The sequence below is a fragment of the Nocardioides phosphati genome, assembly GCF_014646375.1.
In the GTDB taxonomy this organism is placed as follows: Bacteria; Actinomycetota; Actinomycetes; order Propionibacteriales; family Nocardioidaceae; genus Nocardioides; species Nocardioides phosphati.
Window position 1 is genome coordinate 219,780 of sequence record NZ_BMNI01000004.1, and the last position, 101,794, is coordinate 321,573.

A 101,794-nucleotide genomic window follows, 5' to 3' on the forward strand; every position below is an offset into this window, starting at 1 on the left:
CCTACGAGATCAACCCGTGGATGGACGTCTCCCGGCCGGTCGACGCCGCGCTCGCCCGGGCGCAGTGGGAGCACCTCCGCCGCACGTACGTCGACCTCGGCCACACCGTCGAGCTCGTCGACCCGCTGCCCGGCCTGCCCGACATGGTCTACGCCGCCAACGGCGCCTTCACCCTCGGCGGCCGCGCGCTCGCCGTACGTTTCCGGCACCCCGAGCGTGCCCCCGAGGCCCCGGCGTACGCCGCGTGGCTGGCCGCCGCGGGCCTGCAGGTGACGGAGCCGGTCGCGGTCAACGAGGGCGAGGGCGACTTCCTGCTGGCCGGTGACTGGCTGCTCGCCGGCATGGGCTTCCGCAGCGACCCGGCCGCCCACGCGGAGGCGCAGGAGCTCTTCGGCATCCCCGTCGTCTCGCTGCAGCTCGTGGACCCGCGGTTCTACCACCTCGACACGGCGCTCGCGGTGCTCGACGACCGCACCGTCGCGTGGTGGCCGCCGGCGTTCAGCCCGGGCAGCCAGGCGGTCGTGCGCCGCCTCTTCCCCGACGCGATCGAGGCGACCGAGGCCGACGCCGTCGCGTTCGGGCTCAACGCGGTCTCCGACGGGCGCCACGTCGTGGTCGCGGCCGCAGCCCACGGCCTGCGCGCCCAGCTCGCCGACCGCGGCTTCGTGCCGGTGCCGGTCGACATGTCCGAGCTGCTCAAGGGCGGCGGCGGGGCGAAGTGCTGCACGCTCGAGGTCCGCTCGGAGGAGGTCGCGTGAGCACGGCCGACCACCTCGCGCTGGCCGCGGCCCACGCCGCCCACAACTACGCCCCGCTGCCGATCGTCGCCGCCCATGCCGAGGGCGTCTGGGTCACCGACGTCGAGGGCCGACGCCACCTCGACTTCCTGGCGGCGTACTCCGCGCTCAACTTCGGCCACGGCCACCCGCGCATCCTCGCCGCCGCCCACGCCCAGCTGGACCGGCTGACCCTGGTGTCGCGCGCCTTCTCGCACGACCGCTTCGGTCCCTTCTGCGCGGCACTCGCCGATCTCGTCGGCAAGGACATGGTGCTGCCCATGAACACCGGCGCCGAGGCGGTCGAGACCGGCCTCAAGCTCGCGCGCCTCTGGGGCGAGAAGGTCAAGGGAGTCCCGTGCGAGGAGTCGGTCGTCGTCGTGGCCTCGGGCAACTTCCACGGCCGCACCACCACGATCATCAGCTTCTCCGACGACCCGGTCGCCCACGACGGCTTCGGCCCGTGGACCCCCGGCTTCCGCACGGTCCCGTACGCCGACCCCGCGGCGCTCACGGCCGCCCTCGACGACCCGCGCGTCGTCGCGGTGCTGCTCGAGCCGGTGCAGGGCGAGTCGGGCGTGATCGTGCCCCCGCCCGACTACCTCCCGCAGGTGCGTGCGGCGTGCACGCAGGCCGGCGTCCTGCTGATCGCGGACGAGGTGCAGAGCGGCCTGGCCCGCACCGGCCGGACGCTGGCGTGCGACCACTGGGGCGTCACCCCCGACGTGGTGCTGCTCGGCAAGGCGCTGGGCGGCGGGGTGCTGCCGGTCTCGGCGGTCTGCGCGGACGACGACGTGCTCGGCGTCTTCGAGCCGGGGCAGCACGGGTCGACGTTCGGCGGGAACCCGCTCGCCTGCGCCGTCGGGCTGGAGGTCGTCACGATGCTCTCCGACGGCACGTGGCAGGCCCGGGCGACGTCGCTCGGGGTCCACCTCCGGTCGCGCCTCGACGAGCTGGTCGGCCACGGGCTCACCGGCGTCCGCAGCCTCGGCCTCTGGGCGGGCATCGACGTCGCGCCCGAGGTCGGCACCGGGCGCCAGGTCTGCGAGCGGCTGCTCTCCCGCGGGGTGCTCGCGAAGGACACCCATGGGCAGACGCTGCGGCTGGCTCCCCCGTTGGTGGTCGAACCCGACGAGATCGACCAGGCGATGGACGCGCTGGCCTCCGCCCTGCACTGAGCCGCGCGCAGCGCGGCCGGAACGAGGGGGAACCCCCGTCAATGGCTGGGTCTGGCGGGAGGAGCGAGGAACGAGCGACGGATGGTCTTGGCGGGGGTCCCCCTCGTGCAGGTCGCGCTGCGCGCGACCGGCTGAGGGATCAGGCGACGACGGTCGTGACCGGCAGCGAGGAGTCCGCCGGGAGGTCGAGCGCCGAGGGCTGACGCCCGCGGGCGACCAGCTCGGAGCCGAGCGCGGCGACCATCGCGCCGTTGTCGGTGCACAGCCCCGGCCGCGGCACCCGCACGCGGATCCCCTTCGCGGCGGCCCGCTCCTCGGCCAGCGCACGCAGGCGCGAGTTGGCCGCGACACCGCCGCCGATCATGATCGTGTCGATGTCGTTGCTGACCGCCGCGTCGATCGCCTTGCGGGTCAGCACGTCGCAGACCGCCTCCTGGAAGCTCGCCGCGACGTCGGCCACCGGCACCGGCTCGCCCGACGCCTCGCGGGCCTCGATCCAGCGGGCGACCGCGGTCTTGAGGCCGGAGAACGAGAAGTCGAAGCGGTGCCGCTCGAGGTCCTTGCGGGTCGACAGCCCGCGCGGGAAGTCGATCGTGATCTGCCCGTCGCGAGCCGCGCGGTCGATGTGCGGACCGCCCGGGAAGGGCAGCCCGAGCACCCGGGCGACCTTGTCGAAGGCCTCGCCGGCCGCGTCGTCGATCGTCGCGCCGAGCGGCGTCACGCCGAGGGTGATGTCGTCGACCAGGAGCAGCGACGAGTGGCCGCCGGAGACGAGCATCGCCAGGCAGCGGTCCGGCAGGGCGCCGTGCTCGAGCTGGTCGACGGCGACGTGGGAGGCGAGGTGGTTGACGCCGTACAGGGGCTTGTCGAGGGCGAGCGCGAGGGACTTGGCAGCCGCGACGCCGACGAGCAGGGCGCCGGCCAGGCCGGGGCCTGAGGTGACCGCGATGGCGTCGACGTCGCGCAGCGCGATGCCGGCGTCGGAGCAGGCGCGCTGGATCGTCGGGACCATCGCCTCGAGGTGGGCGCGCGACGCGACCTCGGGGACGACTCCGCCGAAGCGGGCGTGCTCCTCGACCGAGCTCGCCACGGCATCGGCCAGCAGCGTGTGGCCGCGCACGATGCCGACGCCGGTCTCGTCGCAGGAGGTCTCGATGCCGAGGACGAGGGGCTCGTTCATGCGGGTCATTGTGCCAACTCCAGCTGGAGCACGAGTGCGTCGACCTCGTGCCGGTAGTAGCGCGGCCGCCGGTCGATCTCCACGAACCCCTCGCGCGCGTAGAAGGCCCGCGCCGCGGCGTTGTCCTCCGCCACCTCGAGGAGGATCCGCTCCGCTCCCTCCTCCCGTACGCCGGCACGCGCCGCCGCCAGGAGGCGTGCGGCCAGCCCGGCCCGCTGGAGGTTGGGGGCGACCGCGATCCGCTGCAGGTCGCTGACGTCGCCGACGGTCCGCATGATCACGTAGCCGCGTGATGAAGGTTCATGAAGGGGCGCGGCTCCCCCGTGGCGCTCGCCATCGCGAGGTGCCTCGTCCGCGGACTCGATCTGGATCGAGCCGAGATCCGTGCTCGATCCGGATGGAGCCGTTTCGACGACCCATCCCCGGCGTCCGTAGCCGGTCAGCTCCTCGACGACCTGGTCCACCGACCACGCATCCGCACCGAAGAGCACGACCTCCAGTGCCGCGATCGAGGCGGCGTCCGCGGCGACCGCGGGACGCAGCACCACGTCGGCGGCGCCCGCAGCCGCGGGCGGGAGGGGGTCGGTCACGGCGAGGGGCGTTCGGCGGCGACGCGCGCAGCGGTGGCGACGGCGTCGGGCCGGCGGAGGTACAGCGGCTCGGGGTCGAGCGGCTCGACCGTGCCCGAGAGGACCAGCCGGGCCAGCCACCCGGCGCTCGGGCGGACCGGGCCGACGGCGTGCGGGAAGTCGGCGGGGTAGAGCACCGCACCCTCGCCGACGACGGGGCGCAGCGAGGCCGCATCAGCGGGCCGCAGCACGTCCGGTCCGCTGAGCCGGGTGCCCTCGGCGGAGTAGCCGGCGACGTACACCTCCTTGCGGCGGGCGTCGGTGGCGACGAGGAAGTCGCCGACGACCGCGCCGCTCGCGACCGCCTCGGCGGCCAGCACGTCGAGGGTGCAGACGCCGTGGACCGGCACGTCGAGCGCGAGGCCGAGCGTGCGGGCGGTGACCAGGCCGACGCGCAGGCCGGTGAACGGACCCGGGCCGACGCCGACGGCGATGCCGGTGACGTCGCTGACGGTGGCACCGGCCGACGCCAGGGCCTCGGCGATCAGCGGCGCGAGGTGCTCACCGTGCTTCATCGCCTGCTCCGACACCCGCTCGGCGACGACGTCGGAGCCGTCGTGGACGGCGACGCTGACCTGTGCGGTGGCGGTGTCGAAGGCGAGGAGCACGAGGACAGGCTAACCAGAGCGGCTCAGCCGGGCAGTCCGCCCCCGGGCAGCCCACCCCCGGGCAGGGCGACACCGAGCCACCGCGCGCCGACGGGCACGAACTCCACCCGGCGCGGGTCGTCGTCACCGTCGCCCGCCCCCGCGGCACCGACGGCGCGGGTGATCTGGACGTGGAGCCGCTCGTCGGCCAGCGCCTCTGCCATGCCCGCGCCCCACTCGACGACGGTCACGGCCTCGTCGAGGGAGGTGTCGAGGTCCAGGTCGTCGAGCTCCTCGAGCCCGCCGAGGCGGTAGGCGTCGACGTGCACGAGCGCCGGGCCGTCGACGAGCGAGGGGTGCACCCGCGCGATCACGAACGTCGGTGACGTGATGCCCCCGCGGACACCCAGCCCCTCCCCCAGCCCCTGCGTGAACGTCGTCTTGCCGGCGCCGAGCTCCCCGCTCAGCACCAGCAGGTCGCCGGCCTTCAGCACCTTGGCCAGGTCGCCGGCGAGCGCACGCATCGCGTCGGCATCCGGCGCCTCCGCACCGGCAGGGAGCGGCCGCACCATCTCGACGTACGGCGCGTGGCGGGCGACCTCGGAGAAGCCGCTGCTGTTCCAGAAGCCGATCGTCGCTTCGAGCTCCTGGCGGGCCAGGACGGTGAGGCCGGCGATGCCGAGCTCGCGGGCGGCGTCGACCGCCGCGCCGATCAGGACATGGGCGACGCCGTGGTGCCGCGCGGTCGGGACGACGCCGAACCGGCGCAGGGCGAGCAGCTCTCCGTGCGCGGTGGCGGTGGGGTCGAGGACGAGGCCGCCGACGACGGCGCCGTCGATGGTGGCGAGCAGCCCGCCCGGTCCCTTGCCCAGCGCGGCGCCCAGCGACTCGACGGTCTCCGCGAGCGCGTCGGCGGGCGGGTCGAGCGGCGGGCGACCCTCGAAGGCGGCGCGCACGACGGCGTACAGGTCGGACGCGGCCTCGGGGCCGATCCGCTGGATCTCGACGGTCACGGAGCCTCCACGCTCGCGTCAGGGGTCGTCTCGGCCGGCCAGGTCGCGGGGTCGAGCGCGCCGGCGATCAGCTGGTCGAGCGCGGCGTTGACCTGCTCGTGGCGCTCGATGAGCACCATGTGGCCGGCGCCCTCGCACTCGGTGAGCACGGAGCCGGCGATCGCCTTCTGCATCTTCCGGCTGTGGCCGACCGAGGTCAGCTTGTCGGCGGTGCCGCAGATGATCGCCGTGGGCACGCGCTCGAGCGCGTTGAGCACCGCGAACTTGTCGAGCGCGTCGAAGTTCGGGAAGAACTCCGACAGCACGTCGAACGGCGTCGCCGAGATCATCTGGTCGACGAACTCGATGTACGCCGCCGGCACCTCGTCGCCGAACGCGAACATGTCGGTGACCACGAGCGCCACCGACGACGAGAGCCGCCGCATGTGCTCGATGACCCGCGAGCCACGGGCCAGGCCGGCCATGACGCGCTGGGCGATGTCGGCGCCGAAGCCCTCGGGGATGACCGGGACGATCATGTGCAGCGGGCTCAGCCCGCCGGCGGTGGTGGCGACCAGGCCGACGCCGGCGATGCGGGTGCCGAAGAGCTCGGGGTGCTCCTCGGCGAGCGCGACGATCGTCATGCCGCCCATCGAGTGGCCGACCAGGACGACCGGACCGTCGGGGGCGACCTCGTCGAGGACGCGCAGCAGGTCGTCGGCGCAGTGCTCGATGGTGGAGTTCTCGCGGCTGGCGCGGCCCGAGCGGCCGTGGGAGCGCTGGTCGTAGAAGACGGTGCGCACCTGCCCGCGGTAGCCCGCGCGCTGGAAGTGCCAGGAGTCGAGGTTGAGCGTGAAGCCGTGGACGAAGACGACGGTGAGGTCCTCGATGCGCGGCTCGTTGCCGCGCGACCGCCCACGGTGGCGTGCGCGCCGACCGGTCTCGGCGGGCAGCTCGTCCACCTCGACGTGGAGCGCGACGCCGTCGGCGGCGACCACGGTCCGCGGCTCGGAGTGGAGTGAGCCGAGCCGGACGCTCTCGCCCGCGCCACGGCTGGCGATGATGTGGCGGTGGCGGGCGACTCCGTAGGCGGTGCCTGCGGCGGCGACGCCCGCAGCTCCGGCGGCGGTCAGGGCGCGGCTCTTCCAGCTCATGCGTCTCCCTCGGCGCTGTCGATGACGACCCGCGCGAAGCGCCCGCCGATGCGGGTCACGATCTCGTAGTTGATGGTGTCGCACCACGCGGCCCACTCGCCGGCGGTCGGCTCGCCGCGGGCTCCGGTGCCGAAGAGGAGCACCTCGTCACCCGCCTGCGCCGTCGTGTCGGCGCCGAGGTCGATGACGAACTGGTCCATGCAGATCCGCCCGCGCACCGGGTGGCGCTCGCCGCCCACGGCGACCTCGAGCGCGCCGGAGCCGTGCCGCGGCACGCCGTCGGCGTACCCGACCGGGACGAGGCCGACGGTCGTGGGCTCCTCGGCGACCCAGAGGTGGCCGTAGGAGACGCCGGCACCGGCGTCGATGTGCTTGACCATCGCCAGCCGGGCACGCGCCGTCATCGCGGGCACCAGGTCGAGCCCGGCCGGCGTCACCCCCGGCGCCGGGTCCAGGCCGTACGACGCGATGCCGCACCGCACGAGGTCGAAGCGGACCGACGGGCGCAGCACGGCGCCCGCGCTGTTGGCGAGGTGCCGCACCTCGGGGCGGAGGCCGACCGCCTCGGCCACGTCGAGCGCGTCGAGGAACGCCTTCTCCTGCGCGTCGTTGGCCGGGTGGGCCTGGTCCTCCGAGGCGGCGAGGTGGGACCAGATGCCGGTGACCACGAGCTCGCCGGCGAGCTCGGCACGACGGGCGGCGGCGACGAGGTCGGGCCAGTCGGCCGCGGTCGAGCCGCCGCGGGAGAGGCCGGTGTCGACCTTCAGCTGGACCCGCGCCCGCTCACCGACGGAACGGGCAGCCGCGCGGATCTCGTCGAGCTCCGCGACGGTGTACGCCGTGACGTCGACGTCGGCGGCCACCAGCGGCGCGAAGTCCTGGCCGGGGACAGCCAACCAGCACAGGAGCCGGCCGGTGTCACCCGCGGCGCGCACCGTGAGTGCCTCCTCGAGCGTCGCCACGCCCAGCCACTCGGCGCCGGCAGCCCGCGCAGCACGCGCGGCCGGGACCATGCCGTGGCCGTAGCCGTCACCCTTGACGACGGTCATCATCTGCACGCCCGGGCCGACCCACTCCTTGAGCCGTCGCACGTTGTGCCGGATGGCCGCGACGTCGACGACGAGCTCGGCGTTGGGCGTGTTCACGCGACCGATTCTGTCAGCAGCCGGGTTCATGGCGTCGGGAGGACGCGGCGTACGGCCGCGGAAAGGGCGTCGGCCACGGCCGACGCGGTGAGCGGACCGCCCGCCGACGCCGCGGTCGCCGCGGCCCCGTGGAGCCAGCAGCCGACCGACGCGGCGTCGAACGGGTCGAGCCCGGCGGCGAGCAGCGAGCCGATGAGTCCGGCGAGCACGTCGCCCGCCCCGGCGGTCGCCAGCCACGGCGTTCCGGTCGTGTTGACCCGCACCCGGCCGGCCGGCTCGGCGACGAGCGTGCGGCGCCCCTTGAGCAGCACCACGGCCCCGAAGCGGTCGGCCGCCCGGCGTACGGCGGAGAGCTGGTCGGCCTCGACCTCCGCGCGCTCCATGCCGAGCAGCTGCGCGAGCTCGCCGGCATGGGGCGTGAGCACGGCCGGCACCGCGAGCGGGCCGTCGACCGCGGCCAGGGCGTCGGCATCGACGACGACCGGCACGCCGTCGCCGACCGCCTCGGCGAGCGCGTCGGCAGCCCGGTCTCCCCCGCCGGAGCCGACCACCCAGGCCTGCACCCGGCCGGCGTTCGTCACCACCTCGGGGCGTGCGGCGACGACGCGGCGCGCGGTGTCCTCGTCGCCGTCGACCGCCCGGAAGCGGACCATCCCGACCAGTCCCGACGCCGCGCCCGCGACGCAGAGCCGCGCCGCGCCGGGGTACGTCGCCGACCCCGCGCGTACGCCGACCACGCCGCGTGTGTACTTGTGGTCCGCTCCCTCCGGCACCGGGAGCAGCGTGGCCACATCGGCCTGCTGCAGCGCCTCGACCGCCGCGGCCGGGAGGTCGAGCCCGATGTCTACCAGGTGCACCGTGCCGCACGCGGCGGCCGCCGGGTCGACCAGGTGCGCGACCTTCTCGGTGCCGAACGTGACGGTCAGGTCCGCCATGACGTGGGACCCCTCGACCCGGCCGGTGTCGGCGTCCAGTCCGCTCGGCAGGTCGACGCTCACCACCAGCGGCCGCGCGTGCTCGTCCGCCCCCACCCGTACGCCGAGGGCACGGCACGCCGCGACAGCCTCGCGCCGCAGCCCCGGGCGGCCACCGATGCCGACGATGCCGTCGACGACCACGTCCGCCCTCGCGGCGGACGCCACGGTCCGGCCACCCGCAGCGCGCAGAGCGGCAAGGCCGCCGGGGTGCGCGCGCTCCGACAGCAGCCACGCGTCGACCAGCGCACCACGCCGGGCGAGGTACGCCCCGGCGTACAGCGCGTCGCCGCCGTTGTCGCCGGAGCCGACGAGCAGCACCACACGCCGTCCGTAGGCACCACCCAGCAGGTCGATCACCGCATGCGCGAGCCCGCGGGCGGCGCGCTGCATGAGCACCCCCGACGCGAGGTCGGGGCTGGCCTCCTCGGCTGCGCGCACCTGCGCGACGGTGTGGGCGTGCCGCATGCCCTCAACCTAGCGCCGCACGGGCGGCGCCCGGCGTCAGGCCAGCGCCGAGAGCAGGAACGCCGACCCGAAGCCGACGACGGTCACGAGCCCGACCCACCGGCCGGCGTACTTCACGGCCTCGGGGACCATCGTGTCCGACAGCATCGTGAGGATCGCGCCCGCTGCGAACGACTGCGTCGTCGCGACCACGACCGGGTCCGCGTCGCCGAGCACGGCGAAGCCCAGGGCCGCCGCCACGGTCGAGGCCGCCGTGACCGCGCCCCACAGGCCGAAGATCCGGCCGATGCTGATGCCGTCCGCGCGCATGCCCGAGGAGGCCGACAGGGCCTCGGGGACGTTGGAGATGAAGACCGCGACCAGCACCGCGATGCCGATGCCCGAGCCGCCGACCAGCGAGATGCCGATCGCCGCAGACTCGGGGATGCCGTCGAGCAGCGCGCCCAGGACCAGTGCCAGCGGGCCGGCGTCGGGGTGCATGCCCTCGGGGTTCTTGCGGCGGTGGCCACCGCGGTTGTCGAGGAACCAGTCACCGAGGAAGAACGTGAGCGCGCCACCCAGCAGGCCGAGCACGACCGCGAGCGTGCCGGAGCGGGAGAACGCCTCCTCGGTCAGCTCGAAGGCGACCGCACTGAAGAGCACGCCCGTGCCGAAGCCCATGACCAGGCCGATGACCCGCGTCGACACGGGCAGCCAGATGCCGGCCGCGGCGCCGAGCAGCAGCGCGGCACCGCCGACCCCTCCCCAGAACGCAGCCTCGAGCACGCGCCCAACCTACGGCGTACAGCCGAGGAACCGGGTCAGCGCACCCGGCCGTAGACGACGTTGGTGGTCCAGATCGTCGTGAGGCGGACGACGTCGCCGGTGTGCGGCGCGTGCCACATCTGGCCGTTGCCGGCGTAGATGCCGATGTGGCCCGGCATGTAGACCAGGTCGCCCGGCATCGGGTCGGAGACGCGCGTCATGACGGCGGCCTGCGCACCCGAGGTGCGGGGCAGGTGGATGCCGACCGCGGCGTACGCCCAGCCGGTCAGGCCGGAGCAGTCGAACGCCGAGGGGCCGGTCGCGCCGTACACGTAGGGCTTGCCGGCCTGCGCGGCAGCAGCGGCCACGATCCGCTGGCCGATCGCGGCGGCGGCGCGCTCGCGAGCGGCCTCCTCGCGCTGGAGGCGCTCCTGGCGCGCCTTGGCGCTCTCCTGGATCAGCGGGCGCTGGGCGTAGCTGAACGTCGCGGGGGCCGGCGTCGACGCCGACGAGGTGGTGGTGCTGGCGTGGGCGGCGCCACCGGCCTGTGCGGTGACCAGGACGGTCAGCACGAGCGGGGCGGTCAGAAGGCGCACGGCGACGCGCGAGGACGTGGTGGTGAACATCGGATGACTCCGGCAGCGGCGCCTGCGAAAGATGACCTGTCGGGCGAGGACTGCTGGTGTCCCGGACGCGTGCGCGTCCTGAGCCCCGAGCCGGAGTGAACCGGCGTACTACCTGGGTCTTCCGTGCCCGCGCTTACTTCTTCGTGCTTGGTTCACCCCCGTCGAGCGCGGGCCTCGGCGCGGCGCGGGTGGCCCTCCGGTGGGAGGACTCGTACATTCAAGGCGCTTGCAAAAGTTAGCGCCGTGACCGCGGACACGATCCGGGCGTGGGCTGCCTCACGGCGGCGTGGGCTGCCTCACGCGGCCACGCTCACCCCTCGAGCACGACGTACGCCGTCGCCAGGCCGCCGTCGTGCGCCAGCGACACGTGCGTGCGGGTCACGCCGAGCGCGGCAGCGGCCGCCTCGACGGTGCCCCGCAGCACCAGCGTGGGCCGGCCGCCGTCGAGGCGCACGACCTCGCAGTCCTGCCAGGAGAGGCCCGCAGGTGCGCCGAGCGCCTTGGCGATCGCCTCCTTGGCCGCGAACCGGGCGGCCAGCGACTCGACCGGCAGCTCCGCTTCGGCGTCGGTGAACAGGCGCGCACGCAGCCCGGGAGTCCGCGCCAGCGACGCGGTGAAGCGCTCGACGTCGACGACGTCGACCCCGATCCCGACGATCACCGCGCGACCCTCAGCAGGACCAGGTCACTCGACCGTGACGGACTTCGCCAGGTTGCGCGGCATGTCGACGTCGTGGCCCATCAGCGTCGCGAGCTCGCAGGCGAAGAGCTGGAGCGGCACGGCAGCCACGAGCGGCTGGAGCAGGACCGGCACCTTCGGCAGCCGGATCAGCTCGTCGGCGTACGGCTCGATGGCGGTGTCGCCCTCCTCGGCGAGGCAGATGGTGCGCGCACCGCGGGCGCGGACCTCCTGGATGCCGGAGACCATCTTCTCGTGGAGCTGGTCGCGGCCGCGGGGCGGCACGACGCACCAGATCGGCAGGCCGTCGTCGACCAGCGCGATCGGGCCGTGCTTGAGCTCACCGGCGGCGAAGCCCTCGGCGTGGATGTAGGCGAGCTCCTTGAGCTTGAGCGCGCCCTCGAGCGCGACCGGGTAGCCCGCGTGGCGACCGAGGAAGAGGACCGACGGCGTGCCGACGAACTCGCGGGCCAGCGCGTAGACCTGGTCGGCCTGGCCGAGCACGGTCTCGATGTGGGCCGGCATCTGCTCGAGCTGGTCGACGACCTGGGCGATCTCGTCGTTGTAGCGGGTGCCCTTGACCTGCGCGAGGTAGAGGCCGAGCAGGTAGCACGCGACGAGCTGGGTCAGGAAGCCCTTGGTCGACGCGACGCCGATCTCGGGGCCGGCGTGGGTGTAGATCACCGCGTCGGACTCGCGCGGGATCGTGGAGCCGTTGCTGTTGCAGATCGCCAGCACCTTGGAGCGCTGCGTGCGCGCGTGGCGGATCGCCTGCAGGGTGTCGGCGGTCTCGCCGGACTGGGAGATCGCGACGACGAGGGTCTCCCGCGTGAGGATCGGGTCGCGGTAGCGGAACTCGCTGGCGAGCTCGACCTCGACGGGGATCCGGCACCAGTGCTCGATGGCGTACTTCGCCACCATGCCGGCGTAGAACGACGTGCCGCAGGCGATGACGATGACCTTGTCGATGTCGCGCAGCTCCTCGTCGGAGAGGCGGACCTCGTCGAGCTGGAGCCGGCCAGCGGCGTTGCGGCGCCCCAGGAGCGAGTCGGCGACCGCGCGCGGCTGCTCGAAGATCTCCTTGCGCATGAACCAGTCGTGGCCGTCCTTCTCCGCCGCGGAGAGGTCCCAGTCGACGTGGAAGGGCTTGCCCTCGGCGGGCTCGCCGTCGAACGTCGTGACCTCGACGCCCTCGCGGGTCAGGGTGACCACCTGGGCCTGGCCCAGCTCGAGGGCCTCGCGGGTGTGCTCGATGAACGCAGCCACGTCGGAGCCGAGGAAGTTCTCGCCCTCGCCGAGGCCGACGACGAGCGGGCTGTTGAGGCGGGCGGCGACGACCCGGTCGGGGTCCTGTGCGTCGATCGCGACGAGGGTGAACGCGCCCTCCATCTGGCGGCAGGCAGCCTGCATCGCGGCGGTCAGGTCGACGCCCTTGAGCAGCTCGCGCTCGATCAGGTGGGCGGCCACCTCGGTGTCGGTCTCCGACAGCAGCTCGTGGCCGTCGGCCTCGAGGTCGGCACGGATCTCGGCGAAGTTCTCGATGATGCCGTTGTGCACCAGCGCCAGGCGCTTCTCCTGGCCGAGGTGCGGGTGGGCGTTGCGGTCGGTCGGCGCGCCGTGGGTGGCCCAGCGGGTGTGGCCGATGCCGGTCGACGACGCGGGCAGGGGCTGCTCGGTGATCGCCTTCTCGAGGTTGGCGAGCTTGCCGGACTTCTTGTCCGAGGCGATCGCGCCGTCGTGGACGAGCGCGATGCCGGCCGAGTCGTAGCCGCGGTACTCGAGGCGGCGGAGGCCTTCGATGACGACGCCCTGCGCCTGCTTGCTCCCGACGTAGCCCACAATTCCGCACATGCGCGGCAGTCTACGGTGAGGGACCGTTCGCCCGCGGCCCGACGCGGACTGCAAGAATCGCGGCATGTCACACGACCCCGTGCGTCCCCCGGCGCGGCCGGAGGAGCACGTGCGCGTGGAGCCACGGCCCGACCACAAGGGCGAGCCGAAGCCCGAGCGCGACACCTCGCCGTACGTCGAGCTCGACCGCACCGCGTGGGCGGAGCTCGCCGCGGACATGAAGTCGCCGCTCACGCGCGACGAGATCCGCGCGCTGCGCGGCCTCGGCGACGAGCTCGACCTCGACGAGATCCAGCAGGTCTACCTGCCGATCTCCCGCCTCCTCTCCATGTACGTCGAGTCGCAGGGCCGCCTGCACCGCCGCCAGGAGGAGTTCCTCAACCGCCCGCAGCCGCCGCGCACGCCGTTCGTCATCGGGCTCGCGGGCTCGGTGGCCGTCGGCAAGTCGACCGCGGCGCGCGTGCTGCAGCAGATGCTCGCCCACTGGCCCGAGCACCCGCAGGTCGCGCTGGTCACCACCGACGGCTTCCTGCTGCCCAACGCCGAGCTGGAGCGCCGCGGCATCCTGCACCGCAAGGGCTTCCCGGAGTCCTACGACCGCAAGGCGCTCCTCAAGTTCGTCATCGACATCAAGTCGGGCCGCGAGGCGGTCGAGGCGCCGACGTACTCCCACCTGGTCTACGACGTCGTCCCCGACGAGACCGTGGTCGTGCAGTCGCCCGACATCGTCATCGTCGAGGGGCTCAACGTCCTCCAGCCCGCGCGCTCGCGCGACGACGGCAAGACCGGCCTCGCGGTCTCTGACTTCTTCGACTTCACCGTCTACGTCGACGCGGCCACCACCGACATCAAGCGGTGGTACGTCGAGCGCTTCCTCAAGCTCCGCGAGACGTCGTTCCGCAAGCCGGGCTCGTACTTCCGCCGCTACTCGAAGTTCAACGAGGCCGAGGCGCGTGCGGAGGCGGAGCGGATCTGGGACGAGATCAACGGTCCCAACCTGATGGAGAACGTCCTCCCCACCCGCTCCCGGGCCACCCTCGTGCTGCGCAAGGACGCCGACCACTCGGTCCGCTACGTCCGCCTCCGCAAGATCTGATCACTCGACGGCGAGTGACCCCACCACCCCGTCGTACGCCGCGTCCGACGGCCCGCCGGGCACGTCGAGGTAGCGCGCCACGACCAGCGTGACCACCTCAGCGCCTGACGGCCGCGCGACGGCCGTGAGCTCGGCGCGCTGCCCCGCGCAGCTGGTGCCGTCACCGAGGTCCACGTCGACCCGCGACCGCCACCCCACTCCCCCGTGCACCGGCGCGGCCCGTGACGCGCGCAGCCCCGACCCGACCGGCAGGCCGGCGTAGCCCCGCGCCCACGCGAGGGCGGTGGCCTCGGCGACGCCGGCGGGGTTGGTCGAGCGCACCCCGTCTGCCAGCACCGCCCACGCCACCGGACAGCCCCGCACCGACCGCAGCGCCTGCCCCCGCCCCGACGCGATGACCGCGCCGTCCTCGCGGTAGGCGACCCGCTCGGCCGCCGGCCGACGCGACCAGGCCGGCGGGACCGCGTAGGACACCTGCCCCACCCCGACCCGCACCCACGAGGCAGGAACCCCGCCCCCGGCCTGCCCCGCCGCCGACCCCGCCTCCGACCCCGCCGCCGGGGCGTCGTCGTGCCGCGGCGCGGGCGGCGGCACCCGCTCGAGCACCGCCGCCACCAGCACCAGCAGGGCCACGACGACGAGGGCGGCGACGGCCAGCCCGCGTGCGATCCGTCGAAGGGTCATGGACCCATCGTGGCCTCAGATCTGCTTCTGCACCTCCACGAGCCGCCCCACCCTGTGGAAACCGAGCTGCTCGTTGATCGCGGCCATGTGGTCGTTCACGGTCGCGTTCCAGGTCGCGATCTGCTTCGCGGGCGGGCCGTCGGCCTGCAGGGCCCGGTGGTTCGCCACCTTGACCGCGAGACCGAGCCGGTGGCCACGGTGGTCCGACCGCACCAGCGTGCCCCACTGCTCGCAGAGCTCGCGGTTGTGCTCGGAGACCGCGACGACCGTGTGGGCGACCAGCTCACCCTCCGCCGTCAGCGCGACGGTGTGCCACACGCTCGTCCCCTGGCGCACGCGCGCGGCCTCCCGCTCGCGCAACGCCGCCACCGACGGGTCCTCCCCCTCGATCTCGAGGTCGCCGGTCGGCGCCTCCACGAGCAGCTGCGAGGCCAGCGCCGCATAGCGCGCCGCCAGGTCGTCGGGCACCGGCCCGCGCCACGACACCAGCTCGTACGCCGCGTGGTGCGGCGCCGCCTCCGCCGCCAGGCGGTCGAGGAGGGCGGCGTCGACGGGCAGGTCGAGCCGGCGCTGGAAGTCCGCCTGCCCGACCGCGTAGCCGTGCGAGCGCGCGAAGAGCAGGCCCGGCTCCGCAGCGCCCTCGTCGGGCACGTCGATGCCGAACTCGACCTCCCCCAGCACCAGGGTCCGTCCCCGGGCGGCAGCCTCCCGCTCGAGCACCTCGAGCAGCGCGCTGCCGACTCCCGTGCGCCGCGCCGCCGGCAGCACCAGGACGGAGACGTTCGCCATGGTGCGGTTGGACGAGAGGGGCAGGTCGAGCAGGCCGGCCCCGACGGCCTCACCCTCGCGCGTCGCCAGCCAGGCTCCGCACCAGCGGAAGCCGGTCGGCGTACTCACGAAGTCGCGGACCTCGGGCAGGGGCCACGGCGCAGCGTCGCCGGGCCGGCCGTCGAGGGTGACGGCGAGGTAGACGTCGTACCAGCGCTGCAGGTCGGCGTCGAAGGACGCCGAGGCCGGGTCGACCGGGGTGATCAGGACGGAGGACACCCGTCGACGCTAGGACGGGGGCCGCGCGGCCCGCCACCGAATTACCGCGTCAGAGCGACAGGCGCTCGCGCACGACGTCGGCGAGCTTGTCCGCGACCGCGTGGGCCTCGGTCTCGGAGGTCGCCTCGACCATGACGCGCACGAGCGGCTCGGTGCCGGAGGCGCGGAGCAGGACGCGCCCCTCGTCGCCGAGCGTGGCGGTCGCCTCGTCGACGGCCGCCAGCAGGACGTCGTCGCTGTCGCAGCGGTCCTTGTCGACGCCCTTGACGTTGACCAGCACCTGCGGGAGGCGGGTCATCGCGGAGGCGAGCGAGGCGATCGACTGGCCCGTGACCGCCATGCGCTCGAGCAGGTGGAGCGCGGTCAGGACACCGTCTCCGGTGGTGGCGTAGTCGCTCATGATGACGTGGCCGGACTGCTCGCCACCGAGGGAGAAGCTCCCGGCCTTCATCGCCTCGAGCACGTAGCGGTCGCCGACCTTGGTCGAGACGACGTTGATGCCGGCCGCGGCCATGGCCCGGTTGAAGCCGAGGTTGCTCATGACGGTCGCGACGACCGTGTCGCCGGCGAGGCGGCCCTGCTCCTTGAGCGAGGTGGCCAGGATGCAGAGGATCTGGTCGCCGTCGACCACGTTGCCCGCGGCGTCGACCGCGAGGCAGCGGTCGGCGTCGCCGTCGAGCGCGAAGCCGACGTGGGCGCCGTCCTTGACCACCGCTGCACGCAGGTTGTCGAGGTGCGTGGAGCCGCAGTTGTCGTTGATGTTGAGGCCGTCGGGCTGGGCGTGGATCGCGGTCACCGACGCGCCGGCGGCCTCGAGCGCGGCCGGGCCGGCGTCGGAGGCGGCCCCCTCGGCGCAGTCGAGCACGACGCGCAGGCCGGCGAGCGGCTTGGTCGTGGTCGACACCAGGTGGTCGACGTACTCCTGGACGGCGGTGTCGTGCACCGTCACACGGCCGACGTCGCCGCCGGTCGGACGCTGCCACTCCTCGCGCATCCGCGCCTCGATCGCGTCCTCGATGGTGTCGTCGAGCTTGACGCCGCCGCGGGCGAGGAACTTGATGCCGTTGTCGGGCATCGCGTTGTGGGAGGCCGAGAGCATGACGCCGAGGTCGGCGCCGAGCGCTCCGGTCAGGTAGGCGACGCCCGGGGTGGGCAGGACGCCGAGGAGCAGGACGTCGACGCCCGCCGACGCGAGGCCCGCGACGACCGCGGCCTCGAGGAACTGCCCCGAAATGCGCGTGTCCCGGCCCACCACGGCCAGCGGGCGATGCCCACTGAACTCGCCGCGGTCGGCCAGGACATGTGCTGCGGCGACGGAGAGGTCCAGGGCCAGCTCTGCGGTGAGTGCACCGTTCGCCAGACCCCGGACCCCGTCCGTGCCGAAAAGGTTTGCCATGAAGGCAGGTTGCCAGATCAGCGCTTGCTGAACTGCGACGCCTTGCGGGCCTTCTTGAGACCGGCCTTCTTGCGCTCGACGACGCGGGCGTCGCGGGTGAGCAGACCGGCCTTCTTCAGCGTCGGGCGGTTGGCCTCGACGTCGACGGCGTTGAGCGAGCGGGCCACGCCGAGACGCAGGGCGCCGGCCTGGCCGGCGATGCCGCCGCCGTGGATGCGGGCGATGACGTCGAAACGACCCTCGAGCTCGAGCGCGGCGAACGGCTCGTTCGCGATCTGGCGGTGCAGCGCGTTCGGGAAGTAGTCGTTGAGCTCACGGCCGTTGATCGTCCAGACGCCGGTGCCCGGCACGATGCGGACGCGGGCGACGGCCTCCTTGCGGCGACCGGTGGCCGCAGCGGGGGCGATGGTGGCGGGCTTCAGCGGCGCGTCAGCGGAAGCGGTCGACTCGGAGGTGTACGCAACGCCCTCGGCGTTGGTCTCGAAGGTCTCCTCGACCTCGGTCACGTTCTCAGTCACGGTGTTGTCCTCGATCTTGGAAGTCACTGGGAGATCTGGGTGATCTCGAACGGCTTGGCCTGCTGGGCCGCGTGCGGGTGCGTCGGGCCCGAGTAGACCTTGAGCTGCTTCAGCATCTGGCGACCGAGGCGGTTCTTGGGGAGCATGCCCCAGACGGCCTTCTCGATGACCTTGCGAGCGTCCTTGTCGAGGCCCTCACCGATCGGGGTGGACGTCAGGCCGCCCGGGTAGCCCGAGTGGCGGTAGGACATCTTGGTGGTCCGCTTGTTGCCGGAGAGGGCGACCTTCTCCGCGTTGATGATGACGACGAAGTCGCCACCCGCGACGTGCGGGGCGAAGGTCGGCTTGTGCTTGCCGCGGATGAGGTTCGCGGCGGTGACGGCGAGGCGGCCGAGGACGACATCCTCGGCGTCGATGATGAGCCATTCACGCTGGATGTCAGCGGGCTTGGGGCTGTAGGTGCGCAAGGCAGGTCACAGCTTTCTCGTTCGTTGGTCCCGGCACACGGATGTACGCCGGGGGTGGAGCTGCGCCTTCTGACGAACACTGCCCGGCATCTTCACCACGAGGTGGAGCATCCGGATCTGCATCCGACTCCGAGAGGAGCCTGAACGCGGCAGGAGGCGCGACTTGCAAGGATACGAGCGGCGTGTCGCACGGTCAAAACGAGAACTCCGCCGTACCGCAACGCGCGTCGTGAGGCGGTGAGGGTTCCCGTTGGCCGGACGCACTCTTCCTGCTCCTTCGCACGTGCACCTAGTGTGGGGCCCGTGACTGATTCATTGACCATCAGGGACAACCGGACTGGCGCCGAATACGAGGTTGCCATCACCGACGGAGCGATCAAGGCCGCAGACCTCGGCAAGATCAAGACCTCCGACGATGACCCGGGCCTCTGCACGTATGACCCGGGTTTCACCAACACGGCTTCCTGCAAGAGCGCCATCACCTACATCGACGGCGACAAGGGCATCCTCGAGTACCGGGGCTACCCGATCGAGCAGCTCGCGGAGAAGTCGACGTTCCTCGAGGTCGCGTACCTCGTGGTCTACGGCGAGCTCCCGACCAAGGAGCAGTACGAGTCCTGGGTCCACGAGATCACGTACCACACGTTCGTCCACGAGAACGTCAAGGGCCTCATGCAGGGGTTCCGCTACGACGCGCACCCGATGGGCATGCTCATGGCCTCCGTCGGCGCGCTCTCGACGTTCTACCCCGACGCGCGCAACATCGCGGACGCCGACAACCGCCACATGCAGATCGTCCGCATGATCGCGAAGATGCCGACCCTCGGCGCCTGGTCGTTCCGTCACGCGCAGGGCAAGCCGTACGTCTACCCGGACAACGAGCTCTCCTACACCGAGAACTTCCTCGCGATGCTCTTCAAGATGAGCGAGCTGAAGTTCTCCGCCGACCCGCGCCTGGTCCGCGCGCTCGACGTCCTCCTCATCCTCCACGCCGACCACGAGCAGAACTGCTCGACCAACGCGGTCCGCTCGGTCGGCTCCTCGCAGGTCGACCCCTACTCGGCCGTCGCGGCCGGCGTGGGCGCCCTCTACGGTCCGCTCCACGGCGGCGCCAACGAGGCGGTCCTGCGGATGCTCAAGCGCATCGGCTCGGTCGAGAACATCCCGGCGTTCATCGAGGGCGTCAAGGCCGGCAACGAGCGCCTCATGGGCTTCGGTCACCGCGTCTACAAGAACTTCGACCCGCGCGCCAAGATCATCAAGAAGGCCTGCGACGACGTCTTCGAGGTCACCGGGGTCAACCCGCTGCTCCAGGTCGCGCAGGAGCTCGAGCGCATCGCCCTCGAGGACGAGTACTTCGTCAAGCGGAAGCTCTACCCCAACGTGGACTTCTACTCCGGCCTCATCTACGAGGCGCTGCAGTTCCCGCCGGAGATGTTCACGGTCCTCTTCGCGATCGGCCGTACGCCGGGCTGGCTGGCCCAGTGGCAGGAGCTGATCATGGACAAGGAGCAGAAGATCGCGCGCCCGAAGCAGATCTACACGGGCGACCGCACGCTGACCTTCGTCCCGCGCGAGGAGCGCTGGGCAGACGCCTGAACCTGAAACAAGCTGCAGGGCGGAGGCCCTCCGACCACCCGGCTGTCACTTTCCGCTCGTACCTCGCTACAAGCGCCAAGTGCCGGGGGCCGGAGACCTCCGCCCTTCCGCTTGTCTCAGGACTTCCACTCCCAGGAGGCGAGCAGCGGGGTGATCAGGTCGGCCAGGTCCTTGCGCGACTTCGCCTCGCCGCCGACGAGGACCATGGCGCCCTTCTTGTCGTCGCCCAGGACGATCATCACCTTCCGGTACGGACCCGGGTCGGTCCACGCGCAGTCGACGAGCGCATGCGTCCCGCCGTACGTCGTGTCGTGGCGGTCGCGCCGGCAGGTCGCCTTCTGCTTCACGTAGGCATCCGCCACGAAGAGCGACTCCGCCTGGGCGTCGGCGCGGCTGTCGCCCGTCGTGACGAAGATCTGGCGGGTCGGGTCGAGCGCGTCGACCGCGGCGAAGGTGACCTGGCCGTCGAGCGCCTGCTGCGGCTTGATCCAGCCCTTGGGCAGGACGAAGGCGGCGACCTTGTCGGAGGTCTCCTGGCGGCCCGAGAGCGGCGTGGCGCGCGCCTCCTTGGTGCCGGGGTCGTCCCCTCCCCCGCATGCCGTCAGGGGCAGCACGAGGAGCGGCAGGGCGAGCAGGTGGCGCAGCGACATGGGCGTCATCCAAGCAGGCGCACCTGAGATCCGCGTAAGCCGCCGTTCAGGCCGGGCGGATCGACTCCAGCACGCGGAAGCCCTTGGCGCTGCCGATGCGCTCGGTCGGGTAGCCCTGCTCGGTCAGCCAGCGCTGGAGCGAGTCGCCACCGAGGTTCTTGCCGACCACCATGACGGCCCGACCTCCGGGGAGCAGGCGCGGCAGCCAGGTGAGCAGCAGCTCGTGCAGCGCCTCCTTGCCGATGCGGATCGGGGGGTTCGACCAGATCTCGTCGAAGGTGTAGTCGGTCGGCACCTGGTCCGGCGTACACGCCACGACGCGGCTGTCGACGCCGAGCGCGCGAGCGTTGTCGTTCATCAGCCTCACCGCGCGCTCGTTGACGTCGATGCCGATGACGGAGGCGAGCGGGACCTGCTTCGCGATGGTCAGGCCGATCGCGCCGTAGCCGCAGCCGAGGTCGAGGAAGCGCCCCTGGACCGGGGGCTCGGTCTCCTTGAAGAGCACCGAGGTGCCGATGTCGAGGCGGCCCTTGGCGAAGACCCCGGAGCCGCTCTCCATCGCGAGCTCCTGGTCCCACGCCTCGAACTCGACCTTCTGCCGCTCGAACGGCACCGACGGGTCGGCGGTGAAGTAGTGCTCGGTCTCGTCAGGCATCACGGTGCTCCTCGTCATGGGGCTCCCTCCGCGCGCGGGCCTTCTCGGCCTGCAGCGCCAGCTGGCCGGCCGGCGGGTAGCCGACCTCCTCCAGGGTCAGTCCGTGCGGGGCCACCACGGCCACGGCCGCATCGCGCTTCCCCATCACCAGTACGTCGTGTGCCCACTCCGGCGACTTCCGCCCGTCGCCAACCGCCAGAAGGCAGCCGACGAGCGCGCGCACCATCGAGTGGCAGAAGGCGTCCGCCCGCACCGTCGCGACCGCGCGCTCGTCGGCGTCGCGGTACCAGTGGAAGTCGAGCAGCGTGCGGATCGTGGTCGCGCCCTCGCGCTTCTTGCAGAACGACGCGAAGTCGTTGAGCCCGATGAGGCTGGCACTTGCCTCGTTCATCGCGTCGAGGTCGAGGGGCGCACGCCAGTGCAGGACGTGGTTGCGCGTCAGCGGGTCCTGCACCTGCGGCAGGTCCGCGACCCGGTAGGCGTAGCGGCGCCACACGGCCGAGAAGCGCGCGTCGAAGCCCTCCGGCGCCTCGCTGACACCGTGGATCCGCACGTCGCCGGGCAGGATGCCGTTGAGCCGGCGGTGGAGCGAGGCGATGGGGGTCGGCGCGGCCCGGCCGGCGGTTGCCGCGAGCACCTCGGCGTCGACGTCGAGATGGACCACCTGGCCCCGCGCGTGGACGCCCGTGTCGGTGCGGCCGGCGCACACGACCTGCACCTCGGGCAGGCGCAGGGCCATGGCCAGCGCTGCCTCCAGGTCGCCCTGGACGGTCCGCAACGCAGGCTGGCGGGCCCAGCCCTTGAAGCCGCCGCCGTCGTAGGCGAGGTCGATCCGCAGTCGCACGGCCGCATCCTCCCACCCGGCCTGTGGACAACGCACACCGTGTCCGGCCGGACTGTCGGTGCCCGCTGCCAGCGTGGCAGTGCGCACCACGGCGGTGCGGCAGGAAGGATGGAGCCGATGACCAGCACGACCCACCCAGCCGGCGGGGCCACGACGGACGCCGATCCGATGCTCGCCAAGGTGCGCAAGCTCCTGGCGAAGGCAGCCGACCCCGCGACCACCCCGGCCGAGGCTGAGGCCTACACGGCGAAGGCAGCGGCCCTCGCCGCGGCGTACGGCATCGACCAGGCGCTGCTCGCCGAGGCCGATCCCGGCCGCGACCCCCTCGGTGACCGGGTGGTGCCGCTCGACGCCCCCTACGCCGCCGACAAGGGCGACCTGCTCTCGGTCATCGCCCACGAGCTGCGGTGCCGCGCGGTACGGCGCATCGACCGCCAGCCGGGCCGCAAGGAGATCACCCTCCACCTCTTCGGGCACAGCAGCGACCTCGACCGCGTCGAGCTGCTCTTCACCTCGTTGCTCCTGCAGGCCACGCGCGACCTGACGCGCACCCCGGTCCCCCGGGGTGAGAACGCCGCGGCGTTCCGCCGCTCGTGGCTCGCGGGCTTCTCCTGGGCCATCCAGCAGCGGCTCGCCGACGCCGAGCGCAAGGCCGCCGCCGAGGCCGCCCCGCGCTTCGCCGCTGCCGGCAGCTCGGCGGCCCTCGTGCTCGCCAGCCGGTCCGAGCTGGTCGAAGCCGCGATGCACGAGAGCTACCCCCACCTGCGCACCGCCCGGCCGCGTGTCCTCTCCGGCGGCGGAGGCCAGCACGGGTGGGCGGCCGGCCAGCGCGCCGACCTCGGTGATCGCTCGCGCCTGGCGGCGCGCGTTCGGGGGATACTGCGTTCGTGACTCGTCTCGGGGCCGTGCTGCTCACGGTGGGCCTGCTCGCGCCGGCAGGCTGTGGACCCGCGGTCGACAGCGCCCTCGGCGAGCGCCCGACGTCGTACCCTGCGGCCGGCCAGTTGCGCAGCGACCTCACCGGCGGCTCCGGCTCCCTGGAGGCCCAGCTCGTCTCCCGCTCGGCCGCCGCCGTCGAGCGTGCCCTCAGCTACGACCACACGACGTACGCCGCCGACACCGCCGCCGCGCAGGCGTTCATGACGCCTGCGTTCGCCGCGCGCTGGGCCGACGTCGCCGCCCGCCTCCGCCCCCACAGCACCGAGAGCCACGCACGCGTCCGGGCCCGGGTCGTGGCAGCCGGCGTCAGCGGCGCCACCTCTGCGCGGGCGCAGGTCCTCCTCTTCGTCGACCGCAACCTGCGCACCACGGAGGGCTCGGAGGCAGTCGGCGGCTACGCCGTGGCGACGCTCAGCCACCGCCGCGGCAGCTGGCTCCTCTCCGGGCTTGGGCTCGGCCTGCCACGCCAGCAGGTGCCCGAGCGGCGGCCAGTCCCCGCCACGGTGCTCGCAGCGGCCACGGCGGTCGCCGACGCCTACCAGGACATCGACAGCACCCACGCGCGCGCCGACGTCGCCCGCGTCCTCTCGCTGGCCTCCGGTGGCTTCCGTCGCGACTACCAGCGCGCCGCCGGCGAGCTCGTCCAGCGGGTGGTGGCGGCGCGAGCCAGCCAGGACGGCCGGGTCATCGCCACCGCACTCTCGTCCCTGCGCGGCGGAAGGGCCCGCGTGCTCGCCGTCATGGAGACCACCCTGCGGGTCCCCGGCCGCGAGCCTGCCCGTCGCCTGGTCCGCCTCGAGCTCGCGATGGTCCGCACCCCGACCGCCTGGCTCGCGCGCGACGTCCGCGTCGTCCCCCAGCCCTGACGGCGCACGACAGCCCCGGGAAATGGCGAAGGGCCCGCCATCCTCACGGATGACGGGCCCTCCTGAGCCGTTACGGCTGGATCACTTGCCAGCCTCGACGAAGCCAGCGGCCTCGGCGTTCTCGGCGGTGTCGAACCAGATCTCGGCGATGGTCGCGTCGTACCACTGACCACCCTCCTGGTGGAACTTCATCGAGTCGCGGTTGCCCTTGATCGTGAAGCCCTCGGGAGCGGAGCCGTCCTCGAGGGGCAGCGCGGCACCGGCCGGCAGCTCCTCGACGTCGGCGACGGTGGCGACCTCGGCCTCGGCGGGGGCCTCAGCGTCAACCGAAGGGGCCTCCTCAACAGCGGGAGCCTCCTCGGCAGCCGGGGCGGCCGGAGCAGCCTTCGGAGCCTTGGGGGCGAACTGCTCGGTCACGAGCTCGATGACGGCCATGGGGGCGTTGTCGCCCTTGCGCGGACCGATCTTCGTGATGCGGGTGTAACCACCGGGACGGTCGGCCATGAGCGGCGCGATCTCGGTGAAGAGGACGTGCACGACACCCTTGTCGCGGATGGTCTTGAGGACCTCGCGACGGTTGTGCAGGTCGCCCTTCTTGGCCTTGGTGATCAGCTTCTCGGCGTGGGGACGCAGCACGCGGGCCTTGGCCTCGGTGGTGGTGATCCGGCCGTGCTCGAACAGGGCCGTGGCCAGGTTCGAGATGATCAGGCGCTGGTGGGCGGGCGAGCCGCCGAGGCGGGCACCCTTCTTCGGAGCGGGCATTGCCATCTCACTTTCTCTCGGGCCGTGTCAGGTACCCGGGTAGACGCCGGCGTCAGTCGCCGGCGATTTGGTGGTGGTCGGGGCGGCGGGTGCCGCCCCGACCGGAGTCACTCAGTACTGCTCGTCCTCGACGAACGCGTCGTCCTCGTCGTCGCCGTACGCCGCGAGGGCGGCGGCAGCGTCGAAGCCGGGCGCGCTGTCCTTGAGGGACAGGCCCATCTCGACGAGCTTGCCCTTGACCTCGTCGATCGACTTGGAACCGAAGTTCCGGATGTCGAGGAGGTCCTGCTCCGAGCGGCCGATGAGCTCACCCACGGTGTGGATGCCCTCGCGCTTGAGGCAGTTGTACGAACGGACGGTGAGCTGCAGGTCCTCGACCGGGAGGGCGAGGTCGGCGGCGAGCTGCTCGTCGATCGGCGACGGGCCGATGTCGATGCCCTCGGCCTCGACGTTGAGCTCACGGGCCAGGCCGAAGAGCTCGACCAGCGTCTTGCCCGCAGAAGCGAGGGCGTCACGCGGGGCGATCGACGGCTTGGTCTCGACGTCGATGATCAGCTTGTCGAAGTCGGTGCGCTGCTCGACACGCGTCGCCTCGACCTTGTAGCTGACCTTCAGGACGGGCGAGTAGATCGAGTCGACCGGCATGCGGCCGATCTCGTTGTCGCCACCCTTGTTCTGGACCGCGGAGACGTAGCCACGGCCACGCTCGACGACGAGCTCCATCTCCAGCGAGCCCTTGTCGGACAGCGTGGCGATCTTGAGCTCGGGGTTGTGGACCTCGACACCAGCCGGGGGCTGGATGTCGGCGGCGGTGACGTCACCGGCACCCGACTTGCGGAGGTACATCGTCACCGGCTCGTCGTTCTCCGAGGAGACGACCAGGCCCTTGAGGTTCAGGATGATCTCGGTGACATCCTCCTTCACGCCCTCGATGGTCGAGAACTCGTGCAGGACGGAGTCGATCTTGATGCTCGTGACCGAGGCGCCCGGGATGCTCGAGAGCAGGGTGCGACGGAGCGAGTTGCCGAGGGTGTAGCCGAAGCCGGGCTCCAGCGGCTCGATGACGAAGCGCGAGCGGAACTCGTCGACGACCTCTTCGGACAGAGTGGGGCGCTGTGCGATGAGCACTGATTCTTTCCTTCCCGGGCCCATCCACCATTTGACGGACCCGAACTTCGAGGATGAGGAAGTTGAAGTTGTGGAGCGATGTTCCCGGGCCCCTGACCACACACGTGGCCAGGAACCCGGGAACGGAGAATCACTTCTTCGAGTAGTACTCGACGATCAGCTGCTCCTGGACGGGCAGGTCGATCTGCGCCCGCACCGGAAGCTGGTGCACCAGGATCCGCATGCGACCGGGGATGGCCTCGAGCCACGCCGGGACGATGCGCTCGCCGTGGGTCTCCCGCGCGACGATGAACGGCGTCATCTCGAGCGACTTCTCGCGGACGTCGATGACGTCGTACTGCGAGACCTGGAACGACGGGATGTTGACCTTCTTGCCGTTCACGAGGAAGTGACCGTGGACGACGAGCTGACGCGCGTGCTTGCGGGTCCGGGCGAAGCCGGCGCGGTACACGACGTTGTCGAGGCGGGCCTCGAGCAGCTGGAGGAGGTTCTCACCGGTCTTGCCGGAGCGACGCGACGCCTCGACGTAGTACTTGTGGAACTGCTTCTCGAGCACGCCGTAGGTGAAGCGGGCCTTCTGCTTCTCACGAAGCTGGAGAAGGAACTCGCTCTCCTTGACGCGGCCGCGGCCGTGCTGGCCGGGAGGGTAGGGACGCTTCTCGAACGCAGCGTCTCCGCCAACGAGGTCGACACCGAGACGGCGCGACTTCTTGGTCATGGGGCCGGTGTAACGGGCCATTTCTCAAAGTCTCCTAAGGTCTCGGGTGATCAGACGCGACGGCGCTTGGGCGGGCGGCAGCCGTTGTGCGGGGCAGGCGTGACGTCCTGGATGGTGCCGACCTCGAGGCCGATGGCACCGAGGGAACGGATGGCGGTCTCGCGACCGGAACCCGGGCCCTTGACGAAGACGTCGATCTTCTTCATGCCGTGCTCCATGGCGCGGCGGCCAGCGGCCTCGGCGGCCATCTGCGCAGCGAACGGCGTGGACTTGCGCGAGCCCTTGAAGCCGACGGTGCCGGCAGAGGCCCACGAGATCACGGCACCGGTGGGGTCCGTGATGGTGACGATGGTGTTGTTGAACGTGCTCTTGATGTGGGCTTCGCCCTGAGCAACGTTCTTCTTCTCCTTGCGGCGGATCTTGGTCTTCGCCGCAGCCTGTCGGCTCTTGGGAGGCATTCAGAATCTCCTGAGGTGGCTGGTCTGTGAGTTCGAGGAAGTCAGAAAGTGACGACGGCGCAGAAGCGCGAGGTCACTTCTTCTTCTTGCCGGCGACGGTGCGCTTCGGGCCCTTGCGGGTACGAGCGTTGGTCTTGGTGCGCTGACCGTGGACCGGAAGGCCCATGCGGTGGCGGCGACCCTGGTAGCTGCCGATCTCGATCTTGCGACGGATGTCGGCGGCGACCTCGCGACGGAGGTCACCCTCGATCTTGAGGCCAGCGGCCTCGATCGCGTCGCGGAGCTTGACCAGCTCCTCGTCACCCAGCTCGTGAACGCGGAGCGACGGGTTCACACCCGTGGTCTCCAGGAGCTGCGTGGCGGTGGTACGGCCAATGCCGTAGATGTAGGTGAGAGCGATCTCGATGCGCTTGTCACGCGGAAGATCAACACCAACGAGGCGTGCCATGAATGGCTGTCCCTTCGGGTTCTTCACAGAGGTGTGTGGTCGAGTCGCGTCCCGGGTGGACACCCAGGCTCCGGCCTCTGCTCCGGAGGTGATTCGCCACGTCGTACGTCGTACGCCGCACTAGCGACTCGATTGAGGTAGGTATTCAGTTGTGTGGCCGCCGGAGCGGCCGGGTGACCTGCGATCAGCCCTGGCGCTGCTTGTGGCGCGGGTTCTCGCAGATGACCATGACGCGGCCGTGGCGACGGATGACCTTGCACTTGTCGCAGATCGGCTTGACGCTGGGGTTGACCTTCATGAGAAGGACCTTTCTTCGGCTGTTACTTGTAGCGGTAGACGATGCGACCCCGGGTGAGGTCGTACGGAGACAGCTCCACCACCACGCGGTCCTCGGGGAGGATGCGGATGTAGTGCTGGCGCATCTTGCCGCTGATGTGGGCGAGCACCTTGTGACCGTTGCTCAGCTCCACCCGGAACATCGCGTTGGGCAGTGCTTCAGTGATCGTGCCCTCGAGCTCGATCACGCCTTCCTTCTTCGGCATGCGTTCCCATCTCTTGGTGTGTCTACCGGTGGCCCGGGAACCTCTCGCCGTCGGGACGAGTGGACCTCGTGGAGCCGCTCGTGGACCTCATATCCCCGAGGCGCGAGCCAGCATCGCGAGCGATGGAGGTGTTGCGCTCCGGGCAGCCGGGAGGCACCACGAAACAGACCCACGTTGGGCCGACGGACCAGTCTAGCCACGGCGTGGCGGGTTGACCTAATTCGCCAGGGCCTCAGCCAGCAGCCGCAGCGTCTCCTCGCGGGCGGGTGCGGTATCGCGGTCGGTGCCCTTCGCAGCGCCGGCGACCGGGTGCACCATCACCTCGTCCACGCCGTACGTCGCCGCGAGGTCGCGCACCTGGCCGGCTGCCGTCGTGGGATCGCCCACGACCCACTTGCGGAGCATCGCGGCTGCGAGCCGCTCCTGCTCGGGCGGGATGCCGATCAGCTCGGCGTCCTCGACCAGGCGCTGCGGGAAGAGGTCGGCACCGTGCATCAGCGCCAGCATGCCCTGCTGGTTGGGCAGCGCGCGGCGCTGCGCCTCGGCGTACGTGGGCGCGACGACGGCGTTGACGGTGAGGAAGGTGCGCGGCTCGGGATGGGCCTCGCTCGGCCGGTAGGTGTCGCGGTACAGCGCGAGCGCCTCGGCCGTGCCCTTGCCGGCGAAGTGGTGCGCGAAGACATAGGGCAGACCACGCTCGGCGGCGAGTCGCGCGGAGTAGTCGGAGGAGCCGAGCAGCCAGACGACGGGCGCCGTCCGCGCGGCCGGGGTCGCGCGCAGCGGGTGGCGGCGCGAGCCGAGCGTCGCCTCGACGCCGTCGGGCTCGAGGAGCAGGCGCACCTCGTCGACGTACTCGGGGAACCGGGCGACCGGGTCCTCGTCGGAGGCCCCGCCGCGCAGCACGTAGCGCGTCAGCGGGTCGGTGCCCGGCGCGCGGCCGATGCCGAGGTCGATGCGGCCGGGGTGGGCCGCCTCGAGGAGCGCGAACTGCTCCGCCACGACGTACGGCGCGTGGTTGGGCAGCATCACGCCACCCGAGCCGAGCCGGATCCGTGAGGTGGCGGCCGCCAGCATCGCGATCAGCACGGGAGGGTTGGTGGCGGCGACGCCGGGCATGTTGTGGTGCTCGGCCACCCAGTAGCGCGTGAAGCCGAGCTCGTCGGCGACCTGCGCCATGCGCCGCGAGGCGGCGAGGGCGTCGCCGGTGGACTGGTCCGAGCGGACGGGGACGAGATCGAGGACCGAGAGCGCAGGAGTCACAGGGGACTCAACCGCGATCGGCGCCGAGGTGTTCCGGTCAGGCGAGGCCACCGAAGGGGACGCCGAGCTCGGCGAGCTTCGCCTCTCCCCCGTCGATCGCCGTCAGCACCCATGCGCCGGCCGCCGTCATGGCGACGGTGTGCTCGAAGTGGGCGGCCCAGGAGCCGTCCTGCGACGCGATCGTCCACTCGTCGTCGTACGTCTTCCAGCGGTGCGAGCCAAACGTGACCATCGGCTCGATGGCCAGCGCGAGGCCGCGCTCGACCTTCGGCCCACGACCCGGGCGACCGTAGTTGGGGACGTCGGGAGCCATGTGAAGCTCGGTGCCGATGCCGTGGCCGGTGAAGTCCTGGAGGATCCCCCACGTGCCGCCGGTCGGGTGCGCCTGACCCTGGATGTGGGCCTCGACCGCTGCCGAGACGTCGGTGACCCGGCCGCCGAGGCGGAGGGCGGCGATGCCGGCCCAGAGCGACTCCTCGGTGACCCGGAGCAGCTCACGGACGTCGTCGCCGATGGCGGCGTCACCACCGACGGGGACGGTGATGGCGGAGTCGCCGTGCCAGCCCTCCACGATCGCGCCGCAGTCGATCGACACGATGTCGCCCTCGACCAGCACCCGGTCGTTGGGGATGCCGTGGACGATCTCGTCGTTGACCGACGCGCAGATCGTGGCCGGGAACGGCGGGTGGCTGTAGCCCTTGAACGACGGGATACCGCCGCCGGAGCGGATGGTGTCCTCCGCGATCGCGTCCAGCTCGAGGGTGGTGACGCCCGGCTTGACCGCCGCGCGTACCGCCTCGAGCGCCTGACCCGTGAGCAGGCCGGCCTTCCGCATGACGCGGAGCTGGTCCGGGCTCTTGATCTCGACGCGACCGCGGAGGGCCACTACTCAGCCCTTGACTTCGGTCTGCAGGGTCTCGACGACCGCGGCGATGCGCGCCGCGACCTCGTCGATGGTGCCGATGCCGTCGACCTCGTGCAGGATCCCGCGCTCGGCGTAGATCGGGACGAGCGCAGCGGTCTCGGCGTCGTAGACGTCCTGACGCTTGCGGATGACCTCTTCGGTGTCGTCCGCACGGCCGCTGGTCTCGGCGCGCTTGATCATGCGCTGGACGAGCTCCTCGCGGTCCGCGACCACGAGCGAGATCACGCCGTCGAGCTTGGCGCCCATGGAGGCGAGGATGTCGTCGAGCTCGGCGACCTGGTCAGCGGTGCGCGGGTAGCCGTCGAGCACGAACGCCGTGGCGTCGGGCTGGGCGAGGCGGTCACGGACCATGCCGTTGGTGACCTCGTCGGGGACGTACTGCCCGGCGTCCATGTAGGACTGGGCGAGCTTGCCCAGCTCGGTCTGGTTCGCGAGGTTCTCGCGGAACATGTCGCCGGTGGAGATGTGGGCGCCGTCGATGCTCGTGGCGAGATCGACAGCCTGGGTGCCCTTGCCCGCACCCGGCGGGCCCATGATGAGAAGACGCATCAGCGGAGGAATCCTTCGTAGTTGCGCTGCTGGAGCTGGCTCTCGATCTGCTTCACCGTGTCGAGTGCGACTCCGACCATGATGAGGATGGACGTACCACCGAACGGGAACTTCTGGCTGGCGTGCAGCACCGCGAAGGCGATGAGCGGGATCAGCGAGATCAGACCGAGGTAGAGAGCGCCGGGCAGCGTGATTCGGGACAGGACGTACGCGAGGTAGTCCTCGGTCGGCTTGCCCGCCCGGATCCCGGGGATGAAGCCGCCGTACTTCTTCATGTTGTCCGCGACCTCAGCCGGGTTGAACGTGATCGAGACGTAGAAGTAGGTGAAGAAGATGATCAGGCCGAAGTAGAGGGCCATGTACAGGGGGTGGTCGCCGCCCACGAGGTAGTCGTTGAGCCACTTGACCCACTTCGCCTGGTCGGTCTTGCCCTGGTTGAACTGCACGGCCATGGCCGGGAGGTACAGCAGGGAGCTGGCGAAGATGACGGGGATGATGCCGGCCTGGTTGACCTTCAGCGGGATGTACGTCGAGGAGCCGCCGAACATCTTGCGGCCGACCATGCGACGGGCGTACTGCACCGGGATGCGGCGCTGCGCCTGCTCGATGAAGATGACGCCGGCGATGATGACCAGGCCGATGACCATGACGGTCGCGAACGTCGCCCAGCCCTTGCTGGTCTTCACGCCCCAGAGCGCGCCCGGGAAGGTCGCGACGACCTGGGTGAAGATGAGGATCGACATGCCGTTGCCGATGCCGCGGTCGGTGATCAGCTCGCCGAGCCACATGATCACGGCGGTGCCTGCGGTCATCGTGACGACCATGACCAGGAAGACCTGGATGCTGTCGTTGTTGTAGAGGAGGTCCTCCTTGCAGCCCTGGAGCAGCTGCCCCGAGCGCGCAAGGGCGACGATGCCGGTGGCCTGCAGCAGCGCAAGCGCCAGCGTGAGGTACCGGGTGTACTGCGTGATCTTCTGCTGACCCGCCTGGCCCTCCTGCTTGAGCGCCTCGAGTCGCGGGATCACCACGACGAGGAGCTGCAGGATGATGCTCGCGGTGATGTACGGCATGATGCCGAGCGCGAAGATCGTGAGCTGCAGCAGCGCTCCACCGGAGAACAGGTTGATCAGGTTGTAGACGCTGTTGTCCTTCATCCCGTTGAGGCAGGACTCCACGTGGGAGACGTTGACTCCGGGGGCAGGGATCTGTGACCCGAGCCGGAACAGGACGATGACGAAGAGCACGAACAGCAGCTTGCGTCGCAGGTCCGGCGTCCGGAAGGCGTTGATGAACGCGCCCAGCACGTGATCCTCTTCTCAGTTGCAGCAGCAGACAGACAGAAGCCCGGCGGCCTCCACTCAGGGAGTGGCCGGCACGGGCTCGGGAAGCCTAACAGGCGGGTGTGTGACGGAAACCGCGCGAGGGGCGCCGGACGAATCCGGCGCCCCTCGCATGGTGCTTGCCTCGATCAGGCGACGGTAACCGAACCGCCGGCCGCCTCGATCTTCTCCTTGGCAGAGCCGGAGAAGGCGTCAGCGGTGACCTGGACGGCGACGGTGATGTCGCCCGTGCCCAGGACCTTGACCGGGTGGCCGTCGCGCACAGCGCCCTTGGCCACGAGGTCCGCGACGGTGATCGTGCCGCCCTCGGGGAAGAGCTCCGAGATGCGGTCCAGGTTCACGACCTGGGAGACCACCTTGAACGGGTTCTTGAAGCCCTTGAGCTTCGGCAGACGCATGTGGATCGGCATCTGGCCACCCTCGAAGGCAACCGGAACCTGGTAACGCGCCTTGGTGCCCTTGGTACCACGACCGGCGGTCTTACCCTTGGAGGCCTCACCACGACCCACGCGGGTCTTGGCGGTCTTGGCACCCGGGGCGGGACGCAGGTGGTGCAGCTTCAGAGCGGCCATGTCAGTTGACCTCCTCGACCGTCACGAGGTGACGGACCGTGTTGACCATGCCCCGGATCTCCGGGCGGTCTTCCTTGACGACCACGTCGCCGATCCGCTTGAGACCGAGCGTGCGCAGGGTCTCGCGCTGGTTCTGCTTCAGACCGACCTTGCCGCGGAGCTGAGTCACCTTGAGCTGAGCCATCAGGAAGACACCTCCGCACGGGCCTTGAGCAGAGCAGCCGGGGCAACGTGCTCGACGGGGAGACCGCGACGGGCCGCAACGGCCTCCGGCTCCTCGAGCATCTTGAGCGCCTCGACCGTCGCGTGGACGATGTTGATCTGGTTGGACGAACCGAGCGACTTGCTCAGGACGTCGTGAATGCCGGCGCACTCGAGTACGGCGCGAACCGGGCCACCAGCGATCACACCGGTACCGGGAGCGGCCGGCTTGAGCAGGACGACGCCTGCAGCCTTCTCGCCCTGGACCGGGTGGGGGATGGTGCCCTGGACACGGGGGACCTTGAAGAAGTGCTTCTTGGCCTCCTCAACACCCTTGGCGATGGCGGCCGGCACCTCCTTGGCCTTGCCGTAGCCGACGCCGACCATGCCTTCGCCGTCGCCGACGATCACCAGGGCGGTGAAGCTGAAGCGACGACCACCCTTCACGACCTTGGCGACACGGTTGATCGCGACGACACGCTCGATGTAGGCGGTCTTGTCGGCGTTCTGGTCACCGCGACGACCGTCGCGGCCTCCACGACCGCCCGACTGGCGCTCGCCACCGGCGCGCTGACCGCGCTGCTGGGCTCCGCTCATCAGACTTTCCTCTTCTCTCTCTGTCGCAATCAGAAGGTCAGACCGGCTTCGCGGGCGGAGTCCGCCAGCGCAGCGATGCGACCGTGGTACTTGTTACCGGCGCGGTCGAAGACGACCGCGTCGATACCGGCAGCCTTGGCGCGCTCGGCGACGAGCTCGCCGACCTTCTTCGCCTTGGCAGTCTTGTCGCCCTCGAAGGCGCGAACGTCCTTCTCCATGGTCGACGCGTACGCCAGCGTCTTGCCGACGAGGTCGTTGACGACCTGGACGGAGAGGTGCTTGGCGGACTTCGTCACGACGAGGCGCGGACGCTCCTCCGTGCCGGAGATCTTCTTGCGACCACGAACCTGGCGGCGCAGGCGCGAACGCACCCGAGCCGAGGTGTGCTTGTTGTTCTTGAGCGAGATAGCCATCACTTACCAGCCTTTCCGACCTTGCGGCGGATGTGCTCGCCGGAGTAACGGACACCCTTGCCCTTGTACGGCTCGGGCTTGCGGAGCTTGCGGATGTTGGCCGCAACCTCACCCACGAGCTGCTTGTCGATGCCCTGGACGGCCAGCTTGACCGGACCGTCCGTGGTGAAGGTGATTCCCTCGGGGGCGTCGAAGGTGATCGAGTGCGAGTAGCCGAGCTGGAACTCGAGCTGCGTCGGGCCCTTCGGCAGGACGCGGTAACCCACGCCGACGATCTCGAGCTTCTTCTCGTACCCGTCGGTGACACCGACGACCATGTTGTTGATCAGGGTCCGGGTCAGGCCGTGGTACGACTTCGCCTCGCGGCTGTCGTCCGGACGGATGACGTCGAGGACGCCCTCGTTCTTCTCGACCGTGATCGGCGCGACGACGTTGTGGGACAGGGTGCCCTTCGGGCCCTTGACGGTCACGAGGTCACCCTCGATGACCACGTCCACGTTCGCCGGGACCGTGATCGGGAGCTTGCCAATGCGCGACATGCTTCTTCTTCCTCTCTCGGTCTCAGGTCACCAGACGTAGGCGAGGACTTCGCCGCCCACGCCCTTCTGGTTCGCCTGGCGGTCGGTGAGCAGGCCCTGGGACGTCGAGATGATCGCGACGCCGAGACCGCCGAGCACCTTCGGGAGACCCGTGGACTTGGCGTAGACCCGGAGGCCCGGCTTGCTGATGCGGCGGACGCCAGCGATGGAACGCTCGCGGCTGCGGCCGTACTTGAGGGTGATCGTCAGCGTCTTGCCGACGGCCGGCTGGCCCTCGGAGTCGACGTTGTCGGCGATCTCGTACGACGTGATGTAGCCCTCCTGCTTGAGGATGTCGGCGACACCCTGCTTCAGCTTGGAGTACGGCATGGCCACCGTGTCGTGGTACGCCTGGTTGGCGTTGCGCAGACGCGTGAGCATGTCTGCGATCGGGTCAGTCATCGTCATGATGCGTGTTCTCTCTCTGCTGCGGTTTCCGCGCGCTCAGCGGCGGGACGGACCTTCAGCGATAGGTGGAAATCCGGGACCTGGTCACCAGGAGGACTTGGTCACGCCGGGGAGCTCGCCACGGTGAGCCATCTCCCGCAGGCAGATACGGCACAGGCCGAACTTGCGGTAGACGGCCTTCGGGCGGCCGCAGCGCTGGCAGCGGGTGTAGCCGCGGACAGCGAACTTCGGCTTGCGCGCGGCCTTGACCTTGAGCGAAGTCTTCGCCATGTCAGTTCTCCTTGAACGGGAAGCCGAGCTGCTTGAGCAGCGCGCGGCCCTGGTCGTCGGTGGTGGCCGTGGTGACGATGGTGATGTCCATGCCGCGCGACCGGTCGATCTTGTCCTGGTCGATCTCGTGGAACATGACCTGCTCGGTCAGACCGAACGTGTAGTTGCCACGGCCGTCGAACTGACCCGGGTTCAGACCACGGAAGTCGCGGATGCGCGGAAGCGCGAGCGACAGGAGGCGGTCGAGGAACTCCCACATGCGGTCGCCACGCAGCGTGACGTGCGCGCCGATCGGCATGCCCTCACGGAGCTTGAACTGGGCGATCGACTTGCGAGCCTTGGTCACGAGCGGCTTCTGGCCGGTGATCGCGGTGAGGTCCTTGACCGCACCCTCGATCAGCTTCGAGTCCTTGGCGGCGTCGCCGACACCCATGTTGACGACGATCTTCACCAGGCCGGGAACCAGCATGACGTTCGGCAGCTCGAACTCAGCCTGCAGCGCCGGGACGATGTCCGAGCGGTAGCGGGTCTTGAGACGCGGCTGGATGGTGGTCTCGGTCATCAGATCTCCTCCCCCGTCTTGCGGGAGATGCGCACGGAGCGCTCCACGGTGTACGTCGAGCCGTCGGCACGCTTCTTGGTGCCCTCGACCTTCTTGAAGCCGATGCGGGTGACGCCGTCACCCTCGACCAGCATGACGTTCGAGACGTGGATCGGGGCCTCGACGGTCACGATGCCCGACTCCTGGCCCTGGGCCATCGCCTTGACGTGCTTCTTGACCTGGTTGACGCCCTCGACGACGACACGGTCGTCCTCGCGCAGGACGGACAGGACCTTGCCGGTCGCGCCCTTGTCCTTGCCGGCGATGACCTTGACGGTGTCACCAGTCTTGATGTTGATGTTCTTAGCCATGGTTCACAGCACCTCCGGGGCGAGCGAGATGATCTTCATGAACTTCTTCTCGCGCAGCTCGCGGCCCACCGGACCGAAGATGCGGGTACCGCGGGGCTCACCGTCGTTCTTGAGGATGACGGCGGCGTTCTCGTCGAACTTGATGTAGGAACCGTCGGGACGACGGCGCTCCTTCACGGTCCGGACGATGACGGCCTTGACGACGTCACCCTTCTTGACGTTGCCACCGGGGATCGCGTCCTTCACGGTGGCGACGATGACGTCACCGATACCGGCGTAGCGTCGACCCGAGCCACCGAGAACACGGATGCAGAGGACTTCCTTCGCACCGGTGTTGTCGGCGACCTTGAGTCGCGACTCCTGCTGGATCATTGATTTCTCCTGGATGTCGAGCTGGTTCTCGCCGCCTCAGCGGGCAACGAGCCTTGCCGAACTTGCTTTGGAATCTGGGTCGGCCCCCGACCCCGACGCGTACGCCGGGGTCAGCGGCCGGCGGTCACTTGGCCTTCTCGACGACCGAGACGAGGCGCCAACGCTTGGTGGCGGACAGCGGACGGGTCTCCATGATCTGGACCCGGTCGCCGATGCCGCACTCGTTGTTCTCGTCGTGCGCCTTCAGCTTGATCGTGCGACGCATGACCTTGCCGTACAGGGCGTGCTTCACGCGGTCCTCGACGGACACGACGATCGTCTTGTCCATCTTGTCGCTGACGACCAGGCCCTCGCGGACCTTGCGGGCGTTGCGAGCCTCGGTGGTGGCGTTGTCGCTCATCAGGCCTCCTCAGCCGTCGCACCCGGCGCCGTACGAATGCCGAGCTCGCGCTCGCGCACCACGGTGTAGATCCGGGCGATGTCCTTCTTGACCGTGCGGAGCCGGCCGTTGTTCTCCAGCTGGCCGGTGGCGGCCTGGAAGCGGAGGTTGAACAGCTCCTCCTTGGCCTCGCGGAGCTTGGCCTCGAGGTCAGTGTTGTTCAGCTCGTCGAGCTCGAAGGCGATAGCCATCAGAACTCACCCGCCTCTCGCGAAATGAAACGGCACTTCATGGGGAGCTTGTGGATCGCGCGGCGCATCGCCTCGCGGGCCACGTCCTCCGGAACACCGGAGAGCTCGAACATGACGCGGCCGGCCTTGACGTTGGCGACCCACCACTCCGGCGAACCCTTACCGGAACCCATGCGGGTCTCGGCCGGCTTCTTCGTGAGCGGACGGTCCGGGTAGATGTTGATCCACACCTTGCCGCCACGCTTGATGTGGCGGGTCATGGCGATACGCGCAGACTCGATCTGGCGGTTCGTCACGTAGTGCGGCTCAAGGGCCTGGATACCGAACTCGCCGAAGGCGAGGGTGGTACCGCCCTTGGCAACACCACGACGGTCCGGGTGGTGCTGCTTGCGGTGCTTGACACGACGCGGCATCAGCATGGCGTCAGCCCTCCTGACCGGTGGTAGCAGCCTCGGCAGCCGGCGCCTCGACGGCGGCGGTGGCCTCGGCCGGAGCCTCGGCGCGGTCGGCACGAGCCGGACGGTCGCCGCGCGAACCACGGTTCGGACGCTCGCCGCCACGGCCGGCCGGACGGCCACCACGACCGGGCGCACCGGCACGGGCCGCAGCCTGCGCCTCACGCTCGGCGCGGGTGCCCGCGACCTCGCCCTTGTAGATCCAGACCTTCACGCCGATGCGGCCGAAGGTCGTCTTGGCCTCGTAGAAGCCGTAGTCGATGTCCGCACGCAGGGTGTGGAGCGGGACCTGGCCCTCGCGGTAGAACTCGGTGCGCGACATCTCGGCGCCGTTGAGGCGGCCCGAGCACTGGATCTTGACACCCTTGGCGCCGGAGCGCATCGAGGTCTGGATCGCCTTCTTCATCGCACGACGGAACTGCACGCGACCAGAGAGCTGCTCGGCAACGCCCTGGGCGACGAGCTGCGCCTCGATCTCGGGGTTCTTGACCTCGAGGATGTTCAGCTGGACCTGCTTGCCGGTCAGCTTCTCGAGCTCGCCGCGGATGCGGTCGGCCTCGGCGCCACGGCGACCGATGACGATGCCCGGGCGGGCCGTGTGGATGTCCACACGGACGCGGTCACGGGTGCGCTCGATCTCGACCTTGGCGATGCCGGCGCGGTCCATGCCCTTGGAGAGGAGCTTGCGGATCGCGACGTCCTCACCGACGTACGCGGAGTACAGCTTGTCGGCGTACCAACGCGACTTGTGGTCGGTCGAGATGCCGAGACGGAAGCCGTTCGGGTGGATCTTCTGACCCATGCTCAGGCCTCCTTCGGCTGAACGACGAGCGTGATGTGCGAGGTGCGCTTGTTGATGCGCGTCGCGCGACCCTGGGCACGCGGACGCCAGCGCTTCATGGTCGGACCCTCGTCCACGCGGGCGACGCTGACGACCAGGTCGGCGGCGTTGAGGCCCTCGGTGGTCTCGGCGTTCGCGATCGCGGACTCGAGGACCTTGTAGACGGTCTCGGCGGCAGCCTGCGGCGCGAACTGCAGGAGCGACAGCGCGTCCTCGACCGGAAGACCGCGGACCATGTCGACGACACGGCGGGCCTTCATCGGCGTGATGCGCTGGAAGCGGGCGACGGCGAAGGCGCCCGGCTGGTCACCGAGGAGCGACTTGCGACGGTCGCTGGTGGCGGTACGAGCAGCGGCGGTCATCGACGCTTCCCCTTCCGGTCTTCCTTCACGTGACCCTTGTAGGTACGCGTCGGAGCGAACTCACCCAGCTTGTGACCGACCATGGAGTCGGAGACGAAGACCGGGACGTGCTTGCGACCGTCGTGCACCGCGATCGTGTGTCCGATGAAGGACGGCAGGATCATGGACCGGCGCGACCAGGTCTTGATGACGTTGTGGGTGCCCTTCTCGTTCTCGGCGTCCACCTTCTTGAGCAGGTGGCCGTCGACGAAGGGGCCCTTCTTGAGACTGCGCGGCATTACTTGCGGCCCTTTCCGGACTTGCGGCGACGGATGATCTGGGAGTCGCTGGCCTTCCGCTTGCGCGTGCGGCCCTCGGGCTTGCCCCACGGGGAGACCGGGTGACGACCACCGGACGTCTTGCCCTCGCCACCACCGTGCGGGTGGTCGACCGGGTTCATGACGACACCACGGACGGTCGGGCGAACGCCCTTCCACCGCATGCGGCCGGCCTTGCCCCAGTTGATGTTCGACTGCTCGGCGTTGCCGACCTCGCCGACGGTGGCGCGGCAGCGCACGTCGACGAAGCGCATCTCGCCGGACGGCATGCGCAGGGTGGCGCGCGAGCCCTCACGAGCGATCAGCTGGGCGGACATGCCGGCCGAACGGGCGATCTTCGCGCCGCCACCGGGCCGGAGCTCGATGCAGTGGATCGTCGTACCGACGGGGATGTTGCGCAGCGGCAGGTTGTTGCCCGGCTTGATGTCGGCGTTGACGCCGGCCTCGATCGGGGTGCCCTGCGTGACGCCCTTCGGCGCGATGATGTAGCGCTTCTCGCCGTCCGCGTAGTGAAGGAGCGCGATGCGCGCGGTGCGGTTGGGGTCGTACTCGATGTGAGCGACCTTGGCCGGCACGCCGTCCTTGTCGTAACGCTTGAAGTCGATGACGCGGTACGCACGCTTGTGACCGCCACCGATGTGGCGGGTCGTGATGCGGCCCTGGTTGTTGCGGCCACCCGTCTTCGGGAGCGGACGCGTGAGCGACTTCTCCGGCGTCGAGCGGGTGATCTCAACGAAGTCAGCGACGGACGAGCCACGACGGCCCGGCGTAGTCGGCTTGTACTTGCGGATGCCCATCAGGCCTGACCTCCGAAGATGTCGATGGAGTGACCCTCGGCAAGGCTGACGATGGCGCGCTTGGTGTCCTTGCGCTTGCCAAGGCCGTTCTTGGTACGGCGGGTCTTGCCAACACGGTTGATCGTGTTGACCGAGGTGACCTTGACGCCGAAGACCTTCTCGACGGCGATCTTGATCTCGGTCTTGTTCGCGTCCGGGTGCACCAGGAAGGTGTACTTGTTCGTGTCGATGAGCGCGTAGCTCTTCTCGGACACGACCGGGGCGAGCAGGATGTCGCGGTGGTCCTTGTGCAGGGTGCTCATGCTCACGCCTCCTCAGCGGTCGCAGCGGCCTTCGGGGCGACGAAAGCGTCGTACGCACCCTTGGTGAAGACCACGTCGTCGGAGAGCAGAACGTCGTACGTGTTCAGCTGGTCGACGGCGATGATGTGGACGTTGGCGGCGTTGCGGAGCGACAGCCAGGTGAGGTTGTCACCGCGCTCGAGGACCACCAGGAACTTGGTGCGCTCCGAGAGACCGGCGAGGGCAGCGATCGCAGCCTTGGTGGACGGCTTGTCGCCGGCGACCAGGGAGTCGACCACGTGGACACGGCCGTTGCGGGCGCGGTCCGACAGGGCGCCCTTGAGCGCCGCAGCCTTCATCTTCTTCGGGGTGCGCTGGTCGTAGTCACGCGGCTGCGGGCCGTGGACGACGCCACCACCGGCGAACTGCGGCGCGCGGGTCGAGCCCTGGCGGGCGCGACCGGTGCCCTTCTGCTTGTAGGGCTTGCGGCCACCGCCGCGCACCTCGGCGCGCGTCTTGGTCTTGTGCGTTCCCTGGCGGGCAGCAGCCTGCTGGGCGACGACGACCTGGTGGATCAGCGGGATGTTCGGCTCGACGTCGAAGATCTCGACGGGGAGCTCGACCTTGAGGGTGCTCACTTGGAGGCCTCCTTCTTCGCGGCGGAGCGGAGAACCACGAGCCCACCCTTGGGGCCGGGGACGGCACCCTTGAGGAGGACCAGGCCGCGCTCGGCGTCGATCGCGTGGACCGTGATGTTCTGCGTGGTCACAGCGTCGCCACCCATGCGACCCGCCATGCGCATGCCCTTGAAGACGCGACCGGGGGTCGCGCAGGCACCGATGGAACCGGGCTTGCGGTGGTTGCGGTGGGCACCGTGGGAAGCGGAGACACCGGCAAAGCCGTGACGCTTCATGACACCGGCGAAGCCCTTGCCCTTGGAGGTGCCGCTCACGTCGATGACGTCGCCGGCGGCGAACGTCTCCACGGAGAGCTCCTGGCCAGCGGCGTAGCCAGCGGCGTCAGCGGTGCGGATCTCGACCACGTGGCGGCGGGGCGTCACGCCGGCCTTGGCGAACTGGCCGGCGTCCGGCTTGCTCACCTTGCGGCCGTCGATCTCGCCGTAGCCGACCTGCACGGCGTTGTAGCCGTCGGTCTCGACCTTGCGGACCGCGGTGACGACGTTGGTCGCCGCGGAAACGACAGTCAGGGGGACGATCTTGTTGTTCTCGTCCCAGGTCTGCGTCATGCCGAGCTTGGTGCCCAGCAGACCCTTCACGTTGCGCTCGTTAGTCATCTCGATCTACCTCAGAGCTTGATCTCGATGTCGACGCCGGCAGGCAGGTCGAGTCGCATGAGCGAGTCGACGGTCTTCGGCGTGGGGTCGATGATGTCGATGAGGCGCTTGTGGGTGCGCATCTCGAAGTGCTCGCGCGAGTCCTTGTACTTGTGCGGCGAGCGAATCACGCAGTAGACGTTCTTCTCGGTCGGCAGCGGCACGGGGCCGGCGACCTTCGCACCCGTGCGGGTGACGGTGTCAACGATCTTGCGCGCGGAGGTGTCGATCACCTCGTGGTCATAGGCCTTGAGCCTGATGCGGATCTTCTGTCCCGCCATAGGTCTCTCTCGTCCTTCGTGTCAGTACCGGGTCTTCGCCGGCACCTGCGTTCTGTGTCGAGATGGGCTCCGGGTGAAGCCGTCCCGCCTGTTGTTCCCCACCCCGCTCGACCCCCGCGGTCGGGCGTGTCGCGCAGATGAAGCGCAGCGAAACGCATGACCCGGGTAGGTCTTGTGGTGTTGTGCGGTGCGTCCGACGGTTTATCGGACTGGAATCGGGTCTCCTGGATCGGTGCGGCCACACGCACGACCACCGACTTCTCACAGGAGGAGCGATTCAGTAGTCAAGATGTGGCGCACCCCGGCAACCCGCCGGAGCAACCGGGCTATCTTGTCAGAGTTCGCCCGCCACTCCAAATCGCTACCGCACGCCCCCGCCGTCGGCCGGAATGACCGGGATCGTGGTGTGTCGCGGTCAGGCGCGACGGTAGGTGAGGTCGTCGGAGCCGCGGCCCTCGGCCAGGCCACGCCGCTCGAACTTCGTGACCGGGCGCTCGGCCCACCGCTCCCCGACGCCGCCCTCGAGGGTGGGCTCGGTCGCGAAGACCTCGACCATGTGCTCGGCGTAGTCGGGCCAGTCCGTCGCGAGACGCCAGACGCCTCCGTCGACGAGGCGCGAGGCGGCGATGCCGACGAACGGCTGGTTGACCAGGCGCCGCTTGTGGTGGCGCGCCTTGTGCCACGGGTCCGGGAAGAGCGTCCACAGCTCGGTGATCGTGCCGGGCGCGAAGAGCTCCGTGATCGACCAGGCCGCGTCGACGGTGCAGAGTCGCACGTTGGTCGCCCCGGCCTCCTCCAGCTTGATCAGGGTGTCGGCCACGCCGGGCAGCCAGACCTCGAAGGCGAGGATGTTCGCGTCGGGGTGCGCCGCGGCGTACTGCGCCACGTGCTCGCCATTGCCCGAACCGATCTCGACGTACAGCGGCGCCTCGCGGCCGAACCACTCCTGGTTGATGTCGAGAGGAACGGCGACGTCCGTGACGCGCTCGGGGCCGATCACCCACTCCCCCGCCAGGCGCTGCCACGCGTCGGCCTGCTTCGTGGTGAAGCGGCTGCCGCGGCGGGAGTAGGAGAGGACGCCGCGCAGCGGGCGGCCGTCCTCGCTGAGCTCGACGCCGGGGCGGGCCTCGGGCGAGGCGTTGCGGCTGCGGGCCAGCTTCCCCTTCGTGTCGAAGGAGGCCGGCTTGTCAGCAGCAGCGGGGGCGTCGGGAGCAAGGTCGTTCATGGCGGCGCCGAGTCTAGGCGGGCGGGTGGCGCAGCCAGAAATGGCGAAGACCCCCGGACTCCTTGCGGAGCCCGGGGGCCTTCAGTGCTTCAGGTCGCGGACCGGAGCCCGCTCAGATCACTTGGTGATCTTGGTGACCCGGCCGGCGCCGACGGTGCGGCCACCCTCACGGATCGCGAAGCGGAGGCCCTCGTCCATGGCGATGGGCTGGATGAGCTCGACGGCCATCTCGGTGTTGTCACCGGGCATGACCATCTCGGTGCCCTCGGGCAGCGTCACAACGCCGGTCACGTCAGTCGTACGGAAGTAGAACTGCGGACGGTAGTTGTTGAAGAACGGCGTGTGGCGGCCGCCCTCCTCCTTCGAGAGGATGTAGACCGAGGCCTCGAAGTTGGTGTGCGGGGTGGTCGTGCCCGGCTTGATGACAACCATGCCGCGCTCGACGTCCTCGCGCTTCGTGCCACGGAGGAGCAGACCGACGTTCTCGCCAGCCTGGCCCTCGTCGAGGAGCTTGCGGAACATCTCGACGCCCGTGACGGTCGACTTCTGCGAGGTCTCGCGGATGCCGACGATCTCGACCTCCTCGCCGACCTTCACGATGCCGCGCTCGATACGACCCGTGATGACGGTGCCACGACCGGTGATCGTGAAGACGTCCTCGACCGGCATGAGGAACGGCTTGTCCGTCTCACGCTCGGGCTGGGGGATGTACTCGTCGACCGCAGCCATGAGCTCGAGGACCGACTTGCCCCACTTCTCGTCGCCGTTGAGCGCCGGGAAGGCAGCAACGCGCACGACCGGGATGTCGTCGCCCGGGAACTCGTACTCGGAGAGGAGCTCGCGCACCTCCATCTCGACGAGCTCGATGAGCTCCTCGTCGTCGACCATGTCGCACTTGTTGAGCGCGACGACCAGGGCGGGGACGCCGACCTGGCGCGCGAGCAGCACGTGCTCACGGGTCTGCGGCATCGGACCGTCGGTGGCGGCCACGACCAGGATCGCGCCGTCCATCTGGGCGGCACCGGTGATCATGTTCTTGATGTAGTCCGCGTGACCGGGGCAGTCAACGTGGGCGTAGTGACGACCCTCGGTCTGGTACTCGACGTGCGCGATCGAGATGGTGATACCGCGCTGACGCTCCTCCGGAGCCTTGTCGATCTCGTCGAACGGCGTGAACGGGTTCAGGTCCGGGTACGCGTCGTGCAGCACCTTGGTGATCGCCGCGGTAAGAGTCGTCTTACCGTGGTCGATGTGACCGATCGTGCCGATGTTGACGTGCGGCTTCGTCCGCTCGAACTTCGCCTTAGCCACTGGGGCTCCTCCTGGGTGTGTTTGTTACTTGACTCGTTGAATGGTGCAGTGCCGAAGTACCGGACGAATTACTCGCCGCGGACCTTCTTGATGATCTCGTCGGCGACGTTCGTGGGAACCTCGGCGTACGAGTCGAACTCCATCGAGTACGAGGCCTGACCAGAGGTCTTCGACCGCAGGTCACCAACGTACCCGAACATCTCGGAGAGCGGCACGAGGGCCGACACGACGAGGTCGCCGTGACGCTCCTCCTGCGCGCGGATCTGGCCACGGCGGGAGTTGATGTCGCCGATCACGGTGCCGAGGTAGTCCTCGGGGGTCGTGACCTCAACGGCGAACATGGGCTCCAGCAGGACCGGCTTGGCCATGCGTGCGGCCTCCTTGAAGGCCTGGTTGCCGGCGATCTTGAACGCGAGCTCCGAGGAGTCGACGTCGTGGTAGGCACCGTCGGTCAGGGTGACCTTGATGTCGACCATCGGGTAGCCAGCCAGGATGCCGTACTGCATGGCGTCCTGCGCACCGGCGTCGACCGACGGGATGTACTCGCGCGGAACGCGACCACCCGTGACGGTGTTCTCGAACAGGTAGCCCGCACCGAGACCGGTCTCGGGGTTGATGTTCGGCTCGACGTCGATGAGGACCTTGGCGAACTGGCCCGTACCACCGGTCTGCTTCTTGTGCGTGTAGCTGTGACCACGCACGGTGCCGCGGATGGTCTCGCGGTACGCGACCTGCGGCTTGCCGACGGTCGCCTCGACCTTGAACTCGCGCTTCATGCGGTCCACGAGGATGTCGAGGTGGAGCTCGCCCATGCCCGCGATGATGGTCTGGCCGGTCTCCTCGTCGGTCTTGACGACGAAGGTCGGGTCCTCCTCGGAGAGGCGCTGGATGGCAACGCCGAGCTTCTCCTGGTCGGACTTCGTCTTCGGCTCGATGGCGACCTCGATGACCGGCGCCGGGAACGTCATCGACTCGAGGACGACCGGGTTCTGCGGGTCGGCGAGCGTGTGGCCGGTCTTGGTCTCCTTGAGACCCATGACGGCGACGATCTGGCCGGCGCCGACGGCGGCGATCTCCTCACGCTTGTTGGCGTGCATCTGGTAGACCTTGCCGATGCGCTCCTTCTTGCCGTTGGAGGCGTTGAGGACCGTCGAACCAGCCTCGAGCTTGCCCGAGTAGACGCGCACGAAGATGAGCTTGCCGAGGTGCGGGTCGGTCGCGATCTTGAACGCGAGCGCGGCGAGCGGCTCGTCAGCAGAGGGCTGACGGGCGATCTCGACGGTCTCGTCCTTGGGCGAGTGACCGATGATCGACTCGACGTCGAGCGGCGACGGCAGGTAGTCGATGACCGCGTCGAGCAGGGGCTGGACGCCCTTGTTCTTGAACGCCGTGCCGGTGAGGATCGGGTTCAGGTTGCCGGCCAGGGTCGCGCGACGGATGGCGGCCTTCAGGGTGGGGACGTCGAAGACGTCGCCCTCCTCGAGGTAGACCTCCATGGTCTCGTCGTCGCCCTCGGCGAGCGTCTCGACGAGCTTCTCGCGGTACTCCGCAGCCTTGTCGGCCAAGTCCGCGGGGATCTCCTCGACGACGTAGTCCTCGCCCTGCTTGGTCTCGCCACGCCACACCTTGGCGTTCATCTCGACCAGGTCGACGACGCCGATGAAGTCACCCTCGGCACCGATCGGGAGCTGCAGCACGAGCGGGGTCGCGTTGAGCTTCGAGACGATGGTCTCGACGACGCGGTAGAAGTCGGCACCGGTGCGGTCGAGCTTGTTGACGAAGCACATGCGCGGGACGTTGTACTTGTTCGCCTGGCGCCACACGGTCATGGACTGGGGCTCGACACCGGCGACACCGTCGAAGACGGCGACGGCGCCGTCGAGGACGCGGAGCGAACGCTCCACCTCGACGGTGAAGTCGACGTGACCGGGGGTGTCGATGATGTTGATCTGGTGGTTCTTCCACCAGCAGGTCGTCGCGGCAGACGTGATCGTGATGCCGCGCTCCTGCTCCTGCTCCATCCAGTCCATCGTGGCTGCGCCCTCGTGGACCTCACCGATCTTGTACGAGATACCGGTGTAGAAGAGGATGCGCTCGGTGGTGGTGGTCTTGCCGGCGTCGATGTGAGCCATGATGCCGATGTTGCGGACGGTACTGAGGTCCGTGGTGATCTCAACAGCCACTGTGGTTCGCGTTCCTTAGGAAGTCGGGTCGGTGGGTGGCGGGGGCGCCCCCTGAGGTGCGGCCCCGNTCGGCCATCTTGTGGGTGTCCTCACGCTTCTTCACAGCGGCACCGAGGCCGTTGCTCGCGTCGAGGATCTCGTTCATCAGGCGCTCGGCCATCGTCTTCTCGCGACGGTCGCGCGAGTAGCCGACGAGCCAACGGAGCGCGAGCGTGGTGCCACGCGTGCCCTTGACCTCGATCGGAACCTGGTAGGTCGCACCGCCGACGCGGCGGGACTTGACCTCGATGGCGGGCTTGACGTTGTCGAGCGCGCGCTTGAGCGTGACGACCGGGTCGGTGCCGGTCTTCTCGCGGCAGCCCTCGAGGGCGGTGTAGACGATGCGCTGGGCGGTCGCCTTCTTGCCGTCGATCAGGACCTTGGAGACGAGCTGGGAGACGACGAGCGAGCCGTAGACCGGGTCGTTGTCGATCGGACGCTTCGGAGCGGGACCCTTGCGAGGCATGTCACTTCTCCTTCTTCGCGCCGTAGCGCGAACGGGCCTGCTTGCGGTTCTTCACGCCCTGCGTGTCGAGCGAGCCGCGGATGATCTTGTAACGGACACCCGGAAGGTCCTTCACACGACCGCCACGCACGAGCACGATCGAGTGCTCCTGCAGGTTGTGGCCGACGCCGGGGATGTACGCCGTGACCTCGACGCCCGACGACAGGCGCACGCGGGCGACCTTGCGGAGGGCGGAGTTCGGCTTCTTGGGGGTGGTCGTGTAGACGCGCGTGCAGACGCCACGGCGCTGCGGCGAACCCTTCAGGGCAGGCGTCTTGGTCTTCGACACCTTGTCCTGGCGGCCCTTGCGGACCAGCTGCTGAATAGTGGGCACCGGTTGGTTCCCTTTCTTTGTTCTCTCTCACGCCGCAGCGCTCTGCCGGGGCGGTAAAGGTCGGGAACTGCCGCCGAAGCGGTGGTGCCCTGAGGCGGCCCGTTTCCGGGCACGCAAGCGGCCTGGACATGCCAGACACGAGGAGTCAGCCTACGGGCCGTGTGTACGCCGGTCAAAACGGCTACGCGGCGGCCTCGCGCGCTGCCTCTGCGCGGGACTCCGCGGCGGCCGCGAGGGTGCGACGACCACCCAGGAGCAGGTGGGCGGCGAGTGCTCCGACAGCGGTCACGCCACCACCCAGCCAGAGCGTCCAGCGGGCGCCGAACTCCTCCCCCAGCCAGCCGATCAGCGGCGACCCGAACGGCGTACCGCCCATGAAGACCGTGAGGTAGAGGGCCATCACGCGTCCGCGCATGCCCGCCTCGGTGGTCACCTGCACGTAGGCGTTGGCGGAGGTGATCATCGTGAGGGCGGAGAGGCCCAGCAGTGGCGTCAGCAGCGCGAAGACGACGTACGACGGGGCGAAGCCGGAGGCGACCTCGAGCAGGCCGAAGACGACGGCGCCCCCGACGATCAGCGCGGGCCGCGGGGTCTCGCGCCGTGCGGCGAGGAGCGCGCCGGAGAGGCTGCCGACCGCCAGGAAGGAGCCGAGCAGGCCGTACTCCCCCGGGCCGCGGTGGAAGACGCCGGTCGCCATCAGGGCGGAGGTCATCTGGAAGTTGAGGCCGAAGGTGCCCGCGACGAAGACGATCGCGAGCACGACGACCAGGTCGGGCCGTCCCCGGACGTAGCGCACGCCCTCGCGCAGGGCGCCCGGGCCGCGGGCGACCGGCTTCGCTGGCGCGAGGAGGCGCGGGTCGAGGCGCGCGAGGCTCCAGATCGGGGCGGCGTAGCTGAGGGCGTTCAGCAGGATCACCCAGCCGGTCGCACGGGCGTCGCCACCGAGCAGGGCGATGAGGAGGCCGGCGAGGCCGGGACCGACGAGCCGTGCGGCGTTGAAGCTGGCCGAGTTGAGGCTGACGGCGTTGGGGAGCAGCTCCGGCGTGACCAGCTCGGAGACGAACGACTGGCGGGCGGGGGCGTCGAACGCCGAGGAGATGCCCAGGATGAGGGCCAGGACGTAGACGTGCCACGTCTGCGCCGCCCCGGTCACGGCCAGCAGGCCGAGGACGAGCGCGGGCAACGCCATCGCGACGTTCGTCAGCTGCAGGAGGCGGCGCTTGGGCAGGCGGTCGGCGACCACGCCGGCCAGCGGCATGACCAGCAGGAACGGCAGGAACTGCAGGCCGGTCGTGATGCCGATCGCCGCACCGCTGCCGCCGGAGACCGCCAGGACCAGCCAGTCCTGGGCGACGCGCTGCATCCACGTGCCGGTGTTGGAGACGACGCCACCGGCGGCGTACCGCCGGTAGTTGGAGCTGCTCAGGGCGCGGAAGGTGGGGCTCATGCAGTCGCCAGCCTCCCGAGGAGGTCGGAGGCACGGCGGAGGAGGTCGCGCTCGTCGGCGGTCAGCTCGGCGAGCTGGCGGGCGAGCCAGGCGTTGCGGCGGCGGCGTTCGGCCTCGACCACGCGCCAGCCCTCCTCGCTGAGCTCCACCACGACCTGGCGACCGTCGTCGGCGTTCTTGTTCCGTACGACGAGGCCGCGGTCCACCAGGCAGCCGACCGTCCGGGTCATCGACGGGGGTCGCACGCGCTCGGTCTCGGCGAGCGAGCCGATCGTCTGCGCGCCCTCGCGGTGGAGGATGCCGAGCACCGAGAGCGCACCGAGGCCGAGGTCGAGCTCGGGGTCGCGCTCGGAGCGGATCCGCCGGGAGAGCCGCACGACGGCGATGCGGAGGACCGAGGCGAGCTCGGCCGGGGCGTCGGGAGTCGGGGTCACGACGGGTGAACTACTTAGCCTCGCTAACTATTCCTCGCGGCGGAGATGCCGAAGCGGTCGCCCTCCCCCGCGGGAGGACGACCGCCTCGGCGTACGTCAGGTGAGCCAGTCGGTGATCGGGCCGATCGCGAAGTAGACGACGAAGAGGACCGCGATGACCGCCATCAGCGGGTGGATCTCGCGCGCCTTGCCCACGCAGAGCTTGATCAGCACCCAGGCGATGAACCCGGCGCCGATGCCTGCGCTGATCGAGTAGGTGAACGGCATCAGCACGACCGTCAGGAACGCCGGGATGGCGATCTCGAGGTCGTCCCAGGCGATGCCGGTGACCTGCTGCATCATCAGGAAGCCGACGAGGACGAGAGCGGGGACCGCCGCCTCGTTGGGGATGATCGCGACGAGCGGCGCGAAGAAGGCCGCCAGCAGGAAGAGCACGCCGGTCACGACGCTGGCCAGGCCGGTGCGCGCGCCCTCGGCGACACCGGACGCCGACTCGATGTACGACGTGTTGCTGGAGACGCTCGCGGCGCCACCGGCCGCGGCGGCGAGGGAGTCGACGACCAGGATCATGCGCGTGTTGGGCGGGTTGCCGTCCTCGTCGAGCAGGCCGGCCTCGGCACCGATCGCGGTCATCGTGCCCATGGTGTCGAAGAAGTCCGCGAGCATCAGCGTGAAGACGAAGAGGACGACCGTGACCACACCGGCGTGCTGCCACGAGCCCAGCAGGTTGAAGTGGCCGATGAGCTGGAGGTCGGGCAGGCCGAAGACGTCCTTGGGCCAGGTGGGGACGTTGAGGCTCCAGCCGGTCGGCTTCTCGACGACCGACCCCGCGCCGACGACCTTCTCCACCACGATCGCGACCAGCGTCGTGGCGACGATCGAGATCAGGATCGCGCCACGGACCTTGCGGACGTAGAGGCCGATCAGCAGCGCCAGGCCGAGCACGAAGACGAGCACCGGCCAGCCGCGGAGCTGGCCCGCGACGCCGAGCTCGACGGGGACCGGGCCCGCGCCGGTGCGGCGTACGAAGCCGGAGTCGACGAGGCCGATCAGTGCGATGAAGAGGCCGATGCCGACCGAGATCGCGACCTTGAGCTGCGCAGGGACGGCACGGAAGACCGCCTCCCGGAAGCCGGTGAGGACGAGCACGAGGATCACCAGGCCCTCGATCACCACGAGGCCCATGGCGTCGGCCCAGGTCATCTTGCTCGCGATGGAGAAGGTGACGAAGGCGTTGAGGCCGAGGCCCGCGGCCAGCGCGAGGGGGTAGTTGGCGACCACGCCCATCAGCAGCGTGAGCACGCCGGCGGCCAGCGCGGTGGCGGCCGCGATCGCCGCGAAGTCACCGCCCGCGAGCTGGTGCCCGTCGATGTCACGGCCCTGGAGCAGGATGATCGGGTTGAGCACGATGATGTACGCCATCGTCAGGAACGTGACGATGCCGCCGCGGACCTCCTGCCCGATGGTGGATCCGCGCCTGCTGATCTGGAAGTACGAGTCGAGCGTCACGCGCGGCAGTCTGGCAGATGCCTGCATCACACAGGTTCCAGCGGCGTGTCACCGTGGAGAACAAGGGCCGCGGCGAGCAAGGCACGATGGCCTACTGTTGCCGTCGTGGATCCCCTGGACGAGCAGCCGACCGTGCACGAGATCGGCAACCGCACCTACCTCGTCGCGGACGTCGAGCCGCTCGACCTCGACGGCGTACGCACGGTCGAGATCGGCACCGTGCTGTGGCTGGTCGCGTTCCTCGCGATGCTGCCGTTCTACGGACGGCTCGAGGAGACCGGCCGCCTCTGGTGGCTGTGGGCCTGCATGGCCGGCTTCGGCCTGGGCCTCTTCGGCATCGAGATCTGCCGCAAGCGGCGCGCGCGCCGCGGCTGAACCTCGCGGGTCAGGCGGGCCGGCTCAGAGCGAGTCGAGCTCGTCGGTCGTGAGCGTGTCGTGGGCGTGGTCAGTGGGCGGGATCGGCTGCTGCTTCTTCGACAGCTGCGCCTCGGAGTGGGCACCGCAGCCGTGGCCGAAGGCGACCACGCGACCGTCGTCGTTGGCGTTGCCGTTGGCGCAGACGCCGAACGTCTCGGCGAGCGAGCCCGCGATGCGCAGCAGGAAGCCGCACGAGTAGCACTTGGCCGGCGCCGACTGGGCGATCGGAGCCTCGGGGCCGCCGTCGCCGTCGTACCACCGCTGGGCGGCGAGGTCGATGCCCTCGCGCGACAGCGTGCGGACCCGGCCCAGGCCGAGGTCCTTGGCGACCTGGCGCACCTGCGCGGTCGCGTCGGGGTCGAGCGGGTCGTCGCCGAAGGAGTACGTCGGGACGAGGCGCGGGTCGTCGTCCTCGACCGGGAGCAGGTCGCCCGGCGAGAGGTCACCCGGACGGATGCGGTCCTTGTAGGGGACCCACTCGGGAGCGATGATCGCGTCGTCGCCCGGGAGGAGCACGACCTCGTCGACGGTGACCTTGTCGCTGCCCTCGGCACGGGCGACGGTCACGGACCAGCGCCAGCCGCGGTAGCCCGCGCGCAGGCACTCGAAGTAGTGGGTGAGGACGTGGTCGCCCTCGGCGACGGCGGCGATCGCGTCGCCGACGTCCGCGCGGTCCGCCTGCTCGAGCAGGACCTCGCGGGCCAGGTCGACGGCAGCCGTCAGGACGGTGTCGCTCGGGGCGGTCGTCGATGTCTGCGTCGTCACGTCGGGGATTCTCCACCATGACCGCCCGCCCTGTCGCGCCGGGTTGTCCTGCAGGGTGTCGGCACCGTGGGCAAGGATGGGGCCATGAACGGCGAGCTCCCCCGACGCGCGGCCACCGGCGTACGCCGAGTCGCGGGGTCGACAGCGCGCGGCACCGCGCGCGTCGGCCGGGCGACGTACTCCGCCGCGCAGCGGGCCGCGACCGCCGAGGGCGCCGGCCAGACCGGGCTCTCGCGCCTGATCGCGCTGCACGCCTCCAACGCCGCCGGCGACGCAGCGGTGGCGATCTCGCTGGCGGGCACCCTCTTCTTCCAGGTCCCGACGGGCGAGGCGCGGGGGCAGGTGGCGCTCTTCCTGGGGCTGACGATGCTGCCGTTCGCGGTGCTGGCTCCGCTGATCGGGCCGTTCCTCGACCGGGTCGGCCACGGCCGCCGGTGGGCGATCGGCGCGACGATGGCGGTCCGGGCCTTTCTCTGCTGGTCGCTGGCCACGGCGGTGGCGACCGAGTCGAAGTGGCTCTTCCCCGCGGCGCTCGGCGTCCTCGTCGCGTCGAAGGCCTACGGCGTGACCAAGGCCGCGGCTGCCCCGCGCCTCGTGCCGCCCGGCGTCACGCTGGTCAAGGCCAACGCACGCATCTCCCTCGCCGGCGTGGTGGGCGCGGCCGTCTCGGCGCCCCTTGCCGGGCTGGCGGCCTGGTTCGGCGCCGAGTGGTCGCTGCGCTACGCCTTCGCGGTCTTCGTCGTCGCCACGATCCTCGCGATCCGGCTGCCCGCGCGCGTCGACTCGGCCGCGGGCGAGGTCCGGCTCGAGCTGCTCCCCGGCCACACGGCCCGCGGCTCCGGGGAGGCCGCACCGCAGCGGAGCCCCCGCATCCCTCCGGCCGTCTCCTTCGCACTGCGGGCCAACTGCGGGCCGCGCTGGCTGTCCGGGTTCCTCACCATGTTCATGGCGTTCCTGCTGCGTGAGCACCCGGTCGCCGGCTGGCACGCCCGCCCCGAGCTCCTGCTCGGCCTGGTCATCGGCGCGGCCGGCCTCGGCAACACCCTCGGCATCGCACTCGCCTCGCTCTCGCGCCGGCTCAGCCCCGCCGTCACCGTGCTGCTCGCGCTCGTCGGCGCCACGGCGATGACCCTCGTCGCAGCGCTCTTCTACGGCCTGCTCTCCCTGGTCGCGCTCGGCCTCACCGCGGGCCTGGCCCAGTCGCTGGCCAAGCTCTCCCTCGACTCCACCATCCAGCGCGACGTGCCGGAGCGGGTGCAGGCGAGCGCCTTCGCGCGTTCCGACACCCTGCTCCAGCTGGCCTGGGTCGTCGGCGGCGGCATCGGCATCGCGATGCCGCTCCAGCCCCGCCTCGGCCTCGGCATCGCGGTCGCGATCCTCGCCGCCTGGACCGTGACCGTCATCGTCACCAACCCGAACCGCGCCGCCCGCCGCACCTGAGGGTGTTGGATGCGTGCATGAGCACGCCTGAGTACCCCGGCCAGCCGGAGCAGCCGCCGACCGAGCCCACCGTCCCCCTGCCGCCGACGCACCACCCGTACGGCGCTGTGCCCCCGCAGCCGCCGCAGCCGCCGCAGCCGCCGGCGTACGGCAGCATGCCGCCGATGCCGCCCGTCGCGCCGCCCGGCTACTACGGCGGCTACGCGCCGGCGGCTCCCACCGACGGCCTGGCGATCGCCTCGCTCGTCACGGGCATCGTCGGTCTCACCATGATCTGCGCCTACGGCCTCGGCCTGATCCCGGCCATCATCGCCATCGTGCTGGGCCGCAAGTCGATGAAGAAGATCGACGCCTCGGGCGGTCAGATCGGCGGCCGCGGCCTCGCCCAGGCGGGGTTCATCATGGGCATCATCTCGACGGTGATCATCGTCGTCCTGGTGGCGGTGGGCGCCATCTTCTTCACCGCCCTCTTCAGCACGGACTGCTTCGGCGACGGCTGCGACTGAGCCCACTGTCGGCTGCGCTCAGCCGGTCACGACCGTCAGAGGGCGCAGCCGACGCAGACGGGCTCGTTGACCAGCCGCACGCCGTACGCCGCCTCGACGCCGTCGCGCACCTCGCGGGCGAGGGCGAGCAGGTCGGCGGTGGTCGCACCGCCGCGGTTGGTGAGCGCGAGGGTGTGCTTGGTCGAGAGGCTGACCCGGTCGTTGCCGTGGCCCTTGGCGAAGCCGGCGTGGTCGATCAGCCAGGCGGCGCTCGACTTGATGCTGCCGTCGGGCTGCGGGAAGCGCGGCGCATCGGCGGGCAGCGCGTCGGCCTGCGCAGGCGTGAGGATGGGGTTGGTGAAGAAGGAGCCGGCGCTCCAGGTGTCGTGGTCGGCCGGGTCGAGGACCATGCCCTTGCCCGCCCGGAGACCCAGCACGGCCTCGCGCACGTCGCGCAGCGGCGCCCGCTCCCCCGGCTCGACGCCCAGGGTGCGCGCGAGCTCGGCGTACTTGACGGGGGCGCCCTGCTCGCCGCGCTCGAGCCGGAAGGTGACGTCGAGGACGACGTGGCGTGCGGGGTCGGACTTGAACCGGCTGTGGCGGTAGCCGAAGGCGCACTCCTCGCCGCGGAAGGTGCGCTCACCCTTGAGGACGCGGTCCCACACGCGGACGGCCGTGATCGTCTCGGCGACCTCCTGGCCGTAGGCGCCGACGTTCTGGATCGGGGTGGAGCCGACCGCGCCGGGGATGCCCGACAGCGCCTCGACGCCGACCCAGCCGCTGGCGACGGCGCGGGCGACGAAGTCGTCCCACGGCTCGCCCGCGGCGACGGTCACGTCGACGTGGGTGTCGTGCTGCTCGAGGGTCACGCCCGTCGTCGCGATCCTGACCACGAGGCCCGGGAAACCCTCGTCGGCGACCACGAGGTTGCTGCCGCCCGCGACCAGGAGCACCGGGGTGCCGGCGGCGTCGGCCTCGGTCACGGCGGAGACGAGCTCGTCGGACGACGTGGCCTCGGCGTACGACCCGGCGGGGCCGCCGAGGCGGAGGGTGGTGAGGTCACGGAGAAGCACGGGCCGACCCTAACGTCTGGGCGCGTCACGCCCGGGAAATGGAGCGAGGGCGGCCACCCGGATGGGTGACCGCCCTCGTGAAGGCTCTGGTGGGAGCCCCGCTGGGATCAGCGGGTCTCCTTGTGCGCCGTGTGCTTGCGGCAGCGCGGGCAGAACTTGTTGAGCTCGATCCGGTCGGGGTCGTTCCGACGGTTCTTCTTGGTGATGTAGTTGCGCTCCTTGCAGTCCACGCACGCAAGCGTGATCTTCGGGCGAACGTCGCTGCTCTTGCTGGCCACTGGGAGTCCTTAGTTTCTGGGTGCTGCGGGTGCAACTGGTGCTGGTGGTAGCGGGGGCGGGGATCGAACCCGCGACCTCACGATTATGAGTCGTGCGCTCTAACCACCTGAGCTACCCCGCCTCGAAAGGGGGACGGCCCGCAACTTTCGCCGCGGGGCCTCCCTCTCAGAGCCCCCTGTCCGGATTGAACGGACGACCCCTTCCTTACCATGGAAGTGCTCTACCACTGAGCTAAGGGGGCAACGAGGGAGAACATTACAGACCCCCGAGCAGCGCGCAAAATCCGGTGCCGTTGATGGTCATCACACCGGGATTCGAGCGCGTTTTCCGGTACGCCGGAGCGGCTCGCGCCCGCCGTCACCAGCGGGCGACGAAGTAGGTCAGGCCGAAGGGGTCGGAGCAGTGGACGAGACCTCCCGGGCCCGTCAGCCGCGGCCGGAGACGGGCGGCGACCGGCCAGGTGTGCCGGCCGGTCACCAGCAGCTCGGCGGCCTCAGGACGCGCGGCCAGCTCGGCGAGGGCGGTTGCGTCTCCCGCCGCGAGCGCGGCGGCGACGGCGTCGTCGTACGGGAAGGATCGGTCGTCGATGTGGCCGGGCGCGGCCTGCGAGCGGGCGGCCGCGCCGTCGCCGAGGACCACCAGGGCCGACGTGACGCGCGGGTCGAGGAGGCCGGCGAAGTCGACCTCGCCGTCAGTGCATTCGAGGTAGCTCGCCGGGGTCTCGACGCCGGCGAGCTCGAGCAGGTGCTCCCCCACCTGCTCGGCGAGCGAGCGCGGGGCGCCCTGGACGGGCCGCGCACGCGACGGGTCGTGCCACTCGCCCGGGGCCTCACGGCCCCCGACCGGGCAGAGGACGAGCACCTGCTCCATGCCACGGCAGGCCGTGCGGACCGCCTCCACTGCCTCCGCCCGCAGCTCAGCCAGGGGGTCGGACTGCCCCGACAGGTGGCGGAAGAGGAGCGGCGTCATCGGCACGAAGGCGGTCATCTGGACGCCGTGCGGGCTGGGCGCCTCGTACGGGTACGGAAGGCTCATGCGAGCGCCCTCGTGGCGTTGGCGGGCGGGCGGTCACCACGGATCGAGGCCACCATGTCGAGCGTCTGCCGCGTCTCGACGACGTTGTGGACGCGGAAGACCCGGGCGCCGTGCCAGGCCGCGATCGAGGTGGCCGCAAGGGTGCCGACCAGTCGTTCGCCGGCCGGGAGGTCGAGGGCCTCGCCCACGAAGTCCTTGTTGCTCAGGCTCACCAGCACGGGCCAGCCGGTCGCCACCATCTCGTCGAGGCGGCGGGTGACCTCCAGCGAGTGCCAGGTGGTCTTCTCGAAGTCGTGGGCGGGGTCGATCAGCAGCGACTCCCGCGCCACGCCGACGGCCAGCGCGCGGTTGGCGAGGGCGACCGTGTCGTCGATCGCGGCACGGACGACGTCGGCGTACGTCGCGCGGTGGGGGGCCTGGCGCGGGGTGGCGCCGTTGGTGTGGGTGCAGACGTACGCCGCGTGGTGCTGCGCGGCGGCCTCCATGAGCTGCGGGTCGTGGCCGCCCCACGCGTCGTTGAGGAGGTCGGCGCCGGCCTCACAGACCGCGTGGCCGACCTCGTGGCGCCAGGTGTCGACGGAGATGACGAGGCCGGGGAACTCCTCGCGCACGCGGGCGACGAAGCCGACCGTGCGACGCAGCTCCTCGTCGAGGTCCACCACCTCGCCCGGGCCCGCCTTCACGCCGCCGATGTCGACGATCTCGGCGCCCTGCTCGACGACCTGGCGGACCCGGTCGAGGGCGGCGTCCTCGGCGTACGTCGCGCCCTTGTCGTAGAAGGAGTCGCGGGTGCGGTTGACGATCGCCATCACGAGGAGGCGGTCGTCGGCGAAGTCATGGCGGCCGAGCCTGAGCATCTCAGGCCTGGATCCGCGCGAACGGCTGCGCCTGCTCGAGCTCGTGGGCCAGGCCGAGCAGTCGCGCCTCCTGGCCCGCGGCGGCGGCGAACATCATGCCGAGCGGCAGGCCCTCCGCGGTCTGCGCGAGCGGGAGGGAGATGGCGGGGTCACCGGTGGCGTTCTGCAGGGGCGTGAAGGCGACCCAGTCCATGAGGCGGTCGATGATCGCGTCGTAGGGCAGCGCGGGGTCGAGGTGGCCGATGAGCGGCGTCGCCTGGGCGACGGTCGGCGTGAGGGCGACGTCGTACGACCGGTAGAAGGCGGCGGACGTGCGGCCGGAGCGGGCCAGCCGTGCGATCGCGAGCGGAACCTTCGGGGTGTTGCGCAGGCCGTGGCGGGCCAGGCCGAGGGTGAGGTTGTCGAAGCGGGTCGGGTCGACCTCCTTGCCGAAGCGGAGGCGCGACGTGCGCACGATGACCGTGGCGAGGAAGGCCCAGTAGAGGAGGAAGTCGTCGGGGAACGTCGCCGGCACCGGGGGCTCGACCTCCTCGACGTGGTGGCCGAGCCCCTCGAGCAGCGCGGCGGTCTTGAGGGTCAGCTCGCGCACCTCGGGGCTCGCCTCGCGGCCGACGGAGCTGGTGACGACGGCGATCCGCAGGCGCTCGGCGGAGGGCGCCGTGACGTCGCCGACGGGCGGGAGCTTCGGGTTGCGCCAGTGGCGCTCCGCCTCGCGGAGGAACGCGGCGGTGTCGCGCACGCTGCGGGTCACGACGCCGTCGGAGACGATGCGGACCGGCATGTCGCGCATCATCCTGTCCTGCAGGGTGCGGTTGCGGGTCGGCTTGAGGCCGACGAGTCCGCAGGCCGAGGCCGGAATCCGGATCGAGCCGCCGCCGTCGTTGGCATGGGCGAGCGGCAGTGCGCCGGCTGCGACGAAGGCCGCCGCACCGCTGCTGGAGGCACCGGCGGTGTGGTCCGGGTTCCACGGGTTGCGGACCGGTCCGAGGCGCGGGTGCTCGGCGGACGCACTGAAGCCGAACTCCGACAGCCGGCTCTTGCCGACGGGGTGCAGGCCGATCGCGCGGAGCATGCGGACCCAGTCACCGTCGGCCTTCGCCTCCCGCGCCGGGAAGGCGTCGGTGCCGTGCCGCGTCGGCAGCCCCGCGACGTCGACGTTGTCCTTCACCAGCGTCGGCAGGCCGGCGAAGAAGCCGTCGTTGGGCGTCCACACCTCGTCGTACGCCGGGTGGGCGAGGCCGTTGAGCGTCGGGTCGACCGCCTCGATGCGGGCCCGGACGGCGGCCGCGAGCTCGTGGGGGGCGACTGCGCCGCTGCGGAGGAGCTGGACCAGCCCCACCGCGTCGTGGTCGGCGAGGAGGTCATCGGTGAAGGCGTGGACGCGGGCCATGGGCCGACCCTAGCGCCCGGGACCAGCCGCACGGCATCGGTATGACCCGTGAGTCATATGCGTCGGCCGTCCGGCGTCACAGGAGGAGCAGGACGACGGGCGTCAGCAGGCTGACCAGCAGCGCGGTCAGCCCCATGGCAAGCCCGGAGAAAGCGCCCTCGGTGGGGTGCTCGCGCAGCGCGCGGGAGGTGCCGATGCCGTGACTGGAGGCGCCGATGGCGAGGCCGCGCGCCCGCCGGTCGCGGACCCGGACGAGGTCGAGGACGGCCGGCCCGGCGACCGCGCCGACGATGCCGGTGACGATCGCGAGGACCGCGGTGAGCGCGGGCAGGCCCCCGATCGCGCCCGAGACGGCGAGGCTGACCGGGGTCGTCGCCGCCTTGGGCGCCATCGTCAGCTCGAGGACGTGGTCGCCGCCGAGCAGGCGGACGGCGAGGACGCCGGTGGTGATGCTGACCACCGCACCGACCGGGAGCGCGACCACCATCGGCACGAACATCCGCCCCAGGTGGTGGGCCTGGCGGTGTAGCGGCACCGCGAGCGCGACCGTGGCGGGGCCGAGGAAGAAGCCGATGATGCTGCCGCCCACGAGGTACTGCTCGTAGGAGAGGTCGAGGGCCCAGAGGGCGAGACCGATGACGACCAGCGCCACCACGACCGGCTGGGCGACCGCCTTCCACGCTGCCGGGACGCGCTTCTGCAGCTCCTGGCCGAGGCGGTAGCCGAGGAGCGTGAGGAAGAGGCCCAGCAGGGGCGAGGTCCGGAGCCAGTCGAGGGCATCGGTCATCGGGCACCTCCCACGGACGCGCCCGACGAGCCCGACGAGCGGCCGAGCAGGAGGGTCGTCAGCCAGCCGACGGTGACGATGCCGGCGAGCCAGGAGACCAGCAGGGCGCCCACGATCGGCACCGGCTGCTCGCCGACCACGTGGAGCAGCGTCACGACGCCGACGCCCGCCGGGATGAAGAGGAGCTGCAGGTGCTTGAGCAGCCCGTCGGCGGCGCGGAAGAGGTTGGCACTGGCGGGCGGCCGGCGGAGCTGGAGCACGACGAAGAGCAGCACCATGCCCATCACCGGGCCGGGCACGGTCAGGTCGAGCGAGCGCACCACCACCTCGCCCGCGAGCTGGAAGCCGAGGAGCCAGAGCAGTCCGTTGATCACGCTGACTCCCCGGTGGGCGCCGCCCCGGCAGCCTCCCGCGCGACGCACCCGTCGAGGTGGTCGTTGGCGAGGCCGAGGGCCTGCATCAGGGCGTACATCGTGGTCGGGCCGACGAAGACGAAGCCCCGCTTCTTCAGGGCCTTGCTCAACGCGAGGCTCTCGGGCACCTGCCCCGGGACCTCGGCGAAGGAGGCCGGCGCGGGGCGGGGATCGGGCGCGTGCGCGGCGGCGAGCCGGGCCAGCGCACCTTCGCCCTCCGCGTCCCACAGGTCCAGGAGCGCGCGGGCGTTGGTGATCGTCGCGTCGACCTTCAGCCGGTTGCGCACGATGCCGGCGTCGGCGAGGAGGCGGGCCCGGTCGACCTCGTCGTACGCCGCGATGCTGTGGGGGTCGAAGCCGTCGAACGCCGCCCGGAAGCCGTCACGCTTGCGCAGGATGATCGCCCAGCTGAGCCCGGACTGGAACGCCTCGAGCGTCAGCCGCTCGAAGACCGCGACGTCGCCGCTGACCGGGCGGCCCCACTCGGTGTCGTGGTAGGCGCGCATCTCCCCCGCGCCCGCCCAGCGGCAGCGCAGCAGGCCGTCCTCACCCAGCACCAGGTCGCTCATGGGCGACATCCTCTCCCACCGGGTGCAGACTGCCGCCATGGAGATGCCCAAGGCCACCGACGAGATGAAGCAGCACTTCCGCGACCTCGCAGAGCCCCTGGTGCTCGCGAACCCGGAGGTCGTCGTGAAGCCGATGTTCGGCCAGCTCGGCGCGTTCGTGAACGGCAACATGTTCGCCGGCCTCTTCGCCCCGACGTACGGCGTGAAGCTGGCGCCGGAGGACGCCGCGGAGCTCGCGGCTGCCGGCGGTGGCCCCTTCGGTCCGGCGGAGCGGCCGATGAGCGGCTGGCTCACGCTGCCGGAGTCGTTCAGCGACGAGGAGATGTCGGCGTGGTTCGCCCGCGCCGCGGCGTACATCGGCACACTTCCGCCCAAGACCCCGAGGAAGAAGTGAGAAGCAGATGAGCGAGCAGACGCGTTCGACGGCAAGTGCGCCTTCGCGACCGCCCTCGGTGGCCCGGACAGGGCGCCCGACGCCAAGCCGAAGTACGCCCTCGTGCGCGACGGCGTGACCCACGGCTTCTTCGGCTGGCTGCCGATGCAGCTCTTCAAGGCGTTCCCCGGCCTCGCCGCCCGTGCCCAGAAGAAGTGGATGGCCGCCCAGCAGGGCTGAGCAGACCCGACAGGGGCGGGTCCGAGTCTTCCGGGCCGGCCCCTGTTTCGCGTCCGGGAGCAGGGGTACGTCGCGCGGGTACGCACCCCAACCAAGGAGGCGAACGACGTGCCCACCACGAAGCACGTGACCGACCTGCTCCACGAGCAGCACCAGCACATCCAGGACCTCTTCGACCGTGTCCTCGCGGCGCCCGACGGCGGCCGCAGGCAGGAGACCTTCGAGGAGCTGCGGCGCTACCTGGCCGTCCACGAGACCGCGGAGGAGCTGGTCACCCACCCGATCGCCCGCGCCGGCGTCGACGGCTCGACCGTCGTCGACGACCGCGTCGCCGAGGAGGACGTGCTCAAGGGCCTCCTCGCGGAGCTCGACGACAGCGACGTCGACGACCCGGCGTTCCCGGAGAAGCTGGAGAACCTGCGGGTGCAGGTCCGCCAGCACATCGAGTACGAGGAGCGGGAGGAGTTCCCGCTGATCCGCAACGAGAACGACGACGCGATGCAGGCGCAGATGGCCCGGGCCGTCGAGGCGGTCGAGCAGGTCGCACCGACCCGGCCACACCCGACGCTGGGCAGCGGCGCCACGTCGCAGCTGATGGTCGGCCCGCTCGCGAGCGTGGTCGACCGGACCAAGGACGCGATCGCGAAGGTCCTCGGCTGATCGTCGAGGCCCTGCGTGATCAGCCTCGCGGCCTGAGACGGAGGTTGGGCAGCGGGGGCGCCGGGATGGGCGGTGTGTGGTCACCCGCCACCACACCGAACCGTCCCGGCGCGACCTCCTGGCTGTCGCCGACGACCTCTCCGTCGCGGGTGATCTGGGCCTGCCACTGGTCGCGGGAGGCGACGACGTCCTCGTGGCTGCGGCCTACGAAGTTCCACCACATGACCAGCTGCTCGCCGAACGGCGGCCCGCCGAGGAGCACCAGCAGGGCGTCCTCGTGCGCAGTGATCTCGAGCGTCGTGCACCCCGGCGCGAGGTAGCCCAGCTCCGCCGGCTTCAGCTCCTGCCCCGCGAACGTCACCACACCGTGGTCCACCAGCAGCCCGTGCTCGAACGACGCGTCGACGTCGAGGCGGAGCGTCGTGCCCGCCTCGACGCGCAGCTCGGCACCCAGCACGGGGGTCTGGGTGCTGACCGGGGAGGGCTGGCCGAGGAGGTCGCCGAGGAAGACGGCGGCCGACCAGCCCTCCCCCACCACCGGCTCCGGCGCGTAGTGCTCGAACGCCGGCGCCATGTCGCGCCGCGCGTCGGGCAGCGCCAGCCACAGCTGCACGCCGTGCAGCACCGTCGTGCGCTCCGTCGAGATCTCCGAGTGGCTGATGCCGCGGCCGGCGGTCATCAGGTTGACCTCGCCCGGCCGCACCATCGCGACCGTGCCGATCGAGTCGCGGTGCTCCACCTCGCCGGTGAAGAGCCAGCTGACGGTCGCCAGGCCGGTGTGCGGGTGCGGCGTCACGACCATGCCACCCGACTCGGCCACCGGGTCCGGCCCGTAGTGGTCAGCGAAGCACCAGGCCCCGATCAGCGTGCGCTCCCGGGACGGCAGGGTGCGGCGTACGTTCATCGCGCGGGGGCCGCCGAGCGGCACGTCGCGCGGCACGAGGACGGTGACGCCCGGCCCGTCCGCGCCGTGCACACCACAGAGGACCTCGGCCGGCTCACGCTCGGTGTTGCTCATGCGCCCAGCGTGCCACGCAGGCGCAGCCTCGTGTACGTCGATCCCGGGCCACCGCACGCTCACGGGCCGTTCACGGAGGCCGGGCAGGGTGGCCCGCATGCGCATCGCCCAGCTCGCCAACTTCATCGGCCCCGCATCCGGCGGGATGAAGACGGCGGTCGCGGCGCTCGGTTCCGGTTACGCGGCTGCGGGTGTCGAGCGGCTGCTGGTCGTGCCGGGTCCGGTCGACGCGGTCTCGGAGACCGCTGCCGGGACTGTCGTGCAGCTCCGCGCACCGAAGGTGGGTGGCGGCTACCGGCTGATCGTCGAGCCCTGGCGGGTGATCGACGCGCTCGAGGAGTTCGGGCCCACCTCGGTGGAGGTCAACGACAAGTCCACCTTGCTGCCGGTCGCCCGATGGGCGCGGCGCCGCGGCGTCGGCTCGCTGCTCTTCAGCCACGAGCGGCTCGACGACATGCTCGCGATGCGCACCGGCATGGACACCGGCGCGAAGGTCTCGATCGGGCTGTGGAACCGGGTGCTCGTGCGCTCCTTCGACGCGATCGTCGTGACCTCGCGCTACGCCCGGCGGGAGTTCTCCGCGGTCGCCTCGGCGGTCGGCACCCCGGTCGTGCAGGTGCCGCTCGGCGTCGACCTGGAGACCTTCCGTCCCGCCTCACCGGCGGCGCCGGTGGAGGACGACGGTCCGCTGCGGCTGGTCCACGTCGGCCGGCTCTCCCGCGAGAAGTCCCCGCACCTCGCCGTCGCGACAGCAGTCGAGCTGCACCGCCGCGGCGTACCGGTGGTGCTGGACGTCTACGGCACCGGCCCGCACCTCGACGAGCTCGAGGAGATCGCGACGGGCGCGCCGGTCGTCTTCCACGGCCACGTCGCCGGCCGGGCCGAGCTGGCCGCCCGCATCGCGGCCGCCGACGTCGCCCTCAGCGTCTGCCCCGGCGAGACCTTCGGGCTCGCCGTGCTCGAGGCGCTCGCCTGCGGCACCCCCGTCGTCACCGCCCGCACGGGCGGCGCGAGCGAGCTCGTCGACGCTGCCTCCGGCGCCTGGGGCGACGCCGATCCGGCCTCCCTCGCCGACGCCGTCCTGCGGGTGGCGAGCCGGCCCGTCACCGAGCGGCGTACGGCGGCGCGGCAGCGCGCGGAGCTCTTCCCGTGGGCCGACGCCGTCGACACGATGCTCGGCGTCCACGCACAGGTCAGCCGCCCGCTGGCCGTCGCCGCCTCACGCTGACCGCCCGGCTCACGCCAGCGAGGCGCGCCACGCCCGCCATCCGCCGTACGCCGTGATGTCGCGCGCCGGATCGACGCCGTCGGCGCTGCAGAGGAAGCCGAGCACCCGCGTGCCGTCGGCGAGGTCGACCTGTCCGAGCCCGAGTGGCGGCGCGATCGTGGCCTGGAAGCCGGCCAGTGCCGTGGCGGGCAACGACCACACCTCGACGGCGAGAGCGGTCGGCTCCCCCGGCTCTCCGGCGGGCAGCCGGGTGACGCCAGGGCGCGGCAGCGGCCCGTCGACGACGTACATCCGGTAGTCGGACTCCATCCGCGCCGACCGCACGAAGCGGCCACCACGCGCGACGAGGTCGGCGTTGAGCGGCTCCCCCGCCAGGTGCGCCCCGGCCACGACGAGGTCGATCCGGTCCCCACCCGCAGGCCGGGCCGGCTCCTCCCCGCACCAGCTCGCGGCCAGGTCGAGGAGGGCCAGGTCACCACCTGCCGGCGCCAGCAGCTGGACGCCGAACGGCAGTCCGTCGCCGCGGACCGGGCCGGGGAAGGCGACCGCGCAGAGGTCGAGCAGGTTGGTCATGTTGGTGAACCGGCCCAGCCGGGAGTTGACCCCGATCGGGTCGGCCGCGACCTCGGCGAGGGTCGGGTGCGCGGCCGTCACCGGCAGGAGAAGGGCGTCCGCGCCGGCCCACACGGACCGGGTCGCGGCATCGAGCGCCGCCAGCCGGTGGAAGGCCGCGAACGCCTCGACCGCCGACACCGGTGGACTCCCCGCCACGATCGCACGGACCGTCGGGTCGACGGCCGGGTCATCGGTCAGGAGATCGCCGAAGGCAAGGCGCCGCTCGGCGACCCACGGGCCGCCGTACAGCAGCGTCGCGGCCTCGAGGAACGCCGAGACGTCCACCTCCACGACCTCCCAGAGCGCGCGCGCCCGCTCCACCGACAGCTCCCACGCCGCCTGGTGCAGCGGGTCGAGGTCGAGATCACCGGCGGGCACCGCCACCACCGGCCGCTCGGGCGTCGCCCGCTGCTCCAGCGTGCGCGACCACGGGTCCAGCGGGTCGGGTCCTGCGATCACCGCGAGCACCTCACGTCCGCGGGCGACCGTGCGGGCCATGATCGTCACACAGTCGAGCGAGGCACAGGCCGGCACGACACCGGTCGTCGGGACCAGTCCCTTGCTCGGCTTGACCCCGACCAGCCCGTTGAACGCCGCGGGGACCCGGCCGCTGCCGGCGGTGTCGGTGGCGAGGGCGAACTCCGCCTCACCGGCCGCCACGGCCACGGCGCTTCCCGAGCTCGATCCGCCGCTCACGTGGTCCAGCGAGTAGACCGAGTGGCACGCGCCGTACGGCGAGCGGGTGCCGACCAGGCCCGTGGCGTACTGGTCCATGTTGGTCTTGCCGACGGGCACCGCACCGGCGCCGAGCAGCCGCTGCACGGCGGTCGCGGAGACCACCGCCGGCGTCGTACGACGAGGGTCGGCCGCCGTGGTGGGCACACCGGCCAGGTCGATGTTGTCCTTGATCGCGAAGGTGGTGCCGGCCAGCGGCCCGTCGGGAGCGGCGGCCGCGAAGCCGGCGACCTCCTCCGGGGAGAGCCGGTGGATGAAGGTCGGCTGGTCGCTCACGAGACCCACCTCTCCCGCTCGGCGTCGAAGGCGGCCCGGCGGTGGGCGCGCACGAGCGCGATCTCCTCCGAGGCCTCCTCCTCGAGCGCCGCCACCTCGGCGACCGAGAAGGTCGCGGGCTTGACGTCGAGGTCGCGCACGCCCGCCTTGATCTCGGCGCGCTGGGCGGCGAGCTCCTCGGCGCTGACGGGCACGAACCGGATCCGGTCGAACTGGCGCAGCAGCCAGGGCTTCGGATCCCGCGTGGGGTCCTCCGCGATCAGCCGCCAGACCGGCACGGTGCGGCCGACCAGCTGGTAGCCGCCGGGCCCCTCCATGCCGTAGATGCAGAGATAGATGCCGCCGATGCCCACGGCGTTCTGCGGCGTCCAGGTCCGGGCGGGGTTGTACTTCGTCGTGACCAGCCGGTGCCGCGGGTCGATCGGCACGGCGACCGGGGCGCCGAGGTAGACGTCGCCCAGGCCGACCACGAGGTACGTCGCCGCCGTGACCACCCCGAAGACGTCGTCGCGCTCGGGGAGGTCGTTGACCCGGCGGATGAACTCGACGTTGTCCGGGCTCCAGGGCGCCGTCGGGTTGACGGACTGGTAGCGCCGCATCGCCTCGTGTGCCTCCGGGTGGTCGAACGCCATCGGCAGCGTCGCCTCGCGGACGTCGAGCACGACCGCCGCGGGATCGGGGAGCCCGGCCGCCAGCTCGACGAGCCGTCCGGCGAGCGCAGGCAGCGGCAGCACCGCGTCGTCCACCTTCACCAGCACGGAGCGGACCCCCTCGACGACCTCGAGCACACCGGCCGGTCCCGCCTCCCGCAGCGCCTCCGCAAGCAGGTGGATCCAGACCCGGATGGTCAGCTCGAGCGAGGCCGGGCCCGCCTCGACCAGGAGGTGCCGGTCACCCGACCGCCTGATCGTGTACGCCGGGTGGTGGCCGTCCGCGGGGCGGTCGGCCAGCGCGGGGGGCCGCACGGTGTCTGCGGGCTGCTCGTCGTCCGGGGCGCCCTCGACCGCCACCGTGTGGGGACGCCGATCGGTCAGCCCGCGGGCGGCGTCGAGCAGGTCACGGCGCTCGGCCGCCGCGACCTCGGCATGCGCCGGGGTCACCGGCACGAGCCGGACCGTGTCACCGGGCCGGAGCTGGCCCACCTTCCAGAGATCGGCGCCGATCACGGCCGCCGGGACCACGAACCCGCCCAGCGACGGGCCGTCCTTGCCGACGATGACCGGGGTGTCGCCGGACAGCATGATCCCGCCGACCGGGTACGCCGAGTCGTGGACGTTGCTCGGGTGCAGCCCCGCCTCGCCGCCGTCCGTCCGTGCCCAGCCGGGCATCGGCCCGACGAGGCGGACGCCGGTGCGATCCGCGCGGTGGTCGACCCGCCAGTCGGCCGCGAAGAGGGACTGCACGCCCTCGTCGGTCAGGTGCTCCGGGGCACCGTGTGGCCCCGGGATCACCCGCAGCTCCCACTGGTGCGCGAGCTCCGGCAGCAGCGACGCGACGGAGCCGGGCGCCGCCTGGTTCTCGCGGCGGCCCAGTGGCAGTACGTCACCGGAGACCACGGGGCGTCCCTCGACGCCGCCGAAGCCACCGAGGATGAACGTCGCCCGGCTGCCGAGCACGCGGGGGACGTCGAAGCCGCCCTGCACCGCGACGTACCCCCGCATGCCGGGGCCGTCGACCGGACCGACGTCGAGGGTCGCCCCGGCGCGGACCCGGACCACCTCGCCGCTCGCGATCGGGCGCCCGTCGACCGTCGCCTCCGTCACGCCACCGCCGACGCAGACCAGGGTGTCCTCGTCGAAGCTCAGCACGGGGCCACGTACGACGCACTCCAGGCCGGCGGCGGTGTCGGCGTTGCCGACCGCGGCGTTGACCAGGGCGAAGGTGAAGTCGTCGAAGGCGCCCGACGGCGGCACCCCGACGTCCCAGTAGCCACAGCGACCGGTCGCGTCCTGGACCGTGGTCTGCGCACCCGCCTCCACGACGGTGCACTTCACGGCATGCAGCATCACGACCACCACCCCTGCAGCTGCAGCGGCGTGGGGTCCCACCCGTTGCAGGGGTTGTTGAGCTGCGGGCAGTTGGAGAGCAGCACCAGCAGGTCGCGGCTCGCGGTCAGCTCGACGTACTTGCCCGGGGCAGAGAGCCCGTCGTCGAACTGGAGGCCGCCTGCGGGGGTCACCGGCACGTTCATGAAGAAGTTGATGTTGTGGCCGAGCTCGCGCTGCCCAATGCCCGCCGCGGCGCCGTACGCGAGGAAGGTCTGGCGGCAGGCGTGCTGGTGGCGGACGTGCTCGCCGTAGCGGATGACGTTGCTCTCCTGGGCGCAGGCGCCGCCGATGGTGTCGTGGCGCCCGACGGTGTCGTCGGTGATCACGGCGAGCTCGTCGAGGCGGGTCGAGAGGAGCCGGGAGCCGGTGGTCAGGAAGACCGCCTGCTGCTCGCGGATCGTGTCGAAGGCGGAGTAGCGGTTGTCGATGTCGTCGGCGTCGTAGAGCAGCGTGTCCGCCGCCTGGTTGCCGAAGAGGTCGACGATCCGGAGCCGGCCCCCGGCGGGGACCCGGACGAGGGCACCGTCACCGGCCCCGATCGTGGCGTCGAGAACGGGCCCGGCCTCGATGGCCGGGCTGGAGTCGAGCGTGGTCATGCCACTGCCCTCCGGGTCATCTCCAGCGCCCGTGCGGACTCCGCCCGGAACGTGTACGACGCGTCGTCGGTGCCGACGGCCGGCGCGAGCTCGACGTCCACCCGCACACCCGCGGGCAGGTCCGCGGCCGACATCGGGTGCAGGGCCGTGCTCAGGACCAGGAGGAGGTCCTGCTCCGTGCGGAGCGTGACGGTGTCGCCGGCACGCGCGTGACCGGGCACGAAGGCGAGGGAGGAGCCGTCCTCACCGATCGCCACCCGGCTGAAGAAGTTGACCGGGGCGTGCAGGTCGCGCTCCCCGAGCCCGTGCTTCGTCAGCTCGCTGACCAGCCCGGTGCGCGCCGCGCGCCGCCAGGCGTTGCGGTCGGCCTGGTAGCTGCTCGCGCCGAAGCGGGCCAGGTGCGCGTCGTGGCCGAAGCCGCCGAGGCAGTCGTGCCAGTCGAGCGTGGAGGCCACCACCGAGGCGAGGGCGAGGCCCCGGTCGGACATGAGCACCATCGGCGGGAGGATCCGCGCCGACATCTGGGCCTTGAGGGTGTCGGGGATGTTCATCCGGTCGACCCGGTCGGCGCCCACCAGCAGCACGCTGCAGTTGGCGTCGTCGCCGAGCGCGGTGAGCGTGACCAGCCGGCCCGCCTTCACGGGTGTCGACCAGGCTGCCCCGCCGGGGACCTCGTGGGTGTAGAGCGCCATCACGCGCCCTCGCCCTCGAGCTGAGCGAACGGCACGGCGACCGAGGCGTGGTAGTCCACCCGCTTCACGGCGTACGCGATCGCGCCGCCGCCGAACGTGACGGCGAGGGTGAGCAGCGGGAGGTAGTGGAGGTACCAGCCGTCGCCGGCCGGGTCGTAGACCTCCGCGCGCGGCAGGCCGAGGTTGATCGCCATGAAGACGCCGTAGGCGACGGCGAGCACGTTGACCACGAGGCCGACCTTCGGGCCCATCGAGAAGAGCGGCTTGCCGTCCTCGTCGGTGCCGCCGGTCTCGAGGGTGCCGCGCAGGCGCCGGACCAGCATCGCGCCGGTGACCGCCAGGTAGGCGATGTACATGAGCATGATGCAGACGCTGCACAGGCCCAGGAAGAGGCCGGCGTTCTTGACGTTGACCAGCAGGCAGAGCGCGGCGCCGATGCCCGGGACGATGGTCGCGAGGACCGGGGTGCCGGTCCGCGGCGAGATGGTGCGTAGCGCCGCGGAGAAGGGCAGCACGTCGTCGCGCGACATCGAGAAGATCATCCGGGCGGCCGCCGTCTGGATGGCGAGCGTGCAGACGCAGACCGCGAGCGCCACGTCGACGAGGAGCACCTTGCCCCAGAACGTGCCGAGCTGGCTGGTCAGGACGTAGGGCAGGCCGCCGAGGCCGAGGTCGTCGACCGACAGGCTCGGCGATGCCATCAGGGCGGCGAGGAGCAGGAACGCGCCACCGATGCCGGAGGCGACGACGGCGCGCAGGATGGTCCGCGGCGTGGTGGCACGCGGCTTGTGGGTCTCCTCGGCCAGCTCGCCCGCGGAGTCGAAGCCGACCAGGACGTAGGCCGCCATCAGCGACGAGATCAGCAGAGGTACGACGTAGCCCGTCGTCGCGTTCAGGTTCGTGTGGTGGAGGACGACCGACGGGCCCCGCTCGGCGTGGCCGAGGAGGAGCACGACCAGGAGCGCGACGCCGATCAGCTCGCAGGTGACGCCGACCGAGTTGACGATCGCGGTGATCCGCACCGACACCGCGTTGAGCGTCGTGGTGGCGACCAGCAGCAGGCAGCCGAGGAGGACGGCGTTGGCCGCGCCGTCCGCGGTGAAGACCGACGGGTCGGTCCCGATCACCTGGAAGCCGGACCACGCCGCCGGGAGCACGACCTGCAGCGCGATCGCGGCAGCGGCCACGGTGATGATCTGGGCGACGATCATCGTCCAGCCGGCGAACCAGCCGAGGACCGAGCCGCCCAGGCGGCGCGACCACTGGAAGATCGCCCCGGAGAGCGGGTAGCGCGCGGCCAGCTCCGCGAAGCAGAGGGCGACGAGGAGCTGTCCGGCGAAGACAGCCGGCCAGGTCCAGAAGAACGCCGTGCCGCCGAAGCTGTAGCCGAGGCCGAAGAGCTGGAAGACCGTGGTCAGGATCGAGACGAACGAGAAGCCGGCCGCGAAGGACGCGTAGCTGCCGACCCGGCGGGCCAGCTGCTGGGTGTAGCCGAAGGTGTGGAGATCGGTCGCACTGACCGCATCGACACTGCGAGGGGCGAGATGAGTGGACAAGAGGTGCCTCCGAAACGGTAGGCCCGACACCGCGACGCCTGAGTGGGCGCACGGCAGCCGGGGCCATTCGGCCTCCCGGGCTTTTATCCCGCCGTGGAACGGGGCGACACCCTCGTCGCTCCGCCTCCCCTCTCGGACCAGGCCCTCCCGTGGCAGCGTGTGCACGGGAGACGGAACCCTAGGGGCGCCCCGCTCGGTAGCGGGTCATGGACTACTTCATCGAGGAGGCGTTTCGCCCGTGTCGCCCTCGCGGTAACAAGTGTGTGAACTCGGGGACGGCGCCTCCCGCGCCCCCGCGCACCTCAGCGCAGGACGTCGTCGAGCGGGGTGGCCGCCAGGCCGTGGGCCTCGGCGACCGGCGCGTAGACCAGCGCACCGGCGTGGGTGTTGACCCCGAGCGCGAGGGCCGAATCGGCCCGGCACGCCTCCTGCCAGCCGCGGTCGGCGAGGGCCACGGCGTACGGCAGGGTGACGTTGGTGAGGGCGTACGTCGAGGTGCGCGGCACCGCGCCGGGCATGTTGGCGACGCAGTAGAAGATCGAGTCGTGGACCTTGAACGTCGGGTCCGCGTGGGTCGTCGGGTGCGAGTCCTCGAAGCAGCCGCCCTGGTCGATCGCGATGTCGACGAGCACCGAGCCGGGCTTCATCTGCGCGACCAGCTCGTTGGTGACCAGCTTCGGCGCTGCGGCGCCGGGGATCAGCACGGCGCCGATCACGAGGTCGGCCTGCTTCACCTGCTCCTCGATCACGAGGCGCGACGAGGCGAGGCCGTGCACCCGGTTGTTGTAGCGCCAGAAGGACATCCGCAGCTTGTCGAGGTCGGTGTCGATCAGCGTGACGTCGGCGCCCATGCCGAGGGCGATGTTGGCGGCGTTCTGCCCGGAGACGCCGGCGCCGATGATGACCACCTTCGCCTGGGCGACGCCGCCGACGCCGCCCATCAGCACCCCGCGACCGCCCTGCGACTCCATCAGCGCATGCGCGCCGACCTGCGGCGCGAGGCAGCCGGCGACCTCGGACATCGGGTAGAGCAGCGGCAGCCCGCCGGACGGCAGCTGCACCGTCTCGTAGGCGATCGCGGTGACCTTCCGCGCGACGAGCTCCTCGGTCAGCCGCTTGTCCGCAGCCAGGTGGAGGTAGGTGAAGAGCACGAGCCCCTCGCGCATCCGCGCGTACTCCGGCTCGATCGGCTCCTTGACCTTCAGCACCATGTCGCAGGCCCATGCGTCCTCGACCGAGCCGAGCGTCGCGCCTGCCGCGGCGTACTCCTCGTCGGGGATGGCGCTGCCGAGGCCGGCCCCGCTCTCCACGACGACGGAGTGCCCGTGGGCCACCAGCTCGGTCACACCGACCGGCGTGATGGCCACGCGGTACTCGTTGTTCTTGGTCTCCTTCGGAACTCCCACCCTCATGGGAGCCAGCATGCTCAGCCGCAGGGGCCGGCGGAAGGGTCGTGACCGAACCGTGCCCTCCCCCGTACGCTGCCGGGCCGGCGTGACCCGGCAGTGACCTTCCCGGCACGACCGTCAGGGCACGACCGTCACGCCACGACCGTCAGGGCACGACCGTCACGGCACGACCGTCAGGGCACGACCGTCACGGCACGACCGTCAGGGCACGACCGTCAGGGCACGACCGTCAGGGCACCGGTAGCCACTCGACGTCGGCGATGTGGAGGATCCGCTCACGACCGCGGCGCGAGAGCAGCAGGACCGTGGCGACCAGCGCGACGTACATCGAGCCCATGATGACCAGCATCCAGGCGCCGTGCAGCGAGGAGTCGAGCGGCGCGACCATGCCGCCCATGACCGACACGGCGACGAGCACGACCGAGGCGGCCCGCGGCAGGCGGAGGGAGCAGAGGAACGGCACGACCCAGGAGAGGTACCAGAGGTGGACCACCGGCAGGGTAAGCAGGAACCCTCCGACCAGCACCACGGTGCCGCGCAGCGCCTGCACGCGTGAGCCGGTCGGCCAGCGGAGCGCGAACCAGCCGACCAGCACCACGCCGAGCACCGCGGCGACCGACCGGAAGGCGTCGGCGAAGGTGTGCGGCGCCAGCCCGAGCCCGGCGAACGACGCGAGCGAGTCGAGCGACCCGCCGAGGAACGTCGGGACCGAGAGCGGCGTGTAGATGACCCCCGGTACGCCGAGGGCGTGGACCCACCCGATGCCGAGCCCGGAGACGACCCCGACGCCGACGAGCACCCCGACCGCGACCGCTCCGCCCGCCGCGAGACGGCGCCCCCGCTCCACGAGCCCCGCCCCCATCGGCAGCGAGGCGAGCAGGATCGGCAGGCAGACCAGGCCACCGGGCAGCTTCACGGCCGCTGCGAGCCCACCGAGCGCGGCACCCCAGAGCCAGCTCCGCTCGACGCCGACCACGAGGGCGGCGGCCATCAGCCCGACCATGAGCACGTCGTTGTGGAGCCCGCCCACCCCGTTGGCGATGACGAACGGCGAGGCGATCGCGACCGCACTGGCCAGCGCCGGCCGTACGCCGGTCCACGCCGCGAGCCGCGGGACCGCCCAGGCGACCAGCGCGAGGCCGACCAGCGCGACGAGGCGGTGCGCGATGACGAGCAGCCACGGGTCCTGGGTGATGCTCGCAGCGAACGACCCCGCCTCCAACGGCACCGGCCCGTACGGCGTGAGCGTGTTCATCCAGCGCGGGTCGACCGCCTCGACGATCGAGCCGTCGAGGATGCTCGGCCCCCACGCGTACGGCGTGACCCCGATGTGCGTCATCACGCCCTGCGCGGCGTAGCTCCAGCCGTCGCGGGAGAAGAGCGGCGGGGCGACGAGCAGCGGCAGCGACCAGAGCACCGTCGCCTGCCGGACCAGCTCGAGCCCGCCGGGCAGGTCGTCGCGCGCCAGCGTGCGGCAGAGTCCGAGCCATGCGGCGGCCAGCATGCCGAGGCCGACGAGCACGACTGCCAGCCCGAGCATCCGACCCGCCTCGTGGTCACGCAGCGCGACCAGCTGCTCGTTGCGCAGCAGCAGGGTCGAGTCGGGCAGCGTCGAGACGACCACGCCCCCGAGGAGGACGAGGAGGGAGCCGGCGAGTCCACGTGTCAGCACGCCCGGACCGTACGAGCGCCGGTCGACCGGACCGCCCCGCCCGGGTGAACGACACTCCAACAGCAGGTCACACCTGCCGGTGCAGCGGCGGCATCAGCGCTCGGTGAACCCCAGGTGCACCGCGGGCGTGCCGCCGCGCATCGCGTCGAGCTCGTCGGGATGGTGGCGGTGCATGTGGGCGATCGCCCGTCGCCGGTAGCGCACGATCTGCACGCTGCCGAGCAGCCACACGGCGTACTGGACGGAGAGGGCGACCCGGAAGTCACCCAGGTCGTACGCCGACGGCCCCGCCGGGGACCGCAGGTCCAGCACCGCGCCGATCAGCCACATCGTCAGCAGCGACGCGGTGAAGCCGCCGATGTTGACCAGCCCGTTGGCCCGCCCGACCGCCTGCACCGGGGCGAGCGTGCGGGCCAGCTCGAATCCGACCATCGACGCGGGGCCACCGGTGGCGATCACGCAGACCAGCACGACGAGCAGCCACAGCGGCGCCTGGCCGGGCCAGAGCAGCACGACGGCCCACGCGACCGCGCTGGCGGCGACCACCCCGAGCACGATCTGCGAGCGCCGGAACGGGTGCCGCGTCACGGCCCGGCCGATGACCGGGCCGGCCAGCACGATCCAGCCGGTCATCAGCATGAGCAGGCCGCTGGCGGTGCCGCGGCTCAGCCCCTCCCCGGAGACCAGGAACGGGAAGCCCCACAGCAGCGAGAAGACGGTCGCGCCGAACTGCGAGGTGAAGTGCGACCACATGCCCAGCCGGGTCGTGGGGTGCGACCAGATCACCCGGAGGCTGCGCGCCAGCGCCCGGAGCTTGGTCGCCTCGCGGCCCGGCTCGTCGTACGGCGAGTCCTTGACCAGCAGCGCGACGGCGACGATGACCACGAGGCCCGCGACCGAGAAGCCGGCGAACGCCTTCGTCCACCCGAGCGCGTGCAGCGCCACGCTGAGCGGCGTGGCCGCGACGATCGCGCCGACCTGCCCGAGCTGGCCGGTCAACTGCGCGACCATCGGCGCCTGCCGGACCAGGAACCAGACCGCCACCAGCCGCAGCACCGAGCCGAAGATCATCGCGTCGCCCGCGCCGATCACGGCCCGTGCCGCCAGCGCCGCGGCGAACGTGTCGGTGAACGCGAACGCGAGCTGCCCGGCGGTCATCAGGGCCAGCCCCGCCAGGATCATCCGCTTCGAGCCGAAGCGGTCCAGCAGGACGCCCACCGGGATCTGCAGGCCGGCGTACACGAGGAGCTGGAGGACGGTGAACGCCGCCAGCTGGCTGGCCGAGATGTCGAACCGGTCCGCGGCCAGCAGGCCGGCCACCCCGAGCGAGCTGCGGTGGAAGATCGCCAGCACGTACGCCGACAGCGCGGCCGCCCAGATCGCCCACGCGCGCCGCCGGCCGATGTCGTGCAGGAGCTGGGGTTCGCGGGCGGCCGAGGAGTCCACCCCGAAAGCATGGCACTGCCAACCGGCAGGCCCCGCGCGGCCCGGGAAACCAGAAGGCCCCGCTGCGTTGCAGCGGGGCCTGTCCGTTCGGCCACTCGACTCACGCCTCCGGCTGGAGCCGGTTCACGAGTGCGGGATCAAGGGGCTCGTTGACGACCTGCCCGCGCGAAGCGGCCCAGTGGTCCGACCACTCGAAGAGACCATGCAGCGAGAGAAGGAGTGACCGGCCGAGCTCGGTCAGCAGATAGGTCCCGTCATCGCCGACCTCGACCAGGCTCAGCTCGCTGAGCTCGCGCAGCCGGGTGGCGAGAACGCTGCTGGAGATCCGGCCGATCCGCCGCTGGAGCTCGTTGAAGCCGAGGTCTGCGGCTCCCAGCTCGCCGACGATCTGCAGGACCCAGCGCCGACCGAGCAGGTCGAACGCCGCCATGATCGGGCGACCGGACTCCGATCCCCGGACGGGTCGGCCCGGCTGCGGCGGACTTGACGGCGACATGGGGCGCAGATTACAACGATTCCCTCGGGCACTTCGAAAATCGAAGTACCCGAGGAGCCCGGGAAGCGGGATGCCTCGTTTCCACAGGCGCCTCGCGGCCCGCCAGCGAGACACGAACGACTACCCGGCAGCCGCCGCAGGAGCCCTCCGATGACCGACCTTCGATCGACCCGACACACGCCAGCCGGCCTGCTGATGACCAAGGGGCTGCCGTTGCTGAACAGGGGTCCCGCCCTGTCCGGGAAGCCCTTCACCGCAGCGGCGGGGATCGTGCCGCACACGGCTGGCCACCGCTACTCCTGGTCGCACAACGGCATCATGATCCCGAACCTCCCCGAGCCGATCCGCTTCCTGTCGATGACGACCGGCGTGGGCGCCAACGGGGCTCCGATCACCGACATCCTGCACGAGCCGGACCACCCCGGAGGTCCGCGCAACCGCGCCGCGGTCAACGTCTCGACGGCCTGCACCCCGGGGTTCTGGAAGGGCTACCGCATCGACACCGAGTGCGACCTCGCCGCCGACGGGTCCCGCGTGGCCTTCGGCGACGACGTCAGCCTGGTCGGGACGTACCTGGAGTACCGGCTCGTGACGTCGACTCCCGGGCTGGAGGTCGACCTCGAGCTGAGGTGCACCGACGTGGTCAGCTGGTTCGTCCACACTCCCGTCTACAAGCACCTCAGCCTGCTCGCCGACTACAGCGGCACCGTGACGCACGACGGGACGACGTACGACGTGTCCGGCACCTGCGCGTTCGAGCACGCCCGGGCCATGGGTCCGTACAACCTGGCGCGCCGAGAGCTCCGGCACCCGTGGCTGCGGATGGCGCTGGACTTCTTCAGCTATCAGGTGGTCGACCTCAACGACGGTCGCCAGCTCCTCCTCACCTCCGTCGAGGCAGAGGGCCGGGTCGCCATGAACGGCGCCTTCCTGCGCTCGGCTGACGGGCGTTCCGTTGCGCGCGTGAAGGGCGTGGAGTTCTCCGTGGACGAGTACCTGCCGGTTGCGGCCGTCACGCCCGACGGGGCGCACATGCGTCTCCCCGCGCGCTTCCACTGGCATACGGTCGAGGGAGGCCTCCAGGTGGAGCTGGCCGGCGTCGTCGACACGCCCTTCAGCTGGGGGCTCGGGAACGGATACGTCGGCGGCTACTCCTTCACGGGGACCGTGGACGGGACCCGCGTCGCAGGCAACACCGGGTACGTCGAGTACATCGACCGCCGGGACTGGCGCCGCTGAGCGAGTCGCCCGCCGGGCCGGCACTGACCGGCGCCGGCCTCACAAGCAAGAACGGCCCCTGACCGGCATGCAGCCGGTCAGGGGCCGTTCTCAGTGGTGTGGCAGATGAAGGATTCGAACCTTCGAAGCTTTCGCGACGGATTTACAGTCCGCTCCCATTGGCCGCTCGGGCAATCTGCCAGTGCTGCACCCCGGGTTTCCCCGGCGACAACGAGAAGGAAGAATAGCGCAGCACCACACTCGTTGAGAAAACGCCACCGCCCATCGGGCACAGGAGGAGCAAGGCCATGGCCGACTCGTCGTTCGACATCGTCAGCAAGATCGACCGCCAGGAGGTCGACAACGCGCTGGGCCAGACCGCGAAGGAGATCGCGACCCGCTACGACTTCCGTGGCACGGACGCCGAGATCAAGTGGAACGGCGAGCACGCCATCGAGATCCAGGCGTCCGCCGACGACCGTGCCAACGCGATCCTCGACGTCTTCAAGGGCAAGCTGGTCAAGCGCGGCCAGTCGCTCAAGATCGTCGACGCCTCCGAGCCGCGCCAGTCCGGCCAGCTCTCGAAGATCTCGATCACGCTGAAGGAGGGCATCTCCTCCGAGGACGCCAAGAAGGTGTCGAAGCTGATCCGCGACGAGGGGCCCAAGGGCGTCAAGGCGCAGATCCAGGGTGACGAGCTGCGCGTCTCGTCCAAGTCGCGCGACGACCTGCAGGCCGTCCAGGCCCTGGTCAAGGAGCAGGACTTCGACTTCGCGGTGCAGTTCACCAACTACCGCTGATCGCGCGCCGGCCAGGCTGTCACCGTGACAGCCTGGCCCCGCGGCCGCTCCCGAGCAGGCTCAGACGGCGTGGAGCGCCGTCCCGGCCGGCAGGCCGGCGGACGGCAGCGTGACCGCGCCGGCAGCGGGCGAGAGCCACACGTGCCGCCCCTCCTGTACGCCGAGGTGCCGGGCCGCCGTGCGGGTCACCACGACCACGACCTCCTCCCCCGCGTCGGTCAGGACCGTCACCCGGACCTCGAAGCCGACGCGAAGCACCCGGGACACGACACCCTCGACGCCACCGACGACCAGGGGCGTGACGGAGAGCTCGATGTCGTGCGGACGGATCAGCTGGCCACCGAGCGTGGTCGCCTCGCCGAGGAACGACATCACGAAGTCGGAGGCCGGGGCGTCGTACAGCTCGTCGGGGGTGCCGACCTGCTCCACGCGGCCCTGGTTGATGACGACGATCTCGTCGGCGACCTCGAGGGCCTCCTCCTGGTCGTGCGTCACGAAGACGGTCGTCACGTGGACCTCGTCGTGGAGGCGGCGGAGCCAGTCGCGGAGCTCCTTGCGGACCTTCGCGTCGAGCGCGCCGAACGGCTCGTCGAGGAGCAGCACCGACGGCTCGACGGCGAGCGCCCGGGCCAGGGCGAGGCGCTGGCGCTGGCCGCCGGAGAGCTGCGACGGCAGCCGGTCGGCGAACTGCGACAGGTGCACCAGCTCGAGCAGCTCCGCCACCCGCGCCTTCACCTCGGCCTTCGGCTTCTTGCGGATCTCGAGGCCGAAGGCGACGTTCTTCGCGACGCTCATGTGCTTGAAGACCGCGTAGTGCTGGAAGACGAAGCCGACGTTGCGCTTCTGCGGCGGCAGGTGGGTCGCCTCGACGCCCTCGATCGACACCGAGCCGGTGTCGGCGTTGTCGAGGCCGGCGATGATCCGCGGCAGCGTGGACTTGCCGCCGCCGGAGGGGCCGAGCAGCGCGGTCAGCTGCCCGGTCGGGAGGGAGAGGTTGACGTTGTCGAGTGCCACGAAGTCGCCGAAGGACTTGTTGACACCGGTGATCTCGATGCTCATGGGGGCTCCTTCAGGAGACGGAGTGCTTGGGGCGGAGGAAGGCGACGACGACGATGCAGGCGACCGCGGCCGAGGCCAGCAGGAACGCCGTGGCGTACGCCGTCGCCTGGTCGAAGTTCTGGTAGCGCTCCTCGACGACGAGCGTCGCGGTCTGGGTGCGGCCGACGATGTTGCCGCTGACCACCTTGACCGCGCCGTACTCGCCGAGGGAGCGCGCCAGCGAGAGGACCACGCCGTAGATGACCGCCCACTTGATGCTCGGGAGGGTGATGCGCGTGAAGGTCTGGAAGCCACTGGCCCCCAGCGACCGCGCCGCCCACTCCTGCTCGTCGCCGACCTCCTGGAGCGTCGGGACGACCTCGCGGATGACCAGCGGGAGGGCCACGAAGACCGTCGCCATGATCATGCCGGGCGTGGAGAAGATGACCTGCACGCCCGAGCTGGCCAGGCCCTCGCCGAACCAGCCGCCGCGCGGGTTGTAGACCAGCAGCAGGGCCAGGCCGACGACGACCGGCGAGACCGACATCGGCAGGTCGATGAGGACCGACAGCAGCCGGCGTCCCGGGAACTCGTGGCGCACGAGCAGCAGCGACACCGTCACGCCGAACACGACGTTGATCAGCACCGAGACGAGCGCGACGACGGCCGTGAGCTCGAGGGCGTGGACGACGTGGGCGTCGGCGAACGCCGTCGACAGCGCGTCGAAGCCGTCCGCGAACGTGTTGCGCACGACCAGCGAGACCGGCCACGCGACCAGCAGGAGGAGGTAGGCGATGACGACGAGCCGCAGCGTCCACCGCAGGAGTGCAGGAGTCCTCACCATCGCTTCGTCACCCGCCTCTGGACCAGGTCGAGCGCGGTGATCACGAGCAGCGCGATCAGCAGCAGCAGCGCCGCGAGGACCGAGGCCGCCGCCGGGTTGCCGCTCTCGATGTAGCTGATGATCCGCACCGAGATGACCTCGGTCCTGAAGGGGAGGTTGCCGCTCAGCAGGACCAGCGAGCCGTACTCCGCGATCCCCCGCGCGAAGGCCATTCCGGCGCCTGCCACGACCGCCGGAACAAGACTGGGGAGGATCACGCGCCGGAACGTGTAGAGCCGGCTGGCACCGAGTGAGGAGGCAGCCTCCTCGACGTCGGTGTCGAGCTCCTCGAGCACCGGCTGCACGGTCCGTACGACGAACGGCAGCGTCACGAAGGCGAGCGCGAGGAAGACCGCCGCCCGGGTGCTGGCGACGTTGACCTCGATCGGGCTCTGCGGGCCGTAGAGCGAGAGCAGGACGAGGCCGGCGACGATCGTCGGCAGCGCGAACGGGATGTCGATGATGACGTCGAGGATCGCGGCACCGCGGAACCGGTCACGCACGAGCACCCAGGCGATCGTCGTACCCATCACGACGTTGAGGACCGTGACGCCGAGCGCCTCGAGAAGGGTGAGCTTGAGGGCCGCCCAGTTCTGCGGGTTGCTGAGCACCTTGACCGCACCGTCCCAGCCACCCGTCGTCGCCTGGACGGCGACCGCGGCGAGCGGGATCAGGACGAGCAGGCTGAACCAGACGAGCGAGACGCCGAGCGCGAGGCTCGACGACCTGGAGAGCGCGTTGACGGCCCGGGCCGGGCGACGCTTGCGCGTCGCCCGGCCGGGTCGTTCCAGGGTGGGAGCGATGGTCACTCGCTGGTGCCCGTCGCGACCTGGATCTTGGTGACGATGCCGTTCTCCTCGTCGAAGAACTTCTTGCCGGCGGCGTCCCAGCCGCCGAAGTCCTTCGCGATGGTGAGGAGCTGCTTCGGCGCCGGGAACGGGTTCGCCGGGTCGTTGGCGCCCTGCACCTCACCCGTGACTCCGTCGATCACCGGACGGTAGCCCGACGCGAGGAAGTCGGCCTGGGCCGGCTTGGTGAAGAGGAAGTCGCGGAAGTCCGCGGCGGCCTTCGGCGCGTCGACGGTGACGGCCGCAGGGGTCTCGATCAGCAGGGTCTGGTCGGGGACGATGTAGTCGATGTCCGCGCCCTTCTGCCGCGCCAGGATCGCCTCGTTCTCGTAGGAGACGAGGACGTCGCCGTTGCCGCTGGTGAACGACGTGAGCGCGTCACGGGCCGAGCCGGGCAGGGAGACGGCGTTCTTGAAGTACTTCGTGAGGTACGCCTTCGCCTCGTCCTCGGTGCCGCCGTCCGCGATGACGTGGCCGTACGCCGCCAGGGTGTTCCAGCGGGCGCCGCCCGAGGAGGCCGGGTTGGGCGTGACGATGCCGACGCCCGGCTTGACCAGGTCGTCCCAGCCGGTGATGTGCTTCGGGTTGCCCTTGCGGACCACGAGGACGACGACGGAGTCGGCGACGATGCCGTCGTGACCGGTCTGGGCCTTCCAGTCCGCGTCGACGAGCTTCGTGTCGACCAGGCGGGTCACGTCACTCTCGAGGGAGAAGTTGACGAAGTCGGCCGGCTGGCCGCCCGCGACGGCGCGGCTCTGGTCGCCCGAGGGGCCGTAGGACTCGCTGAAGTCGACGCCCTTGCCCGCAGGGGTCTTCTGGAAGGCCTTCTCGATCGACGTGAAGGCGGTCTGGGGAGTGGAGTACGCGACCAGGTTGATGGTGGTCGCCTTGTCGCCGCCCGCGGCCTCCGAGGCACCGCACGCGGACAGACCAAGCGCTCCCACCAGAGAAACTGCCACTGCGGTCGTGAGCTTCTTGCCCATGTCGTTCTCGCTTTCAGTACGGCCGGATCCGCTTCGTTCCGGTCTATGTCGAGAAGATTAGGGGTCTTTAGATACTTTGTCATCTTGGTTGATACAGAATGAGACGTGGCGTGCCCCACGCCGGGCTGAGTAGGTGCACCGATGTGAGCCCGCGCGGCCCTCGGGAGGGTGGTCCCCGCCGGGCGATCGGCCCGGTTTCCCTCCACAGCAAGGATCTGATCGAGATGAAGAACGCACCGCTCGGGCGACGCCGCCTCATCGCCGGCATCGCCGGCGCCGGCATGACCGCCGGCCTGGCCCTCACCGGGGTGACCGTCGCCGACACCGCCTCCGCCACCCTCCCCGGCGTCAACATGGAGCAGGTCGTCGTCCAGGCCCAGGTCGAGCCGCGCCGCGGCCAGACCTCCCTGGCGGGCGACTCCTCGGTCCGCCTGGTCCAGTCGGCGCTGCGCGCCAAGGGCTACAGCACCGCCGTCGACGGCTGGTACGGCGTCGGCACGACCTCGGCGTACGCCGCGTGGCAGCGCCACCTCGGCTACTCCGGCCTCGGTGCGAACGGCCTGCCGGGCCCGACCTCGCTCGCGAAGCTCGGCTACAACCGCTACACCGTCAACCACCTGATCAAGGTCGGCCCGCGCACGACGTACACGGGGAAGACCGTCAACGAGCGCACCCGCCGGATGCTCGCGGCGGCCGACGCCAAGGTCGCCTTCTCGCTCGTGCTGAGCCAGGGCTCCTACAACCCCGGCGGCGAGGCCGCCTCGGCCGGCACCCACGACGGCGGCGGCGTGGTCGACGTGAGCGTCGGCAAGCTCACCACCACCCAGCGCTGGAAGGCCGTGCACGCGCTGCGCGCGGTCGGTTTCGCCGCCTGGCTCCGCACGCCGAGCCAGGGCGACTGGCCGTACCACATCCACGCGGTCGCGATCGGCGACACCGACATGTCGACCGTCGCGCGCGACCAGGTCGCCGACTACTACGCCGGCCGCAACGGCCTGGCCAGCCACGCGCTCGACAACACGCCCTCGTCGTACCGCGCGCCGTTCACGTGGTGGGAGAAGTACCTGCGCTCCTGACGCCACTACTTGCGGGATGCATGGAGTTCACCCGGGTGACACCCGCGGCTGCCGCGGGTGTCACCCGGTGCTCCTAGCGTCACGAGGCATGACGACGACTGGAAACCGGAGGCGGACGCTCCCCCTCCTGACCGACGGACCACACGGGTCCCGCAGTGCCGCCACCTGCTTCTACAAGTGCGGCAACGCCTGCGATCACCCCGAGCCCAACACCTCGGGCAACACCCACATCAGCTCCGTGCTGCAGCGCGCCCTCGGCCGCCGCGCCGTCCTCGGTGGCACCGGTGCCGGCCTCGGCATGCTCGTGCTGGGCGGCTCGCTCGGCTCGGCGGCGGTCGCGGGGACCGCCGGCTCGGGCGGCACGGGGACCGCTGCCGCCGGCGGCTGGACGCCGGTCGCCCCCAACGTGCGCGACAACCTCACCGTCCCCGACGGCTTCCGCTCCCGCACCGTGATGGCCTGGGGCGACAAGGTGTACGCCGACGCCCCGGCGTTCGACCCGCACGCGCAGACGCCGGAGTCCGCGGCCCGGCAGTTCGGCTACAACTCCGACTACGTGGGCGTGCTGCCGATCAACGACGCCCAGGCGCTACTGGTCAACAACCACGAGTACACCAACGAGGAGCTGATGTTCCCCGCGGGCGTCTACTCCCCCGACGAGATCAAGAAGATCGCGATCCAGTCGCACGGCCTCTCGGTCGTGAAGCTGCAGCGCGTCGGCGGCCCGACCTCCGGCGAGTGGCGCGCAGCCGACCCGGACAACCGCTACAACCGGCGGATCACCGGCACGACGCCGTTCGACCTGACCGGGCCGGCGGCCGGGGACGCGCGGCTGCGCACGACCGCGGACCCGTCGGGGCGCCGCGTGCTCGGCACGTTCAACAACTGCTCCGGCGGCACGACCCCGTGGGGCACCGTGCTCGCCGGCGAGGAGAACTTCAACCAGTACTTCGGCGCCTCGGGTGCGAAGGACCCGCGCTACGCCACGTCGTACGCCCGCTACGGCATCACCGGCACCGGCGACCGGGGCTGGAAGGACGTCGACCCGCGCTTCGACCTGACCGCGGAGCCGCACGAGCCGTTCCGCTTCGGCTGGATCGTCGAGGTCGACCCGTTCGACCCGACGTCGACGCCGCGCAAGCACACGATGCTCGGCCGCTTCAAACACGAGGGCGCCAACATCCAGATCGCACCCAACGGCCACGCCGTCGCCTACATGGGGGATGACGAGCGCGGCGACTACCTCTACAAGTTCGTCTCCGCGGACACGTTCGACCCGCGCGACACCCAGGCCGCGAAGCTGCGCAACCTGCAGCTGCTCACCCGCGGCACGCTCTACGTCGCCCGCCTCACCGGCGACGACCCGCGGGCGCTCGACGCTGCCGGGAGCTTCACGCCGGCCGACGGGGTCTTCGACGGCACCGGAGAGTGGATCCCGCTGACCAGCGACACCACGTCGTACGTCGAGGGGTGGAGCGTCGCGGACGTCCTCATCGACACGCGGCTCGCCGCCGACAAGGTCGCACCTACCCGCATGGACCGTCCCGAGGACGTCCAGCCGAACCCGGTCAACGGGCGGATCTACGCCTCGCTGACCAACAACTCCAAGCGCGGCTCGACGTTCGCGGTGGACGAGGCGAACCCCCTCGCCGCGTCGTACGTGCGGGACGCGATCGGCGCCCCGCTCACGAAGGAGTCGGGCAACCGCAACGGCTACGTCATCGAGCTGACCGAGGCGGGTGGCGACCATGCCGGCACGCGCTTCGCGTGGACGCTGCTGCTGGTCTGCGGCGACCCGGAGTCGGCCGAGACGTGGTTCTCGGGCTTCCCGAAGGACCAGGTCAGCCCGATCTCGTGCCCCGACAACCTGGCCTTCGACAGCCGCGGCAACCTCTGGATCGCCACGGACGGCAACGTCCTCGGCTCCAACGACGGCCTCTTCCGCTGCCCGGTCGACGGTCCCTCACGCGGTCGCGTCGAGCAGTTCCTCACCGTGCCGCTGGGCGCGGAGACGTGCGGGCCGCTGGTCACCCACGACGACCGCTCGGTCTGGGTGGCCGTGCAGCACCCGGGCGAGGCGACGGGGTCGACGTTCGACTCCCCCGCGAGCACGTGGCCGCACACGCACGACTTCCCGCGGCCGGGCGTCGTCGTGACCTGGAAGGCCTGAGCCTGCCTCTCCAACCGGTTGCATGGCCCACTAGTTTGGTGAGCATGTCCGAACAGCGCCGCGGCCTCCTCCTGGGGGCCGCGGCGTACGGCATCTGGGGGCTCTTCCCGCTCTTCTGGCCGCTGCTCGAGCCGGCCGGCGCGCTGGAGATCCTCGCCCACCGCGTCATCTGGTCAGCGGTCGCGATGACGACCGTCGTCGTGGCCCTGCGCCGCCGCGCTGCGGTGGGTGCGCTCGTCGCCGACCGGCGGCGCCTGCGGTGGCTCGCCGTCGCCGCGGTTGTCGTCGCGTGCAACTGGGGCGGCTACATCTGGGGCGTCAACAACGGCCACGTCGTCGAGACCTCGCTCGGCTACTTCATCAACCCGCTGGTCACGGTGGTCCTCGGCGTGACGGTCCTCGGCGAACGGCTCCGCACCCTGCAGTGGGCGGCACTCGGTCTCGCGCTCGTCGCCGTCGTCGTCCTCACGGTGGACTACGGGCGGCCGCCGTGGATCGCCCTGCTGCTCGCGATCTCGTTCGGCATCTACGGCCTGGCCAAGAAGCAGGCAGCCGCCGGAGCCGTCGAGAGCCTCGCCGTCGAGACCGCCTTCCTCGCTCCGCTCGCCCTCGCGTACGCCGTCGGCCTGGGGCTCACCGGCCACTCGACGTTCGCGTCGGAGGGCGTGGGCCACGCGGCCCTGCTGGCGTCGGCCGGCCTGGTCACCGCCGTCCCCCTGGTGCTCTTCGGCGCCGCCGCCACGCGCATGCCGCTCGTCGTGCTGGGCCTGCTGCAGTACCTCGCGCCGGTCATCCAGTTCGCCCTCGGCGTCCTGCTCTTCCACGAGGAGATGCCCGTCGGGCGCTGGATCGGCTTCGGCCTCGTCTGGCTGGCCCTGGCGCTGCTCACGGCCGAGTCGCTGCGCCACCACCGCCGCGCCCAGCTCGCCCGCGCCGCCGAGGCCCTCACCGCCGCCTGACCTCCCCGAGACGTCGCGAGATCACGCCCGACGTACGCCGAGACGGCGCTTCGTCACACGCTGGCGAACGGCGCAGCCGTGACGAACTGACGCGTCGGCGCGCTCGGGACGTGACGAAGCGACGTCTCGGCGCAGGCACCGCGTGACGAAACGACGTCTCGGCGGGGAAACGGGGTCAGGCAGTGCGGGTTGCGACCACGTCGGCGAACGCCTCGAGAGCGTCGCGCACGGGCCCCTCGGGCAGGACCTTCAGCAGGTCCTTCGCCTCGCGCGCCCGCTCGATCACGTAGGAACGCGCCTCGGCCATCGCCGGGTGCGCACGCAGCAGGCCGAGCGCCTCGGCCAGGTCGGCGTCGGACTCCAGACCGCCGTCGAGCAGCGCGACCAGGCGCTCGTCCTCGGGCCGTCCGGCGCGGCGGACGAGCAGCACGGGCAGCGTCGGGACGCCCTCGCGCAGGTCGGTGCCGGGGGTCTTGCCGGACTCCTCGGTCTCGGAGGCGATGTCGAGGATGTCGTCGGAGATCTGGAAAGCAGCACCGACGATCTCGCCGTACGCCGCGAGGGCCTCCTCGACCTCGGCCGGGGCGCCGGCGAAGCGTGCGCCGTACAGCGCGGAGGTGGCGATGAGCGAGCCGGTCTTGCCGGCCACGACGCGGAGGTGGTGCTCGAGCGCGACCTCGGGAGAGGCCGGCGGCACGGTCTCGAGGATCTGACCCTCGACGAGGCGCGAGAAGGTCTGCGCCTGGATCTTGACCGCGTCGGGGCCGAGCGCGGCGGTGAGCTCGGACGACTTCGAGAAGAGCCAGTCGCCGGTGAGGATCGCGACGTGGTTGTCCCAGCGGGCGTTGGCCGAGTCGGCACCGCGGCGCAGGGCGGCCTCGTCCATGACGTCGTCGTGGTAGAGCGAGGCGAGGTGGGTGAGCTCGACGACGCAGGCGGCATCGATCACTTCCTGCGACGCGGCCCGCGGGCCGGTCTCGGCCGCGAGCAGCACGAGCAGCGGGCGGAACCGCTTGCCGCCGGCGTCCATCAGGTGGCGCGCGGCCTGGGTGACGAAGTCGGCCTCGCTCCGGATGTGGCCGGAGAGTGCCTCCTCGACCTCGACCAGGCGGGCCTTCAGACGGGCTGCCAGCGCCTCGTCGACGACGGGCAGGGCGAGGCCGCTCGAGGGGGCGGGACCAGTAGGAGTCGTGCTCACCTGATGAAGTCTCCCGCATGGGCCGCAAGATCGAGAACCGGGCCGGGTACGACGCCCAGGACGACCGTCGCGACAGCGGTCACCGCGATCGTGGCGGACGTCAGGATGCTCGGCACCGCGACCGTCGGACCGTCGGCCGCGGGCTCGCTGAAGTACATGAGGACGATCACCCGGATGTAGAAGAACGCCGCCATCGCCGAGGTCAGCACGGCGGCCACGACCACCGGCCAGGCGCCTCCGCCCATGGCGGACGCGAAGACGACCCACTTGCCCGTGAAGCCGGCGGTGAACGGGAGACCGGCGAGCGAGAGCAGGAAGAGCGAGAAGACCCCGGCCACCAGCGGTGAGCGCCGCGCCAGACCGGCCCAGCCGCGCATCTCGCCGGACTCACCGGCCGCGTCGCGCACCAGCGTGAGCACCGCGAAGGCGCCGAGCGTCATGAAGCCGTAGGTCACCAGGTAGAAGAGGACCGCCTGCGTCGCACCGATCTGGTCCTTGCCGAGGGCGGCACCCGCGCCGAGGATGCCGGTCAGCACGAAGCCCGTGTGGGCGATCGAGGAGTAGGCGAGCATGCGCTTCACGTCGGACTGCGCGACCGCCAGCACCGCGCCGATCACCATCGTCAGCAGCGCGACCGCCCACAGCACCGGAAGCCACGACCACCGCTCGCCGCCGAGCGCGACGGAGAAGAGCCGCAGCATCGCCACGAACGCCGCCACCTTCGTGCCGGCGGCCATGAACGCCGTGACCGGGGTCGGCGCGCCCTGGTAGACGTCGGGCGTCCAGGCCTGGAACGGCACCGCGCCGACCTTGAAGAGCAGGCCGACCGAGAGCAGGCCGATGCCGGCGAGCAGCAGCCCGCGCTGGCCCGGCGTGTTGGCGATCGCATCGGCGATGCCCCCGAACTGCACCGTGCCGGCGTAGCCGTAGACGAGGGCGATGCCGTAGAGCAGGAAGCCGGAGGAGAAGGCGCCGAGCAGGAAGTACTTCATCGCGGCCTCCTGCGAGAGCAGGCGCCGGCGGCGTGCGAGCCCCGTGAGCAGGTAGAGCGGCAGCGAGAGGACCTCGAGCGCGACGAAGAGCGTCAGCAGGTCGTTGGCCGCGGCGAAGAGGAGCATGCCGCCGACCGCGAAGAGGAGCAGGGGGTAGACCTCGGTGTGCTCGAGGCCGCGCTCCCCCACGCGGCGTTCGGCGTCGGTGCCGGGCAGCGCCGCGGCCTGGCCGGCGAACGCCGAGACCCCGCCGTCGAGGTGGCGCTCGGCGAAGAGCAGGACACCGAGGAAGGCGACGAGCAGCAGCAGGCCCCACGCGAAGACGGCCGGGCCGTCGACGGCGACCGCACCCTCCGCGACCACCGAGCCGCGGGCAGCGCCGCCGCCGCGCGCGTCGAGGCCGGTCGCGACGTAGATGGTGCCGCCGAAGGCGATGCCCAGCGTGGCCAGCGTCAGCAGGACCTGCGTCAGGTAGCGCCAGGCCCGGGGCACGAAGGCCTCGACCACGATGCCGACGCACGCGGCGCCGAGCACGAGGAGCAGCGGCCAGATCAGGTCGTAGCCCAGGTGGGGGCTGTGGAACGTCGTCACTTCTGCGCTCCTGCCTCGGAGGTCGACACGGTGTGGCCGGTCGCCGGGTTGATCACCGACAGCGCGAGCTGCGGCACGAAGCCGAGCAGCAGCATCAGCGCGACCAGCGGGGCGATGGCCGCGACCTCGCGGACGCCGACGTCGCGGACCCCCGCGAGCGACTCACGCTCGGGCCCGGTCACCGCCAGGCGGTAGGCCCGCAGGACGTACGCCGCGGCGAGGACGATGCCCGAGACCGCGATCGTGCCGACCCACCAGTGGTGCCGGAACGCGCCGAGCATGACCAGGAACTCCGACACGAACGGTGAGAGGCCGGGCAGGCCGAGCGTGCCGAGTCCGCCGAGCAGCAGGAGCGCCGCCAGCACGGGTGCCTTCTTCGCGACACCGCCCATCCGCGACAGCAGCGGCGTGCCGGTGCGCTTGATCAGGTAGCCGGCGGCGATGAAGAGCACCGCGGTCGCGAGGCCGTGGTTGAACATGTAGAACGTCGCGCCCGAGACACCCTGGTCGTTGAGGACGAAGACGCCGAGCACGATGAAGCCGAAGTGGCTCAGCGAGGTGAGGCCGGTCAGCACCAGCAGGTCGTCCTGGCCGAGCGCCAGCAGTGCGCCGTACACGATGGAGATGAGCGCGAGCGTGACCACGACCGGGGTCGCCCACTCCGAGGCGCCGGGGAAGAGCTCGAGGCAGAAGCGGAGCATGCCGTAGGTGCCGATCTTGTCGAGCACGCAGATCAGCAGCACGCTCGTGCCCGGTGTGGCGTTGCCGGTCGTGTCGGGCAGCCAGGTGTGGAACGGGAAGATCGGCGCCTTGATCGCGAACGCGACGAAGAAGCCGACGAAGAGCAGCCGCTCCTCGTTGGTCGACAGCGTCAGGTGCCCCAGGTCGGAGATGAGGTACGACGCCGCACCCTCGCGTGCCGAGAAGGCGTAGAGCCCGACGACCGCCGCCAGCATCACGAGACCGCCGGCCAGCATGTAGAGCAGGAACTTCACCGCCGCCGCCGTGCGCGCAGGCCCCTGGCCGAAGCTGCCGATGAGGAAGTACGCCGGGATCAGCGTCGCCTCGAAGACGAGGTAGAAGAGGAAGACGTCCTGCGCGCAGAAGACCGCGAGCGCGAGCGCCTCGACGACCAGCATCAGCGCGAAGAAGCCGCGGGTGTTGCGGGTGTCGGCGTCGTGCCAGGAGGCGGCGATCACGACCGGAACGAGGATGACGGTGAGCAGCACCATCGTCACGCCCAGGCCGTCGACCGCGAGCGCCCAGTGGGCCCCGATCGGCTGGATCCAGGCGTGGTCCTCGGCCCAGGTCTTGCCGGTGTCGGCGTTGGCGATGCCGACGACCGCGCCGACGGCGAGCGTGGCCAGCGAGACCGCGAGCGCGGCCCACTTGGGCAGCGCGTCACCGGGCCGGCCGGGCAGGAACGCCACGACCAGGGCACCGACGAGCGGGAGGGCGATGAGCAACGAGAGCATCATTTGGCGGGGTCCCCGTTCAAAGCGGAGCGGAGCGAGCATTTGAATGGGGTGGCCATCAGATGTTCACCACCAGGAGCGCGAGGACGACGAGCACGGCACCGCCGGCGACGGAGAGCGCGTAGGAGCGGACGAAGCCGTTCTGGATCCGGCGCAGCTGGAGCGAGCCGCCGACCGTGGCCGCAGCCTGGCCCATCACGACCCCGTCGATGACCGAGCGGTCGAAGACCATCAGCCCGTCGACCAGGCGCATCGTGGGCTGGACGACGAGGCCGTCGTTGATCGCGTCGCCGTAGAGGTCGGCGCGGGCCGCCCTGACCGGCCAGGCGACGTCCTGCGGCGCGGAGCGCGGCACGAACCGCTCGCCGACGGTGAACCAGGCGGTCGCGACACCGGCCGCGACGGTCAGGAAGACGATCAGCGTGATCACGAGGGCCGGCATCGGCAGGTGCTCGTGCTCGGCGTGGCCGGTGACCGGCTCGAGCCAGTCGGTGATCCAGCCACCGGCGAGCATCAGGCCGCCGAGCACGGAGAGCGCGGCGAGCACCATGAGCGGGACGGTCATGACGCGCGGCGACTCGTGCGGGTGCACGCCCGGGCTCCAGCGCTTGTCGGTGAAGAACGTGAGCAGCATCAGCCGGGTCATGTAGAACGCCGTGATGCCGGCGCCGAGCACGGCCAGCGCGCCGACCAGCGGGTTGTAGCCGAAGGCGGTCTCGATGATCTTGTCCTTCGACCAGAAGCCGGCGAAGCCCGGGAAGCCGATGATCGCGAGGTAGCCCATGGCGAAGGTCAGGAACGTCACCGGCAGCATCTTCTGCAGCGCGCCGTAGTGCCGCATGTCGACGTCGTCGTCCATGGCGTGCATGACCGAGCCGGCGCCGAGGAACATGTTGGCCTTGAAGAAGCCGTGCGTGAGCAGGTGGAAGATCGCGAACGCCATGCCCGCGGGGCCGAGGCCGGCGCCGAGCATCATGTAGCCGATCTGGCTCATCGTGGAGCCGGCCAGCGCCTTCTTGATGTCGTCCTTCGCGCAGCCGAGCACGGCACCCCAGAGGAGCGTCACGACGGCCACGACGATCACCGCGGTCTGCGCGACCGGCGCCGCCTCGAAGATGGCCCCGCTGCGGACGACGAGGTAGACGCCCGCGGTCACCATCGTCGCGGCGTGGATCAGGGCCGAGACCGGGGTCGGGCCCTCCATCGCGTCGAGGAGCCAGGCCTGCAGCGGCACCTGCGCGCTCTTGCCGCACGCACCGAGGAGCAGCGCGAGGCCGATCAGCGTCAGCGTCTGCTCCGACGGCGGACCCGCGACGTACGACGTGTCGCTGGGCGGGTTGACCCCGAGGGCGACCGCCGAGAACTCCAGCGCACCGAAGTGCACGTACATCAGGAACATCGCGAGCAGCAGCCCCATGTCACCGACGCGGTTCATCACGAACGCCTTGCGCGCAGCGAGGGCCGCGGAGTGCTTGTGCTGCCAGAAGCCGATCAGCAGGTACGACGCCAGGCCGACGCCCTCCCAGCCGACGAAGAGCACCAGGTAGTTGGCGCCCAGCACCAGCAGGAGCATCGCGGCGACGAAGAGGTTGAGGTAGCCGAAGAAGCGACGCCGGCGGGGGTCGTGCTCCATGTAGCCCACGGAGTACAGGTGGATCAGCGAGCCGACGCCGGTGATCAGCAGGACGAAGAGGATCGAGAGCCGGTCGGCCAGCAGGTCGAAGCCGACCTTGAGGTCGCCGACGGTGAGGAAGTTCCACAGGTGCTGGGTGAGCGCGCCGTCGTGGTCCGCAGAGGCGATCCGGACGAAGGCGACGAGGCCCGTGATGAACGAGCCGGTCACCGTGGCGACGCCGAGCCAGTGGCCCCAGGTGTCGGTGTGGCGGCCCCCGAGGAGCAGGATCGCGGCGCCGAGGAGTGGCAGGCCGATGATCAGTGCGAGCACGTCAGCACCTCACAGCTTCAGCAGGTTGGCGTCGTCGACCGAGGCCGAGCGGCGGGTGCGGAACAGGGTCATGATGATCGCCAGGCCCACGACGACCTCGGCCGCCGCCACGACCATGACGAAGAACGCCGCGATCTGGCCGGTCAGGTTGCCGTGGTAGCGGGCGAACGCGACGAGCGCGAGGTTGGCGGCGTTGAGCATCAGCTCGACGCACATGAAGACGACGATCGCGTTGCGGCGTACGAGCACGCCGACGCAGCCGATCGTGAAGAGGATCGTCGACAGCACGATGTAGGGGCCGACGTTGAAGTCCGCGGCGTTCATCGGCCGGCCTCCCCGTGCGACTCGACCATCTTCTCGATCGCCTTCACGTCCTTCGGTGGGGTCTTGTCGTCGTGACGACCGACGAGCGTCCGGTTGAGCGAGAGCTCCGACGGCGAGCCGTCGGGCAGCAGCGCCGGGGTGTCGACCGCGTTGTGGCGGGCGTAGACACCGGGAGCCGGGAGCGGGCCGAGGTGGCGGCCGGACTCGGCGTACTCCTGGACCCGGCGGGCGGCGAGCTCGCGCTGGCCGGCCCGGGGCTCGAGGCGCTCGCGGTGGGCGAGCACCATCGCGCCGACGGCCGCGGTGATCAGCAGCGCCGAGGTGGTCTCGAAGGCGAGCACCCAGTCGGAGAAGAGCAGGTCGGCCAGGGCCGGGACGTTGCCCGCGGCGTTGGCCGTCTCGAGGCCGACCGCCGTGCCGTAGCCGACCTGGCCGACGGCGAGGCCGACCGTGAGGCCGAAGAGGGCACCGACGACCAGCGCCGCGACGCGGTGGCCCTTGATCGTCTCGGTGAGCGAGTCGGAGGCGTCGACGCCGACGAGCATCAGCACGAAGAGGAAGAGCATCAGGATCGCGCCGGTGTAGACGATGATCTGCACCGCGAAGAGGAACGGCGCCTCGAGGCTGGCGTAGAGCACCGCGAGCGAGATCATCACGACCGCGAGCAGGAGCGCGGCGTGCACCGCCTTGCGGACGACGAGGATGCCGAGCGCGGCCACGACCATGATCGGGGCCAGGCACCAGAAGGCGATCAAGACTGGCCCTCCTTGAGCAGGTCCGTCAGCCGCGCCGGCTCCTCGACGAACTCACCGCGGAAGTAGTTCTTCTCGTCGCCGTAGCGCGGCGCGTGCGGCGGCGCCTCCATGCCGGGCGCGAGCGGCGCGAGCAGGTCGGACTTCTCGTAGATCAGGTCGGCACGGTTGTCGTCGGCCAGCTCGTACTCGTTGGTCATCGTCAGCGCGCGGGTCGGGCAGGCCTCGATGCAGAGCCCGCACAGGATGCAGCGCAGGTAGTTGATCTGGTAGACCGCGCCGTAGCGCTCCCCCGGACTGAACCGCTGGCTGTTGCCGTCGGCGTCGAGCTCGTCGGAGTTGTCCGCGCCCTCGACGTAGATCGCGTCGGCCGGGCAGGCCCAGGCGCAGAGCTCGCAGCCGACGCACTTCTCCAGCCCGTCGGGCCAGCGGTTGAGCTGGTGCCGCCCGTGGAAGCGCGGGGCGGTCTGCGGCTTCTCGAAGGGGTACTGCTCCGTGACCGGCTTCTTGAACATGGTCCGGAACGTCACGCCGAAGCCGGCGATCGGGTCCCAGAGGGTCTCCTTGGCGCCCATCAGCGGTCACTCTCCTCGAACACGAGCGGGGCGGCGGCGCCGCGCACGGCACCGCTCTCGGGAAGCTGCGGCACGGGGAAGCCACCGGCGCGCGGCACCTCACGGCGTACGCCGGAGCGCTGGTCGGTCGGGCGCTTCTTCTCGCTCGCGGGCCAGAACATCAGCGCGAGGCAGATCACGATGACCACGCCGGCGGCGATCGGGACGAACGGCCCGCTGAGGTTGTCGAAGCTGCCCTCGTTGCGGGCGACGCGCAGGGTGGCGACGAGCATGATCCACACCAGCGAGATCGGGATCAGCACCTTCCAGCCGAACGCCATGAACTGGTCGTAGCGCAGGCGGGGCAGGGTGCCGCGGAGCCAGACGAAGAAGAAGATGAAGAGCAGGATCTTGCCGAAGAACCACAGCAGCGGCCAGTAGTCCTGGTTGGCGCCGGCCCAGACGTGGGCGATGCCGAACGGCGCGCGCCAGCCGCCCAGGAAGAGCGTCGTCGCGAGCGCAGAGACCGTCGCCATGTTGATGTACTCAGCGAGGAAGAAGAGCGCGAACTTCAGCGAGGAGTACTCGGTGTGGAAGCCGCCGACGAGCTCGCCCTCGGCCTCCGGCAGGTCGAACGGCGCGCGGTTGGTCTCACCCACCATGGAGATCACGTAGATGACGAAGCTGGGCAGCAGCACGAAGCCGAACCACACGTGGTCCTGCGCAGCGACGATCGTGCTCGTCGACATCGAGCCGGCGTAGAGGAAGACGGCCACCAGGCTCAGGCCCATCGCGACCTCGTAGGAGATCATCTGCGCGCTCGAGCGCAGACCACCGAGCAGGGAGTACGTCGACCCCGATGCCCAGCCGCCGAGCACGATGCCGTAGATGCCGATGCTCGCGATCGCCATCACGAAGAGCACGGCCATCGGCATGTCGGTGAGCTGCAGCGGCGTGGTGCGGTCGGTGAACGGGAGCCCGACGACGGGCCCGAACGGGATCACCGAGAACGTGATGAACGCCGGGATCGCCGCGATCACGGGCGCCAGCACGAAGACCACCACGTCGGCGGCCTTCGGGATGATGTCCTCCTTCAGCGCCAGCTTCACGCCGTCGGCGAGCGACTGCAGCAGGCCGAAGGGACCGTGGACGTTGGGGCCGATGCGGTGCTGCATACGCGCGACCACGCGGCGTTCGAACCAGATGTTGAAGAGGGTCAGCAGCACCAGCACGAGGAAGATCGCCAGCACCTTCGCCAGGATCAGCCACCACGGGTCCTTGCCGAACGCCGAGAGGTCCTCGGGCGCAGCCGCGCTGATCGCCAGGAGCGAGATCATCGCTGGACTCCCTTCACCGAGACGGAGGCACCGGGCCCGGCGAGGGTGGCGAGGACGCCGCCCGGCCAGGCATTGGCGGGCACCCAGACGACGCCTTCGGGCAGGTCCGCGACCTCGACCGGCAGCGTCACCTGGCCCCGGTCACCGGTGAGCGTCACCTCGGTGGCGCCGCGGAGCATCTCGTGGGTCTCGGCGGTGATCCGGGCGACCGCGGGACGCTGCGTCTCGAGGAGGACCGAGCCCTCCTCGACCAGCGAGCCGTGGCCGACGAGCTGCTTCCAGGTCGCGAGCGCGAGCTTGGTCTTGAGCACCTTGCGCGCGGGAGCCGGCTTCTCGGAGGGAGCCGCCGGGCGCTCACCGTCCCACGGGCCGACCTGCTCCATCTCGGCGCGGGCCCCGTCGGTGGTCGCGAAGCCCAGCGTCGTGCCCATCTCGTCGGCGATGCCGGCCAGCACCCGCAGGTCGGGCATCGAGCCCGGCACGTCGAAGATCTTCGCGAAGGTCCGCGGACGGCCCTCCCAGGTCACGAACATGCCGGCCTTCTCCGTCACGGGAGCGACCGGGAGGACGACGTCGGCCAGGCGCGTCACGCTGGTCTCGGTCAGCTCGAGGCTGACCACGAAGCCGGCCGCGTCGATCGCGGCGAGCGCGTGGGCCGGGTCGGCGAGGTCCTCGGCAGCGACACCGCCGATGACCAGGCCAGCGAGCTCGCCGGCGGCAGCCGCGGCGAGGATCGCGTCGCCGTCGCGTCCGATGCCTGCGGGCAGGTGCTCGACGCCCCAGGCCGCACCGAGGTCGATGCGGGCGGTCGGCTCCTCGACGGGGCGGCCGCCGGGCAGCAGGTTGGGCAGGCAGCCGGTCTCGACGGCACCACGGTCACCGGCACGGCGAGGAACCCAGGCCAGCCGTGCGCCCGTGGTGGCGGCGAGCGCGGTGGCCGCGGAGAGCGCGCCGGGCGACGAGGCGAGGCGCTCGCCGACCAGAAGCACGGTGTCGGCGCCGATGCCCTCGAGCATGGCGATCGCCCCGGCCTCTTCGCCGGGCGCGGCCTGGACGAGCTGACCGCCGAGCTTCAGCAGGCCGCGGCTGGCGAAGGGCGCCACCGCGACGACGCGGAGGCCGTTGGCTCGCACGGCCTTGCGGAGCCGGAGGAAGAGCGTGCCGGCCTCGTCCTCGGGCTCGAGGCCGAGCAGGACGACGGACGCGGCGCGGTCGAGGTCGGCGTACTGGACGTCGTTGCTGAGCGCGACCGTGGAGGCGAGGAACTGCGCCTCCTCCGCGGAGTGCGGGCGGGCGCGGAAGTCGATGTCGTTGGTGCCGAGGACGACGCGGGCGAACTTCGAGTACGCGTAGGCGTCCTCGCCGGTCAGCCGCCCACCGGTGAGTACGCCGACACCGCCCGCCGCCTTCGCGGCAGCCAGGCCACGCGCGGCGACGGTGAACGCCTCGGGCCACGACGCAGCGCGGAGCTCACCGGTCTCGGCGTCACGGACCAGTGGGTGCTGGAGCCGGGCCGCCGGGCGCTGGTAGCGGAAGGCGTAGCGGTCCTTGTCGGAGATCCACTCCTCGTTGACCTCCGGGTCGTTGCCGGAGAGCCGGCGGACGACCTTGCCCCGGCGGTGGTCGACCCGGATCGCCGCACCGCAGGCGTCGTGCTCGGCGATGCTCGGGCTCGAGACCAGGTCGAACGGCCGCGCGCGGAACCGGTAGTCGGCGCTGGTCAGCGCACCGACCGGGCAGATCTGCACGACGTTGCCGGAGAAGTAGGAGTCGAACGGCGCGTCCGTGGCCGTGCCGATCTGCTGGCGCGCGCCACGCTCGATCAGCGCGATGCCCGGGTCGCCGGGGATCTCGGCGGCGAAGCGGGTGCAGCGCTGGCAGACGATGCAGCGCTCGCGGTCGAGGAGGATCTGCGGGGAGATCGGGATCGGCTTCTCGAAGGTCCGCTTGACGCCACCCTGCGCGGCAAACCGGGACTCCCCCTGGCCGGACGACATCGCCTGGTTCTGCAGGGGGCACTCGCCACCCTTGTCGCAGACCGGGCAGTCGAGCGGGTGGTTGATCAGCAGCAGCTCCATCACGCCGCGCTGCGCCTTCTCGGCGACCGGGTTGGAGACCTGGGTCTCGACGACCATGCCCTCGGCGCAGGTGAGGGTGCAGGAGGCCTGCGGCTTCGGGATCGGGCGGCCGTTGCCGCCGTCGGGCACCTCGACCAGGCACTGGCGGCAGGCACCGACCGGCGCGAGCAGCGGGTGGTCGCAGAACCGTGGGACCTGCACGCCGACCTGCTCGGCGGCGCGGATGACGAGCGTGCCCTTCGGCACCGTCACGCTCATGCCGTCGACGGTCAGCGTGACCTTGTCGTCGGCGATGGCCGGCGTGGCGCCGGGCGTGGTCGCGGGCGTGCTCATGCGTGCACCTCCTGGCGCGGGGCCCACGCGGTGGAGGCTGCGGCGTCGAAGGGACAGCCCCCGTGCTCGAGGTGGGCGAGGTACTCGTCGCGGAAGTGCTGGATCGACGACACCACCGGCGAGGTCGCACCGTCGCCGAGGGCGCAGAAGGAGCGGCCGGCGATGTTCTCGCACTGGTCGAGGAGCTGGTCGAGGTCGGCGGCGTTGCCCTGGCCGTTCTCCAGCCGGGTCAGCACCTGCACCAGCCACCACGTGCCCTCACGGCACGGGGTGCACTTGCCGCACGACTCGTGCTTGTAGAACTCCGACCAGCGCAGCACCGCGCGTACGACGCAGGTGGTCTCGTCGAAGACCTGCAGGGCGCGGGTGCCGAGCATCGAGCCGGCGGCGCCGACCGCCTCGTAGTCGAGGGGGACGTCGAGGTGCTGGTCGGTGAGGATCGGGGTGCTCGAGCCGCCGGGGGTCCAGAACTTCAGCTGGTGCCCGTGGCGCACTCCCCCGGCCAGGTCGAGCAGCTCGCGCAGCGTGATGCCGAGCGGCGCTTCGTACTGGCCCGGGCGGGTCACGTGGCCCGACAGCGAGTAGATGACGAAGCCCTTGGACTTCTCGGTGCCGAGGCTGGCGAACCAGTCGGCGCCCTTGCCGATGATCGCCGGCACGGAGGCGATCGACTCGACGTTGTTGATGACGGTCGGTCGCGCGTAGAGACCAGCCACGGCCGGGAACGGCGGGCGCAGGCGCGGCTGGCCGCGGCGACCCTCGAGCGAGTCGAGGAGCGCGGTCTCCTCGCCGCAGATGTAGGCACCGGCACCGGCGTGGACGATGAGGTCCACCCCGGCCGGGCTGTCCGGGCCGAGGTGGCCCGCGGCGTACGCCTCGGCGACGGCGGCGCGCAGGCGGCGGATCACGTGGAGGACCTCGCCGCGCACGTAGATGAAGGCCTGCTTCGCGCGGATCGCGTAGCTGCTGATGATCACGCCCTCCACGAGGGTGTGCGGCGAGGCCATCATCAGCGGGATGTCCTTGCAGGTGCCCGGCTCGGACTCGTCGGCGTTGACCACCAGGTAGCGCGGCGTCGGGTTGGCCTCGTCGTACGGCGGGAGGAAGCCCCACTTCATGCCGGTCGGGAAGCCGGCGCCACCACGGCCGCGGAGGCCGGAGTCCTTGACCGCGGCGACGACCTCGTCGGGGCTCTTCGTCAGCGCCTTGGCGAGCGCCTGGTAGCCACCCTGCCGGGTGTAGGCGTCGAGGGTCCAGCTGCGGTCGGTGCCCCAGTTGGCCGTCAGGACCGGGGTGATCGGGGAGCTCACTTGCCCTCCAGCGTCTTGAGGCCGGCGAGCGAGGCGTCGCCCGCGGACGGGCCCTCATCGGCGCGGCCGTCGTCGTAGCCGGCGAGCACGCGCTCGGCCTCGCGCCAGGAGCAGATCTTCGCGCCGCGGGAGGCGGTGACCTCGCGGCCCGCGCGGAGGTCGTCGACCAGCTGCTTCGCGGACGCCGGCGTCTGGTTGTCGAAGAACTCCCAGTTGACCATCACGACGGGCGCGTAGTCGCAGGCCGCGTTGCACTCGACGTGCTCGAGGGTGACCTTGCCGTCGGCGGTCGTCTCGTCGTTGCCGACCTGCAGGTGCTCCTTGAGCTCGGCGAAGATCTGGTCGCCGCCCATGACCGCACAGAGCGTGTTGGTGCAGACGCCGACGTGGTGCTCGCCGACCGGCTTGCGCTTGTACATCGTGTAGAAGGTCGCGACACCGCTGACCTCGGCCGCCGTCAGCCCGAGGATCTCGGCGCAGGCGTTGATGCCCTCCGGCGTCACGCGCCCCTCGACCGACTGCACGAGGTGGAGCATCGGCAGCAGGCCCGAGCGCGCCTGCGGGTAGCGCCCGGCGATCTCCTGCAGCTCGGCGTACGTCGTGGCGTTGATGCTCACCGGTCCACGCCTCCCATCACGGGGTCGATCGAGGCGATCGCGACGATGACGTCGGCGACTGCGCCGCCCTCGCTCATCACGCTGGTCGCCTGCAGGTTGGTGAAGCTCGGGTCGCGGAAGTGCACGCGGAACGGGCGGGTGCCGCCGTCGGACACGACGTGGGCGCCGAGCTCGCCGCGCGGGCTCTCGATCGGCACGTAGGCCTGGCCGGGCGGGACCCGGAAGCCCTCGGTCACCAGCTTGAAGTGGTGGATCAGCGCCTCCATCGACTCGCCCATGATGTGGCGGATGTGGTCGAGGGAGTTGCCCATGCCGTCGGCGCCGATCGCGAGCTGGCTGGGCCAGGCGATCTTCTTGTCGGCGACCATGACGGGAGCGCCCTCGAGGTCGGCGAGGCGGTTGGCGGCCTGCTCGACGATGCGCAGGCTCTCCTCCATCTCGGCCAGGCGCACCCGGAAGCGGCCGTAGGCGTCGGCGGTGTCCCACGTGATCACGTCGAAGTCGTAGTCCTCGTAGCCGGAGTACGGCGAGGTCTTGCGGAGGTCCCAGGCGTAGCCGGCGGAGCGGAGCACCGGCCCGGAGATGCCGAGGGCCAGGCAGCCCTCGAGGTCGAGGTGGCCGACCCCGGACAGTCGCGCCTTGAAGATCGGGTTGGCGTTGCACAGCGCGGCGTACTCGGGGAGGCGCTTGCGCATGAGCGCGACGAAGCTGCGGATCTCGTCGAGCGCACCCGGCGGGAGGTCCTGGGCGACGCCGCCGGGACGGATGAACGCGTGGTTCATCCGGAGGCCGGTGATCAGCTCGAAGAGGTCGAGGACCAGCTCGCGCTCGCGGAAGCCGATCGTCATGACGGTCAGCGCGCCGATCTCCATGCCGCCGGTGGCGATGCAGACCAGGTGGGAGGAGATCCGGTTGAGCTCCATCAGGAGGACGCGCATGACCTGCGCCTTCTCCGGGACCTGGTCCTCGATGTCGAGGAGGCGCTCCACGCCGAGGCAGTACGTCGCCTCGTTGAAGAACGGCGACAGGTAGTCCATGCGGGTGCAGAACGTGACGCCCTGGACCCAGCTGCGGAACTCCATGTTCTTCTCGATGCCGGTGTGGAGGTAGCCGATGCCGCACCGGGCCTCGGTCACCGTCTCGCCCTCGAGCTCGAGGATCAGCCGGAGCACGCCGTGGGTCGACGGGTGCTGCGGGCCCATGTTGACGACAACGCGCTCGCTGGCGTCGGGGTTCAGCTCGTCGGTGAAGTCGTCCCAGTCCTGGCCGCCGACCGTGAAGACACGGCCCTCGGTGGTCTCGGTGCTGGTCGCTGCGTAGGGGTCAGTCATCAGGAGTAGGACCTCCGCTGGTCCGGCGGCGGGACGGTGCCGCCCTTGTACTCGACCGGGATGCCGCCGAGGGGGTAGTCCTTGCGCTGCGGGTGGCCGGGCCAGTCGTCGGGCATCTGGATGCGCGTGAGCGCCGGGTGACCGTCGAAGACCAGGCCGAAGAAGTCCCACGCCTCGCGCTCGTGCCAGTCGAGCGTCGGGTAGGTCGCGACGCAGCTGGGCAGGTGGCGGTCGCTGTCGGGCGTCGTGGTCTCGACCCGGATCCGCCGGTTGTGGGTCATGCTCAGCAGGCTGTAGACCGCGTGGAGCTCGCGCCCCGCGTCGTCGGGGTAGTGCACACCGCTGACGCCCGCGCAGAACTCGAAGCGCTGCTCGTCGCGGAGCGTCTGCATGGCGTTCTGCAGGTGCTCGCGGGCCACGTGGAAGGTGATCTCGCCACGGTGGATGACCACGCGCTCGACCAGGCCCTCGAGCGAGTCGGCGACGACGTCGTACCACCCGCCGTACGGGCGCTCGGCCTGGCCGGGGTAGACGATCGGCGCGACGAGCCCGCCGTAGCCGCTGGTGTCGCCGCCGTCCCGGGCACCGAACATACCCTTGCGTACGCCGACGGCGGGGCTGCGGACGAAGCCGGAGGTCGAGTCGGTGGTCGCCTCGATCTCGGGCGAGCTCGGCTCGTGGGTGGCCGGCTGCGGGTCCTTGCCCGGACCGCCGGGGGTGGTGTCACTCACCGCGCATCCGGCCCTTCATCAGGCTGGTGGGAGTGGCGATCAGGCCCTCGGCCTCGAGGTCGCGGATCTGCGCGGTGCGGTTGGCGCCGAGCTTGCCGTGCTGGACCTGGTCGTGGAGCTTGAGGATCGCGTCGATCAGCATCTCCGGGCGAGGCGGACAGCCGGGGAGGTACATGTCGACGGGGACGACGTGGTCGACGCCCTGGACGATCGCGTAGTTGTTGAACATGCCGCCGGAGCTCGCGCAGACGCCCATCGCGAGCACCCACTTCGGCTCGGCCATCTGGTCGTAGATCTGGCGCAGCACCGGGGCCATCTTCTGGCTGACGCGACCCGCGACGATCATCAGGTCGGCCTGGCGCGGGGAGGCCCGGAAGACCTCCATGCCGAACCGGCCGAGGTCGTACTTCGGGCCGCCGCTCGTCATCATCTCGATCGCGCAGCAGGCCAGGCCGAACGTCGCCGGCCAGAACGCCGCCTTGCGCATGTAGCCGGCGAGCCCCTCGACCGTCGTCAGCAGGACTCCGCTGGGGAGCTTCTCTTCTAGACCCATTGTGTTGTTGCCTCAGTCCCAGTCGAGTCCGCCGCGGCGCCACACGTACGCGTAGGCCACGAACACCGTGCCGAGGAAGACCGCCATCTCCGCGAGGCCGAACCAGCCCAGGGCGTCGAGATGGACCGCCCAGGGGTAGAGGAAGACGATCTCGATGTCGAAGACGATGAAGAGCATCGCGATGATGAAGAACTTCACCGGGAAGCGGCCGCTCAGCGCGTTGGGCGTCGGCTCGATGCCGCACTCGTACGCGTCGAGCTTGGCGCGGTTGTAGCGCTTCGGGCCCGTGAAGCTGCTCATCACGACGGATCCGATGGCGAATGCACCCGCCAGCACCGCCAGTGCCAACACGGGAACGTAGAGCTCCACACACCCTCCTGCGCGCTTGTGAATCGGTTCACTAAGTGGCCCGGGTCACAGTCTAGGGATGTGGCGGTCATGCGCAAGGAGGCGGGTCGACGGGGTGTCCGGCAACCCGGACATTCCGGCTGTGAGGTGCGCGATGCCAGTGATCGGCACTCGCCGTTGTGGTGGTGCCGGGCGTACGCCGGGCGGCGGGCGGCGGCAGTGGAGTCCAGCAGAGTGGTGTACGACGTCCTGAGTGAGCGCGTGCCTCCAACGTAGGCGCGGCCACCGGGTGAATCCTT

General features: G+C 70.9%; 114 protein-coding genes, 3 tRNA genes and 1 riboswitch (1 of these 118 running past the window's edge). Of the genes, 17 read left to right on the plus strand and 100 right to left on the minus strand.

The genetic code is table 11. The features are described from left to right. Both ddaH and rocD read left to right on the plus strand, forming a co-directional pair. A protein-coding gene (gene ddaH / locus IEX47_RS10425) for a dimethylargininase (protein ID WP_229662787.1) crosses the window boundary here: on the plus strand, positions 1 to 758 show its 3' portion. 103 nt of this gene lie to the left of the window's left edge; the window shows 758 of its 861 coding nt (coding positions 104–861); its start codon lies off the left edge, out of view; its stop codon occupies positions 756 to 758. After that, complete coding sequence (rocD, locus tag IEX47_RS10430; protein WP_229662788.1) at positions 755 to 1,954, plus strand: ornithine--oxo-acid transaminase; 1,200 nt, start codon at positions 755 to 757, stop codon at positions 1,952 to 1,954. Before ddaH ends, rocD begins: the two co-directional genes overlap by 4 nt. A gap of 139 nt (positions 1,955 to 2,093) precedes the next feature. On the opposite strand, the gene tsaD is transcribed toward rocD, so the two are convergent. From tsaD to glmS, 11 genes are all read right to left on the minus strand, one after another. After that, positions 2,094 to 3,134: a tRNA (adenosine(37)-N6)-threonylcarbamoyltransferase complex transferase subunit TsaD gene (gene tsaD / locus IEX47_RS10435; protein ID WP_373289211.1), complete on the minus strand. Its 1,041-nt coding sequence runs from the start codon at positions 3,132 to 3,134 to the stop codon at positions 2,094 to 2,096. Positions 3,135 to 3,139: 5 nt separating this feature from the next. Then, positions 3,140 to 3,724 (minus strand): GNAT family N-acetyltransferase, encoded by a 585-nt coding sequence (locus IEX47_RS17975; RefSeq protein ID WP_229662789.1) that lies wholly within the window; start codon positions 3,722 to 3,724, stop codon positions 3,140 to 3,142. After that, on the minus strand, positions 3,721 to 4,371 hold the full coding sequence (gene tsaB / locus IEX47_RS10445; RefSeq protein ID WP_188783946.1) for a tRNA (adenosine(37)-N6)-threonylcarbamoyltransferase complex dimerization subunit type 1 TsaB: 651 nt from the start codon (positions 4,369 to 4,371) through the stop codon (positions 3,721 to 3,723). The genes IEX47_RS17975 and tsaB overlap by 4 nt, the downstream gene beginning before the upstream one ends. A gap of 23 nt (positions 4,372 to 4,394) precedes the next feature. Further along, positions 4,395 to 5,363 (minus strand): tRNA (adenosine(37)-N6)-threonylcarbamoyltransferase complex ATPase subunit type 1 TsaE, encoded by a 969-nt coding sequence (tsaE, locus tag IEX47_RS10450; protein WP_188783947.1) that lies wholly within the window; start codon positions 5,361 to 5,363, stop codon positions 4,395 to 4,397. Beyond that, complete coding sequence (locus IEX47_RS10455; RefSeq protein WP_188783948.1) at positions 5,360 to 6,496, minus strand: alpha/beta fold hydrolase; 1,137 nt, start codon at positions 6,494 to 6,496, stop codon at positions 5,360 to 5,362. The genes tsaE and IEX47_RS10455 overlap by 4 nt, the downstream gene beginning before the upstream one ends. Beyond that, complete coding sequence (gene alr, locus IEX47_RS10460; protein WP_229662790.1) at positions 6,493 to 7,641, minus strand: alanine racemase; 1,149 nt, start codon at positions 7,639 to 7,641, stop codon at positions 6,493 to 6,495. The genes IEX47_RS10455 and alr overlap by 4 nt, the downstream gene beginning before the upstream one ends. A gap of 26 nt (positions 7,642 to 7,667) precedes the next feature. Further along, positions 7,668 to 9,083, minus strand: coding sequence for an NAD(P)H-hydrate dehydratase (locus IEX47_RS10465; protein ID WP_188783950.1), 1,416 nt, complete (start codon positions 9,081 to 9,083; stop codon positions 7,668 to 7,670). Positions 9,084 to 9,119: 36 nt separating this feature from the next. Then, the gene (locus IEX47_RS10470; protein WP_188783951.1) at positions 9,120 to 9,848 is read right to left on the minus strand and encodes a ZIP family metal transporter; all 729 of its coding nucleotides are present in this window, start codon (positions 9,846 to 9,848) and stop codon (positions 9,120 to 9,122) included. Between the two features lie 35 nt (positions 9,849 to 9,883). Next, entirely contained in the window at positions 9,884 to 10,453 is a 570-nt protein-coding gene (locus tag IEX47_RS10475; protein ID WP_188783952.1) for a C40 family peptidase, read from the minus strand. A 310-nt stretch (positions 10,454 to 10,763) separates the two neighbouring features. After that, complete coding sequence (locus IEX47_RS10480) at positions 10,764 to 11,114, minus strand: holo-ACP synthase (protein ID WP_188783953.1); 351 nt, start codon at positions 11,112 to 11,114, stop codon at positions 10,764 to 10,766. A gap of 24 nt (positions 11,115 to 11,138) precedes the next feature. Continuing rightward, on the minus strand, positions 11,139 to 12,983 hold the full coding sequence (gene glmS / locus IEX47_RS10485) for a glutamine--fructose-6-phosphate transaminase (isomerizing) (protein ID WP_188783954.1): 1,845 nt from the start codon (positions 12,981 to 12,983) through the stop codon (positions 11,139 to 11,141). Positions 12,984 to 13,200: 217 nt separating this feature from the next. Between glmS and coaA the strand changes: the two genes are divergently transcribed. Continuing rightward, positions 13,201 to 14,079, plus strand: coding sequence for a type I pantothenate kinase (gene coaA, locus IEX47_RS10490; RefSeq protein WP_229662805.1), 879 nt, complete (start codon positions 13,201 to 13,203; stop codon positions 14,077 to 14,079). Here coaA and IEX47_RS10495 read toward each other — a convergent pair whose 3' ends face one another. From IEX47_RS10495 to rplM, 5 genes are read right to left on the minus strand one after another with little or no spacing between them, the layout of a single operon-like run. Continuing rightward, entirely contained in the window at positions 14,080 to 14,763 is a 684-nt protein-coding gene (locus IEX47_RS10495; protein ID WP_188783956.1) for a DUF8017 domain-containing protein, read from the minus strand. Between the two features lie 15 nt (positions 14,764 to 14,778). Continuing rightward, positions 14,779 to 15,810 (minus strand): GNAT family N-acetyltransferase, encoded by a 1,032-nt coding sequence (locus IEX47_RS10500; protein WP_188783957.1) that lies wholly within the window; start codon positions 15,808 to 15,810, stop codon positions 14,779 to 14,781. 49 nt (positions 15,811 to 15,859) lie between these two features. After that, complete coding sequence (glmM, locus tag IEX47_RS10505) at positions 15,860 to 17,206, minus strand: phosphoglucosamine mutase (RefSeq protein ID WP_188783958.1); 1,347 nt, start codon at positions 17,204 to 17,206, stop codon at positions 15,860 to 15,862. A 17-nt stretch (positions 17,207 to 17,223) separates the two neighbouring features. Next, positions 17,224 to 17,724, minus strand: coding sequence for a 30S ribosomal protein S9 (gene rpsI / locus IEX47_RS10510; protein ID WP_188783959.1), 501 nt, complete (start codon positions 17,722 to 17,724; stop codon positions 17,224 to 17,226). A gap of 23 nt (positions 17,725 to 17,747) precedes the next feature. Further along, positions 17,748 to 18,191, minus strand: coding sequence for a 50S ribosomal protein L13 (gene rplM / locus IEX47_RS10515; RefSeq protein ID WP_188783960.1), 444 nt, complete (start codon positions 18,189 to 18,191; stop codon positions 17,748 to 17,750). A gap of 303 nt (positions 18,192 to 18,494) precedes the next feature. Here rplM and IEX47_RS10520 point away from each other — a divergent pair, with 303 nt between their 5' ends. Further along, positions 18,495 to 19,790 (plus strand): citrate synthase, encoded by a 1,296-nt coding sequence (locus IEX47_RS10520; RefSeq protein ID WP_188783961.1) that lies wholly within the window; start codon positions 18,495 to 18,497, stop codon positions 19,788 to 19,790. A 116-nt stretch (positions 19,791 to 19,906) separates the two neighbouring features. Here the strand turns inward: IEX47_RS10520 and IEX47_RS10525 are convergent, their stop codons facing one another. The 3 genes from IEX47_RS10525 to truA are packed head-to-tail and all read right to left on the minus strand — an operon-like array spanning position 19,907 to position 21,939. After that, complete coding sequence (locus tag IEX47_RS10525; protein WP_188783962.1) at positions 19,907 to 20,440, minus strand: hypothetical protein; 534 nt, start codon at positions 20,438 to 20,440, stop codon at positions 19,907 to 19,909. A 46-nt stretch (positions 20,441 to 20,486) separates the two neighbouring features. Beyond that, complete coding sequence (locus tag IEX47_RS10530) at positions 20,487 to 21,095, minus strand: class I SAM-dependent methyltransferase (protein WP_188783963.1); 609 nt, start codon at positions 21,093 to 21,095, stop codon at positions 20,487 to 20,489. After that, a complete protein-coding gene (gene truA / locus IEX47_RS10535) occupies positions 21,088 to 21,939 on the minus strand; it encodes a tRNA pseudouridine(38-40) synthase TruA (protein ID WP_188783964.1) in 852 nt (283 codons plus the stop codon). The genes IEX47_RS10530 and truA overlap by 8 nt, the downstream gene beginning before the upstream one ends. 117 nt (positions 21,940 to 22,056) lie before the next feature. On the opposite strand from truA, the gene IEX47_RS10540 reads away from it, so the two are divergent. Then, complete coding sequence (locus IEX47_RS10540) at positions 22,057 to 22,830, plus strand: DUF2786 domain-containing protein (RefSeq protein ID WP_188783965.1); 774 nt, start codon at positions 22,057 to 22,059, stop codon at positions 22,828 to 22,830. Continuing rightward, a complete protein-coding gene (locus IEX47_RS10545; protein WP_188783966.1) occupies positions 22,827 to 23,744 on the plus strand; it encodes an Rv1363c family protein in 918 nt (305 codons plus the stop codon). Before IEX47_RS10540 ends, IEX47_RS10545 begins: the two co-directional genes overlap by 4 nt. Positions 23,745 to 23,825: 81 nt before the next feature. Here the strand turns inward: IEX47_RS10545 and rplQ are convergent, their stop codons facing one another. The 40 genes from rplQ to IEX47_RS10745 form a co-directional block, all read right to left on the minus strand. Next, a complete protein-coding gene (gene rplQ / locus IEX47_RS18195; protein ID WP_373289212.1) occupies positions 23,826 to 24,512 on the minus strand; it encodes a 50S ribosomal protein L17, sunset domain variant in 687 nt (228 codons plus the stop codon). Positions 24,513 to 24,617: 105 nt separating this feature from the next. Beyond that, positions 24,618 to 25,634 (minus strand): DNA-directed RNA polymerase subunit alpha, encoded by a 1,017-nt coding sequence (locus tag IEX47_RS10555; RefSeq protein WP_107700732.1) that lies wholly within the window; start codon positions 25,632 to 25,634, stop codon positions 24,618 to 24,620. A 130-nt stretch (positions 25,635 to 25,764) separates the two neighbouring features. Then, positions 25,765 to 26,373, minus strand: a complete 609-nt coding sequence (gene rpsD / locus IEX47_RS10560) for a 30S ribosomal protein S4 (RefSeq protein ID WP_188783967.1) — start codon at positions 26,371 to 26,373, stop codon at positions 25,765 to 25,767. 29 nt (positions 26,374 to 26,402) lie between these two features. Then, positions 26,403 to 26,810: a 30S ribosomal protein S11 gene (gene rpsK, locus IEX47_RS10565; protein WP_120060198.1), complete on the minus strand. Its 408-nt coding sequence runs from the start codon at positions 26,808 to 26,810 to the stop codon at positions 26,403 to 26,405. Between the two features lie 73 nt (positions 26,811 to 26,883). Beyond that, positions 26,884 to 27,258 carry a 30S ribosomal protein S13 gene (gene rpsM / locus IEX47_RS10570; RefSeq protein ID WP_107700735.1) on the minus strand — a complete coding sequence of 125 codons (375 nt, stop codon included), beginning with the start codon at positions 27,256 to 27,258 and terminating at the stop codon, positions 26,884 to 26,886. A gap of 184 nt (positions 27,259 to 27,442) precedes the next feature. Then, positions 27,443 to 27,556 (minus strand): 50S ribosomal protein L36, encoded by a 114-nt coding sequence (gene rpmJ, locus IEX47_RS10575; RefSeq protein WP_004008316.1) that lies wholly within the window; start codon positions 27,554 to 27,556, stop codon positions 27,443 to 27,445. Positions 27,557 to 27,578: 22 nt separating this feature from the next. Further along, the gene (infA, locus tag IEX47_RS10580; protein ID WP_026145687.1) at positions 27,579 to 27,800 is read right to left on the minus strand and encodes a translation initiation factor IF-1; all 222 of its coding nucleotides are present in this window, start codon (positions 27,798 to 27,800) and stop codon (positions 27,579 to 27,581) included. A gap of 216 nt (positions 27,801 to 28,016) precedes the next feature. Next, complete coding sequence (locus IEX47_RS10585; protein WP_188783968.1) at positions 28,017 to 29,060, minus strand: LLM class flavin-dependent oxidoreductase; 1,044 nt, start codon at positions 29,058 to 29,060, stop codon at positions 28,017 to 28,019. Between the two features lie 37 nt (positions 29,061 to 29,097). Further along, positions 29,098 to 29,946, minus strand: a complete 849-nt coding sequence (map, locus tag IEX47_RS10590) for a type I methionyl aminopeptidase (RefSeq protein WP_188783969.1) — start codon at positions 29,944 to 29,946, stop codon at positions 29,098 to 29,100. A 3-nt stretch (positions 29,947 to 29,949) separates the two neighbouring features. Continuing rightward, positions 29,950 to 30,534, minus strand: coding sequence for an adenylate kinase (locus IEX47_RS10595; RefSeq protein WP_188783970.1), 585 nt, complete (start codon positions 30,532 to 30,534; stop codon positions 29,950 to 29,952). Further along, positions 30,534 to 31,838: a preprotein translocase subunit SecY gene (gene secY / locus IEX47_RS10600; RefSeq protein ID WP_188783971.1), complete on the minus strand. Its 1,305-nt coding sequence runs from the start codon at positions 31,836 to 31,838 to the stop codon at positions 30,534 to 30,536. The genes IEX47_RS10595 and secY overlap by 1 nt, the downstream gene beginning before the upstream one ends. Positions 31,839 to 32,002: 164 nt before the next feature. Next, complete coding sequence (rplO, locus tag IEX47_RS10605; protein ID WP_188783972.1) at positions 32,003 to 32,446, minus strand: 50S ribosomal protein L15; 444 nt, start codon at positions 32,444 to 32,446, stop codon at positions 32,003 to 32,005. A gap of 1 nt (position 32,447) precedes the next feature. After that, positions 32,448 to 32,630 (minus strand): 50S ribosomal protein L30, encoded by a 183-nt coding sequence (gene rpmD, locus IEX47_RS10610; RefSeq protein ID WP_107700740.1) that lies wholly within the window; start codon positions 32,628 to 32,630, stop codon positions 32,448 to 32,450. Beyond that, the gene (gene rpsE / locus IEX47_RS10615; protein ID WP_188783973.1) at positions 32,630 to 33,244 is read right to left on the minus strand and encodes a 30S ribosomal protein S5; all 615 of its coding nucleotides are present in this window, start codon (positions 33,242 to 33,244) and stop codon (positions 32,630 to 32,632) included. The genes rpmD and rpsE overlap by 1 nt, the downstream gene beginning before the upstream one ends. 29 nt (positions 33,245 to 33,273) lie before the next feature. Next, the gene (gene rplR, locus IEX47_RS10620; RefSeq protein ID WP_131585649.1) at positions 33,274 to 33,657 is read right to left on the minus strand and encodes a 50S ribosomal protein L18; all 384 of its coding nucleotides are present in this window, start codon (positions 33,655 to 33,657) and stop codon (positions 33,274 to 33,276) included. Next, positions 33,657 to 34,196, minus strand: a complete 540-nt coding sequence (gene rplF, locus IEX47_RS10625) for a 50S ribosomal protein L6 (RefSeq protein ID WP_188783974.1) — start codon at positions 34,194 to 34,196, stop codon at positions 33,657 to 33,659. The genes rplR and rplF overlap by 1 nt, the downstream gene beginning before the upstream one ends. A gap of 27 nt (positions 34,197 to 34,223) precedes the next feature. Then, positions 34,224 to 34,643 carry a 30S ribosomal protein S8 gene (gene rpsH / locus IEX47_RS10630; RefSeq protein WP_188783975.1) on the minus strand — a complete coding sequence of 140 codons (420 nt, stop codon included), beginning with the start codon at positions 34,641 to 34,643 and terminating at the stop codon, positions 34,224 to 34,226. An 84-nt stretch (positions 34,644 to 34,727) separates the two neighbouring features. After that, a complete protein-coding gene (locus IEX47_RS10635) occupies positions 34,728 to 34,913 on the minus strand; it encodes a type Z 30S ribosomal protein S14 (RefSeq protein ID WP_010831721.1) in 186 nt (61 codons plus the stop codon). 1 nt (position 34,914) lies between these two features. Continuing rightward, positions 34,915 to 35,475, minus strand: a complete 561-nt coding sequence (gene rplE / locus IEX47_RS10640; RefSeq protein WP_107700745.1) for a 50S ribosomal protein L5 — start codon at positions 35,473 to 35,475, stop codon at positions 34,915 to 34,917. Then, a complete protein-coding gene (gene rplX / locus IEX47_RS10645; RefSeq protein ID WP_229662791.1) occupies positions 35,475 to 35,825 on the minus strand; it encodes a 50S ribosomal protein L24 in 351 nt (116 codons plus the stop codon). The genes rplE and rplX overlap by 1 nt, the downstream gene beginning before the upstream one ends. A gap of 3 nt (positions 35,826 to 35,828) precedes the next feature. Continuing rightward, positions 35,829 to 36,197 (minus strand): 50S ribosomal protein L14, encoded by a 369-nt coding sequence (gene rplN, locus IEX47_RS10650; RefSeq protein WP_107700747.1) that lies wholly within the window; start codon positions 36,195 to 36,197, stop codon positions 35,829 to 35,831. Between the two features lie 124 nt (positions 36,198 to 36,321). Further along, a complete protein-coding gene (gene rpsQ, locus IEX47_RS10655; RefSeq protein ID WP_188783976.1) occupies positions 36,322 to 36,597 on the minus strand; it encodes a 30S ribosomal protein S17 in 276 nt (91 codons plus the stop codon). After that, entirely contained in the window at positions 36,597 to 36,827 is a 231-nt protein-coding gene (rpmC, locus tag IEX47_RS10660; protein ID WP_188783977.1) for a 50S ribosomal protein L29, read from the minus strand. Before rpmC ends, rpsQ begins: the two co-directional genes overlap by 1 nt. Next, complete coding sequence (gene rplP / locus IEX47_RS10665) at positions 36,827 to 37,246, minus strand: 50S ribosomal protein L16 (RefSeq protein WP_107700750.1); 420 nt, start codon at positions 37,244 to 37,246, stop codon at positions 36,827 to 36,829. Before rplP ends, rpmC begins: the two co-directional genes overlap by 1 nt. 4 nt (positions 37,247 to 37,250) lie before the next feature. After that, the gene (gene rpsC, locus IEX47_RS10670) at positions 37,251 to 38,084 is read right to left on the minus strand and encodes a 30S ribosomal protein S3 (RefSeq protein WP_131585639.1); all 834 of its coding nucleotides are present in this window, start codon (positions 38,082 to 38,084) and stop codon (positions 37,251 to 37,253) included. Between the two features lie 2 nt (positions 38,085 to 38,086). Next, positions 38,087 to 38,485, minus strand: coding sequence for a 50S ribosomal protein L22 (gene rplV, locus IEX47_RS10675; protein WP_188783978.1), 399 nt, complete (start codon positions 38,483 to 38,485; stop codon positions 38,087 to 38,089). Next, positions 38,482 to 38,763: a 30S ribosomal protein S19 gene (gene rpsS / locus IEX47_RS10680; protein WP_107700753.1), complete on the minus strand. Its 282-nt coding sequence runs from the start codon at positions 38,761 to 38,763 to the stop codon at positions 38,482 to 38,484. Before rpsS ends, rplV begins: the two co-directional genes overlap by 4 nt. Beyond that, the gene (gene rplB, locus IEX47_RS10685; protein ID WP_188783979.1) at positions 38,763 to 39,599 is read right to left on the minus strand and encodes a 50S ribosomal protein L2; all 837 of its coding nucleotides are present in this window, start codon (positions 39,597 to 39,599) and stop codon (positions 38,763 to 38,765) included. The genes rpsS and rplB overlap by 1 nt, the downstream gene beginning before the upstream one ends. Beyond that, positions 39,599 to 39,901: a 50S ribosomal protein L23 gene (rplW, locus tag IEX47_RS10690; RefSeq protein ID WP_107700755.1), complete on the minus strand. Its 303-nt coding sequence runs from the start codon at positions 39,899 to 39,901 to the stop codon at positions 39,599 to 39,601. Before rplW ends, rplB begins: the two co-directional genes overlap by 1 nt. A gap of 2 nt (positions 39,902 to 39,903) precedes the next feature. Continuing rightward, positions 39,904 to 40,518: a 50S ribosomal protein L4, sunset domain variant gene (gene rplD, locus IEX47_RS10695; RefSeq protein ID WP_188783980.1), complete on the minus strand. Its 615-nt coding sequence runs from the start codon at positions 40,516 to 40,518 to the stop codon at positions 39,904 to 39,906. Continuing rightward, positions 40,515 to 41,174: a 50S ribosomal protein L3 gene (gene rplC / locus IEX47_RS10700; RefSeq protein WP_188783981.1), complete on the minus strand. Its 660-nt coding sequence runs from the start codon at positions 41,172 to 41,174 to the stop codon at positions 40,515 to 40,517. Before rplC ends, rplD begins: the two co-directional genes overlap by 4 nt. Before the next feature lie 11 nt (positions 41,175 to 41,185). Then, the gene (rpsJ, locus tag IEX47_RS10705) at positions 41,186 to 41,494 is read right to left on the minus strand and encodes a 30S ribosomal protein S10 (protein WP_008360994.1); all 309 of its coding nucleotides are present in this window, start codon (positions 41,492 to 41,494) and stop codon (positions 41,186 to 41,188) included. Between the two features lie 415 nt (positions 41,495 to 41,909). Then, positions 41,910 to 42,719 (minus strand): tRNA (guanosine(46)-N7)-methyltransferase TrmB, encoded by an 810-nt coding sequence (gene trmB, locus IEX47_RS10710; protein WP_188783982.1) that lies wholly within the window; start codon positions 42,717 to 42,719, stop codon positions 41,910 to 41,912. Between the two features lie 117 nt (positions 42,720 to 42,836). Continuing rightward, on the minus strand, positions 42,837 to 44,030 hold the full coding sequence (gene tuf, locus IEX47_RS10715; RefSeq protein WP_188783983.1) for an elongation factor Tu: 1,194 nt from the start codon (positions 44,028 to 44,030) through the stop codon (positions 42,837 to 42,839). Between the two features lie 68 nt (positions 44,031 to 44,098). Further along, positions 44,099 to 46,213, minus strand: a complete 2,115-nt coding sequence (fusA, locus tag IEX47_RS10720; RefSeq protein WP_188783984.1) for an elongation factor G — start codon at positions 46,211 to 46,213, stop codon at positions 44,099 to 44,101. Continuing rightward, a complete protein-coding gene (gene rpsG / locus IEX47_RS10725; RefSeq protein ID WP_229662793.1) occupies positions 46,203 to 46,718 on the minus strand; it encodes a 30S ribosomal protein S7 in 516 nt (171 codons plus the stop codon). Before rpsG ends, fusA begins: the two co-directional genes overlap by 11 nt. A 1-nt stretch (position 46,719) precedes the next feature. Beyond that, positions 46,720 to 47,091: a 30S ribosomal protein S12 gene (gene rpsL, locus IEX47_RS10730; RefSeq protein ID WP_107700762.1), complete on the minus strand. Its 372-nt coding sequence runs from the start codon at positions 47,089 to 47,091 to the stop codon at positions 46,720 to 46,722. A gap of 181 nt (positions 47,092 to 47,272) precedes the next feature. After that, positions 47,273 to 48,538: an MFS transporter gene (locus IEX47_RS10735; protein ID WP_188783985.1), complete on the minus strand. Its 1,266-nt coding sequence runs from the start codon at positions 48,536 to 48,538 to the stop codon at positions 47,273 to 47,275. Beyond that, entirely contained in the window at positions 48,535 to 48,972 is a 438-nt protein-coding gene (locus tag IEX47_RS10740; protein ID WP_188783986.1) for a MarR family winged helix-turn-helix transcriptional regulator, read from the minus strand. The genes IEX47_RS10735 and IEX47_RS10740 overlap by 4 nt, the downstream gene beginning before the upstream one ends. 96 nt (positions 48,973 to 49,068) lie before the next feature. Continuing rightward, positions 49,069 to 50,508: an NCS2 family permease gene (locus IEX47_RS10745; RefSeq protein ID WP_188783987.1), complete on the minus strand. Its 1,440-nt coding sequence runs from the start codon at positions 50,506 to 50,508 to the stop codon at positions 49,069 to 49,071. Positions 50,509 to 50,586: 78 nt separating this feature from the next. On the opposite strand from IEX47_RS10745, the gene IEX47_RS10750 reads away from it, so the two are divergent. Further along, positions 50,587 to 50,856 carry a DUF2530 domain-containing protein gene (locus IEX47_RS10750; RefSeq protein WP_229662794.1) on the plus strand — a complete coding sequence of 90 codons (270 nt, stop codon included), beginning with the start codon at positions 50,587 to 50,589 and terminating at the stop codon, positions 50,854 to 50,856. 24 nt (positions 50,857 to 50,880) lie between these two features. Here IEX47_RS10750 and IEX47_RS10755 read toward each other — a convergent pair whose 3' ends face one another. Continuing rightward, entirely contained in the window at positions 50,881 to 51,663 is a 783-nt protein-coding gene (locus IEX47_RS10755) for a DUF3027 domain-containing protein (RefSeq protein ID WP_229662795.1), read from the minus strand. Between the two features lie 84 nt (positions 51,664 to 51,747). On the opposite strand from IEX47_RS10755, the gene IEX47_RS10760 reads away from it, so the two are divergent. Next, positions 51,748 to 53,103 (plus strand): MFS transporter, encoded by a 1,356-nt coding sequence (locus tag IEX47_RS10760; RefSeq protein ID WP_188783988.1) that lies wholly within the window; start codon positions 51,748 to 51,750, stop codon positions 53,101 to 53,103. 17 nt (positions 53,104 to 53,120) lie between these two features. Further along, positions 53,121 to 53,609 carry a DUF4190 domain-containing protein gene (locus tag IEX47_RS10765; RefSeq protein ID WP_188783989.1) on the plus strand — a complete coding sequence of 163 codons (489 nt, stop codon included), beginning with the start codon at positions 53,121 to 53,123 and terminating at the stop codon, positions 53,607 to 53,609. Positions 53,610 to 53,644: 35 nt separating this feature from the next. Here the strand turns inward: IEX47_RS10765 and IEX47_RS10770 are convergent, their stop codons facing one another. The 10 genes from IEX47_RS10770 to IEX47_RS10815 form a co-directional block, all read right to left on the minus strand. Next, positions 53,645 to 54,661 (minus strand): UDP-N-acetylmuramate dehydrogenase, encoded by a 1,017-nt coding sequence (locus IEX47_RS10770; RefSeq protein ID WP_188783990.1) that lies wholly within the window; start codon positions 54,659 to 54,661, stop codon positions 53,645 to 53,647. Between the two features lie 107 nt (positions 54,662 to 54,768). Continuing rightward, a complete protein-coding gene (gene rpmG, locus IEX47_RS10775) occupies positions 54,769 to 54,939 on the minus strand; it encodes a 50S ribosomal protein L33 (protein WP_107700766.1) in 171 nt (56 codons plus the stop codon). Between the two features lie 45 nt (positions 54,940 to 54,984). Then, positions 54,985 to 55,061: transfer RNA gene (locus IEX47_RS10780), tRNA-Met, on the minus strand. A gap of 48 nt (positions 55,062 to 55,109) precedes the next feature. After that, positions 55,110 to 55,181: transfer RNA gene (locus tag IEX47_RS10785), tRNA-Thr, on the minus strand. A gap of 116 nt (positions 55,182 to 55,297) precedes the next feature. Further along, positions 55,298 to 55,975: a hypothetical protein gene (locus tag IEX47_RS10790; protein WP_188783991.1), complete on the minus strand. Its 678-nt coding sequence runs from the start codon at positions 55,973 to 55,975 to the stop codon at positions 55,298 to 55,300. Continuing rightward, positions 55,972 to 56,832 carry a dihydropteroate synthase gene (gene folP, locus IEX47_RS10795; RefSeq protein WP_188783992.1) on the minus strand — a complete coding sequence of 287 codons (861 nt, stop codon included), beginning with the start codon at positions 56,830 to 56,832 and terminating at the stop codon, positions 55,972 to 55,974. Before folP ends, IEX47_RS10790 begins: the two co-directional genes overlap by 4 nt. A gap of 1 nt (position 56,833) precedes the next feature. Further along, entirely contained in the window at positions 56,834 to 58,222 is a 1,389-nt protein-coding gene (locus tag IEX47_RS10800; protein ID WP_188783993.1) for an amidase, read from the minus strand. A gap of 76 nt (positions 58,223 to 58,298) precedes the next feature. Then, positions 58,299 to 59,009, minus strand: a complete 711-nt coding sequence (locus tag IEX47_RS10805; RefSeq protein ID WP_188783994.1) for an LrgB family protein — start codon at positions 59,007 to 59,009, stop codon at positions 58,299 to 58,301. Beyond that, positions 59,006 to 59,383: a CidA/LrgA family protein gene (locus IEX47_RS10810; RefSeq protein WP_188783995.1), complete on the minus strand. Its 378-nt coding sequence runs from the start codon at positions 59,381 to 59,383 to the stop codon at positions 59,006 to 59,008. The genes IEX47_RS10805 and IEX47_RS10810 overlap by 4 nt, the downstream gene beginning before the upstream one ends. Further along, entirely contained in the window at positions 59,380 to 59,991 is a 612-nt protein-coding gene (locus tag IEX47_RS10815; RefSeq protein WP_188783996.1) for a DNA-3-methyladenine glycosylase I, read from the minus strand. The genes IEX47_RS10810 and IEX47_RS10815 overlap by 4 nt, the downstream gene beginning before the upstream one ends. Positions 59,992 to 60,028: 37 nt before the next feature. Between IEX47_RS10815 and IEX47_RS10820 the strand changes: the two genes are divergently transcribed. After that, positions 60,029 to 60,385 (plus strand): TfoX/Sxy family protein, encoded by a 357-nt coding sequence (locus tag IEX47_RS10820; protein WP_188783997.1) that lies wholly within the window; start codon positions 60,029 to 60,031, stop codon positions 60,383 to 60,385. A 327-nt stretch (positions 60,386 to 60,712) separates the two neighbouring features. Next, complete coding sequence (locus IEX47_RS10825; RefSeq protein WP_188783998.1) at positions 60,713 to 61,264, plus strand: hemerythrin domain-containing protein; 552 nt, start codon at positions 60,713 to 60,715, stop codon at positions 61,262 to 61,264. A 19-nt stretch (positions 61,265 to 61,283) separates the two neighbouring features. Here IEX47_RS10825 and IEX47_RS10830 read toward each other — a convergent pair whose 3' ends face one another. Continuing rightward, entirely contained in the window at positions 61,284 to 62,282 is a 999-nt protein-coding gene (locus IEX47_RS10830; RefSeq protein WP_188783999.1) for a pirin family protein, read from the minus strand. A gap of 97 nt (positions 62,283 to 62,379) precedes the next feature. On the opposite strand from IEX47_RS10830, the gene IEX47_RS10835 reads away from it, so the two are divergent. Then, positions 62,380 to 63,510, plus strand: coding sequence for a glycosyltransferase (locus IEX47_RS10835; protein ID WP_188784000.1), 1,131 nt, complete (start codon positions 62,380 to 62,382; stop codon positions 63,508 to 63,510). Between the two features lie 9 nt (positions 63,511 to 63,519). Here the strand turns inward: IEX47_RS10835 and atzF are convergent, their stop codons facing one another. The 9 genes from atzF to IEX47_RS10880 form a co-directional block, all read right to left on the minus strand. Then, on the minus strand, positions 63,520 to 65,136 hold the full coding sequence (gene atzF / locus IEX47_RS10840; RefSeq protein WP_188784001.1) for an allophanate hydrolase: 1,617 nt from the start codon (positions 65,134 to 65,136) through the stop codon (positions 63,520 to 63,522). Then, complete coding sequence (locus tag IEX47_RS10845) at positions 65,133 to 67,130, minus strand: 5-oxoprolinase/urea amidolyase family protein (RefSeq protein WP_229662796.1); 1,998 nt, start codon at positions 67,128 to 67,130, stop codon at positions 65,133 to 65,135. The genes atzF and IEX47_RS10845 overlap by 4 nt, the downstream gene beginning before the upstream one ends. Positions 67,131 to 67,141: 11 nt before the next feature. Then, complete coding sequence (locus tag IEX47_RS10850) at positions 67,142 to 67,780, minus strand: DUF1989 domain-containing protein (RefSeq protein ID WP_188784003.1); 639 nt, start codon at positions 67,778 to 67,780, stop codon at positions 67,142 to 67,144. Continuing rightward, complete coding sequence (locus IEX47_RS10855) at positions 67,777 to 68,472, minus strand: DUF1989 domain-containing protein (RefSeq protein ID WP_188784004.1); 696 nt, start codon at positions 68,470 to 68,472, stop codon at positions 67,777 to 67,779. The genes IEX47_RS10850 and IEX47_RS10855 overlap by 4 nt, the downstream gene beginning before the upstream one ends. Further along, on the minus strand, positions 68,472 to 70,028 hold the full coding sequence (locus IEX47_RS10860) for an APC family permease (RefSeq protein ID WP_188784005.1): 1,557 nt from the start codon (positions 70,026 to 70,028) through the stop codon (positions 68,472 to 68,474). Before IEX47_RS10860 ends, IEX47_RS10855 begins: the two co-directional genes overlap by 1 nt. Before the next feature lie 70 nt (positions 70,029 to 70,098). Next, positions 70,099 to 70,221, minus strand: a riboswitch (guanidine-I (ykkC/yxkD leader). A gap of 109 nt (positions 70,222 to 70,330) precedes the next feature. Continuing rightward, positions 70,331 to 71,440, minus strand: a complete 1,110-nt coding sequence (gene ald / locus IEX47_RS10865) for an alanine dehydrogenase (RefSeq protein WP_188784006.1) — start codon at positions 71,438 to 71,440, stop codon at positions 70,331 to 70,333. Between the two features lie 226 nt (positions 71,441 to 71,666). After that, positions 71,667 to 73,109, minus strand: a complete 1,443-nt coding sequence (gene mptB, locus IEX47_RS10870; RefSeq protein WP_188784007.1) for a polyprenol phosphomannose-dependent alpha 1,6 mannosyltransferase MptB — start codon at positions 73,107 to 73,109, stop codon at positions 71,667 to 71,669. A gap of 93 nt (positions 73,110 to 73,202) precedes the next feature. Next, the gene (locus IEX47_RS10875) at positions 73,203 to 74,555 is read right to left on the minus strand and encodes an MFS transporter (protein WP_229662797.1); all 1,353 of its coding nucleotides are present in this window, start codon (positions 74,553 to 74,555) and stop codon (positions 73,203 to 73,205) included. A 100-nt stretch (positions 74,556 to 74,655) separates the two neighbouring features. Further along, positions 74,656 to 75,051: a winged helix-turn-helix transcriptional regulator gene (locus IEX47_RS10880; protein WP_188784008.1), complete on the minus strand. Its 396-nt coding sequence runs from the start codon at positions 75,049 to 75,051 to the stop codon at positions 74,656 to 74,658. A gap of 150 nt (positions 75,052 to 75,201) precedes the next feature. On the opposite strand from IEX47_RS10880, the gene IEX47_RS10885 reads away from it, so the two are divergent. Then, positions 75,202 to 76,290: a DUF6670 family protein gene (locus IEX47_RS10885; protein ID WP_188784009.1), complete on the plus strand. Its 1,089-nt coding sequence runs from the start codon at positions 75,202 to 75,204 to the stop codon at positions 76,288 to 76,290. A 99-nt stretch (positions 76,291 to 76,389) separates the two neighbouring features. Here IEX47_RS10885 and IEX47_RS10890 read toward each other — a convergent pair. Continuing rightward, positions 76,390 to 76,470, minus strand: a tRNA-Tyr gene (locus tag IEX47_RS10890). 107 nt (positions 76,471 to 76,577) lie between these two features. Here IEX47_RS10890 and IEX47_RS10895 point away from each other — a divergent pair. Continuing rightward, positions 76,578 to 77,069 carry a YajQ family cyclic di-GMP-binding protein gene (locus IEX47_RS10895; RefSeq protein WP_188784010.1) on the plus strand — a complete coding sequence of 164 codons (492 nt, stop codon included), beginning with the start codon at positions 76,578 to 76,580 and terminating at the stop codon, positions 77,067 to 77,069. Between the two features lie 60 nt (positions 77,070 to 77,129). Here IEX47_RS10895 and IEX47_RS10900 read toward each other — a convergent pair whose 3' ends face one another. The 4 genes from IEX47_RS10900 to IEX47_RS10915 are packed head-to-tail and all read right to left on the minus strand — an operon-like array spanning position 77,130 to position 80,821. Beyond that, positions 77,130 to 78,128, minus strand: a complete 999-nt coding sequence (locus IEX47_RS10900; protein WP_188784011.1) for a sulfate/molybdate ABC transporter ATP-binding protein — start codon at positions 78,126 to 78,128, stop codon at positions 77,130 to 77,132. Between the two features lie 10 nt (positions 78,129 to 78,138). Further along, on the minus strand, positions 78,139 to 78,951 hold the full coding sequence (locus IEX47_RS10905; protein ID WP_188784012.1) for a sulfate ABC transporter permease: 813 nt from the start codon (positions 78,949 to 78,951) through the stop codon (positions 78,139 to 78,141). Continuing rightward, a complete protein-coding gene (gene cysT, locus IEX47_RS10910) occupies positions 78,945 to 79,799 on the minus strand; it encodes a sulfate ABC transporter permease subunit CysT (RefSeq protein WP_229662799.1) in 855 nt (284 codons plus the stop codon). The genes IEX47_RS10905 and cysT overlap by 7 nt, the downstream gene beginning before the upstream one ends. Next, positions 79,796 to 80,821: a sulfate ABC transporter substrate-binding protein gene (locus IEX47_RS10915; RefSeq protein ID WP_188784013.1), complete on the minus strand. Its 1,026-nt coding sequence runs from the start codon at positions 80,819 to 80,821 to the stop codon at positions 79,796 to 79,798. Before IEX47_RS10915 ends, cysT begins: the two co-directional genes overlap by 4 nt. 224 nt (positions 80,822 to 81,045) lie before the next feature. Here IEX47_RS10915 and IEX47_RS10920 point away from each other — a divergent pair, with 224 nt between their 5' ends. The 3 genes from IEX47_RS10920 to rarD all read left to right on the plus strand — a co-directional run bounded on the left by IEX47_RS10920 (position 81,046) and on the right by rarD (position 85,026). Then, positions 81,046 to 81,897, plus strand: coding sequence for a peptidoglycan-binding domain-containing protein (locus tag IEX47_RS10920; RefSeq protein WP_188784014.1), 852 nt, complete (start codon positions 81,046 to 81,048; stop codon positions 81,895 to 81,897). Positions 81,898 to 81,985: 88 nt separating this feature from the next. Then, positions 81,986 to 84,067 carry a PhoX family protein gene (locus IEX47_RS10925; protein ID WP_188784015.1) on the plus strand — a complete coding sequence of 694 codons (2,082 nt, stop codon included), beginning with the start codon at positions 81,986 to 81,988 and terminating at the stop codon, positions 84,065 to 84,067. Between the two features lie 44 nt (positions 84,068 to 84,111). Next, a complete protein-coding gene (gene rarD, locus IEX47_RS10930) occupies positions 84,112 to 85,026 on the plus strand; it encodes an EamA family transporter RarD (protein ID WP_188784016.1) in 915 nt (304 codons plus the stop codon). A gap of 175 nt (positions 85,027 to 85,201) precedes the next feature. Here rarD and IEX47_RS10935 read toward each other — a convergent pair whose 3' ends face one another. Genes IEX47_RS10935 through IEX47_RS11005 form a run of 15 tightly spaced genes read right to left on the minus strand, consistent with a single transcriptional unit; the run spans position 85,202 to position 101,516 of the window. Then, positions 85,202 to 86,224, minus strand: coding sequence for a polyprenyl synthetase family protein (locus tag IEX47_RS10935; RefSeq protein WP_188784017.1), 1,023 nt, complete (start codon positions 86,222 to 86,224; stop codon positions 85,202 to 85,204). Beyond that, entirely contained in the window at positions 86,221 to 87,807 is a 1,587-nt protein-coding gene (gene nuoN / locus IEX47_RS10940; RefSeq protein ID WP_188784018.1) for an NADH-quinone oxidoreductase subunit NuoN, read from the minus strand. Before nuoN ends, IEX47_RS10935 begins: the two co-directional genes overlap by 4 nt. Next, positions 87,804 to 89,285 (minus strand): NADH-quinone oxidoreductase subunit M, encoded by a 1,482-nt coding sequence (locus IEX47_RS10945; protein WP_188784019.1) that lies wholly within the window; start codon positions 89,283 to 89,285, stop codon positions 87,804 to 87,806. The genes nuoN and IEX47_RS10945 overlap by 4 nt, the downstream gene beginning before the upstream one ends. A 55-nt stretch (positions 89,286 to 89,340) precedes the next feature. Next, positions 89,341 to 91,227: an NADH-quinone oxidoreductase subunit L gene (nuoL, locus tag IEX47_RS10950; protein WP_188784020.1), complete on the minus strand. Its 1,887-nt coding sequence runs from the start codon at positions 91,225 to 91,227 to the stop codon at positions 89,341 to 89,343. Positions 91,228 to 91,236: 9 nt separating this feature from the next. Further along, positions 91,237 to 91,551 carry an NADH-quinone oxidoreductase subunit NuoK gene (nuoK, locus tag IEX47_RS10955; RefSeq protein WP_188784021.1) on the minus strand — a complete coding sequence of 105 codons (315 nt, stop codon included), beginning with the start codon at positions 91,549 to 91,551 and terminating at the stop codon, positions 91,237 to 91,239. Continuing rightward, a complete protein-coding gene (locus IEX47_RS10960; protein ID WP_229662807.1) occupies positions 91,548 to 92,276 on the minus strand; it encodes an NADH-quinone oxidoreductase subunit J in 729 nt (242 codons plus the stop codon). Before IEX47_RS10960 ends, nuoK begins: the two co-directional genes overlap by 4 nt. Before the next feature lie 26 nt (positions 92,277 to 92,302). After that, positions 92,303 to 92,878, minus strand: a complete 576-nt coding sequence (nuoI, locus tag IEX47_RS10965; protein ID WP_188784023.1) for an NADH-quinone oxidoreductase subunit NuoI — start codon at positions 92,876 to 92,878, stop codon at positions 92,303 to 92,305. Next, complete coding sequence (gene nuoH, locus IEX47_RS10970) at positions 92,878 to 94,194, minus strand: NADH-quinone oxidoreductase subunit NuoH (protein ID WP_188784024.1); 1,317 nt, start codon at positions 94,192 to 94,194, stop codon at positions 92,878 to 92,880. The genes nuoI and nuoH overlap by 1 nt, the downstream gene beginning before the upstream one ends. Next, complete coding sequence (locus IEX47_RS10975; protein WP_188784025.1) at positions 94,191 to 96,605, minus strand: NADH-quinone oxidoreductase subunit G; 2,415 nt, start codon at positions 96,603 to 96,605, stop codon at positions 94,191 to 94,193. Before IEX47_RS10975 ends, nuoH begins: the two co-directional genes overlap by 4 nt. Beyond that, entirely contained in the window at positions 96,602 to 97,915 is a 1,314-nt protein-coding gene (gene nuoF, locus IEX47_RS10980; protein WP_188784026.1) for an NADH-quinone oxidoreductase subunit NuoF, read from the minus strand. Before nuoF ends, IEX47_RS10975 begins: the two co-directional genes overlap by 4 nt. Then, complete coding sequence (gene nuoE / locus IEX47_RS10985) at positions 97,912 to 98,532, minus strand: NADH-quinone oxidoreductase subunit NuoE (protein WP_188784027.1); 621 nt, start codon at positions 98,530 to 98,532, stop codon at positions 97,912 to 97,914. Before nuoE ends, nuoF begins: the two co-directional genes overlap by 4 nt. Further along, complete coding sequence (locus IEX47_RS10990; RefSeq protein ID WP_188784028.1) at positions 98,529 to 99,863, minus strand: NADH-quinone oxidoreductase subunit D; 1,335 nt, start codon at positions 99,861 to 99,863, stop codon at positions 98,529 to 98,531. The genes nuoE and IEX47_RS10990 overlap by 4 nt, the downstream gene beginning before the upstream one ends. Then, positions 99,863 to 100,594 (minus strand): NADH-quinone oxidoreductase subunit C, encoded by a 732-nt coding sequence (locus IEX47_RS10995; protein WP_188784029.1) that lies wholly within the window; start codon positions 100,592 to 100,594, stop codon positions 99,863 to 99,865. Before IEX47_RS10995 ends, IEX47_RS10990 begins: the two co-directional genes overlap by 1 nt. Continuing rightward, entirely contained in the window at positions 100,587 to 101,147 is a 561-nt protein-coding gene (locus tag IEX47_RS11000) for a NuoB/complex I 20 kDa subunit family protein (protein ID WP_188784030.1), read from the minus strand. The genes IEX47_RS10995 and IEX47_RS11000 overlap by 8 nt, the downstream gene beginning before the upstream one ends. Before the next feature lie 12 nt (positions 101,148 to 101,159). Next, positions 101,160 to 101,516, minus strand: a complete 357-nt coding sequence (locus IEX47_RS11005; RefSeq protein WP_188784031.1) for an NADH-quinone oxidoreductase subunit A — start codon at positions 101,514 to 101,516, stop codon at positions 101,160 to 101,162. Positions 101,517 to 101,794: the final 278 nt, after the last annotated feature.

What these genes read in the sequence shown, in the direction of transcription:
- tsaD (WP_373289211.1), bottom strand. Translation starts at nt 3,134, where the DNA reads ATGAACGAGCCCCTCGTCCTCGGCATCGAGACCTCCTGCGACGAGACC.
- IEX47_RS10455 (WP_188783948.1), bottom strand. Translation starts at nt 6,496, where the DNA reads ATGAGCTGGAAGAGCCGCGCCCTGACCGCCGCCGGAGCTGCGGGCGTC.
- IEX47_RS10465 (WP_188783950.1), bottom strand. Translation starts at nt 9,083, where the DNA reads ATGCGGCACGCCCACACCGTCGCGCAGGTGCGCGCAGCCGAGGAGGCC.
- IEX47_RS10475 (WP_188783952.1), bottom strand. Translation starts at nt 10,453, where the DNA reads ATGTTCACCACCACGTCCTCGCGCGTCGCCGTGCGCCTTCTGACCGCC.
- glmS (WP_188783954.1), bottom strand. Translation starts at nt 12,983, where the DNA reads ATGTGCGGAATTGTGGGCTACGTCGGGAGCAAGCAGGCGCAGGGCGTC.
- coaA (WP_229662805.1), top strand. Translation starts at nt 13,201, where the DNA reads ATGAAGTCGCCGCTCACGCGCGACGAGATCCGCGCGCTGCGCGGCCTC.
- IEX47_RS10495 (WP_188783956.1), bottom strand. Translation starts at nt 14,763, where the DNA reads ATGACCCTTCGACGGATCGCACGCGGGCTGGCCGTCGCCGCCCTCGTC.
- glmM (WP_188783958.1), bottom strand. Translation starts at nt 17,206, where the DNA reads ATGGCAAACCTTTTCGGCACGGACGGGGTCCGGGGTCTGGCGAACGGT.
- IEX47_RS10525 (WP_188783962.1), bottom strand. Translation starts at nt 20,440, where the DNA reads ATGTCGCTGCGCCACCTGCTCGCCCTGCCGCTCCTCGTGCTGCCCCTG.
- IEX47_RS10530 (WP_188783963.1), bottom strand. Translation starts at nt 21,095, where the DNA reads ATGCCTGACGAGACCGAGCACTACTTCACCGCCGACCCGTCGGTGCCG.
- IEX47_RS10540 (WP_188783965.1), top strand. Translation starts at nt 22,057, where the DNA reads ATGACCAGCACGACCCACCCAGCCGGCGGGGCCACGACGGACGCCGAT.
- rplQ (WP_373289212.1), bottom strand. Translation starts at nt 24,512, where the DNA reads ATGGCAATGCCCGCTCCGAAGAAGGGTGCCCGCCTCGGCGGCTCGCCC.
- rpsD (WP_188783967.1), bottom strand. Translation starts at nt 26,373, where the DNA reads ATGGCCCGTTACACCGGCCCCATGACCAAGAAGTCGCGCCGTCTCGGT.
- rpsK (WP_120060198.1), bottom strand. Translation starts at nt 26,810, where the DNA reads ATGCCTCCCAAGAGCCGACAGGCTGCGGCGAAGACCAAGATCCGCCGC.
- rpsM (WP_107700735.1), bottom strand. Translation starts at nt 27,258, where the DNA reads ATGGCACGCCTCGTTGGTGTTGATCTTCCGCGTGACAAGCGCATCGAG.
- rpmJ (WP_004008316.1), bottom strand. Translation starts at nt 27,556, where the DNA reads ATGAAGGTCAACCCCAGCGTCAAGCCGATCTGCGACAAGTGCAAGGTC.
- infA (WP_026145687.1), bottom strand. Translation starts at nt 27,800, where the DNA reads ATGCCGAAGAAGGAAGGCGTGATCGAGCTCGAGGGCACGATCACTGAA.
- IEX47_RS10595 (WP_188783970.1), bottom strand. Translation starts at nt 30,534, where the DNA reads ATGCGTCTTCTCATCATGGGCCCGCCGGGTGCGGGCAAGGGCACCCAG.
- rplO (WP_188783972.1), bottom strand. Translation starts at nt 32,446, where the DNA reads ATGGCCGCTCTGAAGCTGCACCACCTGCGTCCCGCCCCGGGTGCCAAG.
- rpmD (WP_107700740.1), bottom strand. Translation starts at nt 32,630, where the DNA reads ATGGCTCAGCTCAAGGTGACTCAGCTCCGCGGCAAGGTCGGTCTGAAG.
- rpsE (WP_188783973.1), bottom strand. Translation starts at nt 33,244, where the DNA reads ATGAGCGGAGCCCAGCAGCGCGGTCAGCGCGCCGGTGGCGAGCGCCAG.
- rplR (WP_131585649.1), bottom strand. Translation starts at nt 33,657, where the DNA reads ATGGCTATCTCGCTCAAGAACAACAAGCACACCTCGGCTCGGGTGCGT.
- rplF (WP_188783974.1), bottom strand. Translation starts at nt 34,196, where the DNA reads ATGTCGCGCATTGGCAAGCTCCCGATCACGGTCCCGGCGAACGTGGAC.
- rpsH (WP_188783975.1), bottom strand. Translation starts at nt 34,643, where the DNA reads ATGACGATGACTGACCCGATCGCAGACATGCTCACGCGTCTGCGCAAC.
- IEX47_RS10635 (WP_010831721.1), bottom strand. Translation starts at nt 34,913, where the DNA reads ATGGCGAAGACTTCGCTCAAGGTCAAGGCCGCGCGCAAGCCGAAGTTC.
- rplE (WP_107700745.1), bottom strand. Translation starts at nt 35,475, where the DNA reads ATGACCGAGACCACCATCCAGCCGCGTCTCAAGACCCGCTACCGCTCG.
- rplX (WP_229662791.1), bottom strand. Translation starts at nt 35,825, where the DNA reads ATGGCTAAGAACATCAACATCAAGACTGGTGACACCGTCAAGGTCATC.
- rplN (WP_107700747.1), bottom strand. Translation starts at nt 36,197, where the DNA reads ATGATCCAGCAGGAGTCGCGACTCAAGGTCGCCGACAACACCGGTGCG.
- rpsQ (WP_188783976.1), bottom strand. Translation starts at nt 36,597, where the DNA reads ATGAGCGACAACGCCACCACCGAGGCTCGCAACGCCCGCAAGGTCCGC.
- rpmC (WP_188783977.1), bottom strand. Translation starts at nt 36,827, where the DNA reads ATGGCTATCGCCTTCGAGCTCGACGAGCTGAACAACACTGACCTCGAG.
- rplP (WP_107700750.1), bottom strand. Translation starts at nt 37,246, where the DNA reads ATGCTGATGCCGCGTCGTGTCAAGCACCGCAAGCAGCACCACCCGGAC.
- rpsC (WP_131585639.1), bottom strand. Translation starts at nt 38,084, where the DNA reads ATGGGTCAGAAGATCCACCCGAACGGCTTCCGTCTCGGCATCTCGACC.
- rplV (WP_188783978.1), bottom strand. Translation starts at nt 38,485, where the DNA reads ATGACCGCCGCTGCTCGTACCGCCACCAGCGACCGTCGCAAGTCGCTC.
- rpsS (WP_107700753.1), bottom strand. Translation starts at nt 38,763, where the DNA reads ATGCCGCGCAGTCTCAAGAAGGGCCCCTTCGTCGACGGCCACCTGCTC.
- rplB (WP_188783979.1), bottom strand. Translation starts at nt 39,599, where the DNA reads ATGGGCATCCGCAAGTACAAGCCGACTACGCCGGGCCGTCGTGGCTCG.
- rplW (WP_107700755.1), bottom strand. Translation starts at nt 39,901, where the DNA reads ATGAGCACCCTGCACAAGGACCACCGCGACATCCTGCTCGCCCCGGTC.
- rplC (WP_188783981.1), bottom strand. Translation starts at nt 41,174, where the DNA reads ATGACTAACGAGCGCAACGTGAAGGGTCTGCTGGGCACCAAGCTCGGC.
- rpsJ (WP_008360994.1), bottom strand. Translation starts at nt 41,494, where the DNA reads ATGGCGGGACAGAAGATCCGCATCAGGCTCAAGGCCTATGACCACGAG.
- trmB (WP_188783982.1), bottom strand. Translation starts at nt 42,719, where the DNA reads ATGAACGACCTTGCTCCCGACGCCCCCGCTGCTGCTGACAAGCCGGCC.
- IEX47_RS10735 (WP_188783985.1), bottom strand. Translation starts at nt 48,538, where the DNA reads ATGAGCCCCACCTTCCGCGCCCTGAGCAGCTCCAACTACCGGCGGTAC.
- IEX47_RS10745 (WP_188783987.1), bottom strand. Translation starts at nt 50,508, where the DNA reads ATGCAGGCATCTGCCAGACTGCCGCGCGTGACGCTCGACTCGTACTTC.
- IEX47_RS10760 (WP_188783988.1), top strand. Translation starts at nt 51,748, where the DNA reads ATGAACGGCGAGCTCCCCCGACGCGCGGCCACCGGCGTACGCCGAGTC.
- IEX47_RS10765 (WP_188783989.1), top strand. Translation starts at nt 53,121, where the DNA reads ATGAGCACGCCTGAGTACCCCGGCCAGCCGGAGCAGCCGCCGACCGAG.
- IEX47_RS10790 (WP_188783991.1), bottom strand. Translation starts at nt 55,975, where the DNA reads ATGAGCCTTCCGTACCCGTACGAGGCGCCCAGCCCGCACGGCGTCCAG.
- folP (WP_188783992.1), bottom strand. Translation starts at nt 56,832, where the DNA reads ATGCTCAGGCTCGGCCGCCATGACTTCGCCGACGACCGCCTCCTCGTG.
- IEX47_RS10800 (WP_188783993.1), bottom strand. Translation starts at nt 58,222, where the DNA reads ATGGCCCGCGTCCACGCCTTCACCGATGACCTCCTCGCCGACCACGAC.
- IEX47_RS10805 (WP_188783994.1), bottom strand. Translation starts at nt 59,009, where the DNA reads ATGACCGATGCCCTCGACTGGCTCCGGACCTCGCCCCTGCTGGGCCTC.
- IEX47_RS10815 (WP_188783996.1), bottom strand. Translation starts at nt 59,991, where the DNA reads ATGAGCGACCTGGTGCTGGGTGAGGACGGCCTGCTGCGCTGCCGCTGG.
- IEX47_RS10820 (WP_188783997.1), top strand. Translation starts at nt 60,029, where the DNA reads ATGGAGATGCCCAAGGCCACCGACGAGATGAAGCAGCACTTCCGCGAC.
- IEX47_RS10830 (WP_188783999.1), bottom strand. Translation starts at nt 62,282, where the DNA reads ATGAGCAACACCGAGCGTGAGCCGGCCGAGGTCCTCTGTGGTGTGCAC.
- IEX47_RS10835 (WP_188784000.1), top strand. Translation starts at nt 62,380, where the DNA reads ATGCGCATCGCCCAGCTCGCCAACTTCATCGGCCCCGCATCCGGCGGG.
- IEX47_RS10850 (WP_188784003.1), bottom strand. Translation starts at nt 67,780, where the DNA reads ATGACCACGCTCGACTCCAGCCCGGCCATCGAGGCCGGGCCCGTTCTC.
- IEX47_RS10855 (WP_188784004.1), bottom strand. Translation starts at nt 68,472, where the DNA reads ATGGCGCTCTACACCCACGAGGTCCCCGGCGGGGCAGCCTGGTCGACA.
- ald (WP_188784006.1), bottom strand. Translation starts at nt 71,440, where the DNA reads ATGAGGGTGGGAGTTCCGAAGGAGACCAAGAACAACGAGTACCGCGTG.
- IEX47_RS10880 (WP_188784008.1), bottom strand. Translation starts at nt 75,051, where the DNA reads ATGTCGCCGTCAAGTCCGCCGCAGCCGGGCCGACCCGTCCGGGGATCG.
- IEX47_RS10885 (WP_188784009.1), top strand. Translation starts at nt 75,202, where the DNA reads ATGACCGACCTTCGATCGACCCGACACACGCCAGCCGGCCTGCTGATG.
- IEX47_RS10895 (WP_188784010.1), top strand. Translation starts at nt 76,578, where the DNA reads ATGGCCGACTCGTCGTTCGACATCGTCAGCAAGATCGACCGCCAGGAG.
- IEX47_RS10900 (WP_188784011.1), bottom strand. Translation starts at nt 78,128, where the DNA reads ATGAGCATCGAGATCACCGGTGTCAACAAGTCCTTCGGCGACTTCGTG.
- IEX47_RS10905 (WP_188784012.1), bottom strand. Translation starts at nt 78,951, where the DNA reads ATGGTGAGGACTCCTGCACTCCTGCGGTGGACGCTGCGGCTCGTCGTC.
- IEX47_RS10915 (WP_188784013.1), bottom strand. Translation starts at nt 80,821, where the DNA reads ATGGGCAAGAAGCTCACGACCGCAGTGGCAGTTTCTCTGGTGGGAGCG.
- IEX47_RS10920 (WP_188784014.1), top strand. Translation starts at nt 81,046, where the DNA reads ATGAAGAACGCACCGCTCGGGCGACGCCGCCTCATCGCCGGCATCGCC.
- IEX47_RS10925 (WP_188784015.1), top strand. Translation starts at nt 81,986, where the DNA reads ATGACGACGACTGGAAACCGGAGGCGGACGCTCCCCCTCCTGACCGAC.
- rarD (WP_188784016.1), top strand. Translation starts at nt 84,112, where the DNA reads ATGTCCGAACAGCGCCGCGGCCTCCTCCTGGGGGCCGCGGCGTACGGC.
- IEX47_RS10945 (WP_188784019.1), bottom strand. Translation starts at nt 89,285, where the DNA reads ATGATGCTCTCGTTGCTCATCGCCCTCCCGCTCGTCGGTGCCCTGGTC.
- nuoK (WP_188784021.1), bottom strand. Translation starts at nt 91,551, where the DNA reads ATGAACGCCGCGGACTTCAACGTCGGCCCCTACATCGTGCTGTCGACG.
- IEX47_RS10960 (WP_229662807.1), bottom strand. Translation starts at nt 92,276, where the DNA reads ATGGTCGTGGCCGCGCTCGGCATCCTCGTCGTCCGCAAGGCGGTGCAC.
- nuoI (WP_188784023.1), bottom strand. Translation starts at nt 92,878, where the DNA reads ATGGGCGCCAAGGAGACCCTCTGGGACCCGATCGCCGGCTTCGGCGTG.
- nuoH (WP_188784024.1), bottom strand. Translation starts at nt 94,194, where the DNA reads ATGATCTCGCTCCTGGCGATCAGCGCGGCTGCGCCCGAGGACCTCTCG.
- IEX47_RS10975 (WP_188784025.1), bottom strand. Translation starts at nt 96,605, where the DNA reads ATGAGCACGCCCGCGACCACGCCCGGCGCCACGCCGGCCATCGCCGAC.
- IEX47_RS10990 (WP_188784028.1), bottom strand. Translation starts at nt 99,863, where the DNA reads ATGACTGACCCCTACGCAGCGACCAGCACCGAGACCACCGAGGGCCGT.
- IEX47_RS11000 (WP_188784030.1), bottom strand. Translation starts at nt 101,147, where the DNA reads ATGGGTCTAGAAGAGAAGCTCCCCAGCGGAGTCCTGCTGACGACGGTC.